General features: G+C 73.5%; 82 protein-coding genes. 42 read left to right on the top strand and 40 right to left on the bottom strand.

Going from position 1 to position 93,148, the window contains the following annotated elements; genetic code table 11:
- Positions 1–492: 492 nt before the first annotated feature.
- Complete coding sequence (locus ACZ52R_RS34825) at positions 493–942, top strand: PTS sugar transporter subunit IIA (RefSeq protein ID WP_360504874.1); 450 nt, start codon at positions 493–495, stop codon at positions 940–942.
- 102 nt (positions 943–1,044) lie between these two features.
- On the top strand, positions 1,045–2,715 hold the full coding sequence (ptsP, locus tag ACZ52R_RS34820; RefSeq protein WP_465754801.1) for a phosphoenolpyruvate--protein phosphotransferase: 1,671 nt from the start codon (positions 1,045–1,047) through the stop codon (positions 2,713–2,715).
- Between the two features lie 90 nt (positions 2,716–2,805).
- Here ptsP and ACZ52R_RS34815 read toward each other — a convergent pair whose 3' ends face one another.
- From ACZ52R_RS34815 to ACZ52R_RS34805, 3 genes are all read right to left on the bottom strand, one after another.
- On the bottom strand, positions 2,806–4,926 hold the full coding sequence (locus tag ACZ52R_RS34815) for an acetoacetate--CoA ligase (RefSeq protein WP_465754800.1): 2,121 nt from the start codon (positions 4,924–4,926) through the stop codon (positions 2,806–2,808).
- Between the two features lie 45 nt (positions 4,927–4,971).
- A complete protein-coding gene (locus ACZ52R_RS34810; RefSeq protein WP_465625404.1) occupies positions 4,972–5,520 on the bottom strand; it encodes an NUDIX domain-containing protein in 549 nt (182 codons plus the stop codon).
- A gap of 90 nt (positions 5,521–5,610) precedes the next feature.
- The gene (locus ACZ52R_RS34805) at positions 5,611–6,513 is read right to left on the bottom strand and encodes an NUDIX hydrolase (protein ID WP_360504882.1); all 903 of its coding nucleotides are present in this window, start codon (positions 6,511–6,513) and stop codon (positions 5,611–5,613) included.
- 196 nt (positions 6,514–6,709) lie between these two features.
- Here ACZ52R_RS34805 and mmuM point away from each other — a divergent pair, with 196 nt between their 5' ends.
- The 5 genes from mmuM to ACZ52R_RS34780 all read left to right on the top strand — a co-directional run bounded on the left by mmuM (position 6,710) and on the right by ACZ52R_RS34780 (position 13,033).
- Positions 6,710–7,654 carry a homocysteine S-methyltransferase gene (gene mmuM, locus ACZ52R_RS34800; RefSeq protein WP_465625407.1) on the top strand — a complete coding sequence of 315 codons (945 nt, stop codon included), beginning with the start codon at positions 6,710–6,712 and terminating at the stop codon, positions 7,652–7,654.
- Between the two features lie 191 nt (positions 7,655–7,845).
- Positions 7,846–8,610 carry an IclR family transcriptional regulator gene (locus tag ACZ52R_RS34795; RefSeq protein ID WP_360504886.1) on the top strand — a complete coding sequence of 255 codons (765 nt, stop codon included), beginning with the start codon at positions 7,846–7,848 and terminating at the stop codon, positions 8,608–8,610.
- A gap of 284 nt (positions 8,611–8,894) precedes the next feature.
- Positions 8,895–9,632 (top strand): MIP/aquaporin family protein, encoded by a 738-nt coding sequence (locus ACZ52R_RS34790; protein ID WP_465664630.1) that lies wholly within the window; start codon positions 8,895–8,897, stop codon positions 9,630–9,632.
- Positions 9,633–9,742: 110 nt separating this feature from the next.
- Positions 9,743–11,263 carry a glycerol kinase GlpK gene (glpK, locus tag ACZ52R_RS34785; protein ID WP_360504890.1) on the top strand — a complete coding sequence of 507 codons (1,521 nt, stop codon included), beginning with the start codon at positions 9,743–9,745 and terminating at the stop codon, positions 11,261–11,263.
- A 174-nt stretch (positions 11,264–11,437) separates the two neighbouring features.
- Positions 11,438–13,033: a glycerol-3-phosphate dehydrogenase/oxidase gene (locus ACZ52R_RS34780; RefSeq protein WP_360504892.1), complete on the top strand. Its 1,596-nt coding sequence runs from the start codon at positions 11,438–11,440 to the stop codon at positions 13,031–13,033.
- A gap of 134 nt (positions 13,034–13,167) precedes the next feature.
- On the opposite strand, the gene ACZ52R_RS34775 is transcribed toward ACZ52R_RS34780, so the two are convergent.
- Entirely contained in the window at positions 13,168–14,388 is a 1,221-nt protein-coding gene (locus ACZ52R_RS34775) for a metal-dependent hydrolase family protein (RefSeq protein ID WP_465754799.1), read from the bottom strand.
- A 123-nt stretch (positions 14,389–14,511) separates the two neighbouring features.
- Between ACZ52R_RS34775 and ACZ52R_RS34770 the strand changes: the two genes are divergently transcribed.
- Positions 14,512–15,141 carry a TetR/AcrR family transcriptional regulator gene (locus ACZ52R_RS34770; protein ID WP_465754798.1) on the top strand — a complete coding sequence of 210 codons (630 nt, stop codon included), beginning with the start codon at positions 14,512–14,514 and terminating at the stop codon, positions 15,139–15,141.
- A 422-nt stretch (positions 15,142–15,563) separates the two neighbouring features.
- Here ACZ52R_RS34770 and ACZ52R_RS34765 read toward each other — a convergent pair whose 3' ends face one another.
- Positions 15,564–16,958, bottom strand: a complete 1,395-nt coding sequence (locus ACZ52R_RS34765) for a GntT/GntP/DsdX family permease (RefSeq protein WP_465625415.1) — start codon at positions 16,956–16,958, stop codon at positions 15,564–15,566.
- A gap of 73 nt (positions 16,959–17,031) precedes the next feature.
- Positions 17,032–17,586, bottom strand: coding sequence for a gluconokinase (locus ACZ52R_RS34760; protein WP_465625417.1), 555 nt, complete (start codon positions 17,584–17,586; stop codon positions 17,032–17,034).
- 150 nt (positions 17,587–17,736) lie between these two features.
- Here ACZ52R_RS34760 and ACZ52R_RS34755 point away from each other — a divergent pair, with 150 nt between their 5' ends.
- The 3 genes from ACZ52R_RS34755 (at position 17,737) to ACZ52R_RS34745 (ending at position 19,205) form a co-directional block, all read left to right on the top strand.
- Positions 17,737–18,432 (top strand): FadR/GntR family transcriptional regulator, encoded by a 696-nt coding sequence (locus ACZ52R_RS34755; RefSeq protein WP_465625419.1) that lies wholly within the window; start codon positions 17,737–17,739, stop codon positions 18,430–18,432.
- Positions 18,433–18,603: 171 nt separating this feature from the next.
- On the top strand, positions 18,604–19,071 hold the full coding sequence (locus tag ACZ52R_RS34750) for a hypothetical protein (RefSeq protein ID WP_465625421.1): 468 nt from the start codon (positions 18,604–18,606) through the stop codon (positions 19,069–19,071).
- Positions 19,068–19,205: a hypothetical protein gene (locus tag ACZ52R_RS34745; protein ID WP_465625423.1), complete on the top strand. Its 138-nt coding sequence runs from the start codon at positions 19,068–19,070 to the stop codon at positions 19,203–19,205. Before ACZ52R_RS34750 ends, ACZ52R_RS34745 begins: the two co-directional genes overlap by 4 nt.
- Here ACZ52R_RS34745 and ACZ52R_RS34740 read toward each other — a convergent pair.
- From ACZ52R_RS34740 to ACZ52R_RS34725, 4 genes are all read right to left on the bottom strand, one after another.
- Positions 19,202–19,966, bottom strand: a complete 765-nt coding sequence (locus ACZ52R_RS34740) for a metallophosphoesterase (protein ID WP_465625425.1) — start codon at positions 19,964–19,966, stop codon at positions 19,202–19,204. The genes ACZ52R_RS34745 and ACZ52R_RS34740 overlap by 4 nt on opposite strands.
- An 89-nt stretch (positions 19,967–20,055) precedes the next feature.
- Positions 20,056–24,618 carry a hypothetical protein gene (locus tag ACZ52R_RS34735; protein ID WP_465754797.1) on the bottom strand — a complete coding sequence of 1,521 codons (4,563 nt, stop codon included), beginning with the start codon at positions 24,616–24,618 and terminating at the stop codon, positions 20,056–20,058.
- A 41-nt stretch (positions 24,619–24,659) separates the two neighbouring features.
- The gene (locus tag ACZ52R_RS34730; RefSeq protein WP_360504912.1) at positions 24,660–25,535 is read right to left on the bottom strand and encodes a hypothetical protein; all 876 of its coding nucleotides are present in this window, start codon (positions 25,533–25,535) and stop codon (positions 24,660–24,662) included.
- Positions 25,536–25,594: 59 nt separating this feature from the next.
- Positions 25,595–27,139 carry a hypothetical protein gene (locus tag ACZ52R_RS34725; RefSeq protein ID WP_360504988.1) on the bottom strand — a complete coding sequence of 515 codons (1,545 nt, stop codon included), beginning with the start codon at positions 27,137–27,139 and terminating at the stop codon, positions 25,595–25,597.
- 194 nt (positions 27,140–27,333) lie between these two features.
- On the opposite strand from ACZ52R_RS34725, the gene ACZ52R_RS34720 reads away from it, so the two are divergent.
- The 6 genes from ACZ52R_RS34720 (at position 27,334) to ACZ52R_RS34695 (ending at position 32,369) form a co-directional block, all read left to right on the top strand.
- Positions 27,334–28,386: an IPT/TIG domain-containing protein gene (locus ACZ52R_RS34720; protein WP_465754796.1), complete on the top strand. Its 1,053-nt coding sequence runs from the start codon at positions 27,334–27,336 to the stop codon at positions 28,384–28,386.
- Positions 28,387–28,644: 258 nt separating this feature from the next.
- Positions 28,645–29,169 (top strand): hypothetical protein, encoded by a 525-nt coding sequence (locus ACZ52R_RS34715; protein ID WP_465625432.1) that lies wholly within the window; start codon positions 28,645–28,647, stop codon positions 29,167–29,169.
- Positions 29,170–29,322: 153 nt separating this feature from the next.
- Complete coding sequence (locus tag ACZ52R_RS34710; RefSeq protein ID WP_360504918.1) at positions 29,323–30,099, top strand: LamB/YcsF family protein; 777 nt, start codon at positions 29,323–29,325, stop codon at positions 30,097–30,099.
- Positions 30,100–30,167: 68 nt separating this feature from the next.
- The gene (gene pxpB / locus ACZ52R_RS34705; protein WP_465754803.1) at positions 30,168–30,815 is read left to right on the top strand and encodes a 5-oxoprolinase subunit PxpB; all 648 of its coding nucleotides are present in this window, start codon (positions 30,168–30,170) and stop codon (positions 30,813–30,815) included.
- Between the two features lie 54 nt (positions 30,816–30,869).
- On the top strand, positions 30,870–31,397 hold the full coding sequence (locus ACZ52R_RS34700; RefSeq protein WP_465625434.1) for a hypothetical protein: 528 nt from the start codon (positions 30,870–30,872) through the stop codon (positions 31,395–31,397).
- 93 nt (positions 31,398–31,490) lie between these two features.
- Positions 31,491–32,369: a 5-oxoprolinase subunit C family protein gene (locus ACZ52R_RS34695; protein WP_465754795.1), complete on the top strand. Its 879-nt coding sequence runs from the start codon at positions 31,491–31,493 to the stop codon at positions 32,367–32,369.
- A 9-nt stretch (positions 32,370–32,378) separates the two neighbouring features.
- Here the strand turns inward: ACZ52R_RS34695 and ACZ52R_RS34690 are convergent, their stop codons facing one another.
- The gene (locus ACZ52R_RS34690) at positions 32,379–33,302 is read right to left on the bottom strand and encodes an aminoglycoside phosphotransferase family protein (RefSeq protein ID WP_465754794.1); all 924 of its coding nucleotides are present in this window, start codon (positions 33,300–33,302) and stop codon (positions 32,379–32,381) included.
- Positions 33,303–33,392: 90 nt separating this feature from the next.
- Complete coding sequence (locus ACZ52R_RS34685; protein ID WP_465754793.1) at positions 33,393–34,163, bottom strand: alpha/beta fold hydrolase; 771 nt, start codon at positions 34,161–34,163, stop codon at positions 33,393–33,395.
- A 169-nt stretch (positions 34,164–34,332) separates the two neighbouring features.
- Between ACZ52R_RS34685 and ACZ52R_RS34680 the strand changes: the two genes are divergently transcribed.
- A complete protein-coding gene (locus ACZ52R_RS34680) occupies positions 34,333–34,866 on the top strand; it encodes a PadR family transcriptional regulator (RefSeq protein ID WP_465625442.1) in 534 nt (177 codons plus the stop codon).
- A 112-nt stretch (positions 34,867–34,978) separates the two neighbouring features.
- Here the strand turns inward: ACZ52R_RS34680 and ACZ52R_RS34675 are convergent, their stop codons facing one another.
- The gene (locus tag ACZ52R_RS34675; RefSeq protein WP_465625444.1) at positions 34,979–35,578 is read right to left on the bottom strand and encodes a DUF4396 domain-containing protein; all 600 of its coding nucleotides are present in this window, start codon (positions 35,576–35,578) and stop codon (positions 34,979–34,981) included.
- Between the two features lie 144 nt (positions 35,579–35,722).
- Here ACZ52R_RS34675 and ACZ52R_RS34670 point away from each other — a divergent pair, with 144 nt between their 5' ends.
- Together ACZ52R_RS34670 and ACZ52R_RS34665 are read left to right on the top strand one after the other, a co-directional pair.
- Complete coding sequence (locus ACZ52R_RS34670; protein ID WP_465625446.1) at positions 35,723–36,418, top strand: class I SAM-dependent methyltransferase; 696 nt, start codon at positions 35,723–35,725, stop codon at positions 36,416–36,418.
- 236 nt (positions 36,419–36,654) lie between these two features.
- Entirely contained in the window at positions 36,655–37,497 is an 843-nt protein-coding gene (locus tag ACZ52R_RS34665) for an undecaprenyl-diphosphate phosphatase (RefSeq protein WP_360504992.1), read from the top strand.
- Positions 37,498–37,645: 148 nt separating this feature from the next.
- On the opposite strand, the gene ACZ52R_RS34660 is transcribed toward ACZ52R_RS34665, so the two are convergent.
- Positions 37,646–39,157, bottom strand: coding sequence for a HEAT repeat domain-containing protein (locus tag ACZ52R_RS34660; RefSeq protein ID WP_465625448.1), 1,512 nt, complete (start codon positions 39,155–39,157; stop codon positions 37,646–37,648).
- Between the two features lie 287 nt (positions 39,158–39,444).
- On the opposite strand from ACZ52R_RS34660, the gene ACZ52R_RS34655 reads away from it, so the two are divergent.
- Entirely contained in the window at positions 39,445–40,050 is a 606-nt protein-coding gene (locus tag ACZ52R_RS34655) for a hypothetical protein (protein WP_465625450.1), read from the top strand.
- A gap of 73 nt (positions 40,051–40,123) precedes the next feature.
- On the opposite strand, the gene ACZ52R_RS34650 is transcribed toward ACZ52R_RS34655, so the two are convergent.
- Positions 40,124–41,605, bottom strand: a complete 1,482-nt coding sequence (locus ACZ52R_RS34650) for a DNA-binding protein NsdB (RefSeq protein WP_360504935.1) — start codon at positions 41,603–41,605, stop codon at positions 40,124–40,126.
- 532 nt (positions 41,606–42,137) lie between these two features.
- Between ACZ52R_RS34650 and ACZ52R_RS34645 the strand changes: the two genes are divergently transcribed.
- The gene (locus ACZ52R_RS34645; RefSeq protein WP_360504937.1) at positions 42,138–43,376 is read left to right on the top strand and encodes an aminoglycoside phosphotransferase family protein; all 1,239 of its coding nucleotides are present in this window, start codon (positions 42,138–42,140) and stop codon (positions 43,374–43,376) included.
- 81 nt (positions 43,377–43,457) lie between these two features.
- Here ACZ52R_RS34645 and ACZ52R_RS34640 read toward each other — a convergent pair whose 3' ends face one another.
- The 4 genes from ACZ52R_RS34640 to ACZ52R_RS34625 all read right to left on the bottom strand — a co-directional run bounded on the left by ACZ52R_RS34640 (position 43,458) and on the right by ACZ52R_RS34625 (position 46,676).
- Entirely contained in the window at positions 43,458–44,570 is a 1,113-nt protein-coding gene (locus tag ACZ52R_RS34640) for an acyl-CoA dehydrogenase family protein (RefSeq protein ID WP_465625453.1), read from the bottom strand.
- A gap of 439 nt (positions 44,571–45,009) precedes the next feature.
- Positions 45,010–45,093, bottom strand: a complete 84-nt coding sequence (locus ACZ52R_RS34635; protein ID WP_355211871.1) for a putative leader peptide — start codon at positions 45,091–45,093, stop codon at positions 45,010–45,012.
- 113 nt (positions 45,094–45,206) lie between these two features.
- On the bottom strand, positions 45,207–45,701 hold the full coding sequence (locus tag ACZ52R_RS34630) for a hypothetical protein (RefSeq protein WP_360504941.1): 495 nt from the start codon (positions 45,699–45,701) through the stop codon (positions 45,207–45,209).
- A 762-nt stretch (positions 45,702–46,463) separates the two neighbouring features.
- Positions 46,464–46,676 (bottom strand): DUF397 domain-containing protein, encoded by a 213-nt coding sequence (locus tag ACZ52R_RS34625; RefSeq protein WP_097239819.1) that lies wholly within the window; start codon positions 46,674–46,676, stop codon positions 46,464–46,466.
- A 376-nt stretch (positions 46,677–47,052) separates the two neighbouring features.
- Between ACZ52R_RS34625 and ACZ52R_RS34620 the strand changes: the two genes are divergently transcribed.
- Positions 47,053–47,592 carry a PTS-dependent dihydroxyacetone kinase phosphotransferase subunit DhaM gene (locus ACZ52R_RS34620; RefSeq protein WP_465754792.1) on the top strand — a complete coding sequence of 180 codons (540 nt, stop codon included), beginning with the start codon at positions 47,053–47,055 and terminating at the stop codon, positions 47,590–47,592.
- Positions 47,593–47,615: 23 nt separating this feature from the next.
- Here the strand turns inward: ACZ52R_RS34620 and ACZ52R_RS34615 are convergent, their stop codons facing one another.
- The 3 genes from ACZ52R_RS34615 to ACZ52R_RS34605 form a co-directional block, all read right to left on the bottom strand.
- On the bottom strand, positions 47,616–48,104 hold the full coding sequence (locus tag ACZ52R_RS34615) for an NUDIX hydrolase (RefSeq protein WP_465625456.1): 489 nt from the start codon (positions 48,102–48,104) through the stop codon (positions 47,616–47,618).
- Between the two features lie 120 nt (positions 48,105–48,224).
- The gene (locus ACZ52R_RS34610; RefSeq protein WP_465625458.1) at positions 48,225–48,743 is read right to left on the bottom strand and encodes a sugar transferase; all 519 of its coding nucleotides are present in this window, start codon (positions 48,741–48,743) and stop codon (positions 48,225–48,227) included.
- Between the two features lie 294 nt (positions 48,744–49,037).
- Entirely contained in the window at positions 49,038–49,253 is a 216-nt protein-coding gene (locus tag ACZ52R_RS34605) for a hypothetical protein (RefSeq protein WP_360504948.1), read from the bottom strand.
- A 475-nt stretch (positions 49,254–49,728) separates the two neighbouring features.
- Between ACZ52R_RS34605 and ACZ52R_RS34600 the strand changes: the two genes are divergently transcribed.
- Entirely contained in the window at positions 49,729–50,799 is a 1,071-nt protein-coding gene (locus ACZ52R_RS34600; protein WP_465754791.1) for a polysaccharide deacetylase family protein, read from the top strand.
- A gap of 1,377 nt (positions 50,800–52,176) precedes the next feature.
- On the opposite strand, the gene ACZ52R_RS34595 is transcribed toward ACZ52R_RS34600, so the two are convergent.
- The gene (locus tag ACZ52R_RS34595; protein WP_360504952.1) at positions 52,177–52,947 is read right to left on the bottom strand and encodes a glutamate racemase; all 771 of its coding nucleotides are present in this window, start codon (positions 52,945–52,947) and stop codon (positions 52,177–52,179) included.
- Between the two features lie 57 nt (positions 52,948–53,004).
- Here ACZ52R_RS34595 and ACZ52R_RS34590 point away from each other — a divergent pair, with 57 nt between their 5' ends.
- Entirely contained in the window at positions 53,005–54,153 is a 1,149-nt protein-coding gene (locus ACZ52R_RS34590) for a glycosyltransferase (protein ID WP_360504954.1), read from the top strand.
- 88 nt (positions 54,154–54,241) lie between these two features.
- Entirely contained in the window at positions 54,242–54,988 is a 747-nt protein-coding gene (locus tag ACZ52R_RS34585) for an SAM-dependent methyltransferase (protein WP_465754790.1), read from the top strand.
- Positions 54,989–55,022: 34 nt separating this feature from the next.
- Here the strand turns inward: ACZ52R_RS34585 and ACZ52R_RS34580 are convergent, their stop codons facing one another.
- From ACZ52R_RS34580 to ACZ52R_RS34570, 3 genes are all read right to left on the bottom strand, one after another.
- A complete protein-coding gene (locus ACZ52R_RS34580; protein ID WP_465625467.1) occupies positions 55,023–55,898 on the bottom strand; it encodes an alpha/beta fold hydrolase in 876 nt (291 codons plus the stop codon).
- 92 nt (positions 55,899–55,990) lie between these two features.
- Positions 55,991–56,665: a thiol:disulfide interchange protein DsbA/DsbL gene (locus tag ACZ52R_RS34575; RefSeq protein ID WP_465754789.1), complete on the bottom strand. Its 675-nt coding sequence runs from the start codon at positions 56,663–56,665 to the stop codon at positions 55,991–55,993.
- 136 nt (positions 56,666–56,801) lie between these two features.
- Positions 56,802–57,965 carry a glycosyltransferase gene (locus tag ACZ52R_RS34570; RefSeq protein WP_465754788.1) on the bottom strand — a complete coding sequence of 388 codons (1,164 nt, stop codon included), beginning with the start codon at positions 57,963–57,965 and terminating at the stop codon, positions 56,802–56,804.
- Between the two features lie 579 nt (positions 57,966–58,544).
- On the opposite strand from ACZ52R_RS34570, the gene mscL reads away from it, so the two are divergent.
- From mscL to ACZ52R_RS34545, 5 genes are all read left to right on the top strand, one after another.
- Positions 58,545–58,991, top strand: coding sequence for a large conductance mechanosensitive channel protein MscL (gene mscL / locus ACZ52R_RS34565; protein ID WP_360504963.1), 447 nt, complete (start codon positions 58,545–58,547; stop codon positions 58,989–58,991).
- Positions 58,992–59,398: 407 nt separating this feature from the next.
- On the top strand, positions 59,399–60,226 hold the full coding sequence (locus tag ACZ52R_RS34560) for a DUF6643 family protein (protein ID WP_465754787.1): 828 nt from the start codon (positions 59,399–59,401) through the stop codon (positions 60,224–60,226).
- Positions 60,227–60,424: 198 nt separating this feature from the next.
- Positions 60,425–61,300 (top strand): MOSC domain-containing protein, encoded by an 876-nt coding sequence (locus ACZ52R_RS34555; RefSeq protein ID WP_465754786.1) that lies wholly within the window; start codon positions 60,425–60,427, stop codon positions 61,298–61,300.
- A 366-nt stretch (positions 61,301–61,666) separates the two neighbouring features.
- Positions 61,667–64,195, top strand: a complete 2,529-nt coding sequence (locus ACZ52R_RS34550; protein WP_465754785.1) for a right-handed parallel beta-helix repeat-containing protein — start codon at positions 61,667–61,669, stop codon at positions 64,193–64,195.
- A 48-nt stretch (positions 64,196–64,243) separates the two neighbouring features.
- Positions 64,244–64,555 carry a DUF6191 domain-containing protein gene (locus ACZ52R_RS34545; protein WP_465664643.1) on the top strand — a complete coding sequence of 104 codons (312 nt, stop codon included), beginning with the start codon at positions 64,244–64,246 and terminating at the stop codon, positions 64,553–64,555.
- 107 nt (positions 64,556–64,662) lie between these two features.
- On the opposite strand, the gene ACZ52R_RS34540 is transcribed toward ACZ52R_RS34545, so the two are convergent.
- On the bottom strand, positions 64,663–65,037 hold the full coding sequence (locus ACZ52R_RS34540) for a TetR/AcrR family transcriptional regulator (protein ID WP_465754784.1): 375 nt from the start codon (positions 65,035–65,037) through the stop codon (positions 64,663–64,665).
- 121 nt (positions 65,038–65,158) lie between these two features.
- Between ACZ52R_RS34540 and ACZ52R_RS34535 the strand changes: the two genes are divergently transcribed.
- Positions 65,159–65,650 (top strand): DUF4267 domain-containing protein, encoded by a 492-nt coding sequence (locus tag ACZ52R_RS34535; protein WP_465664645.1) that lies wholly within the window; start codon positions 65,159–65,161, stop codon positions 65,648–65,650.
- 96 nt (positions 65,651–65,746) lie between these two features.
- Here the strand turns inward: ACZ52R_RS34535 and ACZ52R_RS34530 are convergent, their stop codons facing one another.
- Both ACZ52R_RS34530 and ACZ52R_RS34525 read right to left on the bottom strand, forming a co-directional pair.
- Positions 65,747–66,901 (bottom strand): PLP-dependent cysteine synthase family protein, encoded by a 1,155-nt coding sequence (locus ACZ52R_RS34530; protein ID WP_465754783.1) that lies wholly within the window; start codon positions 66,899–66,901, stop codon positions 65,747–65,749.
- A gap of 209 nt (positions 66,902–67,110) precedes the next feature.
- Complete coding sequence (locus ACZ52R_RS34525) at positions 67,111–68,295, bottom strand: ROK family protein (protein WP_465754802.1); 1,185 nt, start codon at positions 68,293–68,295, stop codon at positions 67,111–67,113.
- A gap of 191 nt (positions 68,296–68,486) precedes the next feature.
- On the opposite strand from ACZ52R_RS34525, the gene ACZ52R_RS34520 reads away from it, so the two are divergent.
- Together ACZ52R_RS34520 and ACZ52R_RS34515 are read left to right on the top strand one after the other, a co-directional pair.
- On the top strand, positions 68,487–69,764 hold the full coding sequence (locus ACZ52R_RS34520; RefSeq protein ID WP_465754782.1) for an MFS transporter: 1,278 nt from the start codon (positions 68,487–68,489) through the stop codon (positions 69,762–69,764).
- A gap of 156 nt (positions 69,765–69,920) precedes the next feature.
- On the top strand, positions 69,921–70,502 hold the full coding sequence (locus tag ACZ52R_RS34515) for a HutD/Ves family protein (RefSeq protein ID WP_465664648.1): 582 nt from the start codon (positions 69,921–69,923) through the stop codon (positions 70,500–70,502).
- A gap of 117 nt (positions 70,503–70,619) precedes the next feature.
- Here ACZ52R_RS34515 and ACZ52R_RS34510 read toward each other — a convergent pair whose 3' ends face one another.
- Complete coding sequence (locus ACZ52R_RS34510) at positions 70,620–71,561, bottom strand: esterase/lipase family protein (protein WP_465754781.1); 942 nt, start codon at positions 71,559–71,561, stop codon at positions 70,620–70,622.
- Positions 71,562–71,711: 150 nt separating this feature from the next.
- Between ACZ52R_RS34510 and ACZ52R_RS34505 the strand changes: the two genes are divergently transcribed.
- Entirely contained in the window at positions 71,712–73,121 is a 1,410-nt protein-coding gene (locus ACZ52R_RS34505) for a PucR family transcriptional regulator (RefSeq protein WP_465754780.1), read from the top strand.
- Between the two features lie 277 nt (positions 73,122–73,398).
- On the opposite strand, the gene ACZ52R_RS34500 is transcribed toward ACZ52R_RS34505, so the two are convergent.
- Together ACZ52R_RS34500 and ACZ52R_RS34495 are read right to left on the bottom strand one after the other, a co-directional pair.
- Entirely contained in the window at positions 73,399–73,761 is a 363-nt protein-coding gene (locus ACZ52R_RS34500; protein WP_465626499.1) for a peptidoglycan-binding domain-containing protein, read from the bottom strand.
- A 106-nt stretch (positions 73,762–73,867) separates the two neighbouring features.
- On the bottom strand, positions 73,868–74,623 hold the full coding sequence (locus ACZ52R_RS34495; RefSeq protein WP_360504982.1) for an acyltransferase: 756 nt from the start codon (positions 74,621–74,623) through the stop codon (positions 73,868–73,870).
- A 231-nt stretch (positions 74,624–74,854) separates the two neighbouring features.
- Here ACZ52R_RS34495 and ACZ52R_RS34490 point away from each other — a divergent pair, with 231 nt between their 5' ends.
- Positions 74,855–75,619, top strand: a complete 765-nt coding sequence (locus ACZ52R_RS34490) for a maleylpyruvate isomerase family mycothiol-dependent enzyme (RefSeq protein ID WP_465754779.1) — start codon at positions 74,855–74,857, stop codon at positions 75,617–75,619.
- 173 nt (positions 75,620–75,792) lie between these two features.
- Here the strand turns inward: ACZ52R_RS34490 and ACZ52R_RS34485 are convergent, their stop codons facing one another.
- A complete protein-coding gene (locus ACZ52R_RS34485; RefSeq protein WP_360509820.1) occupies positions 75,793–76,566 on the bottom strand; it encodes an enoyl-CoA hydratase family protein in 774 nt (257 codons plus the stop codon).
- 332 nt (positions 76,567–76,898) lie between these two features.
- On the opposite strand from ACZ52R_RS34485, the gene ACZ52R_RS34480 reads away from it, so the two are divergent.
- Both ACZ52R_RS34480 and ACZ52R_RS34475 read left to right on the top strand, forming a co-directional pair.
- On the top strand, positions 76,899–77,777 hold the full coding sequence (locus ACZ52R_RS34480) for an ATP-grasp domain-containing protein (RefSeq protein ID WP_465754778.1): 879 nt from the start codon (positions 76,899–76,901) through the stop codon (positions 77,775–77,777).
- 64 nt (positions 77,778–77,841) lie between these two features.
- Entirely contained in the window at positions 77,842–78,246 is a 405-nt protein-coding gene (locus ACZ52R_RS34475) for a RidA family protein (RefSeq protein ID WP_360509818.1), read from the top strand.
- 20 nt (positions 78,247–78,266) lie between these two features.
- On the opposite strand, the gene ACZ52R_RS34470 is transcribed toward ACZ52R_RS34475, so the two are convergent.
- On the bottom strand, positions 78,267–79,709 hold the full coding sequence (locus ACZ52R_RS34470; protein WP_465754777.1) for an MFS transporter: 1,443 nt from the start codon (positions 79,707–79,709) through the stop codon (positions 78,267–78,269).
- A 111-nt stretch (positions 79,710–79,820) separates the two neighbouring features.
- Here ACZ52R_RS34470 and ACZ52R_RS34465 point away from each other — a divergent pair, with 111 nt between their 5' ends.
- Positions 79,821–80,807 (top strand): ArsR/SmtB family transcription factor, encoded by a 987-nt coding sequence (locus ACZ52R_RS34465; RefSeq protein ID WP_465664653.1) that lies wholly within the window; start codon positions 79,821–79,823, stop codon positions 80,805–80,807.
- A 231-nt stretch (positions 80,808–81,038) separates the two neighbouring features.
- A complete protein-coding gene (locus ACZ52R_RS34460; RefSeq protein ID WP_465754776.1) occupies positions 81,039–83,342 on the top strand; it encodes a glycosyl hydrolase family 18 protein in 2,304 nt (767 codons plus the stop codon).
- 228 nt (positions 83,343–83,570) lie between these two features.
- Here ACZ52R_RS34460 and ACZ52R_RS34455 read toward each other — a convergent pair whose 3' ends face one another.
- Positions 83,571–84,722 (bottom strand): geranylgeranyl reductase family protein, encoded by a 1,152-nt coding sequence (locus tag ACZ52R_RS34455; RefSeq protein ID WP_360509821.1) that lies wholly within the window; start codon positions 84,720–84,722, stop codon positions 83,571–83,573.
- A 407-nt stretch (positions 84,723–85,129) separates the two neighbouring features.
- Between ACZ52R_RS34455 and ACZ52R_RS34450 the strand changes: the two genes are divergently transcribed.
- Positions 85,130–86,494, top strand: a complete 1,365-nt coding sequence (locus tag ACZ52R_RS34450) for a M20/M25/M40 family metallo-hydrolase (RefSeq protein WP_465626484.1) — start codon at positions 85,130–85,132, stop codon at positions 86,492–86,494.
- On the opposite strand, the gene ACZ52R_RS34445 is transcribed toward ACZ52R_RS34450, so the two are convergent.
- Complete coding sequence (locus ACZ52R_RS34445; protein WP_465626482.1) at positions 86,470–87,306, bottom strand: DUF4184 family protein; 837 nt, start codon at positions 87,304–87,306, stop codon at positions 86,470–86,472. The two genes, ACZ52R_RS34450 and ACZ52R_RS34445, sit on opposite strands and share 25 nt — an antisense overlap.
- A 133-nt stretch (positions 87,307–87,439) precedes the next feature.
- On the bottom strand, positions 87,440–88,507 hold the full coding sequence (locus tag ACZ52R_RS34440; protein ID WP_465626480.1) for an NUDIX hydrolase: 1,068 nt from the start codon (positions 88,505–88,507) through the stop codon (positions 87,440–87,442).
- Positions 88,508–88,923: 416 nt separating this feature from the next.
- Between ACZ52R_RS34440 and ACZ52R_RS34435 the strand changes: the two genes are divergently transcribed.
- Positions 88,924–89,838 carry a PfkB family carbohydrate kinase gene (locus ACZ52R_RS34435; RefSeq protein ID WP_465754775.1) on the top strand — a complete coding sequence of 305 codons (915 nt, stop codon included), beginning with the start codon at positions 88,924–88,926 and terminating at the stop codon, positions 89,836–89,838.
- 97 nt (positions 89,839–89,935) lie between these two features.
- Here ACZ52R_RS34435 and ACZ52R_RS34430 read toward each other — a convergent pair whose 3' ends face one another.
- The 3 genes from ACZ52R_RS34430 to ACZ52R_RS34420 all read right to left on the bottom strand — a co-directional run.
- Positions 89,936–90,811, bottom strand: coding sequence for a C40 family peptidase (locus tag ACZ52R_RS34430; RefSeq protein ID WP_360509810.1), 876 nt, complete (start codon positions 90,809–90,811; stop codon positions 89,936–89,938).
- Between the two features lie 357 nt (positions 90,812–91,168).
- Positions 91,169–92,590, bottom strand: coding sequence for an acyl-CoA synthetase (locus ACZ52R_RS34425; RefSeq protein ID WP_465664658.1), 1,422 nt, complete (start codon positions 92,588–92,590; stop codon positions 91,169–91,171).
- Between the two features lie 280 nt (positions 92,591–92,870).
- The coding region (locus ACZ52R_RS34420; RefSeq protein ID WP_402416855.1) for an electron transfer flavoprotein subunit alpha/FixB family protein at positions 92,871–93,148 on the bottom strand (278 nt) is incomplete at its 5' end.

Raw genomic sequence — 93,148 nt, 5'->3', positions numbered from 1 at the left:
TTTGGCACGCTGTTGAGTTCTCAAGGAACGGACGCTTCCTTCGGACCGCCTTCCAGCGGACCCTCCGGGCTTCGTTCTTTCGTGTTCCCAGCTTACCAGATGTTTTCCGCTCCGTTTACCGGGGCTTTTCGCATCTGAAATCTGGTGTTAACCGCCAAGTTGTGGCGACTCGACCAACCATAGCGGGTCGGTGACCGGAGTGCGAATCGAGGCGCGCTTGGTGTCACCCGGTCGGCGGCATGATTTGTTGCTCTCGCGAGCATATACAGCAGTGGTCCCGATTCGCCAAGATGCCTGTAGAGTTCGGCACATCGGCCGAGAGGACTAGACCACTCGCGGGCTGGCGAGACGCCCGCCGACAGGCGGGCGGGGGCGGGGTTTTCGCCCGGGAATGTTGACAGATGTCCGAAGTTGACATGATTTAGGCTTCAGCTGATCGTCGTGCCGCTCCTCGCGGCCGCTCGCTGTACTGCGCCCTTGGGAGGCACCACCATGACCACTGTGACGTCGCCGCTGACCGGCAAGGTCGTCGGGCTCGCCGGCGTGCCGGACCCGGTGTTCTCGGGCGCGATGGTCGGCCCCGGTACCGCGATCGACCCGGTTCGTCGGCCCACCGAGGCGCTCTCTCCGGTGGACGGCGTCGTCGTCTCCATGCACCCGCACGCCTTCGTCGTCGTGGACGCCGAGGGCCACGGTGTGCTGACCCACCTCGGGATCGACACCGTCCAGCTCAACGGCGAGGGCTTCGAGCTGCTCGTCACCAAGGGCGACACGGTGACCCGCGGCCAGGCCGTCATCAAGTGGGACCCGTCCGCCGTCGAGGCCGCCGGCAAGTCGCCGATCTCGCCGATCGTCGCGCTGGAGGCCACCCCGGACTCGCTCGGCGACCTGCGGGAGGACGGCGAGGCCGTCTCCGGCGAGCCGCTGTTCAGCTGGAGCTGACCCTCTCGGCCACCGATACACACCCGCCCCGCAGGAAGTGACGGGGCGGCCCGGCACTCAGCGGTTCCCGGCGGGGCCGCTCCTCTCAGCGGAGACAGGTAGATGGAGAAGACACTGCGCGGCGTGGGTGTCAGCCACGGGGTCGCGATCGGCCAGGTGCGGCACATGGGGACGGCGGTTCTGGAGCCCCCGACCACCCAGATCCCGACCGAGGACGCCCCGCGGGAGCAGGCACGCGCCCAGGCCGCCGTGGAGGCGGTCGCCGCCGACCTGATCGCGCGCGGCAACCTGGCGGGCGGCGAGGCGCAGGCCGTCCTCGAGGCCCAGGCGCTGATGGCGCAGGACCCCGAGCTGATGGCCGACGTGTCCCGCCGGATCGCCGTCGGCAGCAGTGCCGAGCGCGGTGTGTACGACGCCTTCGCCGCCTACCGCGCGCTGCTCGCCTCCGCCGGGGAGTACCTGGCCGGGCGGGTCGCCGACCTGGACGACGTGCGGAACCGGATCGTGGCCCGGCTGCTCGGAGTGCCGATGCCGGGTGTGCCGGACAGCGACGAGCCGTACGTGCTGTTCGCGCGGGACCTGGCGCCGGCCGACACCGCGCTGCTGGACCCGACGCTGGTGCTCGGCTTCGTGACCGAGGAGGGCGGGCCGACCAGCCACAGCGCCATCCTGGCGCGGGCGATGGGCGTGCCGGCCGTCGTGGCGCTGCCCGGTGCGACCGATGTCGCCGAGGGCACCGTCGTCGCGGTGGACGGCAGCTCGGGCGATGTGCTGCTGGAGCCGTCGCAGGAGAGGCAGGACGAGCTGCGGGCGATCGCCGCCGAGCGCAAGGCCTCGCTGGCCGCTTCCTCCGGTCCGGGGCAGACCTCGGACGGGCACCGCGTCCCGCTGCTCGCCAACGTGGGTGGCCCGGCGGACGTGCCGGCCGCGCTGGAGAACGGCGCCGAGGGCGTCGGCCTGTTCCGTACCGAGTTCCTGTTCCTGGACGACTCGGCGAAGGCTCCCAGCGAGGAGAAGCAGGTCGAGGCGTACCGCAAGGTGCTGGAGGCCTTCCCCGAGGGCCGGGTCGTGGTCCGGGTGCTCGACGCGGGCGCGGACAAGCCGCTGGACTTCCTGACTCCGGCCGACGAGCCGAACCCGGCGCTCGGCGTACGCGGTCTCCGTACCCTGCTGGAGCACCCCGAGGTGCTGCGCACCCAGCTGCGGGCGCTGGCCACGGCGGCCGCGGGTCTGCCGGTGCACCTGGAGGTGATGGCGCCGATGGTGGCCGACCGCCAGGACGCCAAGGACTTCGCGACCGCGTGCCGCGAGGCCGGACTGGACGCCAAGTTCGGTGCGATGGTGGAGATCCCCTCGGCCGCGCTGCGGGCCAGGTCGATCCTTCAGGAGGTCGAGTTCCTGTCCCTGGGGACCAACGACCTGGCGCAGTACACCTTCGCGGCCGACCGCCAGGTCGGTGCGCTGGCTCGGCTGCAGGACCCGTGGCAGCCGGCGCTGCTGGACCTGATCGCCGCGGCGGCCGACGCCGCGCGGGCGAGCGGCAAGAGCTGCGGCGTCTGCGGCGAGGCGGCCTCCGACCCGCTGCTGGCCGTGGTGCTGACCGGTCTGGGCGTCACCAGCCTCTCGATGGGCTCCGCGTCGATCCCGTACGTGCGGACCGCGCTGGCCAAGTACACGCTGGCGCAGTGTCGCCGGGCGGCCGAGGCGGCCCGGGCCGCGGACAGCGCCGAGGAGGCGCGGGTCGCGGCGCAGCAGGTGCTGTCCGGCGAGTAAGGGCCGAATAACAGCGCTGAAGGCGAGAACACGAGAAGGGGCGCCCTCACCATCGCGGTGGGGGCGCCCCTTTCGTGTGCGTCGGGGAGGTCAGGCCCGGCGGTCGATGCGGAGCCGCTCGAAGAAGCGCAGGTGCTCGATGTTGTCGACGGAGCCGGGGTTGACGGCCTGCTCCAGCGGGGTGCCGGAGAGGATGCGCTTGACCGGGACCTCGATCCGCTTGCCGGTGAGGGTGTGCGGGAGGCCGCGGACGGCGATGACCTCGTCGGGGACGTGGCGCGGGGAGAGTTCGGTGCGCAGCGAGGTGCGGATGCGGCCGGTGAGGTCGTCGTTCAGTTCGGCGCCGGGGGCGAGGACGACGAACAGCGGCATCCAGTAGCCGCCGTCGGGTTCCTCCAGGCCGATGACCAGGGACTCGGCGATCTCGGGGAGGCGCTCGACCACCTCGTAGATGTCCGAGGAGCCCATCCGGACGCCCTGACGGTTGAGGGTGGAGTCGGAGCGGCCGTGGATGACGACGGTGCCCCGGGAGGTGACGGTGATCCAGTCGCCGTGGCGCCAGATGCCGGGGTACATGTCGAAGTAGCTGTCGTGGTACCGGGTGCCCTCGGGGTCGTTCCAGAAGCCGGTGGGCATGGACGGGATGGGCTTGGTGACGACGAGTTCGCCGACCGCGTCGGTGAGCGGCTTGCCCTGGACGTCCCAGGACTCGACGGCGGCGCCGAGGCAGGGGGCCTGGATCTCGCCGAGGTACACCGGGAGGGTGGGGACGCCGCCGACGAAGCAGGAGCAGACGTCGGTGCCGCCGCTGACGGAGGCGAGCCAGACGTCCTCCTTGACCTCGTCGTAGATCCAGCGGAAGCCGTCGGGGGGCAGCGGGGAGCCGGTGGTGCCGATGCAGCGCACGGCGGAGAGGTCGAGGTCGCGGCCGGGGTGGAGCTCGGCCTTGCGGCTGGCGATCACGTAGGCGGCGGAGGTTCCGAGGACGGTGGCGCCGGTGCGGGCGGCGACGGACCAGAGGGCGCCGGTGTCGGGGTGGCCGGGGCTGCCGTCGTAGGTGACGATCGTGGACCCGACGAGGAGGCCGGCCAGCAGGAAGTTCCACATCATCCAGCCGGTGGAGGTGTACCAGAGGAAGCGGTCCTGGGGGCCGAGGTCGAGGTGGAGGCCGGCCTGCTTGAGGTGTTCGAGCAGGATGCCGCCCTGGCTCTGGATGATGGCCTTGGGCAGGCCGGTGGTGCCGGAGGAGTAGAGGACCCAGAGCGGGTGGTCGAAGGGGACCGGCTCGAAGACCGGCTCGACGTCGTCGGAGACCAGGTCGTCCCAGGTCAGGGCACCCTCGGGGGCGGGGGCGCCGAGCAGCGGGATGTGGACGACAGTGCGCAGGCTGGGGAGCTCGCGGCGCAGCTCGGCGACGACCTCGGTGCGGTCGTGGTCCTTGCCGCCGTAGTGGTAGCCGTCGATGGCGAAGAGGACGGCGGGTTCGATCTGCTGGAGGCGGTCGAGGACGCTGCGGGCGCCGAAGTCGGGGGCGCAGCTGGTCCAGATCGCGCCGACGGCGGCGGTGGCGAGGAGGGCGACGGCGGCCTGCGGGATGTTGGGCAGGTAGGCGCTGACGCGGTCGCCGGGGCCGATGCCCTGGGCGCGCAGGGCGGCGGCGAGGGAGCCGACCTGGCGGCGGAGTTCGGACCAGGTGAGGGCGACGGGCTGCTCGGTGGTCTCGTCGAGGTGGAGGATCGCGGGGCGGTCGGCGTTGGCGCTCTTCTCACCGTCGGGGCCGGGCTCGGCCGCGCGCAGGGCGTGCTCGGCGTAGTTGAGGCGGGCGCCGGGGAACCAGCGGGCGCCCGGCATGGCCGGGTCGGCGAGGACGGCCTCGGGGGCCTGGGTGAAGCGGACGTCGAACCACTGGGTGACCGCGGTCCAGAACCGGTCGAGGTCCTCGGTGGACCAGGTATGCAGGTCGGCGTAGCGCTGGGCGGCCTGCTGGTCGTCGGCGGCCGGGGCGAGCGCGGCGGCCGGGGCGCCGTGGTGTTCGGCGGCCCAGGCCTGGAAGGCCACCAGGCTGGTGGCGGCGGCGCGAGCGGGGTTGGGGCGCCAGAGCGGCTGGTCCTGGGGTGGGGTGCTCACGGTGGTGGTCTCCCGGCCGGTGGTGGGGACGGGAGAGCTTGTGGCAGACCCGTCCGGTTGGGCTGTCGGTGCAGACCATGCCATGTGCGCGGCCGTCGCGCCAGGGTCGGCCGCCGAGCGGCGGGGAGGTCAGCGGGGGGCGAACTCGCCGCTGAACCAGCGGCTCAGGACCCCGTTGTGGAAGTCCCAGACGAGCGCGGTGTCGGCGGTGGCGAGCAGCCAGCCGTCGGTCTCGTCGGTGGGGCGCGAGGGCGGGAGCTCGGCGAGCGGGCGGGCGGGGAGCAGGCCGCAGAGCATCACGAAGCGGCCGTAGGGGTCGGAGGCGGTGTGGATCAGGGTGACCTCGGTGGGGTCGGCCGCGATGCCGGTCTCCTCCTGCAGTTCGCGGACGCAGGCCTGCTGCCAGCTCTCGCCGTAGTCCATGTAGCCGCCGGGGAAGGCGAGTTCGCCGTAGCCGGGTTCGATGGTGCGGCGGATGACGACCAGGGCGGGGTCGGCGTCGGGCCGGGTGACGGGGAGGACGGTGACCGCGACGGGCAGCGGGTTGCGGTAGCTGATCTCGGTGCAGCCCGGGCAGGTGCGGGGCCAGGCCCGGGTGCCGGCCGGGTAGGGCGTACCGCAGAAGTGGCAGTGGGAGAACGGCCGGTGGACGGCCTGGGTCGCTTCGTCAGTGGTCATGGCCGGATGGTAGCCCCGGTGGCGTGACCGGGTCCCCGGGTCTTCGGTGATCAGACCGGCGGGCCAGCAGGTGATCAGGCGAGCGGGTGATCAGTGCGGCCCGGCGTCGCCGGGCGGGTCCTCGCGGGTGGGACGGAGCAGGGCGGGGTGCAGCAGGCCTGCGCCGCCGGCGTGGTAGGTGCGGGCGCGGGGGCCGCCGCGGGCGCCGCCGCGCTCGGTGGTGGTGCCGGTGCTCTCGACGAAGCCGGGGACGGAGAGGACCTTGCGGTGGAAGTTGCCGGGGTGGAGCTTCTCGTCCCAGACCGCCTCGTAGACGGCGCGCAGGTCCGGGATGGTGAAGTCGTGGGGCAGGAAGGCGGTGGCCAGCGGGCTGTACTCGAGCTTGGCACGCACCCGGTCGAGCCCGTCGGCGAGGATCCGGGCGTGGTCGAAGGCCAGCGTGAGCGCAGTGGGGCCGGTGCGCCCGTCGACGCCACCCCCGTGGGTGTCGGCGGGCGCACCGGCGGCTCGGGACCGGCCGCTGGGCCGGAGGTCCAGGTCGCGGACGGGGTGCCAGGCGGCGGCCGCGGCGTCCGTCCCGGCCTGGGGGTCGGGGAGGTCCGGTGCGAAGGCGAGGTAGGCGACGGAGACGACGTGCATCCGCGGATCCCGGTCGGGGGCGCCGTAGGTGCCGAGCTGCTCGAGGTGGAAGCGGCAGAGCTTGGCCTCGGCGTCGGCGGCACCCTGCAGGCCCGTCTCCTCGGCGAGTTCGCGGGCGGCGGCCTCGTCCAGGCTCTCCTCGCCGGCCCGAAGGAAGCCGCCGGGCAGCGCCCAGCAGCCCTGGTAGGGCGGGGCGCCGCGCTCGACGAGCAGGACGTGCAGGCTGCCGTGGCGCAGGGTCAGGGCCACCACGTCGACCGTGACGGCGATCGGGGCGTAGGCGCGCGGGTCGTACGCGGCGAGCCACTCCTGCTCGGCCTCGGGCCCGGTGCCGGGCCGGTCGTCCGCCGCCATCGCCGGTTCCTCTCCGTGCTCGCGGTGCTCGCTCTTGTCTTCAGTGTTGTCAGGTGCTGCTGTTCAGGTGCTGTCGTTCTCGGGCTGAGCACAACGTAGCGATCCGGGTTCCCCGGCGGCAAATGCTTTTCCCGGTCGGCCGGGGCGCCGGCCTTCTAGGCTGTGACCAGCAACGACCGCGTCAGAGGAGGCCGACATGCCCACTGCTCCCCCGCCGGACTTCGCCACGGCGCTGGCCGCCGGTCCGCTGGTGCTGGACGGTGGGATGTCGAACCAGTTGGCGGCGGCGGGGCACGACCTGTCGGACGAGCTGTGGTCGGCGCGGCTGCTGGCGGACGACCCGGGGGCGGTGGTGGCGGCGCACCGGGCGTACTTCGAGGCCGGCGCGGACGTCGCCATCACGGCGAGCTACCAGGCGAGCTTCGAGGGCTTCGCCCGTCGCGGCGTCGGTCGGGCGCAGGCCGCGCGGCTGCTGGCGAGCAGCGTGGAGCTGGCCCGGGAGGCGGCGCGGGCCGAGCCCGGCAGGCGGCGGCGCTGGGTGGCGGCGTCGGTGGGCCCGTACGGGGCGGTGCTGGCGGACGGTTCGGAGTACCGGGGCCGGTACGGGCTGGGCGTCGCGGAGCTGGTGGCCTTCCACCGGCCGCGGCTGGAGGTGCTGGCGGCGGCCCGGCCGGACGTGCTGGCGTTGGAGACGGTGCCGGACGCGGACGAGGCCCGGGCGCTGCTGGAGCTGGTGCGCGGGCTGGGGGTGCCGGCCTGGCTGTCGTACAGCGTCGAGGGGGACCGGACCCGGGCCGGGCAGCCGCTCGCGGAGGCGTTCGCGCTCGCGGCGGAGGTGGACGAGGTGCTGGCGGTGGGCGTCAACTGCTGTACGCCACAGGACGCGGACCGGGCGGTGGCGCTGGCCGCCGAGGTGACCGGGAAGCCGGTGGTGGTCTACCCGAACAGTGGGGAGGAGTGGGACGCCGGGCGCCGTGGCTGGCACGGGGAGGCGACCTTCCGCTCGGCCCGGGTGGGCGGCTGGCTCGCGGACGGGGCCCGGCTGGTGGGCGGCTGCTGCCGGGTCGGGCCGGACGGGATCGCGGCGCTCGCGGCGGAGGTGGCGGTGCGCCGGGGTCCGTCGAACGACCTGGAAGGCTGAGACCCGGCCGGAGTGAGGCCGGAGAATCGCGGGAGCCGGAGCACCGCAGGGGCCCGAGATTCCGGCCCCTGGCACCCGGCCGGGGACCGGTTACCGAGGGGGAAGGTGCACGGAGCCAGTACGGCCTGGCAGACTCGTCCCGTCACCACTGCGGTCGACATTGTCGACCGCCTGTCAGCGCGGAGGTATCCATGCCCGGCCCGATCCAGTCGCTTTCCCGGGCCGCCGCGATCATGCGCCTGCTGGCCGGCGGCGAGCGCCGCCTCGGCCTGTCCGAGGTCTCGACGGCGCTGGGCCTCGCCAAGGGCACCGCGCACGGCATCCTGCGCACGCTGCAGCAGGAGGGGTTCGTCGAGCAGGACCCGGAGAGCGGCAAGTACCAGCTGGGCGCGGAGCTGCTGCGGCTGGGGCAGAGCTATCTGGACGTGCACGAGCTGCGGGCGCGGGCCCTGGTGTGGGCGGACGACCTGGCCCGGGCGGCCGGGGAAACGGTCTACCTGGGGGTGCTGCACCAGCAGGGCGTGCTGATCGTGCACCACGTGTTCCGGCCGGACGACACCCGCCAGGTGCTGGAGGTCGGCTCGATGCAGCCGCTGCACAGCACCGCGCTCGGCAAGATGCTGCTGGCCTACGACCCGGTCGCACGTGGGGAGTTGGGCGACGGTCCGTACGAGTCGTACACCATGCGCACGCTCACCGAGGCCGCCGACGTGGACGCCGAGTGCGCGCTGATCCGCGAGCGCGGCTGGGCCGACGCGGTCGAGGAGACCTGGGAGGGCGTGGCCTCGATCGGCGCGCTGATCCAGGACCGGCGGCGCAACCCGGTGGGCGCGGTGTGCATCAGCGGGCCGGTGGAGCGGGTCTGCGAGGACGGCTTCGTGAGGCCCTCGCTGGTGGCCTCGGTACGCAGCGCGGCGCGCGCGATCTCGCGCGATCTGGGTGCCGGGCGGTTCTGAAAAAGCGTTCACATCGTCACGCTGAGGCGCGGACGGGCGGTAGGCCTGTCCGCGCCTTGGCGTTTTGTCCTGTTTCGGGGCGCTCCGCTCGGTAACTTCGGGGAGCGGGCCGAGGCAAGGGTCACAGCTGCGTAACCCCGCCTTGACGTGGGGGCGACCTGGGGAGGAAGCTTCCGCATGACGGTCGACATTGTCGAACGATGGCCGGGGAGATCACTCCCCCAGTGCGCTCACCCACACAGCGATCGACCGGCCGCCCACCCCCACCCACACCTCCGGGCCATATGGACAAGGGAGTCTTTGTGTCCGCGTTCTCCAACGGCGACGTATTCGTCGGCGAAACCCTCGGCACCGCCGCCCTGATACTCCTCGGCGGTGGCGTTTGCGCCGCCGTGACCCTCAAGAAGTCGAAGGCCGTCAACGCCGGCTGGCTGGCGATCACCTTCGGCTGGGGATTCGCGGTCCTCATCGCCGCCTACATGTCGGCTCCGAAGTCCGGCGCGCACCTCAATCCGGCCGTCACCATCGCGCTCGCGGTGAAGAGCGGCGAATGGAGCCAGGTGCCGCTCTACCTCGGCTCGCAGCTGCTCGGCGCGATCATCGGCGCCGTGCTGGTCTGGGCGACCTACCTCGGACAGTTCAACGCCAACGAGGAGCCCACCCTCGGCATCTTCTCGACCGGGCCCGAGATCCGGAACCCGATCCAGAACGTGCTCACCGAGGTCATCGGCACCTTCGTGCTCTGCTTCGCGATCCTCACCATCGGCACCAACTCCGGCCTCTCCCAGTCCGGCACCGGCACCCTGATGGTCGCCTTCACCGTCGTCGGCATCGGCCTCTCGCTGGGCGGCCCGACCGGCTACGCGATCAACCCGGCCCGTGACCTCGGCCCGCGCATCGCCCACACCCTGCTGCCGATCCCCAACAAGGGCGGCTCGGACTGGTCGTACGCCTGGGTCCCGGTCGTCGGACCGATCATCGGCGGCCTCGCGGCCGGCGGCCTGTACAACGCCCTCTTCTAAAGACCCCTCTTCACAAGAGCGGTGTCGACCCCGCCGAACACGGGGACTGACCGAGAAGCGCGTCAGGCCCACCCACCCCGTACCCCCGAACCCGAGCCGAGGACCCTCCCATGACCTCCACCGGTAACTACATCGCCGCGATCGACCAGGGCACCACCTCCAGCCGCTGCATCATCTTCGGCGCCGACGGCCGGATCGTCTCCGTCGACCAGCAGGAGCACCGGCAGATCTTCCCCCAGCCCGGCTACGTCGAGCACGACGCCAGCGAGATCTGGACCCGGGTGCAGTCGGTCGTCCGCGGTGCCCTGGAGAAGGCCGGACTGACCAAGGACGACATCCGCGCCATCGGCATCACCAACCAGCGCGAGACCACCGTCCTGTGGGACAAGAACACCGGTGAGCCGGTGCACAACGCGCTGGTGTGGCAGGACACCCGCACCGAGGGGCTCTGCCGCGAGCTGGGCCGCAACGTCGGCCAGGACCGCTTCCGCCGCGAGACCGGCCTCCCGCTGGCCAGCTACTTCGCCGGCCCGAAGATCCGCTGGCTGCTGGACAACGTCGAGGGCCTGCGCGAGCGCGCCGAGGCCGGCGACATCCTGTTCGGCACCATGGACACCTGGGTGATCTGGAACCTCACCGGCGGTGTCGACGGCGGCAAGCACGTCACCGACGTGACCAACGCCAGCCGCACCATGCTGATGAACCTGAAGACGCTCGCCTGGGACGAGAGCATCGCCGAGTCGATGGGCGTGCCGATGGCCGTCCTCCCGGAGATCCGCTCCTCCGCCGAGGTGTACGGCGAGGCCGTCGGCGACCTGGCCGGCGTCCCGGTCGCCTCCGCGCTCGGCGACCAGCAGGCCGCGCTGTTCGGCCAGACCTGCTTCAACGAGGGCGAGGCCAAGTCCACCTACGGCACCGGCACCTTCCTGCTGCTCAACACCGGCGAGAAGATCGTCAACTCGTACCACGGCCTGCTGACCACCGTCGGCTACCGGATCGGCGACCAGGCCCCGGTGTACGCCCTGGAAGGCTCGATCGCCGTCACCGGCTCGCTCGTCCAGTGGCTGCGCGACCAGCTCGGCATCATCTCCACCGCCGCCGAGATCGAGACCCTCGCCAACACGGTCGAGGACAACGGCGGCGCCTACTTCGTCCCGGCCTTCTCCGGCCTGTTCGCCCCGTACTGGCGCTCCGACGCCCGCGGTGTGATCGCCGGCCTGACCCGGTACGTCACCAAGGGCCACCTGGCCCGGGCCGTCCTGGAGGCCACCGCCTGGCAGACCCGCGAGGTCGTCGACGCCATGCAGAAGGACTCCGGGGTCGAGCTCACCGCCCTCAAGGTCGACGGCGGCATGACCAGCAACAACCTGCTCATGCAGAACATCGCCGACGTCCTGGACGCCCCGGTCGAGCGCCCGTACGTGGCCGAGACCACCGCCCTCGGCGCCGCCTACGCGGCCGGTCTCGCCGTCGGCTTCTGGAACGACCTCGACACCCTGCGGGCCAACTGGCACCGCGCCGCCGAGTGGACCCCGCGCATGGACGAGGCCACCCGGGAGCGTGAGTACAAGAAGTGGCTCAAGGCCGTGGAGCGCACCATGGGCTGGGTGGAGGAGGAAGAGAACAACTGACCGACCAGCCGGTCGGGGCCCCGTGCCCCGGCCGGCCGCCCGCTGTTCCGGCAACGGGCGTCACCGTGTTTCACCGGCCCGCCGCACCGGGCCGACCGGCCTCTCCCGCAGAGGCCGCACCGCACACGAGAGGAGTAACGGCGCCGCCCGACCCGCGCGCCGTACACAACCACCATGGCAACCATCCCGACCCTGGGCGCCGAGCGCACCGCCGGCCGCACCGCCTCCCGCGCCGAGACCCGCGAACTGCTCGGCAAGGCCACCTACGACCTGCTGGTGATCGGGGGCGGCATCCTCGGCACGGCCGTCGCCTGGACCGCGTCCCAGGCCGGCCTGAAGGTCGCCATGGTCGATGCCGGCGACTTCGCCGGTGCCACCTCCAGCGCCTCCTCCAAGCTCGTCCACGGCGGTCTGCGCTACCTGCAGACCGGCGCGGTCAAGCTGGTCGCGGAGAACCACAAGGAGCGCCGCGCGCTCTCCACCGACGTCGCCCCGCACCTGGTCAACCCGCTGACCTTCTTCGTGCCGGTCTACAAGGGCGGCCCGCACGGCGCCGCCAAGCTCGGCGCCGGCGTCTTCCTCTACTCTGCGCTGTCCGCCTTCCGCGACGGCATGGGCCGGGTCTCCACCGCCGCGCACGCCGCCCAGCAGGTGCCCGCGCTGCGCACCGAGGGCCTGCGCTCGGTGGCCGTCTACGGCGACCACCAGATGAACGACTCGCGCGTCGCCGTGATGACCGTGCGCGCCGCGGTCGACGCCGGCGCCGTGGTGCTCAACCACGCCGAGGTCACCGGGCTGCGCTTCACCGGCCGCCGGGTCACCGGTGCCGAGCTCCGCGACCGCCTGGACGGCAGCGAGTTCGGCATCAACGCCCGCCTGGTGCTCAACGCCACCGGCCCGTGGGTCGACCACCTGCGCACGATGGAGGACGCCGGCGCCGCGCCGTCGATCCGCCTCTCCAAGGGCGCCCACGTCGTGGTCAAGCGCCGCTCGCCGTGGCGCGCCGCGCTGACCATCCCGATCGACAAGTACCGCGTCTCCTTCGCCATCCCGTGGGAGGACCACGTCCTCCTCGGCACCACCGACGAGGAGTACACCGGCGACCCCAAGGACGTCCGGGCCACCGACGCGGACATCGACCAGATCATGGGCGAGGCCGCGCACGCGATCCGCGACGAGCACCTCGACCGCGACCTGGTCACCTACTCCTTCGCAGGCCTGCGCGTGCTGCCCGGCGGCCCCGGCGACACCGCCGCCGCCAAGCGCGAGACCGTCGTCACCGAGGGCCGCGGCGGCATGCTGTCGGTCTCCGGCGGCAAGTGGACCACCTACCGGCACATCGGCCGCGCCGTGCTGGAGAAGCTGGCCCACGTGCCCGGCACCAGCCTCGGCGAGGACATGTCCCCGATCGCCCCGACCGTCCCGCTGCCGGGCGTCGGCGCGCCGAACGCGGTGGCGCACCGCCTGCTGATCGACCGTGAGCCGGGCTCGCGGATGGAGCCGCTGGTCGCCAAGCACCTGGCCAGCCACTACGGCACGCTCTCCTTCGAGATCGCCCGCATGATCGACGAGAACCCGGAGCTCGGCCGGCCGATCCACGAGGACGGGCCCGACGTCTGGGCGCAGGTCGCGTACGCGGCGGACAACGAGTGGGCGTACACGGCGGACGACGTGCTGCGCCGCCGCACCACGATGACGGTGCGCGGGCTGGACACGCCGGAGATCCAGGCCGAGGTCGAGGCCTTCCTCGCGAAGCGTGGGACCAAGTAAGCACAGCCTCGCGAAGCGTGGGACCAAGTAAGCACAGCCTCGCGAAGCGGGTCGGCAAGTAACAACAGCTTTACGGCGGGCGGGTGTTCGGGGTTTCCCGGGCGCCCGCCCTTCGCTTTGTCAGATCAGGGTGTTCACACGACCGCGCCGGCCTTGACCACGTGCTTGAGGTGCCGCTCCGGGCGGGTGAGGACGGTGAGGTCGGCCAGCGGGTCGCCGTCGACGACGAGCAGGTCGGCGTGGGCGCCCGGGGCGAGGGTGCCGATCTCCCCCGCCATGCCGAGCAGTCGGGCCGCCGTGGTGGTCGCCGAGCGGAGCACGTCCGCGACCGGCTGGACCTGGGCGCGCAGGGTGAACTCCTCCAGCTGGGCCGGGTGCAGCGGGCCGAGCAGGTCGCTGCCGTAGACGAGGTTGACGCCCGCCCGGTGGGCCCGCTCCAGGGCGTCGAGGCCCCGGTCGCGGACCTCGGCGAGCTTGCCGACGGAGGCGGGCGGCAGGCCGGAGGCGGCGCCGAGCTTGGCGGTCTGCTTGTAGGCGACCAGGGTCGGGACCAGGAAGGCGTCCTTCTCCAGCAGCAGGGCGATCGTGCCGTCGTCCAGCAGGTTGCCGTGTTCGACGCAGCGCACCCCGGCCCGCAGGGCGCGGTCGATCGCCCGCGGGTGGTAGGCGTGCACGGTGACGTAGCGGTTGTGGTTCTCCGCCTCCTCGACCGCCGCGCGGATCTCCTCCTCGCTGTACTGGACGGCGGCGATCTCGTCGTGCGGGGAGGCGACGCCACCGGAGAGCAGCACCTTGAGGTGGCGCGCGCCCTTGCGGAACTCGTCCCGTGCGGCGGCCCGTACCGCGTCCACGCCGTCGGCGATCCGGCCGAAGTTCGGCCGGGACTCGCAGCAGGGCAGGGCGTCGTCGCCGAGCGGGCGCAGGTCGCCGTGGCCGCCGGTCTGGGACAGCGCCTTGCCGCCGTGCAGCAGTCGGGGGCCGGGCACCAGGCCCTCGGCCAGGGCGCGGGCCATGCCGTGGTCGGCGCCGCCGACGTCGCGGACGGTGGTGAAGCCGCGGCGCAGCATGCGTCCGGCCTCGGCGAGGGCGCGGACGGTCGCGTAACCGGGGGTCCAGTCGGCGACGTCGTGCAGGTCGAGCGTGGTGACCAGCAGGTGGACGTGGGCGTCGATCAGGCCGGGCAGGACGGTGCCGCCGGCGGCGTCGACCACCCGGACGCCGTCGCTCGCGGCGGGCGGGCGGCCGGTGCCGGTGGCGGCGATCCGGCCGTCGGCGGTCTCCAGCCAGCCGCGGTCGGTGCGGGTGCCGTGCTCGGGGTGGAGCAGGTGGGCGTTGGTGATCAGCAGTCGGCTCATGGTGGTGGTCCCCCTCGGGTTCGGTGCGGCTGGCACCGGCGGTTCGGTACGGCTCGCACCGGCAGTTCAGTACGGCCCGTATTGAATACGACTCGTACTGAATACACCATGTATCGTTCCCCTGTGAACCCACCCCCGGCCGATGCCGCCGCTGCCCGACCGCCTCGCCGTCGTGTCCACACCCGGGCCCGGCTACTGGCCGCGGCGGGCGAACTGTTCCTCACCGTCGGCTTCGCGCGGACGAGCATCGAGGACGTCTGTGCCGCCGCCGGCTACACCCGCGGCGCCTTCTACTCGAACTTCGGCCGCAAGGAGGACCTGCTGCTGGCGCTCTTCGACGACCAGGCGGCGCAGCGGATGGCCGAGCTGGAGCAGCTCGCCGCCGCCTGCGAGGCGCTCGCGCCGCGGGATCGGGCCCGGCTGCTGGTCGAGGCGCTGCTGCGGGTCGAGCCCGCGGAGACCGGGTGGATCCTGCTGTTCCTGGAGTTCCGGCTGGTCGCCGCCCGGACGCAGGCGCTGGCCGAGCAGGTCGCCGCGCACGACCGGACGGTCGCGCGGGCGCTGGCCGACGTCCTGGAGCGGGCACTGCCGGAACTGGTACCCGAGGGCGCGAGCGCCGGGCAGGCCGCGACGGTGATCCTCGCCGCGCGGGAGGGGTTGCTGGCCCGTACGGCGGCGGGCGGCGCGGTCGCGGAGCAGCTGCTGGAGGCGACGGCGGCGGTGCTGTCGGGGCTGCTGGGGCAATCAGGCTGAACCGAGGGCTCGCGTCCCACGTGGATCCTCGATGGGCCGGTAGCCCGCCTGGGCCCTTCCTGCGACGGACGGTGCCGACCGTGCACCAGCTGGCACGTTCCTGACGTTCTGTCGATCTGAATCGACGTGACCGGGGCCGTGCGGCGAGAATCGCTCTCCTCGGCATCCCGCTGTCCGAGAAGGGCGCACCGTTCAGGCCCTGCCGCCACGAACGGCCCGTTGCGGTCGGCCCGTTGCGGTCGGCCCGTTGCGGGTCGGCCCGTTGCGGCTGGCTGGTGCCGCAGCGCGACCCCACGTGGTGTCGACCGGCTCAGCGCCGTCCGGGCGCCGTCCCGGTCCGGGATCGGGTACTCGGCAGCTGACGAGTCCGGCCCCACCGCTCACGCGCCGGGGCCGGGACCTGAAGGCTTTTCACCGAACTTCTAAATGATCAGGCTCAGCGGCAGGATCAGGGCGATCGCGACGACCGAGATCACCGTCTCCATCACCGACCAGGACTTCAGCGTCTGCCCGACGCTCATCCCGAAGTACTCCTTCACCAGCCAGAACCCGGCGTCGTTGACGTGCGAGAAGAACAGCGAGCCGGCGCCGATCGCGAGCACCAGCAGGGCCGCGTGGGTCGAGGACATGTTCGCGGCGAGCGGGGAGACGATGCCCGCCGCCGTGATCGTGGCGACCGTCGCCGAGCCGGTGGCCAGCCGGATCAGCACGGCGATCAGCCAGCCCAGCAGCAGCGCCGAGATGTGCCACTTGCCGGACCACTCGCTCACCGCGTTGCCGACGCCCACGTCGATCAGGGTCTGCTTGAAACCGCCGCCCGCGCCGACGATGAAGACGATGCCCGCGATCGGGCCGAGCGACTTGCCGACGGTGTCGGAGATCCGGGCCTTGTCGAAGCCCGCCGCCCTGCCGAGGGTCAGCATGCCGAGCAGGGTCGCGGCGAGCAGGGCGATCAGCGGGGAGCCGACGAAGTCGAACACCCGCTGGCCGATCGCCTTCGGGTCGTCGATCACCACGTCGGCCAGCGCCTTGCCGAGCATCAGCACGACCGGCAGCAGGATCGTCGCCAGCACCGCGCCGAAGGACGGGGTGCGGTCGCGCTCGGCCGACTCCGCGGGGGCGGTGGCCGCCGGGAGCTCCAGCGGACCGACCCAGCGCTCGGCGACCCGCGCGAACAGCGGACCGGCGATGATCAGGGTCGGGACGGCGATCAGCAGGCCGAGCGCCAGGGTGATGCCGAGGTCGGCCTTCAGCGCGTCGACGGCGACCAGCGGGCCCGGGTGCGGGGGCACCAGACCGTGCAGCACCGACAGGCCGGCCAGGGCCGGGATGCCGACCCGCATCAGTGGAACGTTGCCCCGGCGGGCGACCAGGAGCACGATCGGGATCAGCAGGACGACGCCGACCTCGAAGAACAGCGGCAGGCCGAGCACGGCGGCGATCAGCGCCATCGCCCAGGGCAGCGCCCTGTTGCCCGTACGGGAGAGCACGGTGTCCGCGATGATGTTCGCGCCGCCGGAGTCGGCGAGCAGCTTGCCGAGCATCGCGCCGAGGCCGATCAGCAGGCCGACACTGGCCACGGTGGAGCCGAAACCCGTCGAGAAGCTGCTGAGCAGCTTGTCGAAGGGAGCGCCCGCGACGGCGGCCAGCAGGCCGGAGCCGAGCGTGAGGGCGAGGAACGGGTGCAGCTTCAGCTTGGTGATGAGTACGACGATCGCACCGATGCTGAGCAGCACCGCGATCAGCAGCTGGGAGTCGCTGCCGGTGTGCGGCAGGGCCGGTGGGGCGGCAGAGAGGAGAGTGGCGGACAAGCTCATGCGCCCGCCTCGCTTCGCTCGGTCGGGGCATTCGCCCTTACGCGCCTTCTGACGGCTCGCTCGCTTCGCTCGCTCACGTGAGGTCTCCATTGACGGGCCGCAGCAGTGCCGCGGCCATCTCGACGAGTTCTTCGGGGGACGGGCCCACGTCCAGGACGGCGCCGTGCTCGTCCGCCTCCAGGGGTTCCAGGGCGGCGTACTGCGAGTCGAGCAGCGACGACGGCATGAAGTGGCCGGTGCGGTGGCTGAGCCGGTCCTCGACCAGCTCGTGGCCACCGCTGAGGTGCAGGAAGAAGGCGCCCGGGCAGGCCGCGCGCAGGGCGTCGCGGTAGCGGTGCTTCAGCGCCGAGCAGGTGACCACACCGCCGGTGCCGTCCTCGGTCCGCTCCTTGAGCCACGCGCCGATGGCGCGCAGCCAGGGGGCGCGGTCCTCGTCGTCCAGCGGGACGCCGGCCGACATCTTGGCGATGTTGGCCGCCGGATGGAAGTCGTCCGCCTCGGCGAAGGGGAGGTCGAGGCGGTCCGCCAGCAGGCGGGCCAGAGTGGTCTTGCCGACTCCCGAGACGCCCATCACCACGATGGTGAGGGGGGCCTGCGGGAGGTCGTGGTTCTCGACGCTGAGAGCCATGGGTGGTGCTCCTTCGTTGCCTGGCCGCCACTATCGCCTCAAAGATATGACGTATTCAAGTAGTGGAAACCAAATCGTCATACTTTTGAGGTGTGGGCTGGATCGCAGGGCGATGCGAACGCTCACGGGCCGGACGTCTACCCTGGGCGGATGGAGATCCAGGGGCTGCCCGGGCGGCTGCTTGACGAGCTCGGGCCGACGATCGCGTCCGGGGAGATCCCCGAGGGCGCGGTCCTGCGCGGGGAGGACCTGGAAGAACGGTTCGGGGTGTCCCGGACGGTGGTCCGGGAGGCGGTGCGGATCCTCGAGGGGATGCGCATGGTGGCATCCCGGCGACGGGTCGGGATCACCGTGCTGCCGAAATCGCTCTGGGACGTCTTCGACCCGATGGTGATCCGCTGGCGCCTCGCCGGGGCCGACCGGCCCGCCCAGCTGCGCTCCCTCGGCTCGCTGCGGATGGCCGTCGAGCCGGCCGCGGCGGCGCTCGCCGCGGTCCACGCCACCGATGACGACCGACGCGAACTGAGCTCACTGGCCGTCGAGTTGACGGTCTCCGCGCGCGAGGCCGACCTGACCACCTTCCTCGGCCACGACATCGCCTTCCACGCCCTGGTGCTGCGCGCCTCCGGCAACGAGATGTTCGCCCACCTCGGGGACACCGTGGGGGCGGTGCTCACCGGGCGGACCGAGTACCATCTGATGCCCCATCAGCCGGAGCCGTACGCGATCCGGTTGCACCGCGAGGTCGCCGACGCGATCTGCTCGGGGCACGCCGACGAGGCCGAGCAGGCGATGCGGACGATCGTCACGGGCGCCCTGGAGGAGCTCAACCAGCAGTTGGGCTGACCTCCCGGTGACCTCTGCCCGGATGACACGGTTTGGTGGCTGTTCGGTGGATTCGGACGCATAGTCCTGGTTCGGCGGGGCAGAGTGAGCCTGGGGTCGCGTTTCGTGTGCGCCCGTTCCGTAACCAGTTGTTCCGTGTCCGGCGCCGAATCCGCGCCTGGGGGTCGCCCGATGTCCGTGCCACGCCGCCGTCGCCGCCTTCCCGACGAAGTGCGCGCCGCCGCAGTCCGGGCCGTGCTCTCCCTGGCCTTCACCCTGGTGGGTGTGGTCGTCGCGACGCTGTCCTCGTACGCGGGCAGTTCGATGCTGACGCCCGCACTGATGGCCATGGGGCTCGGGGTGTTCGGCACCATGTGGTGCCTGCTGGAGATCCTGATCTCCCGCCAGGTCGCCGCGCAGCGGATGCGGGCGCCGGTCTCCACCCACCCGATGGCGGGCGGCCGGGCGCCCTCCGAACCGCTGGCGGCCCGGCCGTTCCCCCGGCCCGGCTCGTCAGTGCACCAACAGGCGTACCAACAGCCGTACCAACAGTCGTACCAGTCGGTGTACCAAGAGCCGGATCAGCAGCCGGATCAGCCGCTCTACCCGTGGCCGCAGCACCCGCCGCACCAGCCGCGGGTGTCGACCACGCCGCCGTGACACCGGGGCCGAGCGTCAGCGCGATCACCGAGCCGACCGCGTTCGACGGGGCGGAGCGTTCCTTCGCCATCGCCCCGCCCGCCGAACTCATGGCGGTCCTGCGCCGGTTGAAGGAAGGCCGGCGGGCGGGCTAGTCGACCGGGACGACCCGGTAGTGGGTGGTGATCCGGGCGTCCCCGTCCAGGACGTGGAAGGCGAGCATCGGCGGGTGGTCGAAGGAGATGCCGCGCCCGCCCTCGCAGGGCAGGGTGACGGTGGAGACCACGCCGGGCGCGACCAGCAGCGGCAGGCCCGCGAAGGTGGTCGCGGCGGGGGTGTGGGAGTGACCGCAGAGCAGGGCGGCCACCCGGGGGTGGCGGCGCAGCACCGCGGCGAGGTCCGCCTCGCCGAACTGGCGGATCCCGTCGACCATCGGCAGGTGCAGCTCGACCGGCGGGTGGTGGAAGGCCACCAGGGCGGGCAGCTCGGTGCGCCCGGCGGCGAGCCGGGTGTCCAGCCAGTCCAGCGTCTCCTCGTCGAGCAGGCCGTCGTCCTTTCCGGGTATGGACGAGTCGAGCATCAGCACGTCGGCGCCGGGCAGCTGGTGCAGACGGTTGATCGGCCCCTCCCCGGCCGGCTCGCCGAGCAGCACCTCCCGGTACGGCACCCGGGAGTCGTGGTTGCCGGGGCAAGTGAGCACCGGGTGCCGGGAGGTGAGCGCCTTGGCCACCTGCCGGTACTCCTCGGCCAGGCCGTGGTCGGCGAGGTCGCCGGTGACCAGCACCCCGTCCAGCGGGCCGGGCAGGGCGTCGAGGTACGCCATCACCTGCTCGGTCCGCCGCCGGGCGCGCTTGCCGCCGTCCCGGCGGTGGACCTGGCCGAGGTGGATGTCACTGAGGTGCGCGATCGTCAGCATGCCGATCACGCTAGTCAGTTCACGGCTGCGTGGGAACTCCCTTCACAGCCGCGTGGGACCCGCGTTCACGGCCGCGCAGGGACGTCCGCTCACGGCTGGGCGGGAACCTCCGCGGGGCGCTTGAACATCCGGGTGGCCGTGATCTCGCCGTGGATGGTCGGGCCGTCCGGGTCCGGGGCGGCGGGCAGGCCGGGGCGCAGGTGCTCCTCGACCGAGATGTACTTGAGGCCGGCCCGCAGGTCGGCGTCGTTGCGCAGGCGGATCACCAGCGGGAACTCGGCGAGCGCGGTGGTGTCGAACAGGCCGGTGGTGTAGATGAGCTGGACGCCGAGCGCGTCGGCGACGGCGCGCTGGAGCTCCAGCAGGTAGGTGGCGTTGGCGCGGCCGATCGGGTTGTCGAGGAACAGCGTGCCGGCGTGCCGCAGTTGGGACTGGCCGCGGTCGTTGGCGCGCAGCGCGGCCATCGTGCAGTAGAGCGCGATGGCGGCGGTGAGCAGCTGGCCGCCGGAGAAGACGTCGGACATCTGGCCGACGCCGACCCGCTCGGCGCGCAGCACCGCGTCGGGCTTGAGGATCTCGACGCTGACGCCCTTGGGGCCGATCGCGGCGGCGACGCCGCGCAGCAGCAGGGACATGCCGTCGCGACGCAGGTCGCTGTTCTTCTTGACGGCGGCGCGGGTGGCTTCGTCGATGACCTCGCCGAGGCGTTCGACCAGGGTGGCGTGGTCCGGGTCCTCGAAGCGGATCCGGAGGAACTCCTGGCCGGACCACTCCCCCAGGCCTTCGGGCAGCCGGGAGAGTCGCTGGGCGGCGCGCAGGGTGGTGAGCGAGGACTCGACCAGGCCGCGCAGGCGGTCCACGATCGAGCCGCGGTTCTTCTCCAGCTGGGCGAGTTCGTCGGTGAGCACGCGCAGTCGGGGTGCGAAGGCGGCGGCCCAGGCGGCGGCGTGCTCGGGCAGCGCGGAGGCGGGCAGTTCGCGGATCTGCTGGCGGGCTGGGGTGCGGACGGCCTCGTAGCGGGCGGCGTTGGCGTGCCGGACGAGGGCGTCGGCGGTGTCGCGGACGGCGAGTTCGGCGCTGGACAGTTCGCCGGCGGCGGTGCGCAGGGCCCGGCGGGCCTCGGTGGCACCGGTGCGGGCCTCGGCGAGGGAGCCGAGGTACGGCTCGATCGGGTCGTCCGGGTCCTCCTGGTGGTCGCGCAGGCCGTCGCGCAGTTGGCCGGCCAGTTCGTCGAAGTCGGCGGCTGCGGACTGGGCGGTGTCGAAGGTGCGCTGCAGGTCGGCGTGGGCGGTGCGGGCGGCGTCGAGGGCCTCGCGGCGTTCGGCGAGGCGGCTGGTGGCGGTGCGCAGCAGGGCCTGGGCGTGCTCCGGATCGGTGGGGACGAGGTCCTCGGGCAGCTCGGTGTGCGCTTCGCCGTCGGTGGGGGCGGAGCGCTCGGCGTCGCCGCGCAGGCGGCCGAGGTGTTCGCTGGCGGCGGCGGAGCGGGCCTCGATGGTGGCGACCAGTTCCTCGGCGCGGGCGGCGGCGGCCTGGCGGGCCGGGCCGTCGGCTCCGTCGGGGCTGCCGAGGAGTTCTTCGGCGCGGGTGCGCACCTTGTTGGTGAGGCGGTCGAGTTCGGTCGCGGCGGCGGCCTCGTCGCCTTCGGCGCGGGCCTGTTCGGCGCGCAGGTCGGCGCCGACGCCGACCTTCTCGTAGAGCTGGGAGGCGGCGCGGTAGGCCTCGCGCAGGGCGGGCAGCGCGGCGGGGGCGGTGTCGGCGGGCTCGTCGGTCTGCTCGGCGGCGGGGATCTCGGCGCGTTCGGCGCGCAGCGCGCGGGTCGTACGGCGGGCGTCGTCGGCGGCGCGCTGGGCGGCGCGGCGGTCCTCGTCGCAGGTGCGGGCGCGTTCGGCGCACAGCGTCTGGCGGCGGTCGCACTCGGCGGCGTCCTCGGCGAGTTCGCGCTGGCGGCGGGCCCAGTTGGCGCGCTCGCGCAGGCGGAAGGCGAGGCCGGAGAGGGCGTCGGCGCGGCGGCGGGCGCGCTGGGCGGTCTCGCGGTGTTCCTCGTGGGCGGAGACGGCGGTGGCGTGGTCGGTCTCGGCCTCGTCGTGGTCGGCGCGCAGGGTGGCCAGGGCGGCGGCGGCCTGCTCGGCGTGTTCGCGGGCGGTCTCGGCGGCGGCGGCGAGCTCGGCGAGGGTGCCGGGCGGGCAGCTGGCGTGCCAGGAGGCGAGGCGGGCGGCTAGGGCGCGGTCGGCGCCGAGGCGGGCGGCGAGTTCGCGGATGTGTTCCTCGCGGGCGCTCGCCCGGGCGCGCAGGTCGCGGCGCTCGCCGTCGGCGGCGGACTCGTCGTGCATGGCCGGGTTCGGCGGCACGAGGAAGAAGGCGGGCTCGTCGGTGATCGGGGCGATCAGCGAGGCGGCGGCGCCGACGGCCACGGTGGAGCGCGGGAGCAGGGCGGCGGACTGGAGGGCCTCGCGGGCGCGCTCCAGCGAGGAGGGGTCGGTGACGACGACGCCGTCGACCAGTTCGGGGCGGGCGGCGAGGATCGCGTCGTGGTCGGCCGGGTCGACCGACTGGGCGAGGTAGCGCCAGCCGGGCAGGGCCGGGATGCCGTGCTCGGCGAGGTACTCGACGGTGGCGAGGACGTCCGGGCCGGGCGGCAGCAGGCCGCCGTCGCCGAGGGCGGCGAGGATGCGGGAGTCGTCGGCGGCGGCCGTCCGCAGGTCGAACAGGGTGCGTTCGGCGGTGGCGATGCCCTCGTCGAGGAGTTCGCGCAGGTACTCGGCGTTGCGGTCGAGGACGGCGGGGGTGAGGAAGCCGGCGTCCTCCTCGCCGCCCTCTTGGTACGGGGTGAGGGAGAGCAGGTCGGCGAGGCGCTGCTCGGTGGCGAGCAGGGCCGCGGTGCGCTGTTCGCCGGCCAGGGCCTGGGCGGCGGCCTTGCGGGCGTCGCCGGCGCGTTCGGCGGCGAGTTCGGCGCGCGAGGTGGCGGCGGCGGCCTCGCGCAGCCGGGCGGCGCAGGCCTCGGCGGCCGTACGGGCCTGGGCGAGGGCGGCGGCGGCGGCCTTCTCGACGTCGGCGGCGTGCAGGGCGGCGCGGGCCGGGTCCACGTCGCCGTCGGCGTCGATGAAGCCGGCCTCGACGGCGGCTTCGGTCTCCTGCTCGACCTCAGTGAGGCGCTGGCGCAGGTGCTCGGCCTCGCTGCGGGCCTTCTGCGCGGCGGTGGCGGCCTCGGTGGCGTCGGACTGTGCCTTGGCGCCGTCCGCCTGGAGTTCGCCGGCGCGCTGTTCCTCGGTGTCGGCGCGGGTCTCGGCGGCCGCGGCGGCGGTCTCCAGGGCGCGGGCGAGGGCGGTCGCGGCGCGGGCGCGGGCGGCGAGCGCGGGGGCGGCGTCCAGCTCGGCCTCGCGGATGGCGGCGGCGACCCGGGTGACCCGGTCGGCGGCGGCGCGCTGGCGCAGCACCACCTCGGCGGCCTGCCAGGCGGCGTGCAGGGTGCGGGCGTCGATCAGCTCGCGGCGCAGTGCGGCGGCTTCGGCGGTGGCCGCGGCGAGGCTCAGGGTGGCGTGCCGGTAGGTGAGTTCGTCGGTGATGAGGGTGTGCCGGGTGCGGTCGGACTCGGCGGCGGTGACGGCGCTCGCGGCGGCGGCGACCTCGATGGCGAGGTCCTGGGCACGGTCGCGTTCGGCGGTGGCCCGGGAGGCGAGGGCGTGGGCGAGGCGGCGGGTGCGGCGCTCGGCGGTGCGGTGGGCCTCGCGGACGGTCTCGCGGGCGGTGGTGGATTCGGCGATGCGCTCGAGCAGGTCCAGGGAGCCGGCGGTGAAGTCGCGTTCGGCGGTGAGTTCGGCACGGCGGCCGAGTTTGGCGGCGAAGCCGTGGACGAGGTCGGCGAGGCCGTCGGTGTCCCGGGTGTCGGTGACGGCGCGCAGCAGGAGGTCGGTGAAGTCGCTGTCGTGCTTGACCGCGAAGAGGCCGGCCGCCTCGCCTTCGTCGGCGTTCATCTCGCGCTGGTAGCGGAAGAGTTCGGGGTCGAGGCCGAGTTCGCCGAGGTGCTCGGTCCAGCGGTCGTGGCCGTCCTCGAAGACCAGGTCGAGGTGGGGGTGTCCCTTGCCGGCCTCGGTGAGGGCGTCGCGGAAGCCCTTCATGGTGCGGCGGCGGCCGCGGGCCTTCTGGTCGCCGGCCAGGCTGAGCCGCTCGGCGACCGGCAGGGAGTCGAGGGTGAGGCCGGGGCCCGGGCGGAAGGAGTACCAGGTCTCGGCGAACTTGCGCGGGTCGGAGGAGACCTGGCGGCCGCGCCACTCGCTGACCTTGCCGACCACGATCAGCTCGCCGGTGACGGTGTGCTGCCACTCCAGGGCGACGTGGCCGCAGTCGTCGGCGAGCAGGAACTTGCGCAGCACGCCGGAGCTGGCGCCGCCGAGGGTGTTGCGGTGGCCGGGGAGCATGACCGAGAAGATCAGCTTGAGCAGGACGGACTTGCCGCCGCCGTTCTCCAGGAAGAGCACGCCGGCCGGGGCGGGGCGGCGGACCGGGCCGTCGGTCTCCTCGCCGAACAGACCGATCTGCTGCGGGGCCGGGTCGGCGACGGGCTCGCCGACGCCGCGCAGGTCGAGCACCGTGTCGGCGTAGCGGGCGCCGGCCGGTCCGATCGAGTAGAGGCGGACCCGGTTGAGCTCGTACATGTGCGGCGGTTCTCCGTGCGTCTATGGGGTTGTCAGAGCGATCAGAGCGAGTGGAACGGCAGGCCGGCGTCGGCGACCAGTTCGTCGGAGGTGTCCGGCGGCAGCAGGCTGGCGGTGCCGTCGGAGACCGGGACGACGCCCAGGTCGATCAGTTCGGCCATGGCCGCGCTGCCGGCCAGGTCGCGGACCTGGAGCTGGTAGCGGGCGGTGGTGCGGTAGGTGCCGCCGGAGTCGTCGGAGACCTTCTGCAGGAAGCCGGAGTCGACCAGGAACAGCACGGCCTTGGCGACGATGCCGATGGTGGAGCCGGAGAGCCGGCGGGCGTCCTTGGTGGCGCCGGTGGCGGTGCGCCGGGCCCAGACCCGCCAGGCGGCCTCCAGGCCGGGGGCGTCGGACTGCGGGTCGGTGTTGGCGCCCTCGGCGTCGGCCTGCTCCTCCAGGCGGCGACAGGCCTGGCGGACGAAGGAGTCGACGCCGTTGACGGTGATCCGGCCGAGGTAGGTGTCGTCGGCGAGGTCCTCGGGGCGGGGGAAGGCCATCGCGGCGACGGCCAGGTGGGCCAGGCCGTGCAGGAAGCGGTCGGTGGACTCGGAGGCGGCGCGGCGCGAGTAGTCGCCCATCCGGACGGCGAACAGCGAGTCCTCGGCGGCGGCCACGGCCATGCCGGCGCGTGGCGAGACCTCCAGGACGACCAGGCCCATGCCGGTGGCGATGGCGTCGGCGAGCCGGGCGAACGGCGGGTCCTCGCGGTGGCGGCGCACGAGCTCGGCGTACTCGACGTCCCGGGCGGGCAGCAGCTTGGCCTGGAGGCCGAAGGAGACCAGCCGGGCGGCGTCGGCGACGTCGGCCGGGGTGATCGGCGCGGGGGCGGCCGGTTCGGTCTCGGTCGCCCAGGACGTGTCGTGGTGGGTCGTCACGGGCGGTGCTCCTCGGGGGTGGCGCGGTTACGGGTGTTCTGGTGGTGCGGCACGGCCGGTCAGCCGGCGTCCTTGCGGTCGGCGGCCATGCCGACCGCGTCGAGCAGGGCGCTGCCGACGATCAGGTCGGCGCCGCCGAACTCGAGGTCGCGCAGCGGGGTGCCGTCGTCCACGGCGAACAGCAGCCGCTCCTCGCCCTGGCGGTAGGCGGTGCCGACCGGCGGGCTGGCGGCGTGCACGGCGAGCAGGGCGACCAGGTACGGCAGCTCCGGGTCCTGCTTGCGGGCGTCGGCGAGCAGGCCGGAGAGCCGGCGGGGGGCATCCGGGGGCAGGTCGAGCAGGACCAGCGCGGCCTCCAGCTGGGCCTCGGAGAACCGGCTGTCGTCGGGGGTGGCGACCAGGTCCGGGTCGGGCAGCTCGGCGCCGAGGTGCTCGCGCTCGACCGGTGGGGTGAGCAGCAGGTCGACCAGGTCGGTGACCCGGACCGAGGCCGGGGTACGCAGGCCGGCGCCGCGGGCGAAGAAGGCGCCGGTGGGGCGGACGGCCTGCTCTATCGGCAGCCGGAGCACGGGGGCGAGCAGTTGCCCGTACAGGTCGATGCCGCTGCGGGCGCCGGGGGTGGCGAAGGCCTGCCGGTCCTGCTCGGCGCGGAACAGCGGGCCGGCCTCCAGCAGGCGGGTCTGCAGCTTCGTGTGGCGGCGGATGCAGTCCTTGACGATGTCGAGCAGCTCGGCGGCGCGGCGCTTGTGCTCGGCCCCTTCGGGAGTGTTCGGCTCGGCTTCGTCGCGGGCCTTGCGGATGTTGGTGAGAATCGCGTTCTCGTGCCGGTAGCGGTCGGCGATGTGGTCCAGTGCCTCCTCGATGAGGTCCGGGACGGCGCGCATCCAGTCGACGGCCCGGACGTTGCGGCGGGTGGCGTCGAGGGCGCGGCGCAGCGTCTCGGCGTACTGGACGGTGCGGTAGCGGGCCTGCTCGGCGGCGAGCTGGGCGTCGGCCAGGCGGCCGCGGCGGATCAGCACCTCCAGCTTGACCTCGGCGGCGATCTGGGCCGAGGTGACGTCGGTGTCGAGCGCGCCGACCAGGACGTTGACCGCCTCGTCGGTGGTGCGCAGGTAGACGCCGCCGTCGGGGCCGGGGACCTCCTCGATGAGCTTGAAGTCGTAGTCGCGGCGCACGTACGCGCCGTCCGCGCCGAAGGTGCCGTAGACGGCGCGGAAGCCGCGGTCCACGCTGCCGACGTTGATCAGCGACTCCAGCACCCAGCGGGCGACCCGCTCGTGCTCGGCGGCGGGGCGGCCGGCGGCCTGGGCGGCGACCCGGGGCAGCAGGCGGGCGAGGACTATGTCGCGGTCGGCTCCGGTGTCGAAGTCCATGTTCAGGGTGACCAGGTCGATCGCGGCGAGGCCGACCTCGGCCATCGCGTAGCCGCCGTACTCGCCGGCCAGGTTGACCTTGCGGTTGTCCAGGTCGTGCAGCGGGGCGGTGCAGGCCAGCGCCTTGAGCCGGCGGGCCAGTCCCTCGTCGGCGGCGGGGCCGGGCGCGGGGCGCGCGACGGCCGGGCCGGCGGACGGTCGGAGGCCGGGCTCGGTGGGCGGGTCTGCGATGGCGGTCACGGGGGACAAGATTAGAGGTTCGCACCGACATCGACCGAAACGGACCTTGCGGACGGACGGAACGGCAGGTGGGGAGCCGTCCGGGGGACGTTTTCAGAACGCGGTTTCGACGGTATTCCGCCATTCTCGAACCGATATTCGAGAAAGCCGTGAGGGCGGCGCAATGGTTCGGTGATGATCGACCTATGATCAGCCGACTGGCCAAGGCGGGCCTCGCCGCCGCGCTGTCCGTGACCACCCTCACCACCGGTGTCGTCCTCACCACCGGCGCCGCCGCGGCCGCGCCGGCCGCCACGGCATCGACCTCCGCGCAGCACGTGACCGTATCCCTGAACGGCTACCTCCCGAGCACCACACCGCCCGGGCCGGGCCAGTTCTCGATCGGCTGGACGTCCGCCGGGACGGCCGACCTCACCGGGCCGACCCACATCACCGTCGACCTGCCCCCGGGCCTCACCACCGACGGCGCGATGTTCTACTCCACCCCGTACGACTACACCTTCACCGAGACCGTCTCCCCCGACGGCCGCCACCTGGACGCCGTCCTGGTCGGCACCCGGCGGCCCGGCCACTACGAGTTCATGAAGATGAAGCTCTACGGCAACCCCAACCAGCAGTCGGACGGCCAGATCGTCGCGACGGTCGGCAACCCGAACGACACCGACCCGACCGGCCACGTGGCCCTCGCGGCACTGAACGGCAGCACGCCGACGCCGGCCACCCCGCCCGCACCCGCCGTCACCGGCCTCGACACCACCACCGGCCCGGGTACGGGCGGCACCGCGGTGACGGTCAGCGGCAGCAACCTCACCCACGGCATGGTGCTGGTCGGCGGCGTCCCCGCGGCCGGGAACTGCACCGACACCGCGTGCACGGCGACCACGCCAGGAGGCTCGGGCAGCGCCCCGGTCAGCGTGGTGACGCCCGGCGGCACGGCCGCCGCCCCCGCCACCTTCGACTACACCGGCGCCGCGCCGCCGGCGCCGCCCGCGCCGGTGGTCACCTACCTGTACCCGACCAGCGGACCGGTCGCCGGCGGCACCCAGGTCTCCATCGCGGGCACCGACCTGACGTACGGGTCGGTGCGGTTCGGCGGGGTGCCCGCCGACCACGTCTCCTGCGGCCCGAAGTTCTGCACGGCGTACGCGCCGGCGGCCTCGCACTCCGGCGCGGTCGGCCTCACCGTGACGACGGCGGGCGGGACCAGCGCGCCGGTCACGTACACCTACACCGCGTAGCGCTCACTGTCGGTGCCCGGGTGCCTCGGCGCCCGGGCACCGACGCGTTTCCTGGCGCGGACGCGTTTCCGGACTTGACGCGTTTTCGGACTTGACGCGTTTCCTGGCGCGGACGCGCTTGCGGACCCGACGCGCTTCCGGGCCTGCGTTCGGCTACCCCGAAGGGGCAAGTTGAACGCGTTCAAAAGGAAGGTCTAGAGTCGGTTCCGCGCAGTCGGGACAAGGCCCCGCCTGCCCTTCGGCATGGAGGTGCACGACATGGACGGCGACCCCGCGGTCACCCTTCGCAAGGTCCGGCGCTGGCTGTGGTTCTTCCTGGTCTGCCTGGTGCTCAGCGGCCTGACCGCCTTCCCGCTGGAGACCGAGACCCGCCTGCTGGCCGAGTTCGCGACCGGCCCGGCCGCCCCGCTGACCGACCACTTCCCCGCCGTGACGGCCTGGTTCGAGCGGGTCCACAAGGGCATCGCCGAGACCAACGAGCGCTACCCCTTCCTGGCCTACGGCACCGACTGGCTGGCCTTCGCCCACCTGGTGATCGGCGCCGCCTTCTGGGGGCCGCTCAAGGACCCGGTCCGCAACATCTGGGTGATCCGCTGGGCCGCGCTCGCCTGCGGGGCCGTCATCCCGCTGGCCCTGATCTGCGGGCCGCTGCGGGGCATCCCGCTGGTGTGGCGGTTCATCGACATGTCGTTCGGCGTCTTCGGTGTCATCCCCCTGCTGATCGTGCTGCGGGCCCTGCGTCCGCTGGAACGTTCCTTCCCGGAACCGGTGCCCGCGCGCTGAGCCGAGACGGCCCGCACGCCCCGCATGGCGCCACCCCGGGGCGTGCGGGCCCGGTCGCACGCCGCAGGCCCGGCAGGGGCCGGGGTCACGGACAACGGCCTTCACCCACAGGCCCTACCATCTGGCTCAAGAGCTGCTGGGAGGCGGACGGGCGTGGCCGATGCGGTGATCGATCTCAATGCGGACCTCGGCGAGGGGTTCGGACGCTGGACGCTGACCGACGACGAGGCGCTGCTGTCCGTGGTGACCAGCGCCAACGTCGCCTGCGGCTTCCACGCCGGCGACCCCTCGACGATGCGCCGGGTCTGCGCACTGGCCGCCGAGCGCGGCGTCCGGATCGGCGCCCAGGTCTCCTACCGCGACCTGGCCGGCTTCGGCCGCCGCGCGATGGACGTCCCCCCGGAGGAACTCGCCGACGAGATCGCGTACCAGATCGGAGCCCTCCAGGTCTTCGCCCGCGCCGCCGGCTCGAAGGTCTCCTACGTCAAACCGCACGGCGCCCTCTACAACCGGGTGGTCGCCGACTCCGAGCAGGCCGAGGCCGTCGTGGCCGGCGTCCTGCGGGCCGGCGCGGTCTGCGACGGGCCGCTGCCCGTCCTCGGCCTGCCCGACTCCCGGCTGCTCGAGGTCGCCGAGGGCGTCGGACTGCCGGTGGTCGCCGAGGCCTTCGCCGACCGGGCGTACACCCGCTCCGGCACCCTCGTCCCGCGCCGCGAACCCGGCGCCGTGGTGCACGACCCCGAAGCGGTGATCACCCGCGCGGTCGGCATCGCCCGGGACGGCGCGGTGGAGGCCGTCGGCGGCGATCGGATCACCGTCGAGGCCCGCTCGCTCTGTGTCCACGGCGACACCCCCGGCGCCGCCCAGCTCGCCTGGCGGGTGCGCGGCGCCCTGGCCTCGGCCGGGGTCCGGGTGGAGGCGTTCACGTGACGGCCGGCGCCGAGCCACCGCCGGGCGGCCCGGTGCGGCCGGTCGGTTCCGCACAGCGGGTCGGCTCGGTGCGACCGGCCGGCTCCGTACAGCGGGCCGGCTCGGTACAGCGGGTCGGCGAGCGGGCGCTGCTGGTCGAGCTGCCCGGGACGGCCGAGGTCACGGCGCTGTACGGATGGCTCCGCGAACAGCGGGACGCGGGCGCGCTCGGCGAGGTCGAGGAGCTGGTACCGGCCGCCCGCACGGTGCTGCTGGACGGCGTCGCGAACGTCGACGCGGTGGCCCGGCTGCTCCGCACCGTCCGTCCGACGGCGGCCGAGACGGCACGCGGACCGCTGCTGGAGGTCCCGACCGTGTACGACGGCGCCGACCTGGCCGAGGTCGCCACCCTGTGGGAGGTGTCCGAGGAGGCGGCCGTCCGGATCCACACCGAGCCCGAGTACGTGGTCGCCTTCTGCGGCTTCGCCCCCGGCTTCGGCTACCTCACCGGCCTGTCCACGCGGTACGAGGTCCCGCGCCGGGCCACCCCACGCAGCTCCGTCCCGGCCGGCTCGGTCGCCCTGGCCGGCCCGTACACCGGCGTGTACCCGCACCCCTCCCCCGGCGGCTGGCAGCTCATCGGCCGTACGGCGCTCCCCCTCTGGGACACCGACCGGGAGCCCCCGGCCCTGCTGACCCCGGGCGTCCGGGTCCGGTTCACGGCGCAGCGGGCATGAGTGGCGCGGGGCCCGACCCGGCCCTCCGCGCAGTGCGCTCACTAGACTTCGAGGATGATCGAGCTCCTCGACAACCTTGATCTGCTGACCTGGCGCCACCTCGACCCGACCACCCTGACCTTGGGCGGTGTGGCGTTCGGAGCCCCGGCCTCCGACGTCCCGCGCCGGCGGATCGTCGACGCGACCGCGCCCGTCGTCGCCCGCCGCACGAGCGGGACCGACATGGAGTCCGCGTACGAGGACGGCAACGGGCGGCGGCTGACCCTGGACGAGGTCGTCGACGACGCCGTCCGCTCCCAGGGCTTCCTGTACGCCGCGGACACGCTCACCTACCGGATCCGCTCCGGGACGGTGGTCGGCTTCGCGGTCTACGGCCCGCACCTGGCGCACTTCGCCGCGCTGACCTCGTACGAGGAGTTCCGCACCGCGTTCGGCACACCCGACCGGGTCGACACCGACGACGAGCCCGGCGGCGGGCCCATGGCCTACTGGCACCACTACTCGGCCCCGCGGAAGTGCGCGCGGTGGGACGCCTGGGACAACCGGGTGAGCCTGGTCAACCTGGGCGACTTCAGCAAATAGGGCCGGTCGGCGGGGCAGGCGGTCGGCAGGGCAAGCGGTCGGCAAGGCAAGCAGACGGGCAGGCGGTCGGCAGGGCGTCAGGAGGCAGCGGCGATGAGTGAACTGGTGGTGGTGCGGCCCGGGCCGCTGACCACGGTTCAGGACCTGGGGCGGCGCGGGGTCGCGCACCTCGGGGTGCCCAGGGCCGGGGCGCTGGACGAGCCGGCGCTGCGGGCGGCGAACCGACGGGTGGGCAACGAGCCGGGGGCCGCCGGGCTGGAAACCACGCTCGGCGGGGTCGCGCTGCGGGCTGTCGGGACGGTGCTGGTCGCGGTCACCGGTGCGCCCGCGCCGGTACGGGTGGACGGCCGGGCGGCGGCGTGGGCCGCGCCGGTCGTGGTGCCGGACGGGTCCGTGGTCGAGGTGGGCCCGGCGACGGACGGGGTGCGCGGCTACCTGGCGGTGGCCGGCGGGATCGCCGTCCCCCCGGTGATCGGCAGCCGCTCGGCGGACCTGCTCTCCGGCCTCGGGCCGGCCCCACTGGCCACCGACGACCGGCTGCCGGTCGGCACTCCGCCGCCGTACCGGGCCCGGCCCGAGCTGGTGCCGCTGCCCGCTCCCCCGGCCGAACTGGTGCTGCGGCTGCGGCTCGGCCCGCGCGCGGACTGGTTCACGGCGGACGCGGTGGCCCGGCTGGGCCGCGACGACTACCGGGTCTCCTCGACGAGCAACCGGGTCGGGCTGCGCACCGAGGGCCCGGCGGTCACCCGGGCCCGGGACGGCGAACTGCCCAGCGAGGGCATGGTGCTGGGTGCGGTGCAGATCCCGCCGGACGGGCAGCCGGTGGTCTTCCTGGCCGACCATCCGACCACCGGCGGATACCCGGTGATCGGCGTCGTCCCGACCGCCGATCTCGCGGCCGCCGCGCAGGCCCGGCCGGGGACCCCGGTGCGATTCGCGCCGCTGCGGTTCGCGCCGCCACAGGAGCGTTGACAGCGCTCTTCAACGCCCCAACAGCAGTTCGGCGACGGCCCGTTGGGCCGGGTCCAGTACGGTCTCGCCCTCCTCGGCGGCCCAGGCCGCGTTCTGCAGCACCCGGGCGAGCGTCCAGGCCGTCGCGATCTCGCGGTCCAGCTCCAGGGTCTCCGTCAGGAGGTCGAAGCGCCGCAGCAGCGCCCGGGTGAGGTCCCCGGTGGCCACCAGGTCCTCCCAGCGGTTGCGCAGCGCCGGGAGCAGTTCGAACCCGGGGTGTCCGGCGAGCGGCTTGGGGTCGATGGCCAGCCAGGGGCCGCGGCCGCTCCCCGGGAGCGGGGCGAGGACGTTGCCGTAGTGCAGGTCCCAGTGGAGCAGCCGGTCGCCGGGCTCGGCGCGCACCTCGCGGAGGGCTGCCGTGCAGTCGGCGAGCAGGCTGCGCTCGTCCGGGTGGCCGAGAGTGGCGACGGCCGCCGGGGACCGCGACAGCAGTTCTGTCGACGCTTCCGCCAAAGTCCTGAGGCTGCAGGGAGCTTGATGCCGTGTCAGCTGGCGCAGCAGATCGGCGATCACCCGCACTCCCTCGAGGTCGTCGGGCAGGGCGAGGAGCGAACGCGCCGGGTCCAGGCGCTCCAACAGCATGGAGCCCGAGAGGGGTTCGTGGTCCAGCAGTCGGACGGCGCCGCACCCGTCCCAGACGTCCAGGGCGAGGGGTTCGCCCGCCGTTTCCTCGTCCACGGGCTGCAGTTTGAGCACGGCGGGCGTCCCGTCGGCGCGCAACACGGGCAGCACCAGGCCGACGACGCCGTGCGCGGGCGGCCCGTCCGGGCGCAGCTCCCAGCGGTCGAGCAACTCGCCCGCCAGGGCGGGCAGTCGGGCCGCCCAGGCGCGGCCCTCCGCGCCGAGGAACGCCTCCAGGGACGCGGCCAGGTCGGGCGGGACATCGACGGGCATCGGGCGGGCTCCTCTCGGGCGGTCCCGTTCAACCTAAGCGGCCCCGTTCAACCCAAGCGATCCCGGTCAATCCGGCCCGGGCGGTCCCGCTCACCCCAGGCCGAATGCCTCCGCCGCGGCGGCCGCGAAGCCGTCCGGGTTGTCGAGCATGATGTTGTGCCCGCAGTCCGGGACGGCGACCACCCGCACGCCCGCCGCGCGGAGCCCGTCCGAGCCCGCCAACTCGCCGTCCGCCGCCGGGTGGAGGAAGGTCCGCGGGAGGTCGAGGCCGAGCAGCAGCTCGCGCATGGCCGGGACCGTCGCCCGGGCCAGGTGGCGGGCGCTGCGGTAGAGCGCTTCCGGGCCGGCCAGCCGCATCGTGGACCACCAGAACGGCCCGACCCGCTCGGCGACTTCCTCCCGGCCGCCGGCCAGGAACTCCGCCTCGGTGTAGCCCGCGATGCCACTGCTGCCGGGCCGCTGCCGGTCGGGGGCGACCGGGTCCAGGTTGGCGTCCACCAGGACGAGTCGGGAGACCAGCCCGGGGTGCCGGTGGGCGAGGACGATCGCGATCGCGCCGCCCATGCTGTGGCCGACCACCTCGACCCGGCTCAGCCCGGCCGCTCGCACCGCCGCCGCAACCGCGTCGGCGTGGTCCTCCAACGTGTACCCGAAGTCCGCCGGACGGTCGCTGATGCCGAAGCCGAGCAGGTCCATCAGGAGCGAGCGGCGTCCGGCGAGCAGCGGGTGGGCGGCGGCCGCCGCGAAGTAGACCGACGAGGTGGCACCCAGGCCGTGCAGGTAGAGCCGGGCCGGCTCGGCGCCGGGCAGTTCGACCCAGCGGATCAGGTCGCCGTTCGGGGTGACGGGGGCGTGGCGCATCGCGAGGACTCCTCTGCAGGGGAAGCACCCGGGAACCGCCGGGAGCACCCCGGGAACAGCGGGGAACAGCCGGGAGCACCGGGGGAACGCCGAAACCATACCTCGCGATCGAGGTATCCCGCAGTCGATATACCCATGGATCGAGGGATGGGCGTGAGAGGGTGTCCCCATGTTCAAGCTCGCGATCCTCGGGTTCCTGTACGGGCGGCCGCTGCACGGCTACGAGCTGCGCCGCCACCTCTCCGCGCTCTCCGGGCACGTCCAGCCGATCAGCGACGGCACGCTCTACCCCGCGATCAAGCGCCTGGAGGCCGCCGGACTGCTGGTCCGCCGGACCGAACCCGGCAGCGCCGCCGCGCCCCGGCACACCCTGCACCTCACCGAGGCCGGCCGCGCCGCACTGCTCGACCAGCTGCGCGAGCCCGAGCCACTGGACATCAGCGACGAGAACCGCTGGTTCACGCTGCTCGCCTTCCTGCGCCACCTCGAGGACCCCGCCGCCCAGGCCGCCGTGCTCCGCCGCCGGCTGGCCTTCCTCTCCGAGCCGGCGAGCTTCTACTACGACGGCGACCGCCCGATGGGCGCCGAGGAGTTCGCCGACCCCTTCCGGCGCGGCCAGCTGCTGATCGCCCGCGCCACCACCGAGGCCGAACTCGGCTGGCTGCACGCCACGTTGGCCGAGCTGGAGGGCGGCGTGCAGTAGCGGGCGCACCGGAACGCACTGTGGCCCGCACCGACCGTCGAAGGGTCGGTGCGGGCCACGGGCAAGGGTCTCCGGCATCCCGGAGCACGATCGGCGCCGGCGGGTACGGGATTCAGTGCTGGTGGTGGGCGTGGACCACGGCATGGCCGCGCCCCCGGCCGATCATCCACTTGTTGACCGGAACGGTCAGCCCGAAGGCCAGGGCCAGCGAGCCCGCCAGTGCCACCCAGAACAGCAGGTCACCGAGGCCGGCGTCCATCGCCCCGGGGACGGTGACCATCACGGTGTTGTCGATCAGCTCCATCACCAGGATCGACACGGTGTCGGCGGCCAGCGCGACCTTCACGGCGGCACCGACGTCCAGACCGGCCTTCAGCACGCCGCGCATGGTCAGCGCGTAGCCGAAGACGAAGGCCAGGAGGATCGAGAGCACCACGGTCGCACCGTTGTGCAGGCCGAAGGCGGTGCCGAACACCATGCCGAGGATCTCGCCGATGGCGCAGCCGGTGAGGCAGTGCAGGGTCGCCTGCGCGGCCATCCGCCAGCTCGTTCCGCCGCCGTGGGCGTGGTGGTGGCCGTGCTCGTCGGGCCCCCGATGGTCATGCCCGTGGCGCCCCTGGCCTTCCTGCCCGGCGTGCACCTGGTGGTCATGACCGTGCTGCCCGGGGTGCTCCTGGTGGCCGTGGTGCTCGTGCTGTGCGGGGTGTGCCATGTCGTCCTCCGCTTGCTCCGACGCCCGTTCAGCGCCGCTTCCCTCGCTCCGTCGATGATCGAAGCTATACCCCCCTGGGGTACCTTGCAAGCCCTTGACGGCGCCCCCTTCCCACCCGCGCCCATCCGTGCTCGGATGAAGGACATGACCGACGACCGACGCAAGGGCTATGACGGAACGGGCGCGGGCGCGATCACCCCGGACGGCTGCGCCGTCGAGGTGTGGAGCCGACTCCCCGCGGGCAACGCCCCGGACGTGATCGAGGCGGCGGTGCCGCCCGGCGCGAGCATCCTCGAACTGGGCTGCGGCGTCGGCCGGATGACGCACCCACTGGCCGACCGCGGCTTCACCGTGACGGCCGTGGACGAGTCCATCGAGATGCTGGCCCGGGTCCGCGAGAACGTCCGTACGGTGCGCAGCCCGATCGAGAAGCTGGACCTCGGCGAGCGCTTCGACGTCGTCGTGCTCGCCTCCTTCCTGGTGCACGCCGGTGATGTGACGGTTCGTCAGAGGCTGCTGGAGACCTGCCGTCGCCACGTCGCCGAGGACGGCTGCGTGCTGGTGCAGCGCGAGGGCGAGGACTGGCACCTGAACGTGCCGCGCGAGACCGCGATCGGCCCCGGCGCGTGGTCCCGGCTCGTCTCCGCCACCCCGGTCGGCGACGGCGTGAACTCCGTCCGCTGCGAGTACGAGTTCCCGGACGGCACCTGGACGCAGACCTTCCTGTCCCGGCCACTCAGCACCGAGGCGTTCGAACAAGCCCTGGCCGAGGCCGGCCTGACGGTCGAGCGCTACCTGACGGAGGACCGCACCTGGGTCCGGGTCCGGCCCGTGGACTGACCGCCCGCGGCCGGAAACGGGCCCGTTCGCAAAGGCCGAACAAAGGGTGAACCAAGAACTGTCACTTTCACCCCGTACCATCGGCCGCGCGCCGGGCCCGCGCGCGGCCTGCGGGCCGGGCGGGTCGCGGTCGTCCGCACGCCCGTTCCGACCCGCAAGGACCCGCCCATGCCGCCCCTGCCACCCCTGCCGCCCCCGCCCCCCACCCGACGGATATCCGCGGCGGGTGCCCGGTGATCAACTGGTTCCACGGGGCCGTTCTCGGTCTGATCCAGGGGCTCACCGAGTTCCTGCCGGTCTCCTCCAGCGCCCACCTGCGGGTCTTCTCCGCGCTGCTGGGCTGGGACGATCCGGGCGCGGCCTTCACGGCGGTGACCCAGCTCGGCACCGAGACGGCGGTGCTGATCTACTTCCGCCGGGACATCGCCTCGATCGTGAAGACCTGGGCGCGGTCACTGGTCCGCCCGGCGCTGCGCTCGGATCCGGACGCCCGGATGGGCTGGTTCGTGATCATCGGCACCCTGCCGATCGGCATCCTCGGCAAGCTGTTCCAGGACACCATCGAGACCCATCTGCGCGACCTGCGGATCATCGGCACCACACTGATCGTCTTCGGCCTGGTCCTTGCCTTCGCCGACCGCACCCGCGCCGTCCGCAACGCCCGTCCGATCACCGACCTCACGCTGCCGCACGCGGGCATCTACGGCTTCGCCCAGGCGCTCGCGCTGATCCCGGGCGTCTCCCGATCCGGCGGCACGATCAGCGCGGGCCTGCTGCTCGGCTACAGCCGGGAGGCGGCGGCCCGCTACTCGTTCCTGCTGGCCATCCCGGCGGTGCTCGCCTCGGGGGCGCTGGAACTGTTCAAGATCGGCGAGGGCCCGGCACCCGCCTGGGGGCCGACCATCCTGGCCACCCTGATCGCCTTCGCGGTCGGCTACGCGGCGATCGCCTGGTTCCTCAAGTACATCTCGAGCCACAGCTTCCTGCCGTTCGTCGTCTACCGGGTGCTGCTCGGCATCCTGATCATCGGACTGGTGGCCGGCGGCGTCCTGACCCCGGACGCGGGCGCGGTGAAGTAGAGCGGCGAAGTGGAGCGGCGAAGTGGAGCGCGGAAGCAGAGCTGAGAAGTAGAACCACGTTTCAGAACCGCTCCCCGAAGGCGCCGGCTCCGGAAAGCAGTGGGCCGGGACACCGTGTCGGTGTCCCGGCCCGCTGAACGGCGAGGACCTAGCGCGGCTCCCGGGCGGCGGTCAGTCGGCCGCGGACGGCGGCGTGGACCTCGGCCTCCTCGGCCGGGTCGGCGGCGAGCCTGCGCAACCGCTCCAGCACACGCGCGTCGCCCGTGGTGGCGACGTGGCGCGCGGCGAGCTCACGCGTCGACTCCTCGCAGTCCCAGAGGCACTCGACGGCCGGCCCCTCGGGAAAGTGCACGTCGGTGGCGGCGAGCGCCCGGGCGGCACGTCCGCGCAGCTCGGAGGAGGCGGCCTCACCGTAGATGTGGCGCAGGACCGGGACGGCGTCGGCGGCGGCCAGCCGCCCCGCACCGTCCACCAACGACCCCAGCCCGGTACCGCCGACCCCGCGCACGGAGATCCAGCGGCGCAGCCCGGCGACCACCAGCGGCCCGTCCTGCGGCCCCCCGGCGTCGGCGAGCAGCTGGACGGCGGCCTCGCCGAGCGCGCTGTCCGCGCCCCCGCTGGCCGGGTCGGCCCAGCGGCGGGCCTGCGCCAGCACCTCGGGACCGCGCATCCGGCCGAGCAGTTCCAGGGCGGCCCGGACGATCCGGTCGTCGACGTCGGCGGCGGCGGTCTCGATCAGCTCGACCGCGGCCGGGTCCCGTTGGTCGACCAGGTAGCGCAGGGCCGCGCGGCGGGCGCCGGGCAGGCCGTCGCGGGCGGCCTCCAGCAGCGCCGGACGGTCCTCGGGGCGGACGACGGCGGTCAGGCAGCGGGCGGCCGCGGCGGCGCGGCGGTCCACCGCGTCGGGGCCGTTGCCCGGGGATTCGGTGTCGCGCGCGGGCTCCGGGCGGGCGTCGGGCCGGTCGAGGAAGGCGCCGACGCCGACGCCGCCCAGGTCGCCCTGGTCGGCCCAGGCCAGCACGTCGGCGGTGGACCAGCCCGGGGTGACGCCGCTGCGGTTGATCTGCCGCTGCCAGAGGTCGAAGGGTGACTGCTCACTGGCCGCCGCCACTCTCGGGTGGTAGGCCGCCCACAGCCGCCAGGGCCGGGGCTCGTACGCGTTGCGGATGAACTCACGCAGTTCGGCGTCGCCCTCGGGGCCCGGCGGGAAGTGGTCCAGCACGGCGGTACCGAGCAGCAGCAGGCCCCGGTCGTCGTCGCGCAGGGCGAGTTCGTCGAGGGCCCAGGCCCAGTTGGCGCCCGTGGCGGCGTACTCGCGCAGCATCAGCAGCGCGTCGCGCCGGCCGTACGCGGCGAGGTGGCCCAGGACGGAGAGGGCGAGGCCGGTACGGCTCTCGTCGTCGGTGACGAGGTCCTCGGCGGAGTGGAGGTGGTCCTCGATGCCGTCGAGGGGAGCCTCCAGCTCCATGTAGAGACGGGCGTAGTAGAGGGAGCGGCTCTCGACCTGCCAGTCGGCTCGCGGATCCCTGGTGACGCACTCCTCCAGCGCGGCGATGGCCTCGGCACGGTCGGCGGCCAGCGCATGGAGCTGCCCGTCACCACGGCCTCGCTGCAGGAGGCCTAGGAGGCTGGCACTGGGTGCTATCACTGGCTCGAACATGAGGTCAGCATCCGTTGCGGCGGTCGTAGTGGCAACGGGATTTCCGTCGCCGGGGTCTCTGGTCGGTACTGCGGTGGGCGCCCGGGCGCCGGAATCACCGAAGGTTACCGCCTCGGGCCACCTTCCGCACACAGGGCGACGGAGCCTGCTGCCACAGTGGCATATGCCAGGGGAATTTTGCCTGCGATCTGTCCAAATCGCCCACGGGGGTCAGGACGCTGTGCGACAGTCTTCTCACAACCCGAACGACCCGCACAAAGCGGGCCGAACCGAACGATGGACCCGCCATGAACATGCCTTCAGGCGCCGCCCGCCCGCCGGGCACCGCCACGGTGGACGGCGCCCCGGCGGGCGCGAACGGCTCCGGCTCGAAGGCCTCCGGTGCAAGCACCTCGGACACGGCAGGCGCGGGTGCGACGGGCACGGCGGGCCGACCGGGCCACGCCGGCGGCGGAACGCATGACGACGGCACCGGCGGCGAAGCCGGCAGCGGAACGGACGGCAGAGTGGACGGCACGGCACAGGAGCCGTCCGGCCCCTACCTCGGCGGCGGCAGCAACGACGACAGCCTCCTCGGCTCCGCCGAATGGGACCTGCAGACCGACGGCATCCGCTGGAACGCGGAGACCTACCTCCTCCTCGGTTGCGACCCGGGCCGCGGCCCGCTCAGCCTCGACCGGCTGCCCGACCGCCTCCCCGAGGCGGACCGGCCGCTGCTGCGCCGGATGATGACCGACGCCCTGGTGCACGGCCGCGTCGCCGCAGGCACCCTGCGGATCCGCCGGCCCGGCGGACGGCACGACAGCGTCGAGTGCGCGGGCGAACCCGTCCTCGGCGCGGACGGCACCGTCACCGCGCTGCGCATGCTGCTCCGCCCGGCACCGCCGGACTGAGCCGCGGCGCCCCGGCGCACCCGGGACCGCGCATCCCGGCCCCGGACGTCAGCCCCGCACGTCAGCCCGCCCCTCAGGTCAGCCGCGGCCGGTTCTTGGCGTCCGCCGCCCGCAGCTCCCGGCCCAGCTCGGCCCGCAGCTCGTCCACCGCCGGCAGCCCCCGGTACGCCGCGGTCAGCCGGTACATCTCGCGCAGCCGGTCCCAGGTCCGGTGCGAGGAGTTCTGGCCGATCAGGTTCATCACCATCTTGGCCTGCAGCTCGGCCGCGTCCGGCTCGCCCGTGATCAGGTGCACCGAGGCCAGGGTGATCCGGTCGAACAACGCCGAGCGCAGCTGCCCGGTGCCCTCCCGCAGGGTGATCACCTGCTCCGCCCGCTTGCGGGCCCTGGGGGCCGCCGCCGGGTCGTGCTCGGCCAGCGTGCGCAGCACCAGGGCCTGCATGCCGCGCAGTTCGGCTTCGTCGAACACCTGCATCCAGGACGGCGGCGGCTCCGGCGACTCCTCGGCGAACAGGTCCTCGGCCTCGCCGAGCAGCCGGTAGGTGTCCTGGGAGTGCCCGATCGAGGCGTGCGCCCAGGCCTCGACGGTGTTCAGCATGGCGCGCGTTCTGGGCACCACCGTGCCACCGGCCGCCTTCGCCGCCGACATCAGGTCGAGCGCGTCGTCGGCCCGGCCCAGGTGGACCATCTGCCGCGCGGCGCGGCTGATCGCCTCGCCGGCCCGCGGCCGGTCGCCGGACTCCATGGCCGCCTCGGCCGCGATCACGAAGTACCGCTGGGCGGTGGGCTCCAGGCCCACGTCGTGCGACATCCAACCCGCCAGCACCGCGAGGTTGGCCGCGACCAGCCACAGCCGCTGCTCCACGGCGGGCGGGTGCCGGTGCGTCAACAGACCGCCGACCTCGTTGAGTTGACCGACCACCGCCTTGCGCTGCAGCCCGCCCCCGCGGGCCGCGTCCCAGGCCCGGAACACCTGCACCGAGTGTTCCAGCGACTCCACCTCATCGAGCCCGACCGGGCCCGCGTCGTACACGTCCACCACCGGGCGCGCCGCGCTCCCGGTGATCACCTGGCGCGGCCCGGGGACGGCGGCCGCGTACGCGACCGCGTCCCCGCCCAGCCATCCCTTCAGCGAGTCGGCGATGACCGCCCCGGCCGTGAGCGCGGCTCCGGCGCCCACCAATCCACGTCGGTTCAGCATGAGGTCCATTCCCGTGAACTCGGTGAGGACCACGGCTGTTCGATCCGGCGACCACGGCACTGCTGCGGACGGCTCCGCTCCGGACCTGGTGGGCCGGTGTCGTTCCAGACCGAGGTCCTCAGTGGTGACGACACGGCCGAGCCGCTCCGTGAACACGGCAGCCAGCACCCTCGGCACCGGATCGCGCGGGATCTCCCCCTGCTCGATCCAACGTCGTACCCTCGAGGTGTCGGTGGACAGTTGCATCTGCCCCATCGCGGCACCGCGACGATTGACCAGCCGCGCGAGCTCGCCCTTGGACCATCCGGTCAGGACGAACAGATCGGCGAGTCGGGTGTTGGGTCCCCTGCTCAATGAAGCCCCCAGGTTCCTCGGCTCCTTCGAGGCTAGAGGCTCCGGCAAGTGCCAGGCGAGCATTCGCCACCGTTCGCCAGGGCCCGCCAGACTACTAAGCCAGTGCCCGAGGGGTGTGTTGTAGGGGTGCGCCACCTCGCCCCCCGGGTCGGGCGGCGTCCCACCAGCGTCGGGGCAGTCCCCCGACGGTGTCACGGGACGCTCCCGGTCCTCACCCGAGGGGGTGGCGCGGCCGGGTGGCGCGGGAGCGCCGGGCACGGCCACGGCAAGTCCGGCCGACCGCATTCCCCAGGGTGCGGACGGCCGGAGCACAGCCGAACAGGGGTTCCTGACCCCGCGTCCGTGCCCGGCGCTCGCGCACCACCCGCCGTACCGCGACGGCGTACTCCCCCGCCCCGCGGGGGCGCACCACCCAACGCCGTACCGCACCACCCGCAGGGCCGCCGTCACGCCAGGAAGCACACGGCACCAGCCCTCCCCGCCCCCGCGGGGCCGCACCCGCCGACGGACCGGAAGGGACCACCCTCAGCCCATGTACTCCTCAGCGACGACCCCCACGCCGACCGCGACCCGCACCGCGCTGCGCCCCCCCACCGCAGCCGCCGGCCGGCCCGGCCCCAAGCAGGCGCCCCCGGCGAGCCGGCCGGTGGCTCCGCGCGGCGTCGAGGGCCGGGCCGCCGACACCCGGGTCGTCCCGGCCGGCCGTACGGCGCTGGGCCCCACCGGCCGTACCGCACTGGGGCTGCGCGGCCCCGAGGCCGCCCCGCCGGTCGGCAGCCGGCTCCCGCTCGCCCGCCAGGCCGACGGCCAGGTGCTGCGCGCCCGACGCCCCGGCCAGCCCGGCGGAGCGGAGCGGATCGACCCGTCGGCGCTGCAGACCCCGTCGGTACGGGCGGCGCTGGCGAGCATCGCGCGGATATGTCCCGCGTTCACCCCGCGCCAGGTCCTGCGCGAGGGCAGCCGCCACATCCTGGTGGCGGGCACCATCGGGCGGGCCCCGGTGGTCGCCAAGTGCCTGGCGCCGCAGGCGGTGCGGAGTGAGTACTTCGATCAGCTGGTGGCCGACTTCCACCACGAGGTCGCGGTCTACCGGGCGTTCGTCCGGCACCGCCCGCCGGTGCGGCTGCCCCGGCTGGTCGCGGCCGACCACGACCGCTGCGTACTGGTCATGGAGCGGATCCCCGGCCGCCCGGCCGCCCGGGAGCGCCACCCGGTCAACGCGCCCACCCCGGGCGAGGTGCGGGCGCTGCTCACCGCCGTCCGGACGCTGAACCTGTGGCGGCCGCCGACCGACGTGTTCCAGCCGCGCCTGGACTACCAGTGGGAGATCGCCCGCTACCACTCGGTGGGCCAGCTCACCGACCGGGACGCCGGCGACCTGCGCGGCCTGCTGCACGGCCTCGGCCACACCCCGCTGCAGCTCTGCCACGGCGACGCCCTGCTCAGCAACATGCTGCTGGCGCCGTCCGGCCCGGTGCTGGTCGACTGGGAGCAGGCCGGCTGGTACCTGCCCGGCTACGACCTGGCGGTGCTGTGGAGCGTGCTCTCCGGAGACACCGCGGCGCGCCGTCAGATCAGCCAACTCGCCCAGAGCGGCGGCACGCTGGCCCGGGACGCGTTCCTGGTGAACCTGGTGCTGGTACTGATGCGGGAAATCCGGCTGTACGACGTGCCGGGCGCCGGCGAGGAGCAGCGGATCATGATCCGCCGGCTCTACGACGACGCCGCGCTCGCCCGCCGGGCCGTCCGGGCCGCGGTCGGGACGCGCTGAACCGCCGTCCCCGGTGGTTCGGGTCCGAACCGGCCTGCCCGGCCGGGCATTTTACCGCCGCGCGTCGTACGACCAGGCGTGCTACGGCCGGGCGCCGCGCTCCAGGGCGGCCCGGCCGGCGGCCTCCAGGACGGTCTCGTCCGACGCCAGGTGCACCCGGCTGCTGAGCACGTCCCGCAGGTACCGCTCCAGCGGGTGACGTCGGCTCAGGCCGGGGTTGCCGGTCAGGGCGACGGCCTGCTGGACCGCCGTCGTCGCGGCACGGGTGGCCAGCAGGTGGGCCGGTCCGGTCCGGGCGACGGCGTCCGGCTCGCCCCGGTCCACCCGGGGCGCCAGACCCTCGACCAGTTCCTCGGCGCCGATCAGCTGCGCCTCGATCTCGCCGAGGGCGCAGCGGTAGCGGGGCAGGATGCCGAGCGGCTCGGTCAGGTTGGCCGGGGTGCGCTGGTTGAGGAAGCGGACCAGCCAGGACTCGGCGGCCCGGGCGACACCGATCGCCACCGCGGAGAGGGCCAGATCGTGCCAGGCGCGGGAGAGTTCGGCGTCGGCGTCGGCGTCCTTCGACTCACGGGCGCCGAGGCCGAGTGCGAGGTCGGCCGGCACCCGGACCCCGTCCAGCACGACGTCATGGCTGGCGCTGGCGCGCAGGCCGAGCTGGTCCCACGTCGGATCGATCTCGAGACCCTCGCTCTCACCGCGGACCAGGAAGGTCCCGATCCTCGGCTCCTCCTCCTCGGTCCGCGCGGTCACCGCCATCCAGGCCAGCGCCTCGGCGCCGGTGCAGTACGTCTTCCGGCCGGTCAGCAGCCAGCCGTCGCCGTCCCGCCGGGCGACCGTCTCGGGCAGTTCGCCCGATCCCGCGCCGGGCTCCGCCCGCAGCGTGTTGACCAGCGCCGGGCCACGCCGGGACTCGGTGATCAGTCGCCGGTAGCCGGCCGCCGGCCAGTCGGCGAGGCGGGCCTGCTCGGCATGCCGGAGCAGCGTGAACGCGGTGACCACGGCCACCGAGGCGTCCCCACGGCCGAGTTGGGACAGCACCCGGACGGTGTCGGCAAGCGAGCCGCCCGGTCCGCCGTACTTGCGGGAGACGGTGAGGGTGAGCAGTCCGGCCTCGTGGACCGCCTCGATGCCCTGGTACGGGAAGGTCGCGTCGCGGTCGTGCTCCTCGGCGCGGGCGGCCAGCAGGTCGACCACCCGGGGCAACCCGGCCAGCGCGGTCTCGACCGCCGCGCGGTCGGACGTCGGATGGTCGGACGTCGGATGGTCGGATGCCGATTGGCCGGATGTCGGATGGCCGGATGTCGGACGGCCTGAATCGGCCTGGCCGGAAGTCGACGGCGGCGAAGACGCCGGCGAACCGGTCCGGGAGCGGCCGGCGGAGGGCCGGTCGTCGAGCGGGCGGTCGCCGGAAGGGTGCTCCTCGGGCGAACGGTCGACGGACGAACGGTTGGCGGCGCGGGTCGTCATGATGCTGTGCCTCCGGGCGGCAGCGTGGGCTCGACGGATGCGGGCGGCACGCCGCACGGGCGCGCGGTACCGATTGGCGGCCCCGGAGGTCAGTTCACGGCCCGCCCCCGGGTTTCGGCGTCGACCGGACCCGGCCGACCACCCGCCGCCGGGGGACGGAGCCCCCTCAGCGGCCCGGACACACCGCGCTGGCGGTGCGCCGCAGATCCAGATGCCTGCGACGGGTCAGCAGCGGAAGACGGCACGGCATGTTCGCGACTGTACGAACCGTTGATCGATACCGTCAAGCGGCATCCGGCCCCCGGGCGGGCGCCGGACGGGCGCCGGACGAACGCCGCCGGCAGCCCCGGGGATCCCGGAGGATCAGCCCTGCTGGAACATGTCCGCGGGGAGCGGCTTCAGCAGCTGATACAGGTCGTCCGAAATCGGTCGGTCCCAGGACGCGATGGTGACCAGGACGCCGTCGCTGCGGCCGAACTGGGCGCAGAACACGCGCTCCTCGCTGACCTTGACCTTCTTCACGATCAGCAGGTCGTCCCCGAGCATGACCGGGAAGTCCTCGGCCGAGACGAACTCGACCGACTCGTCGTTCTCCAGCGCCGCGAGCAGCTGCCGCACCTCGAAGGGCACGTCGTCGCCGGTCTCCCGGGCAGGCGAACCTTCGGGGAGGTTGCCGATGAACATCGCCGGGCCTCTGCCGCCGAACAGGTCGTAGCGCAGGAAAATCCCCTGGCAGGAGCCGTCCGGGCCGGTCATCATGGCCGCACCGAAGTCACCGGGCCAGTCGCCCGGGTCCATCGCGAGCACGTCGAAGTCCGGGCCGGCGGGCTGTCCGGAGCGACGGCGGAGAAAAGACATGGGAACATCGTACGTGTCCGGCACACCGCGCTCGTGGGGTGGGTGGGGCACCGGCGGGGGGCGGGCGGGAGCATCGACGCTCAGAGACCAATGTTGACTCTGAGCAACCGTCCGGGCTACGTTCGGTTCAGCACGACAGCCGTTCTGGTTTTCACCCTCCGGGGGGACGGCATGTCGCAACGCGGCCCTACCCGCGTATCCCTCACCGTGCACTTGTCGTGCCGAACTGCCGAGCACCCAGCTTCGTCGTCGCACACAGCACAAACACAAGCCAACAGTTCCATGCATCACAAGCCAGATCCGCGGGGCCCCGGCCCGTCGCTCCCGTGGATCTGCTCGGGACGCCGCCGCGTGGGGGCGTGCGGGTCCCGAGCATCGGTGCCGCGATCCGAGTCGCTCTCGGGTTCGGCGCCAGCCTCCCGGCGACTGCCGGCCCCTTGTGGGCCGGGACCGGCCGACGCACCCCGGTGCGCAGGGGATGACTGGGAGGATGGCCTGGCAACGCTGCCGGGCCGCACAGCAGGCGCCGTGTCTGGCCGCGTGGGGGCGGTGGGCACGGCGTCTGCCTGTGCTCATACTTTGAGCTGCGTTTGTCTAACAGTCAACAGAAATTCTGACGGGGCACGCTCAATAGATCATCAGTTGTGATGTTCCGACCGGAAAACCGCCTGCGGAGCGGGCCCCCGGTCGGTTCCGGGAGCCCGCTCCGCAGTGGCTCAGGCGAGCGGCTCGAAGCAGCTCGAGGCGGCTCAGGCGAGCGGCTCAGGTGAGGTCGAACTCGCCGTCCCGGGCGCCGAGCACGAACGCCCGCCACTCCGCCGGCGTGAAGACCAGGACCGGCCCGTCCTCCTGGCGGCCGTCCCGCATCCCGATGTACCCGTCCACGAACGCGATCTGGACGTCTCCGACCCCCTGGCTGCTGCACAGCCACTCCGCGCCGGTGAAGTCCACCCTCGGCTTCCCGCTCGGCGCCAGGCCCGGCTGCGCGCCACCGGCCTCCGTGTCCGTCCCAGTGTTGACTGCCACTGACCGATCTCCTCCCGACGATGTTCCGGGCCCAGCCTAGCCACACCGCCCGGCCCCGGTCAGCGGGTTGACGAGGACTCCTCCGGCTATGGACGGGCGCCGCCGGAGGGCGGCTCGAGGCGCGGCGGAAAGGTCGAGGCGTGTCCCGACCGGCGGGGGCGGCGGGCAGCTGCCAGAGTGCTGCCAGGGCGCCGCCCGGGCCGGCAAGCGCGGGAGAGCGCCCCCTCCGACCGTACAGAGCCCTCCGCGGCCCCCAGGGGCCGGACCGCACCGCCGACGACCCCGCCCACCCCAACACCCACCGAACCGCCCAAGGGAGCAGCCGATGAGCCGCCGGGACGGCACCCGCGCCGACGTCATCCCCATCTCCGACGCCCCCTCGGCCCACCCCCCGGCACCCCGTACGCCTCCCTCGGCCACGCCACTGCCCCGGCCGACCCCCGCCCGGCCCCCCACGCACGGACGGGTCGGCATCGTCCTGGTCTCGCACAGCCAGGAACTGGCCACCGCCGTACGCAACCTCGCGCTCGCATTGACCGGATCCGACTCCCCCGCCCCGATCTCCGCGACCGGCGGCGACCCGTCGAACGGGCCCGGCATCAGCGCCGTCCTGGTGGCCGCCGCGACCCGCCGGGTGGACCAGGGCCACGGCGTCGTGGTGCTCGCCGACCTGGGCGGGGCCGTCACCACCGTCCGCGCCCTGCTGTCCGACGCCGACGAGCACGGCCTGCCGTTCCCGGTCCGGTTCGCCAACGCCCCGTTCGTCGAAGGCGCGGTGGCCGCGACCGCGACCGCGGCGGCGGGCGGCGACCTGGCGGCGGTGCTGGACGCGGCCGAGGAGGCCTACCGGCAGCACAAGGGCTGACCGGGTGCCGCGCCCGCGGCCGGTCAGGGGCGCTCCTGGCCCTCCCAGGTGAAGACCGCCGGGCCCTCGCACTCCAGCGCGTGGCGCAGCCGCTCGTGCTCGGACTCGATCATCGGCGGCAGCTCGTCCAGCGCGAACCAGCCGACCTCGAGCGACTCGTCGTCGTTCACCCGCGCCTCGCCGCCGACCGCACGGCAGCGGAAGGTCAGCACCAGGTACTGCGTCACGTCGCCGTTCGGGTACGTCACCTGCGGCGAGACGGTGACCGAGGCCAGCAGCTCGGGCACGGCCACCACGCCGGTCTCCTCCTCGCACTCGCGCACCACGCCGTCGCCGGGCTGCTCGCCGGGGTCGAGGATCCCGCCGACCGGCGCCCAGCGGCCGTCATCGGCTCGGCGGGCGAGCAGCACCCGGTCGCGATCGTCCAGCACGACGGCGACGACGGCGCTCAGCCACAGCGGGCGGTGGCCCACGAGGGAGCGGAGGTCGGCGAGGAAGGGGGGAATTGCCATGTGGCGCAGCCTATCGGGGCGGCTGCCGGCCGGGGTGGGGTCGGCCGGGGTCGGGTGGTCCGGGTCCGCTCGAGCGGCTCGGGTCGGCCAAGTCGGCCGGGTCGGGGCGGCCGGGTCTGCTCAACCAGGTCGGCGCGGTGGGTCTCCGGTGGGGCGCAGCCGGTCGGTGGTCGGGCGCACCAAGGCGAGGACGGTGAGGCCGAGGATGTGCAGGTCGAGCCGGAGGGAGCGGTGCTCGACGTACCAGAGATCGAGTTCGGCGGCATGACCGTGGAGCTGGGCCCAGCCGGTCAGCCCGGGGCGCACGGCGAACCGGGCGCGCTCGCGGCAGGAGTAGCGGCCCACCTGATCGGGCCGGGCCGGTCGGGGGCCGATCACCCCCATCTCGCCGCGGACGACGTTCCAGAGCCGCGGCAGCTCCTCCAGGCCGGTGCGGCGCAGCAGGGTGCCGAACCCGCTGTCCCCACCCGTCCGGAAGCGCAGGATCTGGAACTCGCGGCCGTGCTGCCCGGCTCGGGTCTGCCGCTGGAGCACCGGGCCACCGCTGGTGCAGCGCAGCAGGACGGCGATCAGTACGGCCAGCGGTAGCGCGACGATCGCGGCCAGGGCGGCGAGGGCGAGATCACCACCGCGTTTCATGAGGTGGACATGGCACTATCCGATCTGCCGCTCATCGCTCCCCCTCTACGGCGCTTCGAGCCGGAAGAACGCATTCACAGTAGAGGCGTGATGAAGCCGCCGTCCAAGAATGGTGAAAGAAGGGGGCGGGAGATTGTCCGACAGGACGATATTCGGTCGGTCTGACCAATTTCGCTCGATCTGCCGTTTCGAAATTCCGAACGCGATCGACATACGGGCGAGCGGGCGGGTGGCCCCGTCAGTGTTCTCCGGCCGGCGCCTCCGGCCCGTGTCGTCCGGTCGGCTCGTCCGCCTCTAGAGCGCGGCGCGGCGCCGGTCACGGAAGTGACCGAAGGCGATCCGACCGAGCAGCAGGACACCCGCCGCCAGGCAGCCGGCCACCGCCATCGCCCAGGCCGGGCCGCCACTGTCCGGAACGAGCACCGCCACGACGATCCCCGCCGCCAGGCAGGCCACACCCACCACGGCCAGCGGAAGCTGGTGGGTGACCAGGGCTCCGCCACTGCACACGCGAGCCATCCGAGAAGCGCCGTGCAAGTGGAAGGGGTCACGGTCCGCATCTGCCATGAGCCCAAGGTACCCCGGGCCGAAGCGGGAGGCAGCCCGCAGGGAGTGCAGGATCGAACACTCTGCGCGACCGACGGATCGGTACCCGTCCGGGGTCGGGCGGGGGTGGCTACGGGGGTGGTTGCGGGGCGACACGGCGGCCGATCCGGGCCCCACCGAAGCGGCGCCCGATGCCCCCGGATGCGCATTCCTACTCCACAATCAGTCCACGAAAAATCCTCGTCCCCCCGGTACAACCATCCCCGCGGTGCAACGGTCTCAATGGCATTGAGTGATCCAGGAGCCGTTCGAGGGACGGGTGTGAACCCCCCACCGAGAACAGGAAAGTCCAGGGGCGGAGCCGCCGACCCCTGGAGTCGGAGGCCGGGCTCCGTCCTCCGGCGGTACCGCCACGCCGCTCGGCGAACGAGGGGGAACCGTGCCGCAGTCCCAGTCCACAACATCGATCTCCATGGCCCGCGCCAGGCCCATGCCCGGCGTGCGCGCACTGCCGCCCCCTGTCAGGTGGGCTGCGGACCGGCACGAGGTGAGCCGGCACGGCGGGGGCCGTCGCCGACTGACCGTCGAGACGGAACAGCAGGACGCGCGGGGCGAATGGCTGCGGTTCGCCCCCGTCCAGCCGCTGTTCCGGGCCCGGGCCGCCCAGCGCCTCGCCGTGCTCGCGTACCACGGGGTGACCGACCACCGGTCGTTCGGCGCCCAACTCGACCGGCTCCAGCGGCTCGCCACTCCCGTGTCGCTCACCGCCGTCCTCCAGGCCGTGACCGAGCGGCGGCCACTGCCGCCCCGGAGCGTCCTGGTCACCTTCGACGACGCCGACCGGAGCGTCCTCACCCACGCCCTGCCCGCCCTCGACGCCCGTGGCATTCCGGCCACCGCCTTCGTCATCTCGGAGCTCATCGGCACCGAGCGACCGTTCTGGTGGCACGAGGCCGACTTCCTCGCCCGACACGGCGGCCGCGCCCGCTCGCTCGACTGCGGTCACCCGTCCCAGCTGCTCCGCCGACTCAAGGCCATGCCCGACCCGGACCGCCGACGCAGCCTCCACGAGCTGCGCGTCAGCGCCGACCGCCGACCGCCCCGCCAGGAACAGCTCACCCCCGCCGACCTCCTCGCCCTGCGGGACGGGGGCGTCGCGATCGGCAACCACACCCAGGGACACCCGTGCCTCGGGCGCTGCGACGACGACACCGTCCGCGCCGAGATCACCGGCGCCCACGAGGCCCTCACCCGCTGGCTCGGCGAGCCGCCGACCGCCTTCGCCTACCCGGACGGTGGCCACGACCCCCGTGCCGAAACCGTCCTGCAGGAACTCGGCTACCGCCTCGGCTTCCTCTCCGACCACCGCCTGGGCCCCCGCCTCCCCTCCCACCCCCTCCAGATCAGCCGCCTCCAGGTCGACTCCACCACCAGCACCCGCCGCTTCGACACCATCCTCTCCGGCCTCGAACCCGCCTACCGCCGCTGGCGCCGCCAAGCCGTCGCCTGACCCCCGGCGCGTGCCCGACAGTCATTCGAAATGCCAATAGGGCACGGAAATGGTGCCTTGAGGGATATCTACGCGGGTAGCGCGTGCGGCGGGTAGCGCGTGCACAGGAAGTCGACTGGATCGACTTCCTGTGCACGGCGTCATGTCTACGCGAGTAGAAGGCTGCCGCGGATTAGCCTCGGGACATTACCGGGCATGGAAGTCAAACCGATCGACTCCCCGCGCGCCAACACTCCAAGCCGCCGGCGGCGGGCGATCCGGCACCCACCCCGCGCAGGAAGTCGGCCAGGCCGACTTCTCGCACCCCGCAAGCCGAGCGGCCCGCTACGCGAGTAGACAGCGCGCGCCGCAGCCGCCCCGGGACATCGCCGGGCACAGGAAGTCGGGCCAGCCGACTTCCTGTGCAGCGCACCGCGCCCTCGCCCACCAGGCAGGCGGGCCCGCACCAGCCCCCGCACAAGCACGGGGTGACCGATGCGTAAGAAGTCGGCCCAGTCGACTTCTCACGCACCACAAGCAGGCTGTCTACGCGAGTAGATACAGCGCCGCTGCAGACAGGCCGGCACCGCCAAGCACGGGACGTCGGATCGGCCGACTTCCTGTGCGGCGCACCGCAACCCGGCCTGCAAGGGTGCCCACAAGCACAGGCAGCTCGCCCCAGAAGTCGACCTGGTCGACTCCCAGTGCAATGCACCCCCACCCCGCCCATCGAACGCGCCCACGGCCACGGGCTCAGGCGAGTACCGGATGGCCGTCGCGCGAGAAGTCGGATCGGCCGACTTCCTGCGCAACGCACTGTGGCCTGGCCCGCCGGACCGGCCACCAGCAGGCAGCTCGCGCGAGGGGTCGACTGGGCCGCCTTCCATGCGGCGCATCGCAGGTCACCCGCCGGGCTGGCCGCGGGCGCCGGCCTGCACAGGGCGTCGGCCTGATCGACTTCCCGCGCGCGACAGGCAGACAGGCAGGGCCCAGCCTTCTATGCGAGTAGATCCAGTCTGGGCGACGTCGCCGGACACAGGAGTTCGGATCGGCCGACTTCCTGCGCAGCGCACTGCGGCCCGGCCCGCCGGACCGGCCACCAGCAGGCAGCTCCCACCAGAAGTCGGCCGGGCCGACTTCCTGTGGCTGCCGGGTCGGGCGGTGGGGGCGGCGCATCTACGCGGATAGAAGTGCCGGGCAGCGGATCTGTCGGCATTTCCTGCGGGAAATGGGGCGGCCCGGATTTTCTTCATCGCGCAACGGAAATCGGCAGCGAAGCCCATTTGCGGGTATTCAGGGCGCCGCGCCGTGTCTGGCGCTTTGTGTGTGAATCCGGCTGTTGGGTCCCGAAATCGCCGCCACGTGGGACTGATGTGTGGCCGCCGTTGCCGGGATGGATCAGCCGATGAGGGTGGCCAGCGCGTTGCCCTGTGGGTAGAGGGCGGCGGCCGGCGGGAGTACGGCGGGGAGGCCGGCGTGAAGCACGGTGAGGGTGCCCGTCCCCGTGCGGGTGGGGTCGCTGACGCGACGGAGGGCCTGGGCGGCGACGGCGTCGGCGGAGCCGAGCAAGGTGAGCGCCGGGGACGCGGTCGGGGCGACGGCGGCGCGGATGCGGTCGTCGACGAGTTCGTAGTGGGTGCAGCCGAGCACGAGGACGTCGGTGCCGGCCGGCGTGCGGGCGGCGGCGTCGGCGATGGCGGCCGTGATGGCGTCGTCGTCGCCGTGCTCGACGGCGTCCGCGAGGCCCGGGCAGGCGACCTCCGTGACGTCCGCCGTCCCGCCGAAGTCGCGGATCAGTCCGCGCTGGTAGGCGCTCCCGGTGGTGGCCGGGGTGGCCCAGATGGCGACCCGGCCGCCCAGTGCGGCAGCGGGCTTGATGGCCGGGACGGTGCCGATCACCGGCAGTCCGGGCTCCAGTTCGGCGCGCAGGGTGGCGAGCGCGTGGACGGAGGCCGTGTTGCAGGCGATCACCAGCGCGTCGGGTTCGAGCGCGGCGGCGGCCCGGCAGCAGCCGAGGGCCAGTTCGGTGACCTCTTCGGGCGTACGCGGCCCCCAGGGCATCGAGGCCGGGTTGGAGGACAACACCAGGTCCGCGTCCGGGCGCAGCTTCCGGAGGGTGGCGGCGGCGGCCAGCAGGCCGATTCCGGAGTCCATCAGTGCGATCTTCACGGGTCAAGACTTTAGTCGATCCGCCCGCTCGGCCCTGTTCTGCGGCAGACTGCCGGGGTGACCGTCCTGCTGTGGATCGCCGCGTTCTCCCTGCTGGTCTGGCTCTGGCTGGCGTGCTGCCACGGCTTGTTCTGGCGCACCGACGTGCGGCTGCCGCCGCGTCGCCCGCCGGTCCGCTGGCCGCAGGCGGCGATCGTGGTGCCGGCCCGGGACGAGGCGGCGGTGCTGCCGGTGAGTCTGCCGACGCTGTTGGCGCAGAAGTACCCGGGGCGGGCGCGGGTGATCCTGGTGGACGACCACAGCTCGGACGGCACGGGCCCGCTGGCGGCGGAGCTGCGGACGATCGACGGGCTGGAGCTGACCGTCACCACGCCTCCCCCGTTGCCGCCTGGCTGGACGGGCAAGCTGTGGGCGCTGCGGCACGGGGTGGAGCTGGCCGGTCCGGACGTGGAGTACCTGCTGCTGACGGACGCGGACATCGCACACGGCCCGGACTCGCTCGCCGAGCTGGTGGCGGCGGCCGAGAGCAATGGCCTGGACCTGGTGTCGCAGATGGCCCGGCTGCGGGTGGAGACCGGCTGGGAGCGCCTGATCGTGCCGGCCTTCGTGTACTTCTTCGCCCAGCTGTACCCGTTCCGCCGGAGCAACCGTCCGGGTGCCCGGACGGCGGCCGCGGCGGGCGGCTGCTCGCTGGTGCGGCGCGAGGCGCTGGAGCGGGCCGGCGGGGTGGCGGCGATCCGGGGCGCGGTGATCGACGACGTGTCGCTGGCCCGGGCGGTGAAGTCCACCGGCGGCCGGACCTGGCTGGGTCTCGCCGGGGAGGTGGACAGCGTCCGCCCGTACCCGCGGCTGGAACAGCTGTGGCGGATGGTGTCGCGCAGCGCGTACGCCCAGCTGAGGCACTCGCCGCTGCTGCTGCTCGGGACGGTGCTGGGGCTGGCGCTGGTGTACCTGGTGCCGCCGGTGGCGACGGTGGCCGGGCTGGTGGCCGGGGCGCCGGTGGTGGCGGTGGCGGGTGGGGCGGCGTGGGCGCTGATGGCGGGGACGTACCTGCCGATGGTCCGGTACTACGGGCAGCCGGCCCCGGCCGTGGTGCTGCTGCCGTTCACGGCGGGGCTGTACCTGCTGATGACGGTCGACTCGGCGGTGCAGCACTGGCGCGGCCGGGGCGCGGCGTGGAAGGGCCGGACCTACTCGCGGGCGTGACCCCTGTACACGCCCGCGAGCAGGCGTCCTCCCCCGCGGACCGGGGGAATCCCCGGCGTCGTGTGCCGATCGGCTCCATACTGCTCGGATGGACCGTCAGCAGATCTCCCGCCTCGCCCATGCCCACCACCCGATCGCTGCCCCGCTGGCGGACGAGTCGGTGGCCCGTCTGCTGGACCGCGCGACGGCCGGGAAGGAGGACGGCCGGGCGCTGGACCTCGGTTGTGGCGAGGGCGCCTGGCTGGTCCGGGCGCTGGCCGCGCGCCCGGGCTGGCAGGCCGTGGGGGTGGACCTGGACGCCCTGGCCCTGACCCGCGCACGGGAGACCGCGACCGCTCTCGGCGTCGTGCGCCGGATCGGCCTGCACCACCTGGACGCACGGGAGTTCACCTCGAAGGAGCCCTTCGACCTGGTGCTGTGCGTCGGTTCCACGCACGCCTTCGGCGGACTGCTTCCGACGCTCGCGGCGGCCCGCGAACTCCTGGCCCCGGGTGGCCGGTTGCTGGTCGGCGAGGGATTCTGGCAGCGCGATCCGTCCCGGGCCGCCCTGGACGGGCTGGGTGCGACCCGGGACGAGTTCGCGGATCTGGCGACGACCACCGACCGGGTCCTCGCGGACGGCTGGACGCCGGTGTCCGGGTACGTCAGTACGGAGCGGGAGTGGGACGACTACGAGTTCGCCTGGACGGGCTCGCTGGCCGAGTGGGCGCTGGACCACCCGGACCATCCGGACGCGGCGGCCGCCCGGGAAGCCGCCGACCGGCACCGGGCGGAGTGGCTGCACGGCTACCGGGGGACGCTCGGCTTCGTCACGTACCTGCTGCGCCGCGACTGAACACTGCCACGGCTGAACGACCCTGGACCGTCGGCTACTTCTGTGTGCGCGCGAGGAAGTCGTCGATCAGCGGGGCGATTTCGGGAAGCTTCTCCTCCAGTGCGAAGTGCCCGGTGTCGAACACGTGCAGCTCGGCCGCGGGCAGGTCGCGCAGGTAGGCGCGGGCGCCGGGCTCGGTGAAGAAGGGGTCGTTGCGTCCCCAAAGGATCAGCGTGGGCGGCTGGTTGGCCCGCAGCCAGGCCTGCCAGGCGGGGTAGAGTTCGACGTTGGAGAAGTAGTCGAGGGCCAGTTCGACCTGGATGTCCTTGCGGCCGGGCAGGTCGAGGAAGTGCTGGTCGAGGGTCCAGCCGTCGGGGGCGACCAGGCTCGGGTCGCCGGTACCGCCCTCGTACTGGCTGCGGGTGACCTCCAGGGTGAGGATCGAGCGGGCGGCCTCCCCGGCGCCCGGGACGCCTCGCCGGTTGGCGATGAACTCCCGCGCCTGGTCGGAGAGTCCCTCCTCGTAGGCGTTGCCGTTCTGGACCACCAGACCGGTGACCCACTCCGGGTGGCGGGTGGCCAGGCGCAGGCCGACGGGGGCGCCGAAGTCGAATACGTACAGCGCGAAGCGGTCCAGGCCGAGGGCGAGGCAGAAGCCCTCGATCACGTCGGCCAGGGTGTCGAAGCGGTACGTGAAGGTGTCGGGTGCGGGGCTGTCGCTGTGGCCGAAGCCCGGGTAGTCGGGGGCTATCAGGCGGTAGCGGGTACCGAGCGCGTCGAGCAGCCGGGCGTACTGGTGAGAGGCGGACGGGAAACCGTGCAGCAGCAGGAGGACGGGGGCGTCGGCCGGGCCGGTTTCGCGGTAGAAGATGCGCAGCCCGTCGACGTCGACGTGGCGGTGGTGGATGTGTGGGATCGTCAGCTCGCTCATGCTAACCATTAAACAGCATTTTAGTGGTTAGGCAAGGCCTGCGAGTGAGAGCACATGAGCGAGCTGACCCATCGCCACGGACACCGTGGCGCTCAGTCCTTCTTCAGCTGCTCCTGCTGCACCAGGTAGTCCAGCACCTCGGGCATCGCCTCGACGCCGCCGGCCTTCGTCGGCGAAGTCCGGTACTCGCCCTGGACGATGACCGTCGGCAGCTCGTTGATGCCGTAGCTGGTGAACGCGGCAGCGGCGTCGTCGACCGACTGGCGCACCTCGGCGGACCGGTAGGCCTGGCCGAAGAGCTGGGCGTCGATGCCGTGGCGGACGGCCCAGTCGGTGGCGGCGGCCTCGGTGGTGAGGTCGGCGCCCTCGTCGTGGACGGCACGGAAAACGCTGGTCTGCAGACGCTCGACCATGCCGAGGCGCTCCAGCGTGTAGTACATCCGCGCATGGCCGCGCTGCACACCCTCGTCCGGGCTGCCCGGCCAGATCGCCGGGACGCGGCGCAGCGAGACGTCGTCGCGGTGCTTCTCGGCCCAGGCCTGCAGGGGCTGTTCGAGCGCCTGCGAGTGGTCGCAGTCGTACCAGAAGAACTCCACCGCCTCGGTCCGGGCGCTCTCGCGCACCGGTTGCGGGTGGTCGAGCCTGACGAACTTGGCACCCTCGGAAGGGAGTTGGTGGATCGCCGCGCCGGCCTGGACCGGGGACGCGGCGATCCCGGCAGCAACGGCGAGCAGGACGGTGGACCGCAGCAGCGACTTCGAGTTCACACCGGGCAGTGTGCTGGTGACGGTTCGCTACCGGCGAGTCGGTGCGCGGCGGCAGGCCGGGATTCGCCCGAACGGCGTACCCGGGGCCGACGCGTCGGCCGGCCCGTCCCGCGTCAGACGGCCGGCCCGTCCCGCGTCAGTTGGTCGGCTCCGTACCCGCGGTCCACACCTCGGCGACCAGCCGTTGCCAGGCGTCCACCACCGCGCCCAGCTCGAAGTGCTCCAGCGCGTGCGCCCGGGCCGCCGCGCCGAGGCCCGCGCGGTTGACCGCCAACACCTTGCCCAGCGCCTCGGCGAGGGCGAGCGGGTCGCCGGGGGCGACGAGCGCGCCGGTGGCGCCGTCCCGGACGACCTCGCGGACCCAGCCGACATCGGTGGCGACGGCGGGCACTCCGGCCAGTGCCGCCTCGATCAGCGCGCCGGGAACGCCCTCGCTGTCGCTGGTGAGCAGCAGTGCGTCGGCAGCGCGGTACAGCGGGGCCGGGTCGGGCAACGGGCCGAGGAAGTGGGCGCGGGCGGCGGCCGGGTGGCGGGCCAGTGTCTCGCGCAGCGGGCCGTCCCCGGCGACGGCGAGCCGGACGTCGGGCAGGCGGTCGAGCACGTCGAGGGCGAGGTCGAGCCGCTTCTCGGGCGCTATCGCGCCGATCCAGGCGACCAGCAGGACGTCCGCCGGCAGGCCCAGCGCGTGCCGGGCGGCGCGCCGGTCGTCCCGGCCGTCGGCGGGCGGATAGCTCTCGGCGGCACGGGAGTTGGGGATCACGTGCACCTTGCCGTCGGGCAGTGCGAACTGCTCCTCGAGGACGGCACGCGCCTCGTCGGTGAGCGTGGTGACGGCGGCGGCGCGGTGCATCAGCGCGCCGCCGCGCACCCGGCGCAACCGGGTGGCGGTCCAGTAGCGGGGGTGGCCGACGGAGACGTAGACGAACGGGGTCCGGGTCCCGGCCATGGCGAGGGCGCAGGCGGCCAGGGTGTCGGAGCCGTGGGCGAGCACGACGTCGGCGGCGCACGCGGCGGAACGCAGGGCTCGCAGGGTGGTCGGGCGAAGTCGGCCGGGGCCCAGGACGGCGGCGCTGCGCAGGCCGGAGGCATCGGGGCAGTCCCCTGGATCGGCCTCCGCGGCGCCGCGGCGGACGGCCGGGTGCGGGGCGAGGGCGCACAGCGCGGAGGACTGGCCCCGGCGGCCCAGTTCCCGGTGGAGGTCACGGGCGAAGTTCTGGGCACCCCCGCGGCGTGTATCACTGATCAGATGCAGGACACGCGGACGGGTTCCGGCCGGATCGGCCGACATATGGTCGGGCATGGACCGACCTTGGCACAGTGCTCCGCCCGGGACAGCCCCTTCGCGCAACCTGATGGTGGCCCATCCGCCCGCGCTTGTACACCCGATGTGCGCCAGAGAGCCGCCGTCGTGCGCCGGTTACGACCACCACGCGCCCCGTCTCACCCCCTGCCGCGCTCCGGTTCGCCTCCGTCGCGCCGGTTCGCCTCCGTCGCGCCTCACCGACTCCGCCCCCTCGTCCTGGCGTCCTGGCGTCCTGGCGTCCTGGCGTCCTGGCGTCCTGGCGTCCTGGCGTCCTGGCGTCCTGGCGTCCTGGCGTCCTGGCGTCCTGGCAGGCCGGGGGCAGCACCGGGTTCCGCGTCAAGTCTCGTGTCAATCTCCGCGTCACACCGTCGAGTTATCCGGCCGCCCGACCCCCGATAGGGCGGTACGCGGAGCGCCCGGGCACCGCCCGGGCGGCCACCACCCGACCCCGAGGCGGTTACGCGGTTCGGGTGAACGCGGTTGGACCTGGGCCCGGGCCGCTCGGCAGGATGTCCGGCCGGGGCGCCGCAGCACTGCCCCATCTCCCCCTTCCTCATACGGATTTGGAGTCACCCGGTGTTCAAGGGATTCCGCAGCTTCCTGCTGCGCGGAAACGTGGTGGACCTCGCGGTCGGCATCGTGATCGGCGCGGCCTTCACCGCCGTCGTCACCGGGTTCGTCAGCGCCTTCCTCACCCCGCTGGTCGGCGTCGCGTCCGGAGCCGTCGGCGACTTCACCCAGAAGACCTTCGAGGTGGCCGGCACCCGGTTCCCGTACGGCCTCTTCGTCAACGCGGCGATCGGCTTCGTGCTGACCGCCGCCGTCATCTACTTCGCCGTGGTGCTGCCGGTCGGCAAGCTGCAGACGCGCTTCGAATCGGCCACGCCCGCACCGGCCGCGAAGGTGGACTGCCCGGAGTGCCTGAGCTCGATCCCGGCCGCCGCGAGCCGCTGTTCGTTCTGCACCTCGGAGGTCGGCAAGCCGGGTCTGCCCGCGCAGGCCCAGGCGCTGCAGTCGCACTGACCTGCGGAACCGTAGCGGCGACCGTCGGCCCGGACCTGCGACCGCCGTCCGACGGGCCTCGAACCAGGCGGTCAGCGCGCTGACGGGATCTTTATTCCCGAAACATTCACGAGCTCCCGTCGCACCCTCGGCGGGGGCTCGAATGCGCCAGCGCACGCCCTGCCCGCAAAAGTTTCTCCGCAGGGCCCTGGACCGTCCACCGGCCGGTCACCGCACGGCCGTCCAGCGGCGCCGTCCGGCCACTGTTCGATCACTGACAGGGCGCCAAGGTTGTCCGGAACCAGACTCCGGAATGTCCGTTCTTACTACTTTCGAAACCTTTGTGCGAGCGAAGACTGTGTAAACACTCGAACTGCTCCCCCTCCCGCTCTCCTCAGCAGGCGCATTGTGGGCTTACCGTATGCCCCATGACCTCGCCCCGCTCCTACGACGGAGTCGGCTACCCCTCTCCGTCCTTCTCCTCCGGCACGCCGATTTACGACAGCCTCGTGGCTGAGCGCGGCGTCCCCCAGATCGCACCCATCAACGTGCCGGCCGCCCTGCCGCCGGCACTGTCGTCCGGTTACGGATCCGGCCTCGGCCCGTCCTACGAGAACCGGTACGGCAACGGGTACGAGAGCGCCGGCAGCAACCTCCCCGCGCTGCCGCCCGCCCGCCTCGCCCTGGGCCCCGGCCCGAGCAGCGGCCCCTCCACGGCGTACATCCCCGCGCAGCCCGCGCCGGCGTACGCCTCCCCACAGCCGTCGGTCCCCGGTTACGGCGCCCCCCAGCCGTACCAGCGACCGCAGCCCGGCTCGCCGGCCTTCACCCAGACCGCCAGCGGCGGCTACCAGCCGACCGGCGGCCAGAGCTTCGGCGGCCAGAACACCTTCATCGGTGGCCAGGCCGGCCAGCAGCCCTTCGGCGCGCAGCAGAGCGGCGGCCCGGGCGGTTTCGGCCAGAGCCAGCCAGGCGGTCCGCAGAGCTTCGGCGGCCAGCAGGGCTTCGGCGGCCAGCAGGGCTTCGGCGGCCCGCAGTCCTTCGGCGGCCCGACCGCGGGCGGCCCCGGCTTCCAGGGCCAGGGCGGCGACCAGTCCTTCGGCGGCGCCCAGCTGCGCCCGGCCATGGCGCCGGTCGCGCCGGTCCGCCCGATGCAGCCGCAGCGCCCGGGCCCGTACGGCGAGGCCGGTCACGGCTCCTTCAACACAGCGGGGCAGGTCAACGGCGGCTACCAGTCGCAGGGCCAGGGCTACTGAACCGCTGACACCCCGAGGCCGTCCCCCACACGGCCACACCCGCACCACCTGAGCAGCACCCGGCGACCCCTGAACGCCGGGCGAACGGAGAACGGGTCATCCACGGACCGCCCGGAACGCCCCCCACGGCGTCCCGGGCGGTCCGTGCGCATATGGGGGGCCTGCATGCGGCGGCAACCCTGCTGGCAGGATGGGGGAATGCAGCTCACCGGACTCCACGTCTACCCCGTCAAGTCCATGTACCGCCTGAGCCCGGACACCGCCCCGGTCCATCCCTGGGGCCTGGCCGGAGACCGCCGCTGGATGCTCGCCGACCCGACCGGACGCTTCGTCAGCCAGCGCGAGAACACCGCCCTCGGACAGATCCGGCCCGCACTCCTGCCCGACGGCTCACTCACGCTGACCGCCCCCGACGGCTCACGGATCGAGGTCCCCGCCCCCGCCGTCGCGGCCGGCGACCCGCTCGCCGAGGTCGAGGTCTGGGGCACCCGCTTCCACGCCGCCGAAGCCGCCAAGGAAGCACACCAGTGGATCGCCGAACACCTCGGCGACTACCGCCTGGTGCACCTGGACGACCCGCGCGCCCGCCCCGCCGACCCCGAGTACAGCGAGCCCGGCGACACCGTCTCGATGGCCGACGGCTTCCCGCTGCTGGTCACCACCACCGCGTCGCTGGACCGGCTCAACGAGCTGATCGCCACCGAGCACCCGGACGAACACGAAACCCTGCCGATGGAGCGCTTCCGCCCCAACGTGGTGGTCACCGGCTCCGAGCCCTGGGCCGAGGACGGCTGGCGCCGCATCCGGATCGGCGAACTCACCTTCAAGGTCGTCAAGCCCTGCGGCCGCTGCATCATCACCACCACCGACCAGGAGACCGGCGAACGGCGCGGCAAGGAACCGCTGCGCACGCTCGCCCGGCACCACCGGCTGCTGCGCACGGCCGCCTTCGGGCAGAACCTGATCCCCGAGCGGCCGGCCGGCGTCGAAGGCGACGTGCTCGGCACGCTCCGCCTCGGCGACGAGGTCGAGGTGCTGGAGGACGGGGCGCACTGGCCGGCCGACGGGCGCTGAGCACGAGCCGCGCCCCGGGGGCGTCCTGCCCGCGCGGAGCCGCCGCTTCGTGGAACCGCGTTGTGGAACCACGTTGTGGAATCGCATGTGTGGAACCGCTTGATGGAACCGCTTGATGGAACCGCTTCATGGGGCCGTTCTGTGGAGCCGTTCTGTGGAGCCGCCGCCGCACGGAACCACCGCTGTGCGCGCTCGTTGAACAAGTGGTCGGAACCTGTGGCGGCGGTGGGCTCTACCGGTGTCCGCGCGACAGCGGGCGGCCGAACCACCCATGTGAGCGCGCTACGGTGGGCGGGCCGCCCGCGCACCTCCGCGCGTTCGGCCCGTTGAACGCCTGCTCGACGAAGGTGGGGACGACAGACCGTCATGGCTGAGCACAGGGTCCGGGTCACCCAGGACAGCGCATCCCGCTGGCGTCGCCGCGCGGGCGAGTACGAAACGCTCGCGGAGGCCCTGGCCGCCGCCGAAGCGGGCGACACCGTGACCGTCCGGCCGGGCACCTTCCGGGAGAACGTGCTGCTGGACAAGCCGGTGACGATCGTCCCGGCCCAGGGCCCGGGCACCGTGCGGATCGAGCCGCCCTCCGGGGTGGCGCTGACCGTCACCGCCGCCGCGACCGTCCGCGACCTCGTCGTGGAGGGCGGCGACAGCTCCACCCCCGCCGTCCTGGTCACCGGCACAGAGGCGACGCCGTCGTTCAGCGGCTGCCGGATCGAGACCCGCTCGGCCGCCGGGATCGAGATCACCGACAGCGCCCGGCCGACCCTGCGCGGCTGCGTGGTCGCCAACCCCGGCGGGCTCGGGCTGCGGCTGCGCGGCGAGGGCACCGCCGCCGCCTTCGAGGACTGCGAGGTCGCCGCCGCCGGCCAGGCCGGACTCGCCGTTCTCGGCGGCGCGACCGCCGTCCTGGACCGTTGCCGCGTCCACCACGCCTCCGGCGCCGGCGTGCTGCTCTCCGACCCGGGCAGCGCGGCCGAGCTGACCGGCTGCGAGATCTACGAGATCCGCGGCAGCGGAGTGCAGGCCGACGCGCAGGCGGGCGGGCGACTCGTCGACTGCGAGATCCACCGGGTCACCGGCAACGGGCTGACCCTGGACGGCGAGGCCGAGCTGGTCCTCACCGGCTGCCGGGTGCACGACCTGCCGGAGAACGGCGCCGACCTGCGCGGACGCTCCCGGCTCAGCCTCGCGCACAGCACCGTACGGGACTTCGGCCGCGGCGCGCTGTCGGTCTGGGACCAGGGCACCGAGGCCACCGCCGAGGCCTGCCAGATCCACGGCTCGACCGGCGAGTACCCGGCGCTGTGGGTCAGTGACGGCGCCCGGCTCACCCTCACCGACTGCTCGCTGCACGACCTGCCGGACGCCCTGTTCGTCCTCGACCGGGACTCCGCCGCCACCGCCCAGGGCTGCTCGTTCAGCCGGATCCGCAGTTCGGCGGTCTCGGTCAGCGGCGGAGCCACCGTCGCCCTGGCCGCCTGCCGGGTGCAGGAGGCGGGCACCGGACTCTGGTTCCGCGACCACGGCAGCGGCGGACTGCTCACCGACTGCGAGATCTCCGACGTGTCCACCGGGGTGATCGTCACCAAGGGCGCCGACCCGGTGCTGCGCGACTGCACCGTACGGGCCAGCACGGACGCCGGGGTGTACGTCTCGGCGCAGGGGCGGGGCACCTTCGAGGACTGCCGGGTCTCGCACGGCAAGGGCTTCGGCTTCCACATCATCGACGGCTGCCGGACGCAGCTCATCCGGTGCCGGGCGGAGCAGAACGAGCGGGCCGGGTTCGAGTTCTCCGAGCCGGGGCCGGTCGCGGAGGGGTGTACGTCGGACGACGTCGCGGCGGCACCGGGGCCGGGCTCCGGGCTGGGGTCGGGGCGCGGTTCCGGGCGCGGTTCCGGACTGGGGCCCGGGTTGGGGTCCGGGCTGGGGTCGGGACCGGGCTCCGGGCCGGGTTCCGCGCTCGGGTCACCGTTCGGGGGCGCGGACGTACCGTCGCCTCGCACCTCCCAACTAGCCGCCGTTGCATCGGCGTTGGCCCCGGCCTCGGCTTCGTCGGCGATCGCCCCGATCCCGGACTGCCGACCGGCCGACGAGGCGCTCGCCGAACTGGACTCACTGGTCGGGCTGGCCACGGTGAAGCAGGAGGTGCGCACCCTGATCGACCTGATCTCGGTCGGCCGCCGTCGCCGCCAGGCCGGGCTCAAGGCGCCGTCGCTGCGCCGGCACCTGGTCTTCACCGGCGCCCCCGGTACCGGCAAGACCACCGTCGCCCGGCTCTACGGCGAGATCCTCGCCTCACTCGGGGTACTCCAGCGCGGACACCTGGTCGAGGTGGCCCGAGTGGACCTGGTCGGCGAGCACATCGGCTCCACCGCGATCCGCACCGCGGCCGCCTTCGACCGGGCGCGCGGCGGCGTGCTCTTCATCGACGAGGCGTACGCGCTCGCCCCCGAGGACGGCGCGCGGGACTTCGGGCGCGAGGCGATCGACACCCTCGTCAAGCTGATGGAGGACCACCGGGACGAGGTGGTCGTCATCGTGGCGGGCTACACCGCCGAAATGGAGCGCTTCCTGTCCGCCAACCCCGGTGTCTCGTCCCGCTTCTCACGTACCATCAGATTCCCCGACTACACGGCGGAGGAGCTGCTGGAGATCGCCCGGGCGCAATGCGCGGAGCACGAGTACGCACTCTCCGAGGGGACTGAGATGGCACTGCTGGAGCACTTCGGAGGGCTGGAGCGCGGCCCCAACTTCGGTAACGGGCGCACCGCTCGGCAGGTCTTCGAGACCATGGTCGAGCGGCACGCGGTACGGATCGCCCACCTCGCCGACCCGTCCACCGAGGAACTCCAGCTGCTCGTCCCGGCCGACCTGCCGACGGCGCCCCTGCCGTAGCGCCGCCGCCAGGGAACTCGTCGGCCGCGCCGGGCCGTTGAGGCGGGCATGAGCATGCTTCTGACGGGCGCGGCGGGCGGGTTGCTGTTACCGGCCGGGCTGGTGGCGTTCTTCTTCCTCGGCGCGGCGGTACGGCGGTTGCGCGCCCGCCCGGCGACGGGTCCGTCCGGCGGCCGCGGCGCGGGCGCGACCGCTACGGAGGAACTGCACGCGCTGCTCTACCCGAGCAAGCGGGTGCAGTTGGAGCAGCGACGGGTCGAGCTGGTGCTGCGGGACGACGAGCACGACGGCGCGCCGAAGCGCACCGGTATCGACCTCGCGGGCGGCCGGGCGGTGATCCGGCGGCAAGCGGACAAGTGACGGGTGACGGGTGACGGGTGACAGCTAACAGCTGACGGCCGAGAGCTGACGGGTGGCGGCGAACAGATGACAGCCAACAGCTGACAGAGTCTGAAATCTGTCATCCGTCATCTGACATCTGTTCGCCGCCCGTCGCCCATCCACTCGACCCGAGGCCCGCCACCCCTAAAGCCGCCGCACCAGCAGTTCCACCCGCCCCTCCGCCGGGTCCGACCGGAGCCGGCGGCCCGTCCGCCTCGGCAACAACTGCCCGCAGGCCTACGGCGAGTTCCGCGAAAGCCCTCCTCCGCGACGGCCGCGACAATCTCCGGCGTGCCCACGAAGTGGCGGTAGAGCACCGGCCGGCTGCAATCGATCCACTCCGCCAGCCGACGGATCGTCACCGCGTCCCAGCCTTCCGCCTCGGCCGGCCCCCGGGCGATCCTGATGATCAGTTGGCGCCGTTCGACGCGTTCGCTCTCGCGGCGCTGGTGAATCGACATATTCGAATCCTATCAGCGCTAGATATCGGAGCAGCGACTATGCTAGCTTCGTTCCTGTTCCTAGCAACGCTAGGAGTCGGAGCGCAGAGCAACGCGAGGCCATCAAACCCGAGGGGGAGCCATGTCCAGCACCATCACCATCACCAGCAACAGCACCGCCACCACCAGCACTGTCACCAGCGTCGCCGCCACCGGCACCGGCGGCCGTGCCCGTACGCTGATCGCCACCACGCTGGCCGTGCTGGTCGCCGTGGGCATCGGCTACATCGGCATCTGTTTCCTGGTCACGCCGGAGAGCGTCGCCTCCGGCTTCGGCCTGCCCGAGTGGCCGCACGGCGACGCCGCCGCGTTCCTCGGCACCAAGGGCATCCGCGACCTCGCCTCCGGCATCGCCCCGCTGGTCCTGCTGCTCACCGGCCAACGGCGGGCCCTGGGCTGGCTGCTGCTCGTCGACGTCCTGATTCCGGCCGACGATGCCATCACCGTGCTGACCCACCACGGCTCGACCGCCGCCGCGCTCGGCATCCACGGCGCGACAGCGGTCGGGGTCGCCGTGGCGGCCGGGCTGCTGCTCACCGAGCGCCGCGACCGGGGTACCCGGCAAGCAGCCTGACGGAACGTCGAAATGCCGGACCACCGGACCGGCTGAACGATGGAGCGCCGGAACACCGGACCGAACGAACGCCCTGAGGTCGGACCGGCTGCGGTGTCAGCCCGCCCAGGGACCGCCGGCGAGGAAGGACTCCAGCGCGGCCCGGTAGGGCGCGATGTCGATCCGCTCGCCGGCCAGCCAGTCGTCCGAGTAGTACTTGTCCAGGTAGCGGTCCCCCGGGTCGCAGATCAGCCCGACCACGCTGCCGGTCCGCCCGGCCTCGCGCATCTCGGCGACGATCCGCAGCGCGCTCCACAGGCCCGTCCCGGTCGAGGCCCCCGCCTTCTTCCCGAGGACCTGCTCCAGCACCCGCACGGCGGCGATCGACGCGGCGTCCGGCACCTTCATCATCCGGTCGATCGCCCCCGGGACGAAGCTCGGCTCCATCCGGGGTCGCCCGATGCCCTCGATCCGCGAGCCGCTGTCGCAGACGGCGTCCGGGTCGTGGTGCGCCCAGCCGTCGAAGAAGCAGGAGTTCTCCGGGTCCGCCACGCAGATCCGGGTGTCGTACTGCATGTAGTGCACGTAGCGGGCGATGGTCGCCGAGGTGCCGCCGGTGCCGGCGGTGGCGACGATCCAGGCCGGCTCGGGGTGCGGCTCCAGGCGCAGCTGGGCGAAGACCGACTCGGCGATGTTGTTGTTGCCGCGCCAGTCGGTGGCCCGCTCGGCGTAGGTGAACTGGTCCATGTAGTGCCCGCCGGTCTCCTCGGCGAGCCGGGCGGACGCCTCGTACACCTCGTCCGAACGCTCGACCAGGTGACACTCGCCGCCGTGGAACTGGATCAGGTCGATCTTGGCCTGGCTGGTGCTCTTGGCCATGACGGCGATGAACGGCACGCCGATGAGCTGGGCGAAGTACGCCTCGGAGACGGCGGTGGAACCACTGGAAGCCTCGATCACCGGCTTGCCGGGCCGGATCCAACCGTTGCAGAGCCCGTAGAGGAAGAGCGAGCGGGCCAGCCGGTGCTTGAGCGAGCCGGTCGGGTGGGTGGACTCGTCCTTGAGGTAGAGGTCGATCCCCCACTCGGCCGGCAGCGGGAAGCGCAGCAGGTGGGTGTCGGCGGAGCGGTTGGCGTCGGCGTGGACCTTGCGCACCGCCTCCTTGAGCCAGGCACGGTAGTCCTGGTCGGAGCGGTCGACGTCGACGGTCGGCTCGATGCCGGACCGGGGGTCGTGCTCGATGCCGCGCTCGGCGCCGGACTGGGTGCTCATTGGTCGCTTCTTCCTCGTAGTCCCCCCAACTGCTCACTACGAGTGTACGAGTGTCACGATAAGTGACCGTTTTCGAAGACCCAGCTTCCGCTTATCGCCTCTGCGACCTATGGCCTCTGCGACACGACCCACCCAGTCGTCCGGGCCCAGCCGACCCAGCCCGGCTGGACGACCCAGCCCGGCTGGACGACCTGGCCGAGCTGGACGACCTAGCCGAGTTGGACGGGCACCGACTGCGGATCCGCGAGGTACGGCCCCCAGCCCAGCTCGGCCGCGCCCGCGAGCGCGCCGTGCGCCAGCTCCGCGCCGACGATCGGCACCCGTCCGCTGCGTCCCCACAGGCTGCGCTCGGCGACCACCGCGCGCAGCCGCGCGGGCGCGGCCTTCAGCAGGTCGAGGTGCAGGCCACTGAGGACCACGCGGTCGGGGTTGAGGATGTTGGCGACGCCGGCCAGCCCGAGCCCGAGCCGGTCGATGACGTGCTCGACCGCCGCGCGCGCCCGGTCGTCGGTGGCGGCGGCCCGGCACAGCTCGCGTGCCTGGTCGAGCAGCGGGCGCCCCGGCTCCGGGGTGAGCCCGGCGGCGGCGAACAGCGCGTCGGGGTCGGTCTCCGAGTTGAGGCAGCCGCGGTTGCCGCACATGCAGGGACGGCCCTGCGGGTCGACGGTGAGGTGGCCGACCTCCAGTGCGAGCCCCGCGCTGCCGGTGTGCAGGTGGCCGTCGATCACCAGCGCCCCACCGACGCCGCGGTGGCCGGAGGTGACGAAGAGCAGATGGCGGGCGCCGCGCCCGGCGCCGTGCCGGTACTCGGCGAGCGCGGCGAGGTTGGCGTCGTTGGCGATCGCGGCGGGCAGCGGGCGCAGCGCGTGCGGGCCGTGGTCGGCGCGGCCGACCTCGACGTCGAAGAGGTCGGCGACCGGGGTGCCGCTGGGCCAGGCGAAGTGCAGCGCGGCAAGCGCGGTGCCGTCCGGCTCGGTGACCGGGTTGGGCAGCGCGAGCGCGGCGCCCAGGCAGCGGCGGTCGGTCGCACGGACGAGGTCGGCACCCGCCTCGGCGACGGCGCGCAGCATTCGGACCGGGTCGGTGGCGGCGGGCAGCGGCAGGTGCACGGGCGGGTCGAGCAGCCCGCCGAGGCCGGCCAGGGTGACGCTCAGCCCGTCGGCGTGGATCTGCCCGGCGATCACGACCGGGCCCTGCGGGTCGATCGCGAGCCGGTGCGAGGGGCGGCCGCGGCCGCCGCCGGCCGGGCGCGAGTCGACCGTGATCAGGCCGAGCGCCTCCAGCTCGGCCGTGACCGCGCCGGCGGTGGCGCGGGTGACGTCCAGCGCGCGGGTGAGCGCCGAGCGGGTCGGCGCCTGGCCGGTGTGGATCAGCGAGAGGGCGGGGCCGAGCAGCGTCCGGCCACGGTCGGGGGCCGCGCGGCGGTGGCCGTCGCGCTGCGCGTCGGGGTCCTTCCCGGTGCCGGGCCTCGGGCTTGATGGTGAGAGCTGCACGCCCCTATTGTGACTTTGTGCCGCTTCGAAACAAAATCCGCGCCCATCCCAGACCGGACCTCCCCTCCTCCCAGTCTCGCAGCACACCCCCGATGACCGACAGCCCCTGGGGCTCCGCACGCATCGCGCTCACCGCGTTCTTCGCCGTCGACGGTTTCCTCTTCGCCGCCTGGGTGGTCCGCATCCCGGACGTCCGCAGCCAGGTCAGCGCCTCGCACAGCGCCCTCGGGCTCGCCCTGCTCTGCCTGTCGGTCGGGGCCATCATCACCATGCCCGCGGTCGGACGACTCTGCCTGCGGTACGGCTCACGTCCGGTGACCGTCGGCTCGCTGGCCCTGCTCAGCCTCGCCGTCCTCCTGCCCGCGCACGCCCACTCGGTGACCACGCTCGGCGCCGCATTGCTGCTCTTCGGTGCCGGGTACGGCGGGGCCAACGTCGCCATGAACAGCGCCGCCGTCGATCTGGTGGCGCAGCTGAGGCGGCCGGTCATGCCCAGCTTCCACGCCGGGTACAGCTTCGGCGGACTGCTCGGTACGGGCGTCAGCGGCCTGCTCGCCGGCCCCCTGAGCACCGCGTGGGCACTCGCGCTCAGCGGACTGCTCGGCATGGCCGTCACCATCGGCGCGGGCGTCGTGCTGATGCGCAGCCCGGCGGCACCACTGATCGCACCCGGCCGGGCGGGCGCAACGGCGGACGGTGGCGCGGCGGACGGTGGTGCAGCAGCCAGTGGCGCGGCAGCCCCTGGCACGGCAGCCAGTGGTGCGGCGGACGGCCGTGCGGCGAACAGTGCGGCCACGCCCGGGAGTGGCACGGTCGCGGGCCGTACGCCTGCCCGCCTTCTGGTGCTGCTGCTCGGTGTCACCGCGCTGTGCACCGCGTACGGCGAGGGCGCGATCGCCGACTGGACCACCCTCCACCTCACCGACGACGTCCACGCGAGCTCCGCGGTGGCGGCGACCGGCTACGGCGCGTACGCGTTCGCGATGGCGGGCGGGCGGGTCGGCGGCACCTGGCTGTCCATCAGGCTCGGGCAGACCCGGCTGATGCTGCTCGGCGGACTGGCGGCCGCGGCCGGGATGCTGGTCGCCGCCCTCGCCCCGGTGGCACCGCTGGCGATCTGCGGGTTCGTCCTGGTCGGGCTCGGCCTGGCCAACCTCTTTCCGCTCGCCATCGCCCGGGCCGGAGAGGCGGGCGGCCCGCAGGGCGTCGCGCTCGCCTCGTCCCTCGGTTACGGCGGGATGCTGATCGGCCCGGTGGTGATCGGCTTCCTCGCCGACGCGGCCGGGTTGCCGCTGGCCCTCACCACGGTCGCGGTCGCCGCGACGGCGGCGGCACTCCTGCCGCTGTCGGTCAGGCGGCGGTTCAGGTGACGGGTGAGAGGTGATGGGCTGCGGGTGACAGACGACGGGAGACAGGTAACAGACGACAGATGACAGCTGACAGATTTCAACATCTGTCAGCTGTCATCTGTCTACTGCCTCCCCCCGCTGTCGAATACCGCCCGAGCAGTGGCAGGATGCGGGGCCATGACGACCAGCGAACGCTTCCAGGTACTGCGGGCGAGCGAGCGCCCGGCGATGGCGTGGCTCAACGGGGGCGGGGTGACCAGGGAGGTCGCCGGATTCCCGGCAGGATCCGGGCTCGACGCGTTCGACTGGCGGGTCAGCCTGGCCGACGTGGCCTCGGCCGGACCGTTCTCCCCGTTCCCCGGCATCGACCGGGTGATCACCCTGGTCGACGGCGCCGGCATGGCGCTCACCGTCGACGGTGTCGAGCAGCTGGTCGACACACCGTTCCGGCCGTTCCCGTTCTCCGGCGACGCCACCACGGACTGCCGGCTGCTGGCCGGCCCGGTGGTGGACTTCAACGTGATGACGCGGCGCGGGCGGGTCGAGGCCGCCGTTGACCTGGCCACCGTGCCCGCGGTCGTCGAGGTGTCGGCCGGAAGCACGGTCCTCCTCGTCTGCCTCACGGACTCGGCCGTCATCGAGGGCGCCGAGGCCGTCGAACTCGCCCGCTACGACGCGGCGCTGCTCGAGGCGCCGGGCACGCACGAGCTGCGCCCGGACGGCGTCACCGCCGTCATCACCTTCCGCGCGCGCCACTGAAGCACGCCCCACCCACTGGGAACACCGCGCCGACGAACACCGCGCCGACGAACACCGCACCGACCAACGACGGCGCTCCCGCCCCCGGATCCCGGAGGCGGGAGCGCCGTTGCCGGTTCAGCCGCAGAGCACCGGCGTGGCGTGCGCCGGGTCCAGGGCGTTGGTCACCAGGTGCAGCGCCGTCGGCGAGAACGCGATCGCGACGTGCTCCACGAGCGAGACCGGGCAGTGGTTCTGCAGCACCACGTTGTCGACGCCCGGGCCGTTCAGGAACTGGGTCCGCCACGGGGTGACGACCTCGTCGTACACGGTAGAGATCACCGTGTAACTCACGCCCGGCGCGGTGTCCGGCCGGGAAGCCATCGTCTTGTTGAAGTCGGAGCCGACCGCCTGGTCCCGGCAGGCCTGGCAGACGGTGTAGATCAGGTCCGCGACGCCAGGGAAGTACGGCGCGAGGTTGACGATCCCGTCGAGCGTGGTGCCGTGGTTGGACGGTGCCAGCCCGACCAGCTTGCCCACCTTGGAGGCGCCGCCGAGGAACTTCAGGTAGTAGTTCGGCAGCATGCCGCCCTGCGAGTGGCCGACGATGTCGACCTTGGCCGCTCCCGTCGCGGTGCGCACCAGGTCCACGAAGCGGGCGAGTTGGGCCGCCGACTCGGGCACCGCGCCGAGACCTCCGATCGGGAGCAGCAGGCCGCTGCCGGTGGAGGTGATGCCGGGGATGGTCCCGTAGTCGAGGGCGAAGACGCAGAACCCGAGGCTCTTCAGCAGCGGGGAGAGCGCCAGCCAGTTCTCGTAGCGGTTGGCGAAGGTGCCGTGCACCAGGACGACCGGGTTGGGGTGGGCGGCGGTCGGCCGGCAGCCCCAGTCGTTGGCGCCGGGCGGCGAGGCCACCGTGTCGCCGTCGGGCGGCAGTTCGGCGGCGGTACGGGCGGCAGCAGCGGACCCGGCAGGAGCGGCGACGGTCGGGGCCGCGCTCGCGGGCACCGCCGTCGCGCCCGCCAGCAGTGCCCCCGCCAGCAGGGCGGCGCCGAACGTGCCGCCGAGCTTACGGCGCATGGGACTTGCGGAGAGGCGGAGAAGTGGGGTTCTCAACTGTTGCCTCCACAGCTGAAGTTTGTTACCAACAGGTAACCCGAGTGGCTCCATCATGCGGTCGCCCCTCCGGCCCGGCCCTTGGGCGTTCCCCAGACCTGGACGGTGTTCTCTGTGACCGGTCACAACGCACCCCACTGCACGCCCCCAAACACCCCGGCGCAGGCACCGGGTTGGCGCGTCCCGGTGATCGGCGGCCTCCCGGCCGACCAGCGACTCCTGCGCGGCGTCCACGACTTGGCCCAGGCCGTGGTCACCGCGCTGCTGGACCGCGTACCGGTCTACCGCCGCCTGCCCCGCGAACAGCTCACCGGTGAACTCACCCGGGACACCGAGCGACGGATCCGCGCGCTCGCCCACACCATCCGCACCGGACTCCCCGCCCCCGCCGAGGAGTTCACCGCCGTCCGGGAGTCCGCCGCCCGGCGCGCCGAAGAGGGCCTGCCACTGGACGCCGTCCTGCTCGCCCACCACCTCGGGCTGGAAATCTGCTGGGAGTTCGTCACCCGGCACGCCCGGGAGGGCGACGCCACCGAGCTGCTGGTCCTCAACCGGCTGCTGCTCGACCAGCTCCGCCAGGCCGCCACCGCAGCCGGCGCCGGCTACCTGGACGGACGCCGCCCGACCGCCGACCGGCGGTGCGCGGCCCGGCAGTCCCTGCTCACCGCACTGCTCGCGGGCGCCCCCGCCGACGAGGCCGCCGCGCGTGCCGGGCTCCGGCTGCCTGTCCGCTACGCCGTGCTCTGCCTGTCCGTCGCCGACCACCCCGACGAACACTCACCCGGCGTCGACCCGGGCGTCGCCGCCCGCCGTAAGCTGCGCCGACTCGGCACCGAACTCGACCACCGCACCCGGCAGTCGGCGCTCACCGCGCTGACACCCTCCGGCGGACTGGTCCTCGTCCCGTTCAACCCGTCGCCGAAGCGCCCGGCGCCCCCAACGACCCCGGCCCCCCTGACTCCCCTGACCTCCCTGACCTTCCCGAAGTCGTCCGCGCCATCCGCTTCGTCCGCGTCGCCGGAACGGCCCGACGCCGACTCCGAGGACCCCTGGCCGCAACTCGCCGCCACCCTCGCCGCGGCGGCCCGGGCCGCCGGCGCGCCCGTCCTGGCCGGGGCCGCCACCGCTGTACCCGCCGAGGTGCCCGAAGCGGCTGCCCTCGCGTACGAAGTCCTCGACGTCGCACGGGCGTTCGGGCGACCACCCGGGCTGCACCGGTTGGACGACGTCCTGCTGGAGTACCAGCTCACCCGGCCCAGCCAGGCCCGCGCCCGGCTCGCCGCGCTGCTCGAACCCCTGGCGGAAGCAGGGGAGTTGCTCACCACTCTGCGCACTCACCTCGCCGGAGGCCTCAACCGCCGGCATACCGCGAGCGCGCTGCACCTGCACCCGAACACCGTCGACTACCGGCTGCGCCGGGTCGCCGCATTGACCGGCCTGGACCCGGCACGCCCCGCCGACGCCCTGCGGATCACCGCCGCCATCGCCGCACGGACCGCCGAACAGGACTCCCCCGCACGGTAGTTCCGATCCACCCTGGACACCGCACCTGCCTGGTGGCACCCACCCCCGGACAGCGCAAGGCACCCGCGTCACCGCCGTTCACGAGACGGCGACAGCACGGGTGCCGACGACAGCGCGGACACTGACGGGAAAGCCCCGCTCAGCAGTCCGGTCCGAGAGACCCGGAAAGCCCGAGAGCCTCAGAAGGAGACCCGAGGAGCCCGGGTAGCCCGGGTAGCCCGAGAGACCCGGAAGGCCAGGGAGCCCGGGAGTCCCGAGAGCCCCGGGAACCCGGACCTCAGCAGCCGAGAGCGGAGTGGGTCAGCACCTGGCTGTTGAGCCTGTCCCAGGTCTGCGGGCCGACGATGCCGTCCTGCCCGATGCCGGCGCACCTCTGGAACCGCCAGACGGCCGCGTCGGTCGCGTTGCCCCAGGCCCCGTCCTCGTCCAGCCAGGCGCTCCCGGACGAGTACGAGACGTGGTTGAGCTCGCACTGGAGCTGCTTCACCGCGTCACCGGTGTTGCCGTACCGCAGCGTGGGCTGGGCGCTGGTGTAGCCGCAGTACTGCGAGGCCTGCGCCGAGGCGGCGGGCGCGGTCGCGATCCCGGCCGCCAGCACGATTCCGGCGGTGACGAGGCCGCCGACGAGACGGTTGCGCATGGGAGTCCCCCGTTCTATAGGTCGATCAAGATCGAACGAACGGCACCCTAGCCGACGAATCGTCAGGAAAACGGCTGCTCCGTCTAAAAGATCGACAAAGCGATGGTCAGCTCTGTTCCCCCGGGAGCCGCAGGTCCCACCCGACCAGGGCCCGAAGCTGCTCCGCCGTCACGCCGTCCGGCACCGGCTGGGGCGCCTCGTGGCGCAGCGGCGGCTGCCAGCCCTCCTCCTCGGTCCAGCGGCGGACCACCTTGGCCGGCGCCCCGGCGACCACACTGTGGTCCGGCACCTCGCCGCGCACCACCGCGCCCGCCGCGACCACCACGTTGCGGCCGATCCGCGCCCCCGGCAGGATCACCGCGCCGGTGCCGATCCAGCTGCCCGCGCCGATCTCCACCGGCTCGTTGCGCGGCCACTGCTTGCCGATCGGCAGATCGGTGGCCCGGTACTCGTGCGCCTGGTCGGAAATGTAGACGCCGGGCCCGGTCCACACGTCGTCGCCGAGCACGATCGACTGGTGCCCGACGATGTGGCTGTCCCGGCCGATCACGCAGCCGCCGCCGATCCGCACGATCGGCTCCGGCCCGAGGTCGAGGCCGGGCAGGAACCCGGCGCTGATGGTGACCCGCTCACCGATGATCGAGAACGGCCCGATGGTGATCCACTGCTCGTTGAACACCGCCCCGAGGGGAAAAGCGAGGCTCGTCCCGTCCCCCAGCTCGCCGAACCGGTACGGGCCGGGGCTCTGGTTGGTGACCGCGCCGGTCCTCTGCACCCAGCGCCAGCCCCGGTGGACGAGGCGCCCGGCAGCACGGCGGCCGCCCGCCCGGACGGCGGAGACGAGGGAACGGGTTATCGGCATGCGCTCACGTTACCGGCCCGTAGCCGAGGCCCGGCCGCCGGGCGGTCAACATCACACCGGCCCCTCCCGCCCCGACCGCCGCACGGGGTCACCAGCAGTCCGGGCGACTGCGGGGCTGCGATTCACGCTGCCGTCGAGCCCACCACGACGGAATTTCCCCCTGCTCCGGCCACCCGAAGGAACGTCCGAAACCCGCGACCGGCGGCGGTCCGCAGTGGAAGACTCCGTCCCATGAAGATCACCGAACACATCGACGCGCTGCGCCACGAGGGCACTCTGCTCGCCGAGGCCGCCGCCCGTACCGACCTGTCCGCCCCCGTCCCCACCTGTCCGGAGTGGCAGCTGGGCGACCTGCTGCGGCACGTCGGCCATGTGCACCGCTGGGCCACCGCCATCCCGTCCCGAGGCCTGTCGGCGCCGCTGGACGAAGCGGGCGTGGAGGCCGCCGTCGGGCCGATGCCCTCGGACGCCGCGCTGGTCGACTGGTTCCGCGAGGGCCACGCCACCCTGGTGGACGCGCTCGTCAAGGCCCCAGCCGACGTCGAGTGCTGGACCTTCCTGCCCGCGCCCAGCCCGCTGGCGTTCTGGGCCCGGCGCCAGGCGCACGAGACCGCCATCCACCGCCACGACACCGACGCGGCGGCCGGGGTGCCCGGACCGTCCGTGGGCACCGCGCTCGCCCTGGACGGCATCGACGAACTGGTACGCGGCTTCATGACCCGCAGCCGGGCCACGCTGCGCAGCGACCGGCCGCGCACCCTCCAGGTCCGGGCGACCGACGGCCACGGCACCTGGCGTCTGACGATCACCCAGGAGCCGCCGGCCGTCACCACCGACGAGAGCACCGAACCGGCCGACCTCACCCTCACCGGCCCCGCCCGCGAGCTCTACCTGCTGCTGTGGAACCGGCTGCCCGCCGAGCAGGCCCGGCAGGTCCAGCCGACCGGCGACCGGGACCTGCTCGACCTCTGGCGGAACGCGGCGGCGATCGGCTAGTCGCGACCCCCGAGACGCCCGGGACTCGGTCGCGACGCCGGGGATACGGTCATGACGCCCCGGACACCGTCGTGGCGCCCGGGGTGGGCACGGCCGCGACGCCCCGACACGGTCGCGACGCCCCGGACGCCGTCGTGGCGCTCATCGAACCCGGCGCTCGTCGAACCCGGCAGTCAGCGCACCCAGCGCGCGGGCCGCTTCTCCAGGAACGCCCGCATGCCCTCCTGCGCCTCCGCCGAGCCGAACAGCCGTGCCGACAGCTCCACCAGCTCGTCGGCGTCGCGCTCGAAGGAGCGCACCACGTCGGCGTTGGCCAGCCGCTTCGACTCCGCCAGCCCCTGCGGGGAGCCCTGGCGCAGCGCGTCCAGCAGGCCCTTCAGCACGACGCCGGTGTCCTCAGCGGACGCAGTGGCGCTGGTGATCAGGCCGATCCGGGCGGCCTCGGCGGCGTCGAAGACCTCGCCGGTGAGGTAGTAGCGGGAGGCGGCGCGCGGCTCCAGCTTGGGGCGCAGCGGCAGCGAAATAACGGCGGGCGCGAGGCCGAGCCGGACCTCGGTGAAGGCGAAGGTCGAGGCCGGTCCGGCGATGGCGAGGTCCGCCGCGCCGACCAGGCCGAGGCCGCCCGCCCGGACGTGCCCGTCGATGACGGCGATCACCGGCTTCGTGCAGTCCACGATCGCCCGCTGCAGCTCGACCAGGCCGCGCGGGCCGACCGTCGGGTCCGCGCCGGTCGCCTCGGAGAGGTCCGCGCCCGCGCAGAACACCTTGCCGGTGTGCCCGAGCACCACGGCGCGGACCTCCGGGTCGGCCGCGGCCGCCGCCAGCCCGGCGTGCAGCTCGGCCATCAGGCGGGTGGAGAGCGCGTTGCGGTTGTGCGGCGAGTCGAGGGTGAGCGTGGTGACGGCGTCGGCGGTGCTGACGCGGACGAGGGGCTCGGCGCTGGTCATCGGCGGGGCCTGCCTTCCGGCTGAGGGTGGGTCGGACTGCGGGCGCGGTCCGGGGTGCCCGGACCGCGCCCGGACGACTCTGGCACGCCCACCCGCCCCTCGGCCAGAGCCAACCTGCCGCGCCCACGGCTCCGCGTGCGGAACCGGTGACGGAGCCGGCCCGCCGCCCGACCGGGGCCGACCCGTACTTCGCCCAGGGTGACCGTGCTCCGACCAGGACCGACCCGCCGCGGCACCCGAACCGACCGTCCGCGCGGCCGAAGCGGACGGACCGCGTGCAGAGGCCGGAATCCGGTGGTCACGGCCGCCTCGTCCACGACAGCATCGTCGCCATGACCACCGACACCCCCGTCCTGCTCCTCGCACCGCGTATCAACGAGACGGGTCTCCAGCTGCGCACCTCCGCCGGACGCCGCGGCCTGCGGGCGTGCGTCGCGACGTCCTGGCAGGCCCCGCGCGAGCTGCTCGGCACGCGGGTGCACGTGTACGGCGGGCCGCTGTTCGGCGACGCCGTCGGGCGGGAGCTCGGACTCGGCCTGTTGGAACCGGCCGCCGACTGGCTGACCCGGCTACCGCTCGCCCTGACCGGGCGCCGGGTCACCTCCACCACCCTGGCCGAGGCGCGTCGGCTGCGGCGCCCGGCCTTCGTCAAGCCGCCGGTGGACAAGCTGTTCGCCGCCCGGGTCTACCCCGACGGCGGCGCGCTGCCCGGGCCCGCGGTGCTGGACGGTGACACCCCTGTGCTGGTGAGCGAAGTGGTGCGGTTCGGCGCGGAGTATCGGCTGTTCGTGCTGGACGGCGCGGTGCGGGCGGGCTCGCGGTACGCGGTGGACGGCGAGCTGTCCGTCGCGCCCCTGGTAGCCGTCGGAGTGCCCGACGGTACGTCTGCCGGGGAGGTCACCGAGGTGCCCGCCGGTACGTCTGCCGAGCTGCCCGACGGAAGGTCCGCCGAGGTGCTCGCGTTCACCCGCGATGTCCTGGCCGCTTCCGCGGCGGAGGCGCCGTTGCCGAGCGCGGCCGTGGTGGACGTCGGGCTGACGGAGAACGGCCGTTGGGCCGTCGTGGAGGCCAACGCCGCCTGGGCCAGCGGTGGTTACGCCGCCGACCCGGACGCCATCCTCGATGTGGTGCTGCGCTCGGGCGGACCGGCCGCCCAACTCCCCTCCACCGACCGTCCGTTCCTGCGCGAACTGCCCGAGGTGGTGCGCTGAGGCCGGGCGGTCGTACGCAGCCCGGGCTTGCGGCCCCCGCGGATCATGGCCCAAGATCCGCGGCATGACCACCTCTCACCTCACCCACCTCACCGAACCGCCCGGGGTCGCGCCCGGCACCGGCTACACCCAGGTCGTGACCGGCACCGGCCGACTGGTCCAGGTGTCCGGCCAGGTCGCCTTCGACGAGCAGCGGAACCTGGTCGGCGTGGGAGACCCGAAGGCGCAGGCGCGGCAGGTCTTCGAGAACCTCCGACGCTGCCTGGCCGCTGCCGGGGCCGGGTTCGAGCACGTCGTGAAGTTCACCTTCTTCATGACGGACATCGCCTACCTTGCGGCCATCCGCGAAGCCCGCGACGAGTACCTGGGCGCCCTGCCCCTGCCGGCCGCGTCCGCGATGCAGGTGGTGGCGCTGTTCAGGCCCGACGTGCTGATCGAGATCGAGGCACTGGCGGTCCTCCCCGAGTAGACGGGCGGAGCCGCCGGGTCTCACGCGGCCCCGAGTCTCGCGTCCCGCCGACCGGCCCACCGGACGGCGGGGCGCATCGCCAGGCCGGCCGCCGCCAGCACCGCACCCAGGACGACCCAGCCGACCATGCCGTACCCGATCACCAGGGTGCTGACCAGCGCCGGACCGGCCATCATCGCCGCCGCCATGCCCGCGTTGAACACGCCCTGGTAGGCGCCGTGGTCGCGCTCGCCCGCGAGGTCGTAGCTGAGTGCCCAGCCGCCCGCCTGGGCGACCACCTCACCGAGCGACTGCAGCGCGATCCCGCCCAGCACCACCACGGCCGCGGCGATCCCGGGCAGGCCGTGCGCCAGGGAGACGACCAGGCAGGAGGCGGCGAGCACCAGTCCGGCGCGCCCGCAGGCCCGGGCGGCCCCCGTCCGCTCCTCGGTGCCCCGGGTGGCCCGTACCTGCAGGGCGATCACCAGCAGGGTGTTGACGATCAGGGTGCCCGCGACGGTGATCCGCGGCGCGTCGGTCTCCTGGACGATCCAGAGCGGCACGCCGACCTCCAGAACGGCGAACTGCAGGCAGAGCAGGGCGTTCAGCGCCGTCACGGCCAGGAACGGGCCGTGACGCAGCGCCGGGTTCCGCTGTCGGCCCTGCTTGACGCCCTTGCCCGAGGGGTCCGACGGGTCCGGGATGCCGGTCTTCGCCGACGGGTCGGACGCCGACGATCCGACCACCGACGTTTCGGCCGCCGACGCCCCGACCACCGGCCCTTCGACCATCGGCCCTTCGGCCACCGGTGCTTCGGCCACCCGCGGACGCTGCGGAACCACGAGGCGGTGGAACAGCACGGCAACGGCCACGAAGGAGGCGGCATCGGCCAGGATCGCCGTCAGGTAGACCGGCCGGGTGTCGACCTGCAGTGCGATCGCACCGAGGCCCGTACCCAGGCAGATCCCGATGTTGGTCACCACCCGCAGGTGCGCCCGGCCCGCCACCCGACGGTCGGCGGGCAGCACCTGGGCGTAGAGCGCGTTCCGTGCGGCGGCGGAGCCCCGGTCGACGGCGGAGACCAGGCAGGCCAGTGCCACGAAGGCCGGGTAGCTGTGTACCAGCGCGTACCCGGCGGTGCCGACCGCCTGCGCCGACACCAGCACCACCAGCACCCGCCGGGCGCCCCAGCGGTCGGCGGCCCGGCCGGCCGGCACGCTCGCGGCGACCCCGCACAGGCCGGCGGCGGTCATCCCGAGGCCCAGCTGGGCGGCGCTCAGACCGAGCACCCGGGTGAAGAACAGCACCGCGACGGAAAGGGAGAGTCCGTTGCCCAGCGTGTTGACGAGGGTGATCCCGGCCAGTCGACGGACCGTCGGGTCGGGGTGCAGGCGCCGCCGCACAGCGGCGACGGCTCCGGTGGCACCGGGGCTTTCCGGCACGGCCGGGGAAGGTGCGGAGGACTCCGCCGTCGGGGTGGTCATGTGACGATCCCACCGCCGCCGACGCGGTCTCGGTACTCCTTTAGGCTCTGGCTAAATCCGAAGCCGGACTCCCCACCCCCGGCCAAGGCCGAAGAGAAGGACACTGCCCTCGTGCACCGGTTCACCCTCCGTCTGGCCGACCTCGCCACCACCTGGTTCGCCGCCTCCCCGATCCACGAGGCCGTGCTCAGCCTGCGGATGTGGACCCACCCAGGCGTCTACCACCTCCAGACCCGGACCTTCGAACAGCTCAGGCCCGCCTTCGAACGGCTTGACTCCCGGCTACTGCTCTCGCTCGTCGCCGAGAACCGCTTCGTCCCGGACTTCCTGACGCCCCGCCCGTCCTCCCCCTCCCCCGACTTCCGCTCCGAGCTCGCCGTCGTCCGCGCGTTTCCGCCGGAACAGTTGCGCGCCGAACTGGAACAGACCTTCCGCTCGCACGGCCGGCCGCTGCCCGCCGAGCTCTCCGCCGGACTGGCCGCCCCGGAGCGGCTGTTGGCGCGGATCGCCGACGCGCTGGAGGAGTACTGGGAGGTATGTCTCGCGCCCACCTGGTGGCCGCATGCCCGCGTGGTACTGGAGGCCGATCTGGTCCACCGCGCCCGGTTGCTCGCCCGCCACGGCGCGGCGGCCCTCTTCGCCGACCTGGACCACCGGCTCCACTGGGCGAACGGCGTGCTGTCGATCAGCCGGGACTGGGCGGACGGGGACGTGGAGACCCCCGTGGACGGGCGTGGCCTCGTGCTCTGCCCGACCTTCTTCGTTCGTGGCGCGATCACGATGATCAGCAACGACCGTGCGCCACAGATCAGTTACCCGGCGCGCGGGCAGGCGGGCATGGCCGGCCAGGGCGCGCCGGTGGCGCCGCAGGCCGTGGAGGCTCTGGTCGGCGCCCCGAAGGCGCGACTGCTGACCATGCTCGCCGAGCCCGCCTCCACCACCGAGCTCGCCTACCGCCTCGGCGTCACTCCTGGCGCGGTCAGCCAGCACCTGTCGGTCCTTGCCGCCACCGGCCTGGTCACCCGGGCCCGGCACGGCCGCTCGGTGCTGTATCGGCGCAGCCCGCTCGGGGACCAGCTGACAGGGGCGAACAGATAACAGACGACGGGACGGATAACGGGCGACAACGAACAGACGACAGCAGACAGATAGCAGATATTGAACTCTGTCATCCGCCCGCCACCCAGTGGTACAGACCTGTTGACGCATTGGTCCAGTCCTCCTACAGTGCCCATGCCACCGCCCCCCACGGCACAGGCGCCGATCGCACACGTATCACCCCCGGTTCTACATCACCCTGTTCCAACCCCCACAGTCGCAGGGAGAACCATGTCCGCTCGATCCCGGGCCGGACGCCCACGCGTGCGCAGCAGACTGCTCGCACTGCTCAGCGTCCTGCTCCTCCCCCTCGCCACGCTCACCGTGCTGGCCGCCCCGGCGAACGCCGCCGGAAAGCTCACCGCCACCTTCACCACCGCCGACAACGGCTCCTGGTGGCAGGGCACCTACATCGTCCACAACGACAACGCGACCGCCGTGTCCGGCTGGACCCTGGAGTTCGACCTCCCGGCGGGCGTCACCATCGGCAACAGCTACAACGGCACCGCCACCGTCAACGGACGGCACGTCACCGCGACCGCCGCGTTCTACAACTCCACCGTCAACGCCCACAGCACCACCGAGCCGTACAGCTTCTGGTTCGTCGGTAGCGGCCCGGCCTCCACCCCGCTCAACTGCCGTATCAACGGCGACAAGTGCGACGGCACCCCGGACGTCCCGCCGTCCGCCCCGGGCGCCCCGACGGTCAGCGAGTCCACCGCGCACACGCTGGCCCTGAGCTGGCCGTCCGCCACCGGCGGGGACTTCCCGGTCGCCTCGTACGACGTGCTGAACGGCAGCACCGTCCTCGCCTCCGGCCCGACCACCGGCGCCCTGGTCACCGGTCTCACCCCGGCCACCTCCTACACCCTGACCGTCCGCGCCAAGGACAGCCGCGGCAACACCGGCCCGCTCAGCGCGCCCGTCACCGGCGCCACCTTCGACCCGTCCACCGACCCCGTCCCGCCCACCGCGCCCACCAACCTCCGCACCACGGCTGTCAGTTCGACGGACGTGACGCTCGCCTGGAACGCCGCGGCCGACAACGTCCGGGTCGCCGCGTACGACGTCTACCAGGGCGGCACCCCGGTGGCGACGGTCACCGGCAAGACGCTGACCGCGACCGTCGGCAGCCTCTCGCCGTCCACCACCTACACCTTCACCGTGAAGGCCCGCGACGCCGCCGACAACGTCTCGCCCGCCTCCGCCCCGCTCACCGCCACCACCTCGGACCTGGTCGGCGCCGGGAAGTACGCCCGGGTCGGCTACTTCGTCCAGTGGGGCATCTACGGCCGCCAGTACTTCGCCAAGAACCTCGACACCTCGGGCAGCGCCGCCAAGCTCGACGTCATCAACTACGCCTTCGAGAACATCGATCCGGTCAACCTGACCTGTCTCTCGGGTGTCACCAAGGGCACCACCGCCAACCCGCAGGACCCGGACCAGGGCACCGGAGCCGGTGACGCCGACGCCGACTACGCCCGACCGATGAGCGCCGACCAGTCGGTGGACGGCGTGGCCGACGACGGCTGGGGCAAACTCCGCGGCAACTTCAACCAGTTGAAGAAGCTCAAGGCCAAGTACCCGAACCTGAAGGTGGTCGTCTCGCTCGGCGGCTGGACCTACTCCAAGTACTTCTCGGACGTCGCCGCCACCGACGCCTCCCGCCAGAAGTTCGTCAAGTCCTGCGTCGACACCTGGATCAAGGGCAACCTGCCGGTCTACAACGGCGCCGGCGGTGACGGCGTGGCGGCCGGGATCTTCGACGGCATCGACCTCGACTGGGAGTGGCCCGGCTCCGGCGACGGCCACGCCGGCAACCACTGGAGCGCCGACGACAAGGCCAACCTGACCCTGCTGCTGGCCGAATTCCGCAAGCAGCTCGACGCGTCGGGCGGCTCGCACAAGCTGCTCACCGCCTTCACCCCGGCCGACCCGGCGAAGGTCGCCGCGGGCTGGGACCTGAGCAGGATCTTCGGCTCACTGGACATCGCCAACGTCCAGGGCTACGACTTCCACGGCTCGGGCAGCGACAACTCCTGGGAGCCCAACCGCACGGGCCACCAGGCCAACCTCTACCAGGACCCGAACGACCCGTACGACGTCCACTTCAGCGTGGACGCGGCCGTCCGGACCTACCTCGGCGCCGGGGTCAACCCGCGCAAGCTCACCATCGGCTTCCCGTTCTACGGGCGCGGCTGGCAGGGCGTGGCGGACGGCGGTGCGAAGGGGGTCTGGCAGTCCGCGGGCGGCGCCGCACCGGGCCAGTTCGCCGAGGAGGCCGGCACGCGCGGGTACCACAACCTGATCACCAGCGTCTCCGGCCTCACCGTCTTCCACGATCCCAAGTCCATGGCGACGTACGGCTACACGGGAGCCGGCGGCCAGTGGTGGACCTTCGACGACGCCTGGTCGATCGCCCGGAAGACGGCCTACCTCAAGTCGAAGAACCTGCTCGGCGGCATGATCTGGGAGATGTCCGGCGACACCCCGTCCGGCACGCTCATGACCGCCCTCGACACCGGGCTGAAGTGACCCGCACGCCCGCCCGGACGCCCGCCCACACGCCCGCCCCGAGGCTCACCAGTCGGAACAACTAGCCCACCATGCAAGGCAAACGGGGCCGGCGCCCCTCCACCCGGGAGGAGCACCGGCCCCACATCGGCCCAACGACCCGACGGCCCTACAACCCGACCGCCCTACAACCCGACCGCCCTACAACCCTACAACCCGACGGCCCGACGGCCCGACGGCCCGACGGCCCTAACGCGACGCCATGGACGTCAGCTTCCGCGCCGCCCGGTACTGCCGCAGCACCTGGGAGAAGGTGGTGTGCCCCTGGGTGGTCCGGGCGAAGGCCCGCCAGGCCGCCGGCACCAGGCAGACCGCCGCGTGGAACAGGTACGGCCGCCGCTCGAAGGCGCCCAGCAGCTGCTTGCCCGCGCGCATCTCCACGCCCAGCCCGGCCTTGATGGCGAAGGCGTAGTTCAGCGCCTCGCGCCGCACCGCAGCCGCGTTGCCCGCCTCGGCGACCTTCACCGCCCACTCGCCGGCCAGTCGGCCCGAGCGCAGCGCGTACGAGATGCCCTCGCGGGTCCACGGTTCCAGCAGTCCGGCCGCGTCGCCGGCGACCAGCACCCGGCCGCGGGAGAGCGGCGAGTCCTCGGCCCGGCAGCGGGTCAGGTGCCCGGATTCGACCCTGGGGGTGAAGCCGGACAGGCCCAGCCGCCGGATGTAGTCGGCGAGGTACTGCTTGGTCCGCTCGCCGTCGCCGCGCGCCGAGATGACGCCGACGGTCAGGCTGCTGGTCTCGGTCTTCGGGAACACCCAGCCGTAACTGCCGGTCAGCGGGCCCCAGTCGAGGTGGATCCGGCCCGCCCAGTCGGCGGCGACCTGCGGGGGCACCGGGATCTCCGCCTCCAGGCCGAGGTCGATCTGGTCGAAGGTGACGCCGACGTGCCGGGCGATCCGGCTCGCGCTTCCGTCCGCGCCGACCACCGCGCGGGCCTCGAACGTGCGCCCGTCGGCCGCCGTCACCAGCGCGGTCCGGTGCTCGCCGCCGCGCTGCTCGACACCGGTGACGGTCACTCCGGTGACCAGCACCGCCCCGGCCGCCTTGGCCGCCTGAACCAGGCGCAGGTCGAACTCGTCCCGGTTGACCAGGCCGAACAGCATCCGCTGGGAACGCCGCGTCCGGGTGAACCGCCCGTCGTACGCGAAGGTGACGGCGTACACCCGGTCCTGCAGCGGCAGCCGGAAGTCCGGCGGCAGGCTGTCCCGGGAGGGGCCGATGATGCCGCCGCCACAGGTCTTGTAGCGGGGGTGCTCGGCCTTGTCGAGCAGCAGCACGCGGCGGCCCTGGACGGCGGCGGCGTGCGCGGCCGAGGCGCCCGCCGGTCCGGCGCCGACCACCACGACGTCCCAGACGCCGTCCGGCGGCGAGGCCGCGTCGTCGAGCGGAGCGGCCGTCCCGTCGAGCGGAGCGGCCGTCCCGTCGTGCGGCGTGGCCGTCCCGTCGTGCGGCGTGGCCGTCCCGTCGTGCGGGCTGTCGAGCGGGCTGTCGAGTTCGCTACGGGAATCGGAGCTTCCGGAGTCAGTCACGTCGAGCAATCCTATGCGTCCGCCCGCCCCGCCGGACGCCGCGCCACCCGAAGCCCGCCGCACGGTTCCGCCCCCATCCGCCGTCCCGGGGGCCGAGCACCCGGCCGGTCGGGCGCCCGGCCCCCGGGGCCCCGATTCCGCTCCCCCTATGATCGGCGGTACCCCAACAGCCCCCTCCGCCCGCAGTACCCCGCGGGCGGACCCATCCCTTCGGAGCCCCGATGTCACAGCCCCTGGCCGACGCCGTCCGGTCCCTGATGGACCGTGCCCGCACCGACCTCGCCGAGCTGGTCGCCTTCCCGTCGGTCGCCGACCCGCGCCAGTTCCCGGTCGAGGAGTGCGAGAAGGCCGCGCGCTGGGTCGCCGACGCCTTCGCCGCCGAGGGCCTGACCAACGTCCGGCTGCTCGACACACCGGACGGCACCCAGTCCGTCTACGCCGAGCTGCCCGGCCCCGAGGGCGCGCCGACCGTCCTGCTCTACTCGCACTACGACGTCCAGCCCCCGCTCGACGAGGACGCCTGGCTCAGCCCCGCCTTCGAACTGACCGAGCGTGACGGCCGCTGGTACGGGCGCGGCGCCGCCGACTGCAAGGGCAACATCCTGATGCACCTGACCGCCCTGCGGGCGCTGCGCCAGGTGTACGGGGACGGTTATCCGGTCGGTCTGAAGATCATCGTGGAGGGCTCGGAGGAGCAGGGCACCGGCGGCCTGGAGCGCTACGCCGAGGCGCACCCCGAGCTGCTCACCGCCGACGCCATCGTCATCGGCGACACCGGCAACTTCGCCGCGGGCCTGCCCACGGTGACCGCCTCGCTGCGTGGCATGACGGTGGTCGAGGCCTCGGTCACCACCCTGGCCGGCAACCTGCACTCCGGTGCGTTCGGCGGCGCCGCCCCGGACGCGCTGCAGTCCCTGGTCCGGATCCTCGCGTCGCTGCACGACGAGAACGGCGACGTCTCGGTCGCCGGACTGAACACCGACCAGACCTGGGAGGGCGTGCAGTACCCGGAGGAGCAGTTCCGCGCCGACGCCAAGGTGCTCGACGGCGTCGCCCTGACCGGCACCGGCAGCATCGGTGACCGCCTCTGGGCCCGCCCGGCCGTCACCGTCCTCGGCATCGACGCCCCGCCGGTGATCGGCGCGACCTCCTCCGTCCAGGCCGCCGCCAAGGCCCTGATCAGCGTGCGCGTCCCGCCGGGCATGGACGCCTCCGCCGCCCAGGACGCGCTGGTGGCCCACCTGGAGGCGAAGGTCCCGCTCGGTGCCCGGCTCACCGTCCAGCGCCAGGGCTCCGGCGCCCCGTTCCGCGCCGACACCAGCGGCCCGGCGTACGAGGCGATGGGCGAGGCCATGGCCGAGGCCTTCGGCACCGGGATGGTCGCCTCCGGCCAGGGCGGCTCGATCCCGCTCTGCAACACGCTGCGCACGCTCTACCCGCAGGCCGAGATCGTGCTGATCGGCGTCGAGGAGCCGACCGCCCAGATCCACGCGGTCAACGAGAGCCTCGACCCGCAGGAACTGGAGCGGATGGCCCTCACCGAGGCCCTCTTCCTCCGCCGCTACGCCGAACTGCGCTCCGTCTGACGGACGTCGGGCCGGGGGCTGCCGCTCGCGGCCCCCGGTCCGGGCCGCCCGCCGCGCAACCGGCGGGCGGCCGCCACCACCGCCGCGTACCCGACGGCGCCCACCGCGAGCCCGGCCCCGGCCCCGAAGCAGACCTCCGGCACCAGGTTGCGCTTCAACGGGCTGAGCCGGTGCAGCACCCCGGCCGCCGTCGCCGCGCCCAGCACCGCGACGGCGGCCCGCCGCGTCCGGGGCGCGAGCCCGACGGCCGGCCGCACCGGCTCGACCGCCCGCACCGCGCGCGCCGCCCAACCCCCCATCGCCGCCAGCGCGAGCGCCGAACTGCCGTACTGCAGCGCCTCGTACATCGGCACCCCGGCCAGCGACCGGTCCAGTACGGGCAGCAGCCGGACGCCCAGCCGCCCGCCGTGCGTGAACGCGTCCCAGCCGACGTGGGTGGCCGCGCCGATCGCCGCGGACGCCGCGAACCAGACCGCCCCGGCCTCCGCACCCGTGCCGGACCGCCGGACCGTCAGCGCCTCGGCACCACCGGCCCACCGCTCGGGCAGCAGCGCGACCAGCGGTCCGCGCAGCAGCCCGTGCCAGCCGGCCACCAGCGCGCCGGCGATCGCCACGTCCAGCGTCGGCACCGCCCACCAGCTGTGCGTCAGCCCACCGTGGGCGTACACCCCGGGCAGCAGGGACTCGGCGAAGAACGGCACGTCTGGCGCCATCGACCCGGCGACCAGCGCCGACGCGACCAACGGCCCACGCACCCCGGCGCGGCGCAGCAGGGGCAGGACGGCGGCGGGGTGGCTCAGCGTGAACGGCATGCCCCCATCCTCCCGCCCCCGCCGACGGCCCGGCGAACCCGGTGGCCGGGCGAACCCGACAGCTCAGCGACCCCGACAGCCCGGCGACCCCGGTGTTGCGGCTACACCGCGGCCACCCGCCCGCCTACGCCGCCTACGCCGCGTCCGCCGCGCTCGCCAGCCCCACGGCCACCCGGCACCCCGCCTCCAGGTACCGCAGCTCGCCACTGCGCCGGGCGTCCAGGGCGGCCGCCAGGCGCCGGTACCGGCTCGGGGGCAGCAGTTCGGCGGCCTCGTCCAGCGTGACGAAGCGCCAGCTGCGCAGCTCCTCCTGCTGCAGCAGCAGGTTCTGGCGGCCCGCCGCGTCCAGCAGACCGCCGTCGTACATCAGCCGCAGGCCGCCGCGGCGCGGGCCGGTGCGCGGCTCCCAGTCGACGGCGAGAAGGCGCAGCCCGGACGGGTCGAGGCGCAGGCCCAGCTCTTCGGCGGTCTCGCGCAGGGCGGCGTCGGTGGGGGCCTCGCCGCGCTCGACCACGCCGCCGGGGAAGTCCCAGTCGGGCTTGTAGACGGGGTCGACGAGCAGGACGCGGTCCTGCTCGTCGAAGAGCAGGACGGCGGAGGCCACGGTGTCCCCGGTCGGGTCCGGGCTCTGGACGATCGGGCAGCGGGCGGCGCCGACCCGGACCAGCTCGGCGATCCGGAGGGCGGTCTCCCGGGGCGTGAGCTCGCCGGTGTCGAGCATCCGGGCGTCCCCGACCAGCCAGCGGCGGGCGGCGCGGTAGCGGGGCAGGTGCTCGAGGCACCAGGTCCGGACCCGTTCGCTGGCCTCCGGGTCGCCCGGGCACTCCTCGCGATGGGCGATGCGCTCACGCAGGATCGTTTCTTCGGGATCCAGCACGAAGTGGTGCACCGCGATCCCGTGGGAGGCGAGGTCGCCGAAGATCTCGTCCCGGTAGTCCTCTCTGAGCAGGGTCATCGGGACCACCAGCGGGCCCCCGACCTCCTCGAGCAGCGCGGCCGCCGTCTCGGGGACGAGCCGACGCCAGGCCGCCAGGTCCTGGAAGTCGGACACCGTCGCCAGCCGGTCGGCCGGGAGCATCCGGCGCAGACCGAAGCCCACCAGCTCGGGATCGAAGAGCACGCTCCCGGGCAGCAGTTCCACCAGCTCGCGGCAGGCACTCGTCTTGCCCGCCCCGAATGTGCCATTGACCCAGACGATCACAACGTCCCCTGCCCCTCGACTTCCCCCGATGCCGTTCGCACCGGGCAGCGCCCCCGTCAGCCGAACCAGCGCCACCCGTGGTGGTACCCGCGCCACGCCGCTCCCCATGCCTCCTCGTCGCGCCCGCTCGCGTGCCCCGGTCTGCCCCGTGACAGCGGCATGTGCCCAGGCCAGCCGCCTGCAACCGGAAGTATGCAGACCGGTCTACCTCAAAATTGCACCCCTTCACCATCACGCACGCACAGGACCTCGGGCGGGCCGATGTCCCACGCGCGCCTGCCCGCCGCGCACACCCCGGCAACACCCTGCCCAGGCCCGCCCACCAGCCGGCGCCCCCCCGGTCGCCCCACCGGCTCGCCCCACCGGCTTGCCACGCCTGCTTGCCACGCCCGCCCCCCGGCACGTACAGAGGAACGATGAAGCTGCTGCCCGTAGGCCGAGTCGTCGTCATCGGATCGGTCAACACCGACCGGATCCTTCGCTGCCCCGTGCTCCCCGCCCCCGGCGAGACCGTCCTCGCCGACGCCGCCGCCCAGGGCTTCGGCGGCAAGGGCGCCAACCAGGCGGTGGCGGCGGCCCGGATGGGCGCGGCCACGCACCTGGTCGCCAAGGTCGGGCGCGACGCCGAGGGCGAGGCGGCGCTCGACGATCTGCACGGCGCGGAGGTCGGGACGGGCGCCGTGCTCACGCACCCCGACGCGCCCACCGGTCAGGCGATCGTCCTGGTCGACCCCTCCGGCGAGAACAGCATCGTCGTCGTCCCGGGCGCCAACGCGCACCTCACCCCGGACGAGGTGACCGCCGCCCTGGCGCGCCTCCGCCTGCTCCCCGTCGACGTGGTCCTCACCAGCAACGAGGTCCCGGCGGCGTGCATCCGCGCGACCGCCGCCGCCCTGCCCCCCGCCGGCCCCTCCGGCGCCACCCGCTGGCTGCACAACACCGCCCCCGCGGGAACCCTGCCCGACGTCGGCCCGACCGGGCGCCGTCCGCTGGTCGTCGCCAATGCCGTCGAGGCCCGCCAGCTCACCGGGGCCGCCGACGTCACCGAAGCCGCCCGGGCCCTCACCGCCCAGGCCGAGGGCGTCGTGATCACCCTCGGCGGCGACGGCGCCCTGGTCGCCGCGGACGGACGGTTGAGCCGGCTGTCCGCCCCCGCCGTCCGGGTGGTCGACACCACCGGAGCGGGCGACGTCTTCTGCGGCGCCCTCGCCGCAGAACTCGCGCGCGGCACCGACCTTCCCGCCGCGACCGCCACCGCCGTCGCCGCCGGGGCCTTCGCCGTCACCGCCCTCGGCGCCCGCGGTGCCCTCCCCCGCCCGACGGACCTCTGACCGCGCGTCGAACGACCGCCCCCGGTACAGCGCACGTCGGGGGCGCCCGACCCGATCAGGCGCCCCCGACGTGCGGACCCGCGAACCCGCGACCGCGCTACGGCCGCCCCATGTACGCCGGGTAGTAGCCGCTGCTGATCCCCGAGATCCTGATGTTGGTCCCCGGCCGCGCGGCCTCGACGTACTGGTTGTTGCCCAGGTAGATCGCCACGTGCTGGATGCCCCGCGCGGTCCCGTCCGGCGACCAGAACAGCAGGTCACCGCGGCGCAGCTGACTCGCCGTGATCGGCGTGGTCGCCTCGTACTGGTCGTTGGCGACCCGCGGCAGGCTGATGCCGCCGCGCTTGAAGGACTGCTGCACCAGGCCCGAGCAGTCGTACCCGTTCGGCCCGTTGCCCGCCGTCAGGAACGGCTTGCCCAGCTGGGCGAGCGCGTACTGCACGGCGGTCTCGACGTCCGGGTTCGCGGCCACCGAGCCGCCGGACGAACCCGAGCCCGAGGAGCCGGAGGAGGAGCCGCCCCCGGTCCGCGCCAGGTAGATGTCGTAGTGCGAGGTCCAGCGCCACTCGCCCTTGCTGTTGCGGAACCAGTAGCGCGAGCCGTCCCAGCCCTGCTTGATCCCCCCGCTCGACTTCGTGCCGCTCGAGGACTTGGCCGCGGATTGCGTCCCGCCCCCGGTCCGCGCCACGTACACGCTGTAGTGCGAGGTCCAGCGCCACTGTCCCTGACTGTTCTTGAACCAGTACCGCGAGCCGTCCCACCCGGCGTGCGCCGGCGCGGTCTCGGCAACCGCGGGGCTCACACCGGTGCCGAGGCCGAGCACACCCGCTCCGGTCGCGATCACGGCCACCATGCCTATCCCCCGGCGCAGCCGCGCGGCCCGGGACGGACGGGAGGAACGGGCGGTGGCAGCAACCTGCTGCGCGGTCGGTTCGTCGGCGGCATCCGGTGCGCCGGTGTTGACGGTGGTCATCCTGCTGACTTCCTTCACTGCTGCGGATCTCAGCGAATCGCTGCGGATCGCCGCGAATCGCTGCGGACTACCGCCGGACGGGCGGCTGCGGAACTGCTTCGAACCCGCCGTACGCCCCCGGCAACACCGGTTCGTACGACTCGGCAGATCCCCGCCCGACGTGCCGCGGCCTCCGGCCGTGCGACCGGAGGCCGCGGCGTGTCGCTCAGGGATTCAGTTCTGCCTGCTCGTCACGGTAGGCACGCGTCCGCTCACGGCGCGCAGTGGAGTGCGCCAATGGGAGGGTCACGGGCGGTCAGCACCGACGGCGCATCAGGGTGAACACCCGTCACCGGGGAGGCGTCCGACGCCCCCTCATCACCGGCCGCCGGCCTCCGCCAGCAACTGCTTCTTCAGCACCTTTCCCAGTGCGTTCCTGGGCAGTTCGGGCACCAGCACAACCCGGCGGGGCCGCTTGTGCACCGAGAGCCGCTCCGCCACAAACGCCGTCAGCTGTTCCCCCGTCACGGCACCGTCCGGGATGACGTACGCGACGATCGCCTGACCGAGGTCCTCGTCCGGCACGCCGACCACCGCCGCGTCGGCGACCGACGGGTGGTCGCGCAGCGCGGCCTCCACCTCGCCCGCGCCGATCCGGTAGCCGCCGCTCTTGATCAGGTCCACCGAGGCCCGGCCGACGATCCGGTGGAACCCGTCCGCCCCGATCACCGCGACGTCGCCGGTGCGGAACCAGCTGTCCGCCGTCCACGCCTCGGCGTCGGCGTCCGGCCGGTTGAGGTAGCCGCTGAACAGCGTCGGACCGGAGACCTGCAGCTCACCGACGGTCTCCCCGTCGCACGGCACCGGCGTGCCGTCCTCGCCGACCAGCCGGGTGCGCACCCCTTCCAGCGGCAGGCCCACGCTGCCCGGGCGCCGCTCGCCGTCCGCCCTGGTGCTGACGGTGATCAGCGACTCGGTCATCCCGTACCGCTCGATCGGGGCGTGCCCGGTGAGCGCCGCCAGCTTCTCGAACACCGGTACGGGCAGCGGTGCGCTGCCGGAGACCAACAGCCGGGCCGAGGCCAGCCGGGCCGCCGCCTCCGGGTCCGCCGCCAGCCGGGACCAGACGGTGGGCACGCCGAAGTACAGGCTGCCGCCGGCCGCCGCGTACCCCGCCGGGGTGGGCCGCCCGGTGTGCACCAGCCGGCTGCCGGTGCGCAGGGCGCCGAGCACGCCGAGCAGCAGGCCGTGCACGTGGAACAGCGGCAGGCCGTGGGCCAGGGTGTCCTCGGCGGTCCACTGCCAGGCAGCGGCCAGGGCGTCCAGGTCGGCGGCGATCGCCGCGCGCCGGATGACCGCCCCCTTGGGCGCGCCGGTGGTGCCTGAGGTGTAGAGCACGAAGCCGGTCGAATCCGCAGCCGGCTCGGCGTAGGTGGTGGTGGAGCGCTGCAGGGGGTCGACCGGCAGGCCCGTCACCGAACCGCCCTCGGGCAGCGCCTCCCCGACGGCGTGCGCGAGCAGCGCCGCACCCGAGTCCCGCAGGATGTGCTCGCGCTCCTTGGGGCCCGAGTCGGGCGGCAGCGGCACCACCGGAACGCCCGCCAGCAGGCCGCCGACCACGGCGGTGACCGTCTCGACGGTGGGCCGGGCGAGCACCGCCAGCGCAGGGGCACCGGCCACCCGGTCCGCGACGGCGGTCGCCGCGCCCAGCAATTCCTCCCGGGAGAACGCCCTGCCGTCGATCCGCAGCGCGTCCGCCGCGTCGCCGAAACCGCCCTGAAGTGCCGTCAGCAGTGCCATGCCACCGTCCTCGCCCTCGTCCCACGCTGTCGCGTCACGTCACGTCACGCACGTCCTGCACGTCACGCGTTCGGGCCATGAACTCACCTCATGCCGTCGCACGTCACGCGTTCAGGCCATGAGCTCACCTCATGCCCCCCGGCATGAGGTCGACTCATGCCCGCACGTCACACGTTCGCGCCGACTCTACGGGCCGTGGCCCCGCCCGCCGTGCTCCGGGGACGACAGAGGGCGTGGCACCGAGCACCCGGCGCCACGCCCTCCGAACCTTTCCGCGGGATCAGGCCTTGCGGGCCTTCACCTCGGCGGTGAGCTGCGGCAGCACCTGGAAGAGGTCGCCGACCACGCCGTAGTCGACCAGCTCGAAGATCGGGGCCTCGGGGTCCTTGTTGACGGCCACGATGGTCTTCGAGGTCTGCATGCCGGCCCGGTGCTGGATGGCGCCCGAGATGCCGGCCGCGATGTACAGCTGCGGGGAGACCTGCTTGCCGGTCTGGCCGACCTGGCTGCTGTGCGGGTACCAGCCGGCGTCGACGGCGGCACGCGAGGCGCCGACGG

The sequence above is a fragment of the Kitasatospora sp. NPDC034023 genome (assembly GCF_055575795.1).
Note: the sequence above shows the minus strand (reverse complement) of the source record. Positions and strands in the feature narration are given on the sequence as shown.

Bases quoted from the DNA above. Each gene is read 5' to 3' on its own strand.
- ACZ52R_RS34715 (WP_465625432.1), top strand. From the start codon at position 28,645: ATGGACGGCGACCCCGCGGTCACCCTTCGCAAGGTCCGGCGCTGGCTG.
- glpK (WP_360504890.1), top strand. From the start codon at position 9,743: ATGACCTCCACCGGTAACTACATCGCCGCGATCGACCAGGGCACCACC.
- ACZ52R_RS34755 (WP_465625419.1), top strand. From the start codon at position 17,737: ATGGAGATCCAGGGGCTGCCCGGGCGGCTGCTTGACGAGCTCGGGCCG.
- ACZ52R_RS34685 (WP_465754793.1), bottom strand. From the start codon at position 34,163: ATGCGCCACGCCCCCGTCACCCCGAACGGCGACCTGATCCGCTGGGTC.
- ACZ52R_RS34690 (WP_465754794.1), bottom strand. From the start codon at position 33,302: ATGCCCGTCGATGTCCCGCCCGACCTGGCCGCGTCCCTGGAGGCGTTC.
- ACZ52R_RS34635 (WP_355211871.1), bottom strand. From the start codon at position 45,093: ATGCCGTGCCGTCTTCCGCTGCTGACCCGTCGCAGGCATCTGGATCTG.
- ACZ52R_RS34740 (WP_465625425.1), bottom strand. From the start codon at position 19,966: ATGCTGACGATCGCGCACCTCAGTGACATCCACCTCGGCCAGGTCCAC.
- ACZ52R_RS34500 (WP_465626499.1), bottom strand. From the start codon at position 73,761: ATGCGCAACCGTCTCGTCGGCGGCCTCGTCACCGCCGGAATCGTGCTG.
- ACZ52R_RS34515 (WP_465664648.1), top strand. From the start codon at position 69,921: ATGACGACCAGCGAACGCTTCCAGGTACTGCGGGCGAGCGAGCGCCCG.
- ACZ52R_RS34660 (WP_465625448.1), bottom strand. From the start codon at position 39,157: ATGTTCGAGCCAGTGATAGCACCCAGTGCCAGCCTCCTAGGCCTCCTG.
- ACZ52R_RS34655 (WP_465625450.1), top strand. From the start codon at position 39,445: ATGAACATGCCTTCAGGCGCCGCCCGCCCGCCGGGCACCGCCACGGTG.
- ACZ52R_RS34425 (WP_465664658.1), bottom strand. From the start codon at position 92,590: ATGGCACTGCTGACGGCACTTCAGGGCGGTTTCGGCGACGCGGCGGAC.
- ACZ52R_RS34450 (WP_465626484.1), top strand. From the start codon at position 85,130: ATGTCACAGCCCCTGGCCGACGCCGTCCGGTCCCTGATGGACCGTGCC.
- ACZ52R_RS34735 (WP_465754797.1), bottom strand. From the start codon at position 24,618: ATGTACGAGCTCAACCGGGTCCGCCTCTACTCGATCGGACCGGCCGGC.
- ACZ52R_RS34810 (WP_465625404.1), bottom strand. From the start codon at position 5,520: ATGACCACTGACGAAGCGACCCAGGCCGTCCACCGGCCGTTCTCCCAC.
- ACZ52R_RS34495 (WP_360504982.1), bottom strand. From the start codon at position 74,623: ATGCCGATAACCCGTTCCCTCGTCTCCGCCGTCCGGGCGGGCGGCCGC.
- ACZ52R_RS34555 (WP_465754786.1), top strand. From the start codon at position 60,425: ATGCAGCTCACCGGACTCCACGTCTACCCCGTCAAGTCCATGTACCGC.
- ACZ52R_RS34470 (WP_465754777.1), bottom strand. From the start codon at position 79,709: ATGACCACCCCGACGGCGGAGTCCTCCGCACCTTCCCCGGCCGTGCCG.
- ACZ52R_RS34750 (WP_465625421.1), top strand. From the start codon at position 18,604: ATGTCCGTGCCACGCCGCCGTCGCCGCCTTCCCGACGAAGTGCGCGCC.
- ACZ52R_RS34585 (WP_465754790.1), top strand. From the start codon at position 54,242: ATGGACCGTCAGCAGATCTCCCGCCTCGCCCATGCCCACCACCCGATC.
- ACZ52R_RS34530 (WP_465754783.1), bottom strand. From the start codon at position 66,901: ATGAGCACCCAGTCCGGCGCCGAGCGCGGCATCGAGCACGACCCCCGG.
- ACZ52R_RS34775 (WP_465754799.1), bottom strand. From the start codon at position 14,388: ATGAGCCGACTGCTGATCACCAACGCCCACCTGCTCCACCCCGAGCAC.
- ACZ52R_RS34510 (WP_465754781.1), bottom strand. From the start codon at position 71,561: ATGCGCCGTAAGCTCGGCGGCACGTTCGGCGCCGCCCTGCTGGCGGGG.
- ACZ52R_RS34550 (WP_465754785.1), top strand. From the start codon at position 61,667: ATGGCTGAGCACAGGGTCCGGGTCACCCAGGACAGCGCATCCCGCTGG.
- ACZ52R_RS34620 (WP_465754792.1), top strand. From the start codon at position 47,053: ATGAGCCGCCGGGACGGCACCCGCGCCGACGTCATCCCCATCTCCGAC.
- ACZ52R_RS34765 (WP_465625415.1), bottom strand. From the start codon at position 16,958: ATGAGCTTGTCCGCCACTCTCCTCTCTGCCGCCCCACCGGCCCTGCCG.
- mmuM (WP_465625407.1), top strand. From the start codon at position 6,710: ATGCCCACTGCTCCCCCGCCGGACTTCGCCACGGCGCTGGCCGCCGGT.
- ACZ52R_RS34460 (WP_465754776.1), top strand. From the start codon at position 81,039: ATGTCCGCTCGATCCCGGGCCGGACGCCCACGCGTGCGCAGCAGACTG.
- ACZ52R_RS34490 (WP_465754779.1), top strand. From the start codon at position 74,855: ATGAAGATCACCGAACACATCGACGCGCTGCGCCACGAGGGCACTCTG.
- ACZ52R_RS34560 (WP_465754787.1), top strand. From the start codon at position 59,399: ATGACCTCGCCCCGCTCCTACGACGGAGTCGGCTACCCCTCTCCGTCC.
- ACZ52R_RS34615 (WP_465625456.1), bottom strand. From the start codon at position 48,104: ATGGCAATTCCCCCCTTCCTCGCCGACCTCCGCTCCCTCGTGGGCCAC.
- ACZ52R_RS34485 (WP_360509820.1), bottom strand. From the start codon at position 76,566: ATGACCAGCGCCGAGCCCCTCGTCCGCGTCAGCACCGCCGACGCCGTC.
- ACZ52R_RS34795 (WP_360504886.1), top strand. From the start codon at position 7,846: ATGCCCGGCCCGATCCAGTCGCTTTCCCGGGCCGCCGCGATCATGCGC.
- ACZ52R_RS34700 (WP_465625434.1), top strand. From the start codon at position 30,870: ATGATCGAGCTCCTCGACAACCTTGATCTGCTGACCTGGCGCCACCTC.
- ACZ52R_RS34805 (WP_360504882.1), bottom strand. From the start codon at position 6,513: ATGGCGGCGGACGACCGGCCCGGCACCGGGCCCGAGGCCGAGCAGGAG.
- ACZ52R_RS34825 (WP_360504874.1), top strand. From the start codon at position 493: ATGACCACTGTGACGTCGCCGCTGACCGGCAAGGTCGTCGGGCTCGCC.
- ACZ52R_RS34645 (WP_360504937.1), top strand. From the start codon at position 42,138: ATGTACTCCTCAGCGACGACCCCCACGCCGACCGCGACCCGCACCGCG.
- ACZ52R_RS34695 (WP_465754795.1), top strand. From the start codon at position 31,491: ATGAGTGAACTGGTGGTGGTGCGGCCCGGGCCGCTGACCACGGTTCAG.
- ACZ52R_RS34580 (WP_465625467.1), bottom strand. From the start codon at position 55,898: ATGAGCGAGCTGACGATCCCACACATCCACCACCGCCACGTCGACGTC.
- ACZ52R_RS34815 (WP_465754800.1), bottom strand. From the start codon at position 4,926: ATGGCATGGTCTGCACCGACAGCCCAACCGGACGGGTCTGCCACAAGC.
- ACZ52R_RS34430 (WP_360509810.1), bottom strand. From the start codon at position 90,811: ATGACCACCGTCAACACCGGCGCACCGGATGCCGCCGACGAACCGACC.
- ACZ52R_RS34545 (WP_465664643.1), top strand. From the start codon at position 64,244: ATGAGCATGCTTCTGACGGGCGCGGCGGGCGGGTTGCTGTTACCGGCC.
- ACZ52R_RS34675 (WP_465625444.1), bottom strand. From the start codon at position 35,578: ATGGCACACCCCGCACAGCACGAGCACCACGGCCACCAGGAGCACCCC.
- ACZ52R_RS34480 (WP_465754778.1), top strand. From the start codon at position 76,899: ATGACCACCGACACCCCCGTCCTGCTCCTCGCACCGCGTATCAACGAG.
- ACZ52R_RS34445 (WP_465626482.1), bottom strand. From the start codon at position 87,306: ATGCCGTTCACGCTGAGCCACCCCGCCGCCGTCCTGCCCCTGCTGCGC.
- ACZ52R_RS34535 (WP_465664645.1), top strand. From the start codon at position 65,159: ATGTCCAGCACCATCACCATCACCAGCAACAGCACCGCCACCACCAGC.
- ACZ52R_RS34670 (WP_465625446.1), top strand. From the start codon at position 35,723: ATGACCGACGACCGACGCAAGGGCTATGACGGAACGGGCGCGGGCGCG.
- ACZ52R_RS34610 (WP_465625458.1), bottom strand. From the start codon at position 48,743: ATGAAACGCGGTGGTGATCTCGCCCTCGCCGCCCTGGCCGCGATCGTC.
- ptsP (WP_465754801.1), top strand. From the start codon at position 1,045: ATGGAGAAGACACTGCGCGGCGTGGGTGTCAGCCACGGGGTCGCGATC.
- ACZ52R_RS34520 (WP_465754782.1), top strand. From the start codon at position 68,487: ATGACCGACAGCCCCTGGGGCTCCGCACGCATCGCGCTCACCGCGTTC.
- ACZ52R_RS34760 (WP_465625417.1), bottom strand. From the start codon at position 17,586: ATGGCTCTCAGCGTCGAGAACCACGACCTCCCGCAGGCCCCCCTCACC.
- ACZ52R_RS34540 (WP_465754784.1), bottom strand. From the start codon at position 65,037: ATGTCGATTCACCAGCGCCGCGAGAGCGAACGCGTCGAACGGCGCCAA.
- ACZ52R_RS34435 (WP_465754775.1), top strand. From the start codon at position 88,924: ATGAAGCTGCTGCCCGTAGGCCGAGTCGTCGTCATCGGATCGGTCAAC.
- ACZ52R_RS34790 (WP_465664630.1), top strand. From the start codon at position 8,895: ATGGACAAGGGAGTCTTTGTGTCCGCGTTCTCCAACGGCGACGTATTC.
- ACZ52R_RS34570 (WP_465754788.1), bottom strand. From the start codon at position 57,965: ATGCCCGACCATATGTCGGCCGATCCGGCCGGAACCCGTCCGCGTGTC.
- ACZ52R_RS34780 (WP_360504892.1), top strand. From the start codon at position 11,438: ATGGCAACCATCCCGACCCTGGGCGCCGAGCGCACCGCCGGCCGCACC.
- ACZ52R_RS34720 (WP_465754796.1), top strand. From the start codon at position 27,334: ATGATCAGCCGACTGGCCAAGGCGGGCCTCGCCGCCGCGCTGTCCGTG.
- ACZ52R_RS34475 (WP_360509818.1), top strand. From the start codon at position 77,842: ATGACCACCTCTCACCTCACCCACCTCACCGAACCGCCCGGGGTCGCG.
- ACZ52R_RS34680 (WP_465625442.1), top strand. From the start codon at position 34,333: ATGTTCAAGCTCGCGATCCTCGGGTTCCTGTACGGGCGGCCGCTGCAC.
- ACZ52R_RS34630 (WP_360504941.1), bottom strand. From the start codon at position 45,701: ATGTCTTTTCTCCGCCGTCGCTCCGGACAGCCCGCCGGCCCGGACTTC.